This is a genomic window from Bradyrhizobium sp. Pha-3 (assembly GCF_042258615.1).
Lineage (GTDB): Bacteria > Pseudomonadota > Alphaproteobacteria > Rhizobiales > Xanthobacteraceae > Bradyrhizobium.
Genome location: NZ_CP170152.1, coordinates 6,695,089 through 6,810,431 on the forward strand (window position 1 = coordinate 6,695,089; position 115,343 = coordinate 6,810,431).

Genomic DNA, 115,343 nt, shown 5'->3' on the forward strand with positions numbered 1-115,343 from the left:
GCCGAACGGCTCGTCCATCAGCATGATCCTGGGATCATGCACCAGCGCGCGGCAGATCGAGGCACGCTGCTGCATGCCGCCGGACAGCTGCCAGGGCAGCTTCTTCTCAAACCCCTCGAGCCCGACCAGCTTCAGCAGATCCTTGGCGCGGGCGAGATACTTGTCCCGCGGCAGCTGCTTCATGTCGATCGGCAGCATCACGTTGGAGAGGATGTTGCGCCACGGCAGCAGCAGCGCGTTCTGGAACACGATGCCGACATTGCCGTGCGGCTTGGTCACCGGCTCGCCATCCACCAGCACCTCGCCGGTCGTCGGCGGCAACAGGCCCGAGATCATCTTGAGCAGCGTGGACTTGCCGCAGCCGGAGGGCCCGACCACGACAAAGAACTCGCCGTCATTGATGGTGAAGTCGAGCGGCCGCAGCGACGGCACGTCGCCGTCGCGCGACCGGTAGGTCTTCGACACACCCGACAGCTTGATGCCCGGCGCAGCGCCGGCCGCGCGATCCGAGACCAGGCGCAGATGCGCGGCGGGCTGGATGCTATCGGCGGGCTTGATTGCAGGGTTCATCGCGCTTCTCTCCACCTTGTCGTCCCTGCGAAAGCAGGGACCCATACGCCGTGTCATCTCATTTGGGCACGCGGGTAGAGACCTTCCGTAACAATTGAGGTCAGTGGTTATGGGTCCCTGCTCCGTGCGCAACGGCGCACTCGGCAGGGACGACAAGGGAAATCTGTGGGTCACGAGTCACCCTTCGGCAGATAGTCGTTGGTGTAGAACGCCTTCGGATTGGCCTTCGCTTTGGCGTCGAGGCCGCCATATTCGACCATCAGATTGACCGACTCGGTCATGTTCTGGTCGGTGACCTGGAATGGCCGCTTGGTCTTGGTCTCCGGCGTGCGATAGAGCGGGATCGTCAGCTCGAAGCCCTGCGTCAGCGTATCGATCTTGCCGCCCTTCGGGTTGGCATCGAGGATCGACTGCGCCGCGGCCTTCGGGTCCTTCTCGGCGGCTTCCACCGCCTTGGTGGTCGCCGACATGAAGCGGCGGACAAGATCGCCATTGGCCTTCACATAGTCGGAGTTCGCGATGATGCCCGACGACACCATGTTGATGCCGTAGTCGGCGAATTTGATCGGGTAGACGTCCTTGCCGGTGGCGTCCTTGATCTTCATCGACTGGTCCATGACGTAGCCGAGCAGCAGATCGGCCTGGCCGTTGATCACGGCGTTGAGCTTGGTCTGGCCATCGCCGGCAACGGTGTTGAAATCGCTTTCCTTGAGGCCGGTCTTCTTCAGGAACAGCGGCCAGATCTGCGTCATCGAATCCGCCGGCGTGATCGCGACCGTCTTGCCCTTGATGTCCTCCGGCTTCCTGATGTTCTTGTCGACGAGGCCCATCGCCGACATCGGGCTGGTCTGCAGCAGCACGCCGGTGGCGATGACCGGCGCACCCTTCACCGCGGCGCGCATCATCGTCGGCACGTCGACATAGCCGAAATCGGCGGTCTTGGCCGCCACCGCCTGCGTGGTCGCGGCCGAGCCGCGGCCTTCCTGGATCTCGAGGTCGATGCCCTCAGCGGCATAGATGCCCTTGGCCTTGCCGTAATAGAACGGCGCGTGCTCGCCATAGACGTACCAGTTCAGCATCAGCACGACCTTGTCGGCCGCGGATGCTGGAGCCACCGCAAGCGCGGTCCAGGCCAGCGCGGCGCCGGCGATCGCAATCAAACGCTTCATGGTTGTTCTCCCTTTATTGTACTGCGGCCCTTGTCTGGGCCGCTTGTCCGGTTGCTGCGCTAGGACGCGAAGATGATGTCGTCGCGCTGGCTGACGTGCCAGGGGATCACCAGCCGCTCGATGCGGTCGACGATCCAGAACAGGATGACGCCGAGCAGTGCCAGGATCACCAGCGCTGCGAACATCGTCGGCAGGTCGAAGGTACCGATCGAGCGCTGCATCACGTAGCCGATCCCCGAATTCGAGCCGACGAACTCGCCGACGACGGCGCCGACCACGGCAAGCGTCACCGACACCTTCAGGCCGGAGAAGATCGCAGGCATCGCGTGCGGCAGGTTGACCGCGCAGAACACCTTGAAGCGGCTGCCCTGCATCGCGCGCGCGAGGTCAACCATGTCGGGATCGACCGACTTGAAGCCCTGCACGGCCGACACCACCACGGGGAAGAAGCCGAGCAGGAAGGCGGAGATCACCTTGGGGATGATGCCGAAGCCGAACCACACCACGAACAGCGGCGCGATCGCGATCTTCGGCACCGATTGGGAGAACACCAGCAGCGGATAGACGTAGCTCTCGACCGTCTTCGAGCCCGCGATCAGCATCGCGACGGGAATGCCGAACAGCGCCGAGAGCAGGAAGCCGCAGATCGTCGCATAGGTGGTCGGCCAGGACTGCCGCAGCAACTCCGGCCAGTCGCTCCACAGCACCGCGACGACGTCGCCGGGCGACGGGATCTGATAGGCCGGGATGTGGAACAGGCGGATCGCGAGATCCCAGGCCGCCACGATGACCACCAGGAACAGGAACGGACGAACCCACGCCGCATTCAGCACCTTCGATACGCCCGAAGGGCTCTTTGCCTCCGCCACGTCACGCTCCCTTGCAGTCTCTGTTGTTCGTGCAGAAATTAACCCGTTGGATAAATACTGTCCAGCCCCTCGCACGCGGCAAAATCGCGCCGAAGCACGCTACTTTCGTCAGGCGAGATTTTTGATGATCCGTAGCCCGGATGAAGCGCAGCGAAATCCGGGACCGCATTATCCGCGGATGCAGCTCCCCGGATTGCGCTTCGCTTCATCCGGGCTACGGGCCGAGATGCTGGGCAACATGAGCGCGAACGAGTTGCGCGCCCTCACACCACCCGGTGTTCCGCTGCGCGCAGCGGCGGCATCGCGCTGCCAAACGCTGCGGTGGACTTGCCGGTCAGCGCCGCCAGCACCAGCGCGGTCATGTGCTCGAGCCGCTCGTCGCGGGCGTCCTTCTTGAGCAGGTCGCGACCGAAGATCACGCTCAGCGTGGCGCTGTTGGAGAGATAGAAGAACGCCAGCCCGGCGATGGAGATATAGAGCTGCACCGGATCGACCGCGTCGCGGAAATCACCGCTCTCGACCCCGCGCGTCACCACGGTGCGGATCATCTCGACAAAGGGCGAGTGCATCGACTTGACCTTGGTCGAGCGCTTCAGGTGCTTTGCCTTGGCGAGGTTTTCCGTGTTCAGCAACGCCAGGAACTCGGGGTTGCGCAGGAAATAGTTCCACGTGAAATCGATCAGGCGCCCGATCGCCTCGGGCGGATCGAGATGTTCGAGATCGAGCGTGCGCTCCTCGGCGCGGATCCTCTCGTAGGCGCCTTCCAGCACCTCGAGATAGAGATCCTCCTTGTTGCCGACATGGTAGTACAGCATGCGCTTGTTGGCATCGGCATTGGCCGCGATGCGGTCGACCCGCGCGCCGGCGAGGCCATGGGCGGCGAATTCCTGCTTGGCCGCCTCGAGAATCCGCAGCCGCATCCCCTGCGGGTCGCGCTGCCATCTCTGTATCCGCTTTGCTTTCGCCAAATCGATCGCCCGTGATGCTGAATTGATGAATGTAGCATGACGCGCGGCGTTTGAGAACGAATGTTGTCGTGACGGCCATGCGGGAATATTTCTCGCAGCTGCGACAATCATCCTCTCTGTCATTCCCCGGTGCGCAATTACGCAGCTGAGGGCGCGCCCTTGGCGCGAGCCCGGAATGACGGAGGAAATGAACGCTCGGATTGCCCGCGACGCACGCTGCCGGGACGACGCGCGGATGGAACGCGGCCTAGTCTGGCTTTCCCTGTGAGGGCTGCACCAGAAGCGTCGGCACGCCGCACGTGCCGTTGCGCACCGTCATCACGCGCGTGCCGGGCTTGCGGCCGGTGCGAATCTCCGAGACGTCTACGCCGGCGGCAACCAGCCGCGCACGGGTGGCATCGGCGTCGGCGACGCGCCAGCAGATGCCGCGCAGCCGGTCCGGCGCGTCCGTCTCCGCCTTGTTGTTTTCCTTGGCCGGCCGGTGCGTGACCTCGACCACGAGGTCACCGCAGCGGAAGAACATCAGCCGGCCCCACTCGGGATGCGACCGGTCGAGCGCCATGTCGAGCCCGAGCCGCGCGCCGTAGAGCGCCGCAGCGCGCTCCGGGTCGGCGGTCGAGACCACCACATGATCCATCGCGGTGATCGAGGCCGGCGTGGTGCGCACCGAGAGCGGCCGCTCCTGCTCCCGCTCCAGGAAGAACATGCGCACGCCCCGCGTCGCATCGGTCGCCGCGCGCGTCCGCTTCCACGACAGCGTGGCGCCGCTGGCCTCGTCGCGGCTCTCGACCTCGGCGACGGGCTCTGGCTTCAGCGTCAGCCGGTCGAGCCTGCGGTGTGTCCTGGCGATATCGCTGGTGCGGAAGCAGAGGCTTGCGAGCCCCTCGCCCTGTGTGACGAGCGTGCTGCGGACGCGCTGGGCGGCATCGTCATCGCCGCGCGGCGCCATCAATTCCAGCGTCGTGTTGTCGAGCGTGAACAGCACGCGGTCGGCGCCGTCGCCGCTGTTGCGCCAGGCCGGCGCCCGCGCGAACAGCGTCTCGTAGGCGGCGCTGGCGGCGGCAATGTCGCCGGTCAGGACGACGACATGATCGAGACCGGTAATCATGGCTTTGGCCTCCTCGAATCTGCCGTCATTATGCTTCTCCTTGCGAATCTCGGAACCGCGGCCTGCCACCGGCCGTTATGCCGCATGCCAGAACGGCCCGGCACATCCATCATCTCTACCTGTAAACCAAGCAGGGATGCGAATAATTTCAGCGATATCGACCGATCAGCGGTGCTAGTCTGATCTTCGGCCGGGACCACACCAAGCGATCACGGGAAGCGAATGCAGGCTCTCTTCATTGGACAGACCTATATCGACGTCACCTTCATCACGGATCACATGCCTGTCGGCGACGAGAAGCACGTTGCGGACGCCTATGCAGTGTCGTTCGGCGGCAACGCGGTGACCGCGGCGTTCTGCTGCGCCAAGCTCGGCGTCGAGCCGGACCTGATCGCCACCATGGCCAATGACTGGCTGGGGCGGATGTTCTGGGACATGGCCGACAGGTACGGCATCTCGTTCCATCCCCGCAAGGTGAACTCCTCCTCGCTGTCTTTCATCATGCCCAACGACGGCAAGCGCGCCATCGTCCGCTGCCGCGACGACCAGCACATCCACCCCTTTCCGCTGCTGAACATCAAGGGCTGCCGCGCGCTGCACATCGACGGCCACCAGCCGGACGCCGCGATCCATTATGCGAAGCTCTGCCGTGAGGACGGCATCCTGACCTCGCTCGACGGCGGCGGCCTGCGCACCAACACCCACGAGCTGCTCGCATTCATCGATGTTGCGATCGTCGCCGAGCGGCTGTGCGAGCAGATGGACAAGACGCCGGAGCAGATGCTCGACTATCTCAAGAGCCGCGGCTGCCGGGTCGGCGGCATCACCATGGGTGAACGCGGCCTGCTCTGGTATGACGAGGCGGGCACGGTGCAAACGCTGCCGGCACTGCCGATCCCCCGCAAGCGCGTGATCGACACCAACGGCGCCGGCGACGTCTTCCATGGCGCCTACATCTATTCCTATCTCGCCAATCCCGGCAAAGCCTGGCATGAGCATTTCGAGTTCGCGCGCGCGGCGTCGACCTTCAAGATCCAGAAGCTCGGCAACGAGGCCGGCCTGCCGACGCTCGCCGACATCGCCGCGGTCAAGCAGGAATTTGGCGCTGCGGTCTGACAGGGCGGAGTGGGGTAAGGCATGGGGCGCGTCTTCGTTGCCGGCAGCATCAATATGGACGTGGTGGCGACCGCCGAGCGCCATCCGCGGATCGGCGAAACCGTCGCCGGCGAGGCCGTGCTGTATTTTCCCGGCGGCAAGGGCGCCAACCAGGCGGTAGCGTCGGCCAAGCAGGGCGTGCCGACCACGCTGGTCGGCCGACTCGGCACCGATGCGTTCGGCAGGGAGCTGAGAGCCTTCCTTGCCGCGCAAGGCGTCGATCTCTCCTTCGTCAAGGACACCGGCGGCACGCATTCAGGCACGGCGATCATCACACTCGCCAACGCCGACAACACGATCGTCGTCGTGCCGGGCGCCAACGGACTGGTCGATGCCGATGATGTCGCAGCCCCCGTGCTCGCGAAGGGTGACGTCGCGGTCAGCCAGTTCGAGATTCCGCTGCCGACGATCGCCGCATTCTTCAGCCGCGCCCGCGCCGCCGGCGCCACCACGATCCTCAATCCGGCGCCGGCCAAACAGGCCGACAAGGTGCTGCTCGATCTCACCGATGTCCTGATCCTCAACGAGACCGAGCTTGGCTTGCTGACGGGAGCAGAGCTGCGCGACAGCGACGACCCATCTCGCTTCGCCGAGGCGGCACGGACCCTGGGGCGCGGCAAGACCGTCTGCGTCACGCTCGGCAAGCGCGGCGTGCTGGCGCTGGTCGAGGACCAACCGCTGCTCGTGCCCGGACGCGAGGTCAAGGCCGTCGACACCACCGGCGCCGGCGATTGCTTCGTCGGCGCCCTCGCCTCGCAGCTCGCCATCGGCAAGCAACTCGGCGACGCCTTGGCCTACGCCAACATTGCCGCCTCGATCTGCGTGCAGCGGATGGGGGCTGCGCCGTCGATGCCGACAGCGCGAGAGGTGGAGGACGCTCTCTCCACACGTCGTTCCGGCGAAGGCCGGGATCCATAACCACCGGCCGTGGAAACAGGCACGCGCACAGTAACTGCGTTCATCTACACCAATGACGGCCGCGGAGTATGGGTCCCGGCTCCGTGCGCAATCGCGCACTCGGCCGGGACGACGCTTACATTTGCGCCAGCGCACTCTTCAAATCGAACCCCGTGTCCGCCGCCTGCTCCGGTGTGATCGAGCCGCCGGCGCCGAGCAGCCGGCGGCCGAACATGTGATCGCCCGCACGGTTGACCGACTCGATGCCGAGCAACCTGTCGCCGCGGTAGCAGAACGCCGAGAACGCCCCCTGCGCGCGGTCGCCGCGCACCACGACACGGTCGTAGCCGGTGGTAAGACCCGCCATCTGCAGCTTGTCGGGGCCCTGGTCGCTCCAGAACCACGGCAGGCCGTCATAGACCTCGGTCTTGCCGGTCAGCCTTGATGCCACGCAGCGCGCATGGTCGGTCGCGTTCTGCACCGACTCCAGCCGCAGCGATCCGCCGAAGCGCTTGCTGGTGTAGAGCGCGCAATCGCCGATCGCGGAGATGTTCGGATCGGCGGTCAGAAGATGCTCGTCGACGATGATGCCCGATGCGACCGGCAGACCGGCCTCCGCGGCGAGCTCGACGTTCGGCAGCACGCCGACGCCGACCACGACGAGATCGGCCGGGATATGCGTGCCGTTGCTCAGGCTGACGCCGGTGACCTTGGCACCATCGGCCTCGATCGCCGTGACCTGGACGCCCAGATGAATCCGGATGCCGGCCGCGCTGTGGCGGGACTGCGAGAACTCGGAGATCTCCGCGGTGACCGCGCGCGCCATCACGCGCGAGGCGAGCTCGACCACGTCGACCTCGAGGCCCTTGGCCCGCGCGGTGGCCGCGAATTCGAGCCCGATGAAGCCGGCACCGATCACGACGACGCGCATGCCGGGTGCGATCAGATCGCGCAGCGCCTGGCTCTCGTCGAGGATGCGCAGGTAGCGGACGGCGTCGAGCTTTGCGTTGGGAATATCGAGCAGCCGGTTCCGCGCGCCGGTCGCGAACACCAGGTGGCCGTAGTCGAGCGACGTGCCGGAGGCGAGCGCCACTTTCCGCGCATTGCGGTCGACCGCATGGGCGCGATCGGTGATCAGCTCGATCTTGTTGTCCTGGTAGAACTTGTCGGGCCGGAACATCAGGGTTTCGGGCCCGCCGGCCCCCTTCAGATAAGCCTTCGACAAAGGCGGCCGCTGGTACGGCAGATGGCCTTCGTCATTGAGCAGGGCGATGCGCTCGGCGAAGCCGGCCTGGCGGAGCGACGCCGCGAGCTGGAAGCCGGCATGTCCGGCGCCGACGATGATGACCGAGCCTGTCATCGGAACAACCCAAATACGCGCGAGCAGGAGTGACCCATGCCGTTTCCTCTTGTCGATGTTAGCTTGCGTGCCCCGTCACCACAGCGCTCGTGTCTGCGTACCGAAGGCGCGCGCCATTTGGCCCCATGGCTCGCGCTGATGCAAGGGGGTCCCGGGCAAATCTGGGCACCCGAAAGCCGCCTCCAGGCCCCTGCCGGATTGCCACAGCTCCCGCCAAGGCCTTAAATGCCGGAAATAACAAGCCCAAGGTCTTCAAAATGCCAGCACCCGCCTCCGCGAACGACCCTGCCCTGCTCCGCATCGACGGCGCCATTGCGACCATCACGCTGAACCGGCCGGCCGCGTTCAATGCGATCGACATGACGATCGCCAAAAAGCTCGAACAGCTCGGCGCCGAGGTCGAAGCCAACAAGGACGTCCGCGTGCTGGTCATCGAGGGCGAAGGCCGCGCCTTCTGCGCCGGCGGCGATCTGCAAACCATCGGTGCTGCGACCGAAGCCAACAACGTCGCGCCCGTGGTCGGCGAGATGCTGCATCACTACCACGCCTTCATCGAGACGGTTCGGCGGATGCCGAAGATCGTGCTGTCCAGCGTGCACGGATCGGCGGCCGGCGCCGGCATGGGCCTCGCCTTCGTGACCGACCTGTGCATCGCCGCGGAGGATGCCCGCTTCACGCCCGCCTATGCCAAGATCGGCGTGTCGCCGGATGGCGGCAGCACGGTCGGCATCGTCGGCACGGTCGGGACCCGCCGCGCGCTGCAAATTTTCCTTGCTGAGGATGGCTTCACCGCGCAGCAGGCCTATGAATGGGGGTTGGTCGTCAAGACCGTTCCCGCGACCGAGTTGAAGGCGGCGACGCGACAGCTCGCCGAGCGCTTGGCGAAAAATCCGCCCGCTGCGATCGCGGGGACCAAGTCGCTGGTCTATCAGGCTGCCACCACGCCGACCAAGCAGCAGCTCGACGCCGAGGAACACAAGATCATCACGTCGATGCACACCGAGGATTTCCGCGTCGCCGTGAAGAAGTTCACCAGCAAGTCGAAGTGAACCAATTGGCCTTGCCGTCACACTCCTTTCTGTGTCTCCGCCACGGCGCCACCGACTGGAACCGGCAACACCGCTTTCAGGGCCGCACCGACAATCTTCTCAACGATGACGGCGTGGCGCAGGCCCGCGCCGCTGCGCTGCGGCTCAGGAACGTCGCGCTCGGTGCGATCGTCGCGAGCCCGCTCCGCCGCGCCGTGCAAACCGCCGACATCGTGGCCGCGGCGCTGTCGCGGCCCGTTGCAATCGATGCCGACATTATCGAATGCGACTTCGGCAGCCTGGAGGGGCAATCGATCCGTGACACCATGCGCAGGCATGGCCTCACCGCGCTGGAACAGCTGGTCTCGATCCTTCCCGCGGATGGTGAACCCTGGGCCGCCGTCTCCAGGCGGGCACTACGCTGCGTTACGACGTGGCAGGAAAGCCATCCTGGCGTCGAGATCCTGTTCGTCTGCCACGACGCCGTCATGCAGGCGGTCGCACAGGCCCTGTGCGGCGGCTTCTTCGAGAACCGTTACGGCACACCGTTCCGTTTCGCTCGTGCAGGAAGCACCTGGACGGTTGAGGAGATCAATTAGTTCGGGCAGATATACCCGCTGCCTCCGGGCGCCTTGAAGCAACCGACCGATTCCGGGATCACCTGCTTGGGCAGCCACAGCACGACCTTCGGAAAATAGATCGTGAAGCAGATCGTGACCAGGAACACGACATAGATCGGCAGCGCCGCCCGCAGCGCTTTTGCAAAGCTGATGCCGACGAATTTCGAGGCCATCAGCAGCACGAGCCCGTAAGGCGGCGTGATCAAGCCGAAGGCCAGTGTCGCGATCAGCACGACGCCCATATGCACGCCATTGATGTCGCCGGCCTGGGTCAGCGCGTTCACCAGCGGCATGAAGATGATGATGGTCGGTACCGGCTCGATGAAGTCGCCGACCACGGTGAACAGCAGCACCATCAGCAGCATGATGAGGTGCGGATCGTTGCCCGCGATCGAGGTGATCCAGTCGGCGATGTAGATCGCGCCGCGCAAATAGGCCAGCATCCAGCCGAACGCGTTCGCCGCGCCGATCGTGATCAGCGGCAGCGAGAAGATCAGGCCGGCGAGGCAGAAGTCATACGGAATCTTTTTCAGGTGCCCGCGGTTCAGCGCGGGGATCACGACGAGGATGATGTAGGCGACCGCCACCACGCCGGCCTCGGTCGGCGTGAACCAGCCGGTCAGGATGCCGCCGAGCAGGATCACCGGGATCATCAGCGGCAGCGCGGCGTCGCCGGCAGCGAATGCGATCTGGCGCAGCGGCGCCCGCGGCTTGCGCAGGCCCGACGGACCGAAGAAGTAGCAATAGATCATCAGCCCGAAGCCGATCATCAGGCCGGGGACCACGCCGGCCATGAACAGGCCGGCGATCGAGACGTTGCCGACCGCGCCATAGACCACGGCCGTGATGCTTGGCGGCACCAGCGCGGCGATGGTCGAGGCCGAGGCGATGATCGCGGCGATGAAGGCCGGCTCATAGCCCTCCCGCCGCATCGGACCGCCGAGCGCCCGGCTCATCACGGCGACATCGGCGGTGGTCGAGCCGGACATTTCCGAGAAGAACATGCTGAACACGACGACGACCTGCGACAGCCCGCCCCTGATGTGACCGACCAGCGAGACCGACAGGTTGGCAATGCGGACCACGACATTCGCCGAGCTCATGAGCTCGCCGACCAGCAGGAAGAACGGGATCGCCAGCAGCGCCTCGGAATCGACGCCGTCGAAGATCTTCTGGATGATCGCGGCCAGGGACACATCCGACAGCGCCGCGCCGATGAACACGCCGGCCATCAGCGAGAACGGCACGGGCACGCCGAGATAACCGAAGAACAGGAAGCAGGACGACATCAACACCAGCACGACCGGTGCGCTCACGGCTGCACTCCCGTGGTGGCACTGGGATTGATCGCGGGGATCGCAAGATCCTCGTCCGGCGGCTCCGGATGCTCAAAGCCGTTGCGGATGCCGTTGACGAGCTGCTCGATCGTGAACAGGCCGATCAGGATGCCGGACAGCGGAATCACCGCATAGAGCGATGCGATGGGCGTGCCGGACGGCAGCCGGAAACTGCCGAAGCCGCGAAGGTAGTTTTGATAACCGTACCAGACCAGGCAAAAGGCGACGCCCAGCACCACCAGGCGGATGACGATCTCGACGACCAGCCGCGACCTGCCGTGCAACGCCTCCGAGAGCGCGGTGAGATAGAGATGATCGTTGCGCCTGGTCGCGACCGCGGCACCGATGAAGATCGCGTAGATGAACAGCGTCGAGGTCACCTCCTGCAACCACAGCCAGGGATGACCGATGGTGCGGGTGACGATGTCGGCGGTGACCGAGAGCGAGAAGCCGAAGCACAACAGGCCGCACAGCATCATCAGGATCAGCTCGAGCCGGTCCAGCGCCCGCCATTTCAGATGCCGCTGCCGATGCAGCACCAGTCTGTCGGCGATGGCCATGGCCCGAAATTCCTCGTCGTCCCGGCGAAGGCCGGGACCCATAACCCCCGGCTCGAGTTGCTTGCAGAAAGTCGGCGACCCGATCGCTCAACTGAAGGGCCGCGGCGTATGGGTCCCGGCCCCCGTGCGCAATTGCGCACTAGGCCGGGACGACGCTGTCTAATTGATAGCGCGGATCAGGTTCTTGATCTTCTCCGCATGCGGGCCGAGCTCCTTGGCGAGCTTGTCGAGATAGGGATCGGCGATCGCGGTAAAACTCTTCTTGTCCACGTCATCGACCACCTTGACGCCGAACGACTTCAGCTTGGTCAGCGCATTCCGCTCCAGCTCGAAGGCCTTCTGCGGCTCCTTGGCACTGACCTCGTTCGCAGCCGCCTGCACCCATTGCTTCTGCTCGGCGGAGAGGCTCTGCCAGAGCTTGACGGAGACGAACAGCAACGCGTTGTTGGCCTCGTGCTCGGTGATCGACAGCACGGGCGCGACCTCATAGTGCTTGTTGACGAGATAGACGTTGATGCTGTTCTCGGCGGCGTCAACCACGCCGGTCTGCAGCGAGGTGTAGACGCTGCCGAACGGCATGTGCACCGTCTGTGCGCCATAGGCCGGGAACATGGTGTCCTCGGTCGCGGTCGCCTGCACCCGGACCTTCACACCCTTGAGGTCGCCGACGTTGTGGATTTCCTTCTTGCTGTAGATATGGCGCACGCCCTGCGAACCGGTGCCGATCACATGCAGGCCCTGTGCGGTCTCGTCGATCATCGTCCTGATCGCGTCGAACACCTGCGGATCCGCCAGCGCCTTGATCACATGGGCGTCGTTGCGGAACAGGAAGTGCAGCGACATCACGCCGGCCTGCGGCGAGATCGTCGCCGTGTTGGCGGAGGAGACGATCGCGAATTCGATATCGCCTGATTTCACGAGTTGCAGCAGCTGCGGCTCCTGGCCGAGCTGCGCGCCGGGATATTGGTCGACGATCATCGTTCCCTTGCTCAATTCCTTGAGCTTTTCGGCGAACAGATCGCCGGCGACCGAATAGCCGGTGTTGCGCGGCTGGTCATAGGCGAAGCGGAAGTGCTTGACCTCCTGCGCGCCGGCGCGCGCCGGCAGCAGCAGCGCTGCCGCGGCCATGGCGATCCCGACGATCCTGGCTGAATAGCCCATCGCGACGTTCCCCCTGTTTTTGATTGACGCGATCATCCCACCAGTCCCGCGGGATTGTCAATAAAACAGAAGGAATTAGACGACTCCGGGCGCTATCGCGCACTGCATTGCCAAAATTATCGACAATTCGACAACCTCGCCGAACGACGCGCGCTACTTGCCAGTTACTTGCCCTTGGCGCGCATGAAGTCGAAATCGCAGCCCTCGTCGGCCTGCAGGATGGTCTCATTGAACAGATGCGCGTAACCGCGCTTGGCCCAGTCCGGCGTCTTCGCCGGCTCCAGCGCTTCACGACGCTTCTGCAACTCGGCCTCATCCACCAGGAGATCGATGCTGCGCTTGGCAACATCGAGCCGGATCATGTCGCCGTTCCGCACCAGGCCGAGCGGACCGCCGACGGCGGACTCCGGCGTGATGTGCAGCACGATGGTGCCGAACGCGGTGCCGCTCATCCGCGCATCGGAGATGCGGACCATGTCCTTGACGCCGGTGCGCGCGAGCTTCTTCGGGATCGGCAGGTAACCCGCCTCCGGCATGCCAGGGGCGCCCTTCGGGCCGGCGTTGCGCAGCACCAGCACGTCGTCGGCGGTCACGTCGAGCGCGGGATCGTCGACCCGCAGCGTCATGTCCTCGACCGACTCGAACACCACGGCACGCCCGGTGTGCTGCAAGAGCTTTGGGCTCGCTGCCGATTGCTTGATGACGGCGCCGCGCGGCGCGAGATTGCCGTGCAGGATCGCCATCGCGCCTTCGGATTTGATCGGGTTCGCCTTGGAGCGGATCGCGTCCTGCCCCGGCACGTCCTCCGCGCCGGCCACGACCTCGCGCAGGGTCTGACCGGTAATCGTCCTGGCATCGAGATCGATGAGGTCGCCGAGCTGCGCCATCAGCTTCGGCACGCCACCGGCATGATGGAAATGCTCCATATAGTGCTCGCCCGATGGCTTGAGGTCGACCAGCACGGGGACCTCGCGGCCAAGCTTGTCGAACGCCTCGAGGTCGATCTTGTGCGGCGAGCGGTTGGCAATGGCGGTCAGGTGAATCAGCCCGTTGGTCGAGCCTCCGATCGCCTGCATCACGACCTGTGCATTGCGGAACGACGATGGCGTCAGGATCTCGCTCGGCTTCGGTCCCTTGGTCTTCGCCATTTCGGCGGCGACGCGGCCGCTGGTCTCTGCGAAGCGGAAGCGTTCGGCATGCGGCGCGGGGATCGTCGCACTCATCGGCAGCGACAGGCCGAGCGCCTCGGTGATGCAGGCCATGGTGGACGCCGTGCCCATCACCATGCAGGTGCCGACCGACGGCGCGAGACGGCCGTTCACCGCCTCGATCTCGACATCGTCGATCTCGCCGGCGCGATACTTGCCCCACAGCCGGCGGCAATCGGTGCAGGCGCCCAGCACCTCGCCCTTGTGATGACCGACCACCATCGGGCCGACCGGAATCACCACCGTCGGCAGATCGGCGCTGATGGCGGCCATGAGCTGTGCCGGCAGGGTCTTGTCGCAACCGCCGATCACGATCACCGCATCCATCGGCTGGGCGCGGATCATCTCCTCGGTATCCATCGCCATCAGATTGCGCAGGTACATCGAGGTTGGATGCGCAAAGCTCTCGGCGATCGAGATGGTCGGGAACACGAACGGCATCGCGCCCGACAGCATCACGCCGCGCTTCACCGCTTCGATGATCTGCGGAACGTTGCCGTGGCAGGGATTGTAGTCGCTGTAGGTGTTGGTGATGCCGACGATCGGGCGATTGAGCGCGTCATCCGAATAGCCCATCGCCTTGATGAACGCCTTGCGCAGGAACAGCGAGAAGCCGGCGTCACCATAGCTGGTCAGTCCCTTGCGAAGTCCGTCGGCCATTTTCTTCTCTTCCCGTGGTTGTTCGGCCGCACTTAAGGAGCGGCGGTAATTATTGTCAATATGAGATAATCTGGCGCAAGAGCGCAGCTGGCCTGCGGCAAAATCGCCCCCATTATTGACAATAGCCATGGCGCCATGCTGACCTCCGGCATCGACCCGAAGCCGAGAGCGCATGAAAGCCGAGCCCACCTTGCCCGATATCCAGGCCCCCTCGCGGGAGGAGGAACAGGCGGAAGTGATCCGCCGGCTGGAGGAGGACATCATCTTCGGCCGCTTCGCGCCCGGCCTGCGGCTGGTCGAGGATACCCTGATGCAGCGCTACGGCGCGAGCCGGCATTTCGTCCGCCAGGCGCTGTTCCAGCTCGAACGTCAGGGCATCGTGCTGCGCGAGAAGAATGTCGGCGCCACGGTGCGGTTCTATTCGGCCGAGGAAGTGCGGCAGATCTACGAGGTGCGCGAGATGCTGACGCGCCAGGCCGCGCTGATGATCGCCCTGCCCGCGCCTGACAGCCTGATCGACCAGTTGAGCGAGCTGCAACGGCATTACTGCCTCAAGGCCGACGCGCAGGACATGCGCGGCATCCATGAAACCAACGATGCGTTTCACCTCGCGCTGTTCTCCGCCTGCGGCAATCCCTACCTGGTCCGCTCATTGCAGGACTACATGAACCTGACGCTGCCGATGCGCGCCAAGAACCTCGCCGACAGCGAGGGCCTCACATTGTCGCGCCGCCAGCACGAATTGATGATCGAGCTCCTGAAAGGCCGCGACAGCTGGGCGCTGGCGCAGCTCTGCGTCGATCACATGCAGTACAGCAAGGCGGATTATCTCGTCCGCATCTCCAACGACAAAAAGCCGCAATAGCGCGATACGCGGCCTCCTCGTGAAGGAGACGGCGATGCGCTATGTGGCTTTGTTGATTGGATCGTTCGCCGTGCAGCTTGCGCTCGGCGGAATTGCCAACGCGGCCGATCCGCGCGCGACCGAGCTCACCTATGAACCCTGGACCAAAACCTGCCTGACCGAGGCGAGCTGCTTCGTCGCCGCCGCCGCGCGCGGCCAGTGCGCGCCGTCGGGCGGCACCATCAGCGTTTCGCCGCAGACCAGCACACGCGCGCTGCTCACGGCGAATGTCGGAACGCGGACCATGCTGGAAGGAACGATCAGCCTACGGATCGATCAGGACGAACCGATGCAGGTCGCCAGGACCCACTGCTACACACTCGGCTGCGGCGGCACGCTGGAGGCCAATGGCGAGCTGATCGAGCGGCTGAAGCACGCGCAAACGATCGTGGTGGAGGCGAAGAACCTGACCGGGCAGAAGATCAGCCTCAACTTCCCGCTCGCGCACTTTTCCCAGACCTATGACGGGCCCGGAAGCACACCCAAGGCATCCGGACAAGGCTCGAATGAGCCGCAGCGCCAGCACACCGAAGCGGTGAAGCAGCTGCCGCAGTGCGATGACTGATCACTTCTTCCAGTCGATCACCCTCGTCCTGTCGCCGTCGAACTCCATGCTGCAGAACGTGCCGCCCTGGTAGTAATCGCCGACCGGATCGGGCGGCAGCTTGGCCTGCTCGGCCATCGCGTGCTCGCGAAAATCTTCGCCGCGGCCGCTCGGACGATAGCCGAGGTCGTAGGCGCGGTGATTGTCCCACCACGAGCGCTCGTTGTAGGACGCGCCGTACAGCACCTCGAAATGAATGTCGGGATGTTCGAGCCCGATGCGGCAGAGCTGAACCAGATCCTCGGGCTTGAGCCAGATCGAGAGCCGGCGGTGATCGAGCGGCGCCTCGCCGAAATTGCCGATCCGGATGCAGGTCACCTTGATGCCGTGCTTGTCGGCATAGAGCGCGCCGATGCCCTCGCCGAACACCTTGCTCACCCCGTAACGACTGTCCGGCCGCGCCGTGACGTCGGTGCCGATGCGGTGATGACGCGGGTAGAAGCCGACCGCGTGATTGGACGAGGCGAAGATCACGCGCCTGACGCCCTGCTTGCGCGCCGCCTCGAACAGATTGTAGCAGCCGATGATGTTGGCCTGCAGGATCGCATCCCAGGAACCTTCGACCGAATAGCCGCCGAAATGCAGGATGCCGTCGACGCCTTCGCAGATCGCCTCGACCTGTGCGAGGTCGGCGAGATCGGCCGCCTTGAACTTTTCATTGCTGCCGAGATCGGCCGGCGGCTTGATGTCGCTCAGCAGGAGATCAGGATAGATCGACGGCAGCAGCTTGCGCAGGCTCGTGCCGATTCCACCCGATGCGCCGGTCATCAATATGCGTGGCATGCCGTCCCTCGTCTTTCCTGTTTGCTGCAGCCGAATTGCGGTCGCAGGCCGACAATGATAGCAAACCAGGCGCTCAAGGAAACACCATCGAAACACAACAACGAGAACAGCAAATGTCCGATGTTCATTCCGCCGGCTGGCGTCCCGCGTCCTGTTATCCCGATCCCGCGATCCACGCGCTCGATCCGCGCTTCGAGAAATACTGGCTGAAGCTCTCCGCCGTTGAGCGCATCGCCACCGGCCTGCGCTGGGCCGAAGGTCCGGTGTGGTTCGGCGACGGCCGCTATCTGTTGTGCAGCGACATCCCGAACCAGCGCATCCTCAAATGGGAGGAAGAGACCGGCGCGGTCAGCATCTTCCGCAAGCCGTCGAACTTCGCCAACGGCAACACCCGCGACCGCCAGGGCCGGCTGATCACCTGCGAGCATGGCGGCCGCCGCGTGGTGCGCACCGAATATGACGGATCGATTACGGTGCTGATCGATTCCTTCGGCGGCAATCGGCTGAACTCGCCGAACGACGTCGTGGTGAAATCCGACGGCGCGATCTGGTTCACCGATCCGATCTTCGGCCTGCTCGGCAATTACGAGGGCTACAAGGCCGATCCGGAGATCGAGCCCAACGTCTACCGGCTCGACCCCGAAACCGGCAAGGCCAGCATCGTCGCCGAGGGCGTGCTCGGCCCCAACGGGCTGTGCTTCTCGCCGGACGAGAAGATCCTCTACGTCGTGGAATCCCGCGGCGAGCCGAACCGCAAGATCCTGGCCTATGACGTCTCCGCCGACGGAAGGACGATTTCCAACAAGCGCGTGTTCATCGACGCCGGCCCCGGCACGCCCGACGGCATGCGCTGCGACATCGATGGCAATCTGTGGTGCGGCTGGGGCATGGGCGATCCCGAACTCGACGGCGTCGTGGTGTTCGCGCCCGACGGCGTCATGATCGGCCGCATCGCGCTGCCGGAGCGCTGCGCCAACCTCTGCTTCGGCGGACTGAAGCGCAACCGCCTGTTCATGGCGGCAAGCCAGTCGATCTATGCGCTCTACGTCAACACCCAAGGTGCGCTCGGCGGTTAAGTCGCCTCGTCGTCCCGGCCTTAGTGCGCAATTGCGCACTCGGTCGGGACGACGATAAAACTTCTACCTTCCAAAACGTCTGACGCCGGAGTGGTGATCCGCCCCGGCGCCAAAATGCTGTCTCTCGTGGTGCGGCTTACGCGGCGTTGTAGCCGGCGACCGCCTTGGCCTCGAGATATTCTTCCAGACCGTAACGGCCCCACTCGCGGCCGTTGCCGGACTGCTTGTAGCCACCGAACGGCGCGGAGCGCTCGTTCGGCACGCCCTGCAGGTTGACGTTGCCGGCGCGGATCTGGCGGCCGACGCGGCGCGCGGTCTCCACGGTGTCGGCCGAGACGTAACCGGCGAGACCATAGGGCGTGTCGTTGGCGATCTTCACGGCTTCAGCCTCGTCCTTGGCGCCGAGAATGGTCAGCACCGGCCCGAAGACTTCCTCGCGGGCGATCGTCATATCGTTGGTGACGTCGGCGAAGATGGTCGGACGGACGTAGAAGCCCTTGTTGACGCCCTCGGGCAGGCCCGGACCACCGGCGACGAGCGTTGCGCCCTCGTCGATGCCCTTCTGGATCAGCGCCTGGATCTTGTCCCACTGGCCGCGGTTGACGACCGGGCCGATGGTGGTGCCGTCGGCGCGCGGATCGCCGGCCTTGGTCTTGTCGGCGACGCCCTTCGCGATCGCGGCCACTTCCTTCATCTTGGAGAGCGGCACGATCATGCGCGACGGCGCGTTGCAGGACTGGCCCGAGTTGTTGAACATGTGCATCACGCCGCCGGTCACCGCCTTGGCGAGGTCGGCCCCCTCGAGGATCACGTTCGGCGACTTGCCGCCGAGCTCCTGGCTGACGCGCTTCACGGTCGGGGCCGCACGCTTGGCGACATCGACGCCTGCGCGGGTCGAGCCGGTGAACGAGATCATGTCGATGTCCGGGTGCTCGCTCATCGCGGCACCCACCTCCGGGCCGAGGCCGTTGAGGAGGTTGAACACGCCCTTCGGCACGCCGGCTTCATCGAGGATTTCTGCGAAGATCAGCGCCGAGGTCGGGGTGAACTCCGACGGCTTCAGGATCATGGTGCAGCCGGCGGCGAGCGCGGGCGCGACCTTGCAGGCGATCTGGTTCAGCGGCCAGTTCCAGGGCGTGATCATGCCGACGACGCCGACCGGCTCGCGCACGATCACTGCGGTGCCCATGGTCTCCTCGAACTCGTACTTCTTGAGCACTTCGAGGGTGTTCATGAGATGGCCGAGGCCGGCGCCGGCCTGCAGCTTCTCGGCCATCGGCAGCGGAGCGCCCATCTCGTCGGAGACGGCGGCACCGATCTCCTTCATGCGGCCCTTGTAGACTTCGACGACCTTGGTGAGCAGCGCGATGCGCTCCTCGCGGCTGGTCTTGGAATAGGTTTCGAAGGCGCGCTTGGCGGCGGCGACCGCCTTGTCGACATCAGCCTTCGAGCCGAGCGCAACTTCATACATCGCTTCTTCGGTCGCCGGATTGACGACGGGGGTGGACTTGCCTTTGACGACCGGATCGACCCAGGCGCCATCGATGTAGAATTGCATGCGATTGACCATCGGAAACCTCTTGTAGGGGGCGTATGGATAAGGGGAACGGAAAGCGTTCGGCAGGCATCCTTGCACGAAAGCAGGGCGAATTGAACCCGCCATATGCGGGGCGCGGCTCGTGCACGCCCACGGGATATAATGTCGCCGCCGCTTAGCTGGCAAGGCATGCGCGAAATGGGTCCCGGCTCTGCGTCGCGTCACTCCGTGCCGCGCCGCGTCCGGGACACGAAACACCTCCAGGACCGACCGCTCTCGTGCCCCGGATGCGGCGCAGCGCGAAGCGTTGCGACGCTGGTCCGGGGCCTATCCCTTCATCACACCGCCATCTTGCGATGCCGAACCGGGGCGCCGACCGACACGCTTTCCGCCGCATCGATGATCGCGTTGGCGTCGATACCATAGTGCCGGTAGAGGTCTCCGATCGTCCCGGTCTGGCCGAAATGCTCGACACCGAGCGCCTCGACCCGATGGCCGCGCACGCTGCCGAGCCAGCCGAGCGAAGCCGGGTGGCCGTCGATCACGGTCACGATGCCGCAGTCGCGGCCGAGCGGCGCCAGCATGCGCTCGATATGACTCAAATGCTGCGTGCCACGGCGGTCGCGGCGCAAATTCCGTGCGGCGGACCAACCCGCATAGAGCCGGTCGGCCGAGGTTACCGCCAGGAGACCGACATCGCGGTGGCTCTCGCCGATCAGGCCGACCGCCTCGATCGCCTCCGGCGCGACGGTGCCGGTATACGCAATGACGATGTCGCAGTTCGGGCCCGGCTCGCGCATCCAGTAGGCGCCATCGGTGATGTCGCGCTGCAGGTCCGGTGTCATGATCCGTTGCGGCTGCTCCAGCATCCGCGTCGAGAGCCGCAAGTAAACCGAACCGCCCTCGGCACCCTCGCGCTGCATGTGGCCGAACCCCCAGCCCATGATCACGGCAAGTTCATCGACGAAGGCCGGATCGAACGAGGCAAGCCCGTCCTGCCCGATCCCGATCAGCGGCGTCTTGATCGACTGATGCGCGCCGCCTTCCGGCGCCAGCGAGATGCCCGATGGCGTCGCCGCCACCATGAAGCGGGCGTCCTGGTAGCAGGCGTAGTTCAAGGCATCGAGCCCGCGCTCGATGAAGGGATCGTACAGCGTGCCGACCGGCAGCAGCCGTGCGCCGTTGATCTGCTGCGACAGGCCGAGCGCCGACAGCATGATGAACAGATTCATCTCGGCAATGCCGAGCTCGAGGTGCTGGCCCTTCGGCGAATATTCCCAGGTGTAGGCTGACGGGATCTTCTCCTGCCGGAACAGGTCGTGGTTCTCCGCCTTCGCAAACAGGCCGCGGCGGTTGACCCAGGCGCCGAGATTGGTCGACACGGTGACGTCGGGCGAAACGGTGACGATGCGCGACGCAAGCTCGCTGTCGCCGCGTGCGAGCTCATGCAGCACGAGGCCAAAACCCTGCTGCGTCGACATCTGCGCGGAAGCCTTGAAGGCCAGCCGCTCCGGCACGTCGATTTGAGGCGCCGAGAGACGGCGGCGTCCTTCGCGGTTGAACGGCGCCTCGGCCAGGAAAGCCTCGAGCTTCGCGGGCTCCTGCGACAGGCCCTCGAACTTGTCCCACTCGTGGCCGGGGCGGATGTTCTGCGCCGTGCGCCACTTCTCCATCTGCGCCACCGTCATCAGGCCGGCGTGGTTGTCCTTGTGGCCCTGCATCGGCAGGCCGACGCCCTTGATGGTGTAGGCGATGAAGCAGACCGGGCGGTCGTGGTCGATCGCCTCGAAGGCCTCGATCATGCTCGCCATGTCGTGGCCGCCGAGGTTCGACATCAGCGCCAGCAACTCGTCGTCGCTGCGGCGATCGATCAGGGCCGACACCTCGCCCTGGTCGCCGATATCGTCGCGCAGATGCTTGCGGAACGCAGCACCCCCTTGGAAGCAGAGCGCCGCGTACATCTGGTTCGGGCAATTGTCGATCCAGCGCCGCAATGCCTCGCCGCCCGGTTCGGCGAAGGCTTCGAGCATCAGCTTGCCGTACTTCACGATCACCACGTCCCAGCCGAAATTGCGGAACATGGTCTCGAACTTGGCCCACAGCCCCTCGCGCACCACGGCGTCGAGCGACTGCCTGTTGTAGTCGACCACCCACCAGGTGTTGCGCAGGCCGTGCTTCCAGCCCTCGAGCAGCGCCTCGAAGATATTGCCCTCGTCCATCTCGGCGTCGCCGACCAGCGCGATCATGCGGCCCTCGGGCCGGTCGTTCAGCCAGCCATGCGCCTTGACGTAGTCCTGCACCAGCGAGGCGAACAAGGTCTGCGCCACGCCGAGGCCGACCGAGCCGGTGGAGAAATCGACGTCGTCGGTGTCCTTGGTGCGCGACGGATAGGATTGCGCGCCCTTGTAGCCGCGGAAGTTCTCCAGCTTGTCACGGGTCTGGTGGCCGAACAGATACTGGATCGCATGGAACACCGGGCTCGCATGCGGCTTCACCGCGACGCGGTCCTGCGGGCGCAGCACCGAGAAATACAGCGCCGACATGATGTTGGCGAGCGAGGCCGACGAGGCCTGGTGGCCGCCGACCTTCAGCCCGTCGGTCGAGGGCCGCACATGGTTGGCGTGATGGATGGTCCACGACGACAGCCACAGCACCTTGCGGGCCAGGGCGGACAGCATGTCGAGGCGTTCAGGCGCGATTCCCATGGCAATGCTCCGGGCGAATATCTCGGATGTTACTGCTGCGGGGGCCGCCGAAAATCTCAATTCCACGCGACAGCACAGAAAAAATTGGGATAAATTCCCACGATCCGGCCCTCACCTGCGAGTTCATCCCAATGCCTGCCCTCGACGCCATCGACCGCAAGATCCTGAGTCTGCTCCAGACCGACAGCCGCATGACCATGCAGGAGCTCGCCGACAAGGTCGGCTTGTCGGTGTCGCCCTGCCACCGCCGGGTCAAGCTGCTCGAAGAGCGCGGCGTGATCTCGCGTTACATCGCGACCGTCGACCAGAAATCGCTCGGGCTGCATGTCTCGGTCTTCATCTCGATCAAGCTGGCGCGGCAGAAGGAAGAAGACCTCAACCGCTTCGCGCGCGCGATCTCGAAATGGGACGAGGTGCTCGAGTGCTATTTGATGACCGGCAACCGCGACTATCTGCTGCGCGTCGTCGCCGCCGACCTCTCCTCCTATGAAGCGTTCCTGAAGAACAAGCTGACCCGGCTCGACGGCATCGCCTCGATCGAGTCGAGCTTTGCGCTGAGTCAGGTGAAGTATTCGACGGCGTTGCCGGTGTGAGGGCGTTGGTTGGTAACTCCAATCGTGCCAACACCACGGTGTCGTCCTGACGAAAGCCAGGACCCAAAACCACCGCATTTGGTTGTGAAGGGAATCTGGCCCCAGCGTCGTGCAGCGACGGACAATTGGGGTAATGGGTCCAGGCTTACGCCAGGACGACGATGAGGATGAGTAAGTCGCAATTCAAGATGTTGCGCATCCGTACGCCGCGCAATTCAGTGATGGCACCTCAGCCGCGGTGAACCACACCGGAGATTGCCCTCGCCGCAGGTCCCGCGCTGCAAAATTAAATCGTCGCGACCGGATCGTCGCGGGAACCCGGCAGCGGCCTTCGATGTTGATGTCGGGTATCACTGAGTATCCGAAGGGTGAGGACAGATGCTGAAGGCTGCCCGCTGCAGACACACCGTGTTGGCGCTCACCGCGATCCTCGCGGTCGTGGCATCGGCCGCGCTGTTCGCAGGCAGCGCCGATGCTGCTCGCGGTGGCGGTGGCGGCCACGGCGGTGGAGGTCATGGCGGTGGAGGTCATGGCGGTGGCGGCTTTCATGGTGGCGGGGGCGGATTCCATGGTGGCGGCGGTGGCTTTCATGGGGGCGGAGGCGGCTTCCACGGTGGCGGATTCCACGGTGGCGGACTTCACGCCAGCGGCGCGCGTGGCGGCGGTTTCCACACTATTCATCCCGCTGCAAGAGCCGGCACGCGGCTCGGCGGTGGCTCCGGCGCGCGTCATAACCAATTCCGGCCTGCCGCTCATGCCGCGCGCGTCGCGCCGAGCGTAGCCGCCGGCCGTCATGCCGCCTCGCCCGCCGCGATGCGGCACAATGCGAGCGCCGTGGGGCACGCGTTGGCCTCGCATCAGGTCCGGGCCGCGCTCCAGAGACCGGGCGGCCTGCGCAATCCGATGACGCGCGCCGCGATCGCGACGGCCGCCGCCGGAGCCGCCTGGAACCATCAGAATGGCGGTTGGTGGGGCCACGCGCATGGCGGCTACGGCTGGGTCGGCCCGATCTTCTGGCCGTACGCCTATTACGATCTTTATGACTACACCTGGTGGGGCTGGGGCTACGACCCGTACTTCTGGGATTACGGCTATGGCGATCTCTATGCCGGTCTGTTCGGTCCGTACGACTACGATGCCTTGAGCGGCTATGCCTACTACCTGCCCGGCTATGACGGTCCGCGGCCGCCGGCCACGCGTCGATCGCGCGCCGCCGGTCAAACCACGACCCTCGCCGACATGTGCGGCAGCGACAGAGGCGATATCGCGGGCTTCCCGATCGAGCAATTCCGCAGCGCCATTCAGCCCAATGCGGAGCAGAGCACGGCGCTCGACGAGTTCGCCAGCGCATCGCAGAAGGCGTCCGCGACCATTCTCAACTCATGTCCCAAGGACGTGGCCTTGACGGCGCCGAGCCGCCTCGCCGCGATGCAGCAGCGCCTCCAGGCGATGCGCGACGCGGTCGGCATTCTTCAGCCGCCGCTGGAGAAGTTCTATGGGCTGCTCAGCGACGATCAGAAAGCGAAGGTGACCGCGCTGGTGGCGGATCAGCACCGCGGCCAGCGTGAGGCGACGGTGGACAACGGCAACTGCAATACCGCGCAGCCTGCCGCCATCGCATGGCCCGGCGACATCATCGAACGCGATGTCAAGCCAACCGACGCGCAGCGGACGAGCCTCGACGCCTTGCGGGATGCGGCGACAAAGGCCGAGGACACATTGAAATCGTCTTGTCCGCCCACCGACGCGCGCACGCCGCCGGCACGCCTTGCGGCGGTCGGAGCCAGATTGGATTCCATGCTGCAGGCAATCGGCACCGTGCGTCCGGCGCTGGACAGCTTCTACGGCGCGCTCAGCGACGAGCAGAAGGCCGCGTTCGATGCTGTTGGCCCCGAGCGGGACGGCGGCAGGATCGCCAACGCCGCGATGACCGCCGCAGGCGGCGACGAGCCGCCGCGAGGCCATCATCGCCGCCATCACCATCACGGCCCGAACATCGGCGGCATGATCTTCCGGATGATCGGCTTGTAAGGCGCGCCATCGCCTCGCGCGTATGGCGGTGACACCATCCCGCGGTATCCCAGCGGGGCAACCAGCCGGAGCAACCAGGCTACGGCGCGATCCATATGCCAATCACGATAATGGCCAGTGAGACGGCAATCACCAGCATGTCGGTCGTGAGCCAATCAGGCATTCCATTCGATGGCTGCTCGCTCATGTCCGCGACTCCTTCTGTTCGCGTCGAGCCAGTATGCTGAAGCGAAGCAGCGCGAACGAGGATGAACTGGATCACATAAGGGCGCGACAAGCGGTCGCTCCGAATTTCATGCTTCCGCGCGCCCTCAAGTTGCAGCACGCGATTGATCTGCCGCGCAGGTTTCTGAACATGTTCGACAACGCCGGCGGCGACGGCAAGCGCAATAGCACGTCATGGCCGGACGTTGTTGCCAACGAAGCACGCAGGGTGAGTTAGCCGGAGGCGTGACCCACCCTACGTGCTGCGCACTACGCTCTACGTCACAGCACCTTGCGCTGCGCGAGGTTCTTCATCAGCGCGCCAACGCCGAAGGTCCAGGGCTCGCATTCGTCGCTGCCTCGCATGCGGTTGACGAGCTTGCCAAGCTGCGGCGCTTCGATGGTGACGATGTCGTCGCGCTTGTGGGTAAAACCCTCGCCCTTGGCGTCGCGGTCCTTGACCGGCGCGAACATCGTGCCGAGGAACAGCGCAAATCCATCAGGGTATTGATGCACGGGGCCGATGGTCTGGGCGACCAGATCGGTCGGGTCGCGACTGATCTTGCTGATCGAGGAATGCCCCTCGAGCACGAAGCCGTCGGCGCCCTTCACGGTGAGGCCGACATCCATCTTCCTGACGTCGTCGAGCGAGAAGGTCCCGTCGAACAGCCGCAGCAGCGGACCAATCGCGCAGGAGGCGTTGTTGTCCTTGGCCTTCGACAGCAACAGCGCCGAGCGGCCCTCGAAATCGCGCAGATTGACGTCGTTGCCGAGCGCGGCGCCGACGATCTTGCCGGCACCGGAGACGACAAGCACGACCTCCGGCTCCGGATTATTCCAGGTCGATTTCGGATGCAGGCCCGCATCCATGCCTGACCCGACCGAGGACAGCGTTGGCGCCTTGGTGAACACTTCGGCGTCGGGGCCGATGCCGACCTCAAGATACTGGCTCCAGGCGTTCTGGTCGATCAGCACCTGCTTCAACCGCGTCGCCTGCTCGGAGCCCGGCTTCAGCTTGGAGAGATCGTCGCCGACCAGGCGCACCACCTCCTTGCGGATTGCCTCCGCCGACGACGGGTTGCCGCGCGCGCGCTCCTCGATCACGCGCTCCAGCATCGAGATCGCAAAGGTGACGCCGGCGGCTTTCAGCACTTGCAGGTCGACCGGCGCGAGCAGATGCGGTCTTGTCGCGTCGCGGCCGTCGGGCGGCGTGTTGGCGAGGATCGCCTCGAAATCGCCGATCCGCTCGCCGCGCGTGGCGCGCAAGGCTGCCGCGGGATCCGCCTCCTCGCAGAGCGTACTCACGGTCGGGAAACGCGCGGTGACGTCGAACACGCCGTCAGCCCGCACCGCGACCACGGCGGGTCCGCCCGCCTGCGGCAGCCAGACCCGACCGACCAGCGTGCCGGCGGTGCCGTCCTGCGGCAGGACGTCTTGTGGCGTGAGCGAAATCATCGGCGTCTCCTTTTTTGATCTTGTCATCGCTTGTTAGCACAGTCCGCGCGCTAGCGTGAAACTGCGGTCATGCCAATGTCATAGAGGGGTAACATCGCCCGTCAATGCTCCCGTCCGATCGATCTAACACACTGAAAGACGGACCTTCATGACCGCCTCCGACCTCACCGATGAAGCCGCCCGAGATGAAGCCTTGCGTGACGAAGCCCTGCGCGACGAAGCCTTGCGTGCCCGCATCCATCAGGAGATGGCCGACAGCCTCGACGAGGAACTCGAGCTTGAGTTCGACGACATGAGGCTCGATGAGCTCGACCACGACGGCGTCGCCGGAAGGCCGTCGATCGACCGCAAGCTCTACTTCCGCGAATTGCTGCGGCTGCAGGGCGAGCTCGTCAAGCTGCAGGACTGGGTGCAGCACGAGAAGCAGAAGGTCGTGGTGCTGTTCGAGGGGCGCGATTCCGCCGGCAAGGGCGGCGTCATCAAGCGCATCACCCAGCGGCTCAACCCGCGCATCTGCCGCGTCGCGGCGCTGCCGGCGCCGAACGAGCGCGAGCGCACGCAATGGTACTTCCAGCGCTATGTCTCGCATCTGCCCGCCGGCGGCGAGATCGTGCTGTTCGACCGCAGCTGGTACAACCGCGCCGGCGTCGAGAAGGTGATGGGGTTCTGCAACGACGAGCAGTATGAGGAATTCTTCAGGTCGGTGCCGGAATTCGAGCGCATGCTGATCCGCTCCGGCATCATCCTGCTGAAATACTGGTTCTCGATCACCGACGAGGAACAGGCGTTCCGCTTCTCGATGCGGATCCAGGATCCGCTGAAGCAGTGGAAGCTGAGCCCGATGGACGTCGAGGCGCGGACCCGCTGGGAGCTCTACACCAAGGCCAAGGAGACGATGCTGGAGCGTACGCACCTGCAGGACTCGCCGTGGTGGATCGTCGATGCCGTCGACAAGAAGCGCGCCCGGCTCAACTGCATCTCGCATCTGTTGAGCCAGATCCCCTACCAGCGGGTCACGCACCAACCGGTGGTGCTGCCGCCGCGGGTGCGCAACCCGGACTATCACCGCGGCCCGATCCCGCCGGAGATGTACGTGCCGGGAACGTATTGATGCTGGTCGTTTCCCTCTCCCCGTTCCTACGGAGAGAGGGGAAACACGTCTGCGCAATTTCGGAATAATAGAATAGTGCCACTGATTTGCCCGACATGTCAAGTTGACGTGTCGAATGCAGGTACGCCTCCGGCTACTGTGCATGGGGTTGTTTTCGATATTTTGGCAGGGCGCCCCTGCGGAGGCAGGCTAGATGCGATTTGCCTGCCGCAAGCTGGGCGAGCTGAAGAGATAGGCATCTCCCCTTCGCCACGCCTACCAATGGCGCAGGTGTGCGCCCTTGCTGGCACCGGAACCCGACGCTAGGCTTCCCCGATCTGGTGCAGGGAGGCCCGCTTGACTCAATCCGACGACATCGCAATTTCCGAAGATCGCCGCGACGCACTGCGCTATGCGCTCGGCATCGGCAGCGGCGCGGCACTCGCGGCTGCCATGGCCACCCCGGCCTCGGCGCAGACGACAGCCGACAACACGCTCGACCGGATCAGGGCCAACAAGGTGCTGCGGATCGCGGTGCTGCCGGGCGAGTTGCCTTATTTCAACAAGGATCTCGCCACCGGCACCTGGTCCGGCTTCTCGATCGAGATGGCGAACGACCTCGCCAAGCTGCTCGACGTCAAGCTGGAATATGTCGAGTCGACCTATGGCAATTCGATTCTTGATCTGCAGGCCAACAAGATCGACCTCGGCTTTGCGCTCAACCCGACCCCGCAGCGGGCGCTGGTGGTGGATTTCACCAATCTGGTGTTCCCGCATCCGTTCGGGGCGATGCTGAAGAAGGGCCTGGAGGCCAGGACCTGGGCCGACATCAACAAGCCCGAGGTCAGGATCGCGGTCGATGTCGGCTCGGCCAACGAGGCGGTGGCGCGGCGCTTTGCACCGAACGCCACCATCAAGTCGCTGAAATCGCGCGACGAGGTGATGCTGGAAATGTCGTCGGGCCGCGTCGATTGCGTGGTCAACGCGCTGGTGCTCGGACTGACCGCGATCGCCAAGAACCCGAACCTCGGCACCTACAAGATCTTGGCCTCGCCCTCGGTGACGATCGCAAGCGGCACGGCGGTGCGGCGCGAACAGGACAAGCGCTGGCGCGATTTCCTGTCGGTGTGGATCGACTACAACCGCGGCATCGGCCAGATGCGCGAATGGTTCGTCAAGGGCCTCGGCCTCGCCGGCGTCAAGGCCGAGGACGTGCCGGTGGAGCTGAATATTTAGAGCGCGACTTTATTAATCACACTGCGGCCTCTTCACCTCTCCCCGCTCTTTCGCGGGGAGAGGTCGGATCGCATCGCAGATGCGGTCCGGGTGAGGGGCAAGGCACACGGCTCAACAAGTCGCGAATTGCTCGCCGGATGGAGGCCCCTCACCCCAACCCTCTCCCCCCGCGAAGAGCGGGGAGAGGGAGAAGAGGCAGCCTCACACCTTGTCGTAGGTCAGCCCCCGCTCCAGCCGCCGCGCCACCAGCGTCGACGGAAACAGGATTGCAAAATAGATCAGCGCCACGATGGTGTAGACCTCGAGCGGCCGATAGGTGTCGGCGTTGATCAGGGTGGCGTTGTAGACGAGATCGGGCACCGCGATGATCGAGACCAGCGAGGTGTTCTTCAGCTGGGTCACCGACTGGTTGACATAGGGCGCCATCATCGGCTTCAGCGCCTGCGGCAGGATCACGAGCCGCATCAGGCGCCAGCCGCGGAAGCCGAGCGCCTTCGCCGCGTCCCACTGCCCAATCGGCACGCTCTCGATCGAGCCGCGCACGATCTCGGCATAGAACGCGCCGCCATAGAGCGACAGCACGCTGACCGCTGCGACATGCGCCGGGATGTTGACGCCGATCACGACCGGAAAGGCGTAGTAGAACCAGATGATCTGCACCAGCAGCGGCGTGCAGCGGAACAATTCGATATAGGCGATCAGCAGCCAGTCGATCACGGGAATGCGCCGCAGCCGCAGCATGCCGACGATCAGGCCGATCAAGGTGCCTAAGATGATGGTGCCGATCGTATAGGCCATGGTCCAGCCGAGCCCGAGCCAGAACAGATGGCTGTACTTGGCGAGGATCCCGAAATCCCAGACGTAGTTCATCCTGCCCCTCGGCTGACTCTAGTTTTGACGCGTTTTCTTCACGCGAACCGGTGCCCACTTCGCTCGAAAACGCTTTGCGTGCCGCCTTGCGGGCCCAGCATCGCAGGCGGCCTTATGCGAGTCACGCGATATACCGGCCCGGCGAAAAGGCCTTCACGTCGAACGGCAGTGCGGCGCCTGCGATCATTGCCGCGACCGCGGCGCCCGTTCCGGGACCGGTGGTGAAGCCGATATGCTGGTTGCCGAAGGCGAGCCAGAGGCCGCGATGCCGCGGCGCTTCGCCGATCATCGGCAGGCTGTCGGGCAGCGTCGGCCGCGCGCCGCGCCAGCGCTCGCCGACCGCATCGCCGAATTCGACCACGCTACGCGCCATCGGCACCACGGCCTCGAGCTGCGCATAGTTCGACGGCGCATCGCGCGCGGTCAGCTCGACGCCGCTGGTGACGCGAATACCCTGCTCCATCGGCGTCATCAGAAAGGCACCCTCCGCATCATGGATCGGGCGCAGCAATTTGCGTGCCGGGTTCGGCACGAAATGCTGGTGATAGCCGCGCTCGAACGCCAGCGGCACGCGATAGCCGAGCGGCCGCAGCAATTCGGCCGACCACGGCCCGAGCGCGACCACGACATGGCGCGCAGCGATTTCGCCGTCGGCAAGCTGCACGCGCCAGCTGTCGTCTTGTTGTTCGATCCGACGGATCTCGGATTGCCGCACGGTGCCGCCGTTAGCAGCGAGCATCTGCGCATAGGCCTTGACCACTGCGCCCGGTGAATCGACCGATGCCGTCTGGGTGTGCAGCAGACCTGTGCTATAGGCAGGGATGATGTTCGGCTCGAGCGCCGAGATCGCCTGGCGATCGAGCACCTCGCTTTTGATGCCGAATTCAGCGAGCGCCGCCTGCTCGGCCTTGGCGGTCGCGAGCCCGTCGCCGCGCCAGGCCTTGAGCCAGCCGGTCTCTCGGATGCGATGGCCGGCGCCGGCCTGCACGATCCAGTCGCGATGCAGCGCCAGCGACGTCCCGATCAGGCCGTGCAGCGCGGCGGCGCGCGGTTTGGTCTGCGACGGTGTCGCCGCGGCGAGGAAGCGGATCACCCAGCCGGCGTTGGCGACCGCCCACGGAAGATTCCAGCGCAGCGCCGGATGCGTGTTGGTGAGATATTTCGGCAGGTTCTTCAAAAGCTGCGGCGTGTTGAGCGGCAGGATCGAGCCCGACGAGATGATGCCGGCATTGCCGTAGGAGGTCTCGCTGCCCGGCTCGCGGCGGTCGACGATGACGACGGAGAGACCGCGCTGCCGTGCGGCAAGGCCGGCCGAGACGCCGACCATGCCGGCACCGAGCACGACGACGTCAACCTGCTGTGCCGACGCGCCCTCGCTCATGCCGTCACATCAGGGTCAGGCCGCCATCGACCGGCAGCGTCGCACCGGTGATGTGGCCCGCTTCCGGCGACAGCAGGAAGGCGACGACCGCGGCGACCTCGTCGGGCTCGGCCAGCCGCTGCATCGGATTGGCCTTCGCCACCCGCTCCCAGGTCGCGGTGTCCAGCGCGCCGAACAGGCCGGGATCCTTGCGCGTATAACCGGGCATCACGGCATTTGAGGTGGCGCCTGATGCGGCGAGCTCGATTGCGAGCGACTTCACCAGCACTTCGAGCGCAGCCTTCGCGGCCGCCGATCCCGGGTAGGTCGCGCCGGGCACGAAACGATGCGGCCCGAAACTGGAGACCGCGACGACACGACCCTGCGCACTGCGCGCGAGATCGGACAGCGCAGCCGTCGCGATTTCATGAAATGCCGCCGCCATCACGGCAAAGGCACGCTCCAGCGCCGCACGCGGCAGGCTGGCGAATTCGCGGCGGTCGGCAAAGCCCGCGGCGTGTACGATGCTGTCGATGGGCCCGAATGCGGCGCGCGTGGCCTCGACCAGCGACGTGCCCGCGCCGGCCACGGCGAGATCGCCGGTAGAGACCGCGACCTTGGCGCCCTTGCTGCGGCATTCCTCTGCAACCGAATTGAGCCGCGCCAGCCCACTGGCCTCGGCGCCCTGGCCATGCAGCATCAGCCCCTGACCGGGGCCGGCGAGCCTGCGCGCAACTGCGGCGCCGATGCCGGAGCCGCCTCCCGTGATGATTGAAACGCGCATGAGGTGCGTGCTGTCAGTGCGATAAGAGACGGCGAACTATAGGTTCGGCGTCACGAAATGCAAACCGCGCTGTCAGCACTAACGCCACGGCTCAACCAGGATCTTGGTGTGCGCCTCGGGGTTGGCGAGATCGGCAAAGGCCTGCGCGACGCCGTCGATGCCGACGCGGCCGGTGACCAGCGATGCGGCATCGACCTGGCCTTCCGCGATCAGCCGCAGCGAATAGGCGAACTCCTCCGGCGTGTAGCCGAGCACGTACTGGACGTTGAGCTCCTTGATGATGCCGAGCATCGGTTCCGACTTGTCGGTCTCCATGCAGACGCCGACCACGACGACACGGGCGCTGCGCGGGGCGCCCTCGAACACCTGCTGCAACACGCCGGGCACGCCGACGCATTCGAAGATCAGCGCGGGCTTCAGCGGCGGCAGCAGCGCCTGCATCGGCGGCCGCGCCGCCTTCTCCGCTTCGGTCATCTGGGCGTGCTCGGCCCAGCTCGCATAAGGCTGTGTCTTGGCAGGATCGACCACGACATCGGCGCCCATCTTCTCGGCGAGCAGCCGCCGCGCCGGCGAGTAATCGGCGGCAACGATCGGGCCAAGCCCCTTGATCTTCAGCGCCGCGATCACCGCAAGGCCGACCGGGCCGCAGCCGATCACCAACGGCACCTCGCCGCCTTTGATGTTGGCCATCGCCACCGCATGCACGCCGACCGCAAGCGGCTCGGTGAGCGCGGCGTGCTCGGCGGCGAGCCCGTTCGGCACTTCGAGCAGCAGCGGCTCGCTGAGCAGCATCTGCTCGGCATAGGCGCCGAGATAATCGTTGGAATAGCCGATGCCCTTCGGGCCCTCCGGCGTCAGCAGTGCCGGCAGCGAGCAGACGCGCGTGCCGGGCTTCAGCTTGCGCGTGGTGCCCGGGCCGTAATCGAGGATCTCGCAGCAGAACTCGTGGCCGAACACGACGTCGCGCGACAGATCCATCGGCGTGCGGCCGGGCAGGAACTTGCTCAGCTCCACCATGCGGTGGGCGTGCTTGCGCGCATGCAGATCGGAACCGCAGATGCCACAGGCGAGCGATTTGACCAGAACCTGGCCGGCGCCCGGCTTCGGTTCCGGCATCTGGTCGACGACAATCTCGCCGTTTCGGAAGATCGCTGCGCGCATGTTTCCTCCCGCGTGGGTTTCGTCCCACTCATTTTGATGCGTATTTCGTCCCGCGAAATACACTGTCGCGGATCAAGTCCGGGACAGGCTTTCGCTGCGGGAGGCTATAGCACGGGGGGTCACCACGTATAGCGCATAACGCCCTTGCCGGCGTAGGACTGGGTGACGCTGGAGAATTCACCCTCGAAGGTCGCAGCCGCCGACCAGCCGTTCCGCCACTTGATCTCCGCCGAGGCCGTGGTCAGCGCGGACTCGCTGGCCTGCGCCGCACCGTTGACCACGAAGGCCGCCCCCGGCAGCGCCTGGAACACGGCCGCCGCGCTGCGGTTCGGATTGAAGTCATGCGCCCAGGCGACGCGGCCGCGCAGCGTCACGATGCCGCCATCGACCGCAAAGGCTTTATCGGAGCGCAGGCCGAGCTCGCTCCTGACGTCGGTGACGCTCTTCGCCGCATAATTGAGCGCGAAAGCGCCGCCGCCGGAAACCACGCTCTCCGCATAGTTCGGCAGCTCGAAGCTGGTAAACTGCGCCGCCGCGTAAGGCGTCAGCCCGATCCACGGCGTGGTAGTGCGATAGCCACCCTCGAGCCGGCCCGACCACGCATTGGCATTGAAGTTTGCGCGCAGATGGTCGACGCCCGCGGCGGTGACGATGCGGTCGGTGGTGATGTCCTGCCAGCCATAGGCGAGCGCTGCGCTCAAGTAGGCCGCGCCGACGGTGTGGCGGACGAACGCGCCGGCCTGGAACAGGTCGGAGCGGCCCCAGCCGAGACCATTGGTGCTGAAGCTGGTGGCGCCGCCAGCGACTGCAAATCCCGCAATGGTGTTCGGCGAGAAGCGGTAGTCGGCGCCGACTGCGGTGCCGTAGACGCTGCTGCTGGTGTTGTTCGAGCCCAACACCGCGTTGCCGCTGGTGGTCTGCGCGCCGCCATAGCCCGCCGCCCAAATGCTCCAGCGCCGTTCGAAGTCGAGCTGCTGCGGCGGCGCCTTGGCATAAATAGCGGCCAGCGCATCGCGCGGCTCGGTGGTGCGCGCCGCAGTGGCCAGCGAAGCGCTGTCCTCCGCGAACGGCACCGCGCCACCGCCACTAACACCGCCATCGCGTCCGGCGACGAACGGATCGGTCAGAAGGCCGAGGAACTGGTTCATCGCGCTGAACGTCGCCTGCTGCGATCCGGTCGCCCCCTCGCCCGAGGCCTGCGTCAGGCCGTTCGGCGAGAGCCCCGCGAACGCGACGTTGATACCGCCATTGGCATTGAAGAAGTTCTGCAGCGTGGTGGCGACATTACCCTGGTTGACGTTGAGCTTCGATGCTGCGCCGTAATCGAGCACGAAATTGAGATAGGCATTGTTCGCGTCGTAACCGAGCGTCGCGATCAGCCCCGCCGGCACCCCGGTCGAATCGATACCGGCGAACGTTCCGGCGCGACCGCCGGCCGCCGACAGGATGGTGTATTGTCTCGCGATCGTGCTGCCGGCAGCGATGCTGACGCCCACCGATCCGGCAAGCGCCGCGGTGCCGGTCACCTTGGCCGATGTCGCGGCGGTCGCATTGAGCCCGACGAGATACAACGCACCGGACTGGAAGGCGAGATTGCCCGCCACGTTCAGGAACGTGCCAGGCGTCGCATTGCCCGGCAGCAGGATGCCGCCGCTTGCAATCATTGTGCTACCGACGGTGCCGATGCCGGAGAGCGCACCGCCTGAATTCACCGTGACCGAACTCGACGACACGATCGAGCCGTCAACCTGCAGGATGCCGCCATTGACAACAGTGGTTCCGGTATAGGTGTTGACACCCGAGAGAGTCAGCCTGCCGCTGCCCGTCTTTTCCAGATTGCCAGGCCCGGCCGGGCCGCAACCGCAGGGATTGGAATCGGCGATCACGCCGCTGACGACGGTCGAGAGATTGTTGCCGCCGACCGTGAGCGTATTGCCACCACCGATGTAGTAGGTGCCCGAACCCGCGATCGAGCCTGCCGTGATGCGGCCGTCGCCGTTCGGCCCAAGGCTGCCGCCTAAATCCACGAAGCCGGTGCCGTTGGTGATGAACTGCGCGTTGCCACCGGTCGCGTTGTCGACGAACTTGACGTTGGCGCCGCTCTCGGTGGTGATCGTGGCGCTTCCGGCCGTCGCATATGCAGCAAACATCAGCGCGCCGCCGGAGCGGTTGATGATCGTCGCATTGCCCGCGGTCGGTGCCTCCGTCATACTGAAACCGGACGTGCCGAAATAGGTCAGGCCGCTGTTGTCGATGGTCGCGTTCGCTGCGGTGCTGTTCTGGAAGAAGCCGGTATAGCCGGTGGCGGAGGTCGTGATCATTGCCGATGCAGCCGACGAGAACTCGAAGAACTGCGTCGAGCCGCCGTTGGCTCCATTGGTGATGGTGGCCTGGCCCGCGTTGGTGTGGCCGAGGAACACGACGCCGCCGCCGTCATGGTTGTTGAACACGGCCTTGCCGGCGGTGCTGGTGTCCGAGCCGCCGGGAGGGCCAAGCGCGTCGCCGAACACCACGGTGCCGCCATTGCTGTTGTTGAACGTGGCATTGCCGGCGGAGCTGGTGTCGCGGAAGATCGTGAGTGCGCCGTTGCTGTTGCTCACGGTGGCATTGCCCGCGGTGCTGCTGTCGCGAAACTCCGTAATACCGAAATTCTGGTTGATGATCGTCGCCGACGAGGCCGTCGTGGAATTGTAGAACGTCGTGGTGGCGACCCCGTTGAAGCCGTCGTTGACGATCTTGGTGATGCCCGCCGTGTTGGCGTTGACGATGTCGAACTTGCCGTCGACGACGACCTCGCCGACGATCGAGGCGGTGTGGCTTGCGTCGCCGAGTTGCAAGGTCGCGCAATTGCAGATCGAGGTGCCGCCGGTATAGGTATTGTTGCCTGATAGCACCACGCGGCCGAGGCCGCCCGAATTGTCCAGCACCGTCAGCTTGCCGGGGCCGTTGCCGTCGGCAATGTTGCCGGCGATTGTGAGCGTCACACCGTTGGCGTCGATCGCGCTGCCGATCGCCGACGCGTTGATCTTGAAATTATTGCCAAAGGTCAGATTACTTAAGCCGTCGGCCTGGAACGCGGCATTGTCCAGCGTGACCGTGCCTGACCCGACCGACTTGTTGTTGGTGACTTGCACGGTGGTGCCCTGCACCAGGGTGCCACCCGAATAGGAGTTGACACCCGACAGCACCGTGAGGCCACCGCCGGTCGTATCCGTCAATCGCAACACACCCGTGCCGGCATTGCCATTGGCAATGACGCCGGACAACGTCAGCACCACGCCCTTGTTATCGACGCTGCCGCCTGTTGCATTGACATTGAATCGGTTGGTGAAGGTCAGGTCGCTGGCGCCATTGGCCTGGAAAGCGCCGCCGTCGAACGTCACCGCGCCCGAGCCGACCGAATTATTGTTGGTCACCTGGACGGTACCGGCCGAGATCAAGGTCCCGCCGGTGTATGTGTTGTGGCCGGACAAGACGAGTGTGCTCGCGCCGAGTTGCCAGACCTGGGCGAGGGGGGACGTTCCTCCAATGTTGTTGGCGATCGAAATCGTCTGGTGCGAATTGGCCTGGTTGAAGATGCCCGAGGCCGCTGAGCCGAAACTGACGTCGGCTCCGCTCACAACATACGATTGCGAGTTCGCAGTGAACGTCCATGAATAGGGAGCGACTGCGCTTGTCACAGTGACAGTCGCCGATCCGGTCGCGTCGAAAATTGCTCCCTGGCCGTTGTTCACCGGCGGCGCGCCCGCGGGCGGATTGGACCAGTTGGTTGCGAGATTGTAGTCCGACGTTCCGCCGGTACCGCCCCATGTGTAATACTGAGCCCGGGCCGAGTTCGCCGGAAACAGGCTCACGGCCGCCGAGGCGCAAAGTGCCAGGACAGTCGCAGCGCGAGACGGACGACCAAACAAAAAGAACATACCAAAATGCACTTACCCAGCCCCCAAAACGCTCTGTGGCGCTCTTGGGGTCAGGGTTAGCATGCGGCGAACCGCGAGATTGCTGATTATTTCCGAGATTTCTCGATTCAGTGTCCGGAGATCGAGGTTTTCGGACTGACTGTTGTACCCGCGCAACGCTAGTGGAGGCCTACTTCGCAACCAGCGCACGACTTCCGGTAACCCGATCAGGCGTTCGGCGACGGCTCGCTGGCCACGGCGATCAACTGCGAGCGGCGGATGCGCTCGCGGTGCGCGGTGTAGAGGCCGGAGGCGACGATGAAGCCGGCGCCGAGGATAGTCCAGCGGTCGGGCACTTCGCCGAAGATCAGGAAGCCGAGGATGCTGACCCACAGCAGCTGCGTGTAGGAGAACGGCGCCAGGACCGAGGCATCGCCATAGCGGAACGCCAGCACCACGATCCACTGTCCGACGGTGGACGCAACGCCGATCAGGATGCCGAACATGATGTCGTGCCAGGTCGGCGTGACCCAGACGAACGGCACCAGCGCGCTGACGATGGCGACGCCGACGATGGACGAATAGGTCATCACCGTGATCGGACGTTCGCTGCCGCTCATCATGCGCGTCAGGATCAGCGTCCCGGCCCAGGCCAGCGCCGAGACGATCGGAAAGACCGCCGCGGGATGGAAGGCGCTGGTGCCCGGCCGCAGGATGATGAACACGCCGGCGAGGCCAACCGCGGTCGCGATCCAGCGTCGCATGCCGACCTTCTCGCCGAGGAAAGCGATCGACAGAGCGGTGACGAACAGCGGCGAGACGAAGCTGGTGGCCGAGGCCTCGGCAATCGGCAGGAAGCCGAGCCCCGTGATGAAGATCAGGGAGGAGCCGAGCAGCGCGGCGCCGCGCAGCACGTGCAGGCCGGGACGGCTGCTGCGCAGCGCGAACAACGGCGTGCCCGGCAGCATCGCCGGCGTCATGATCAGCGCGAACACCAGGAAGCGGATCCAGGCGATCTCGATCGAAGGCAGCGAGGACGACAGATATTTCGCGGTGACGTCGGAGGTGCCCAAAAACACCGTCGACAACAGGATCAGCGCAATGCCCTTGAACGGCCGGTCGGTGCGCGCGGGCGCTTTGCGTGCAGCTGACGTCTTGGCGGGCAATGCAAGGGGAACGCTGTCCAGCCTGGCGGCTACGGCGGCGGGGGGCGGTGTCACGGCAATCTCGAAAGCGAAATAAAGGGGAATCTGCGGTTCGTACAAAACGTCAATTCCGCCGCAAGAACAATGCCCGAAAACGGGACTCCGATATGCACCAGCGCGCGCGACCGCCCGCCGCAGCCTGTGCGCGGCCGCAACTGCAACAGTTTGTTAAGAACTGTGTGGAGTGGAGCTTCTAGTGTCCCGAATCCGAAGTTCGTATCATTCGCCGCACCTTCGGAGCGAACTTCGGATTCGATAAGGACACTAGCAAACTTATGATTCTAGTGTGCTTTATGAATGCGAAGTTCATGAAAGCGGCTGCCGCGAAATCGCACGAACTTCGCATTCAGCACACTAGTGAATCCCGCGAATTTAGAGCATCGGCAGTGAGCGCGGCTTCGGCCCGCGCGGGAACGCCGCGTCGAGCGCGGAGATCTCGTCGCCGCTGAGCTTGAGCGTTCCCGCCGCGGCATTCTCCGCCGCGTGGTCCGCGTTTGACGCCTTCGGAATCGCAAGCACCGACGGCAGCCGCGTAAGGAAGCTCAACGCGACCTGGCGCGGCGTCGCCTGATGCGCCTGCGCGATCGATTGCAGCACCGCACCGGATTTGCCAGACAGCGCGGGAAAGTCATTGTGGCCGAACGGCGAGTAGGCGACCACGGCCACGCCATGCCGCTCGCACCACGGGATCACGGCGTGCTCGATCGCACGCTCCCGCAGATGATAGAGCACCTGGTTGCAGGCGATCGTGCCCTCGCCCGCGACATCGAGCAGTTCATCGAGATCGTCTGCGTCGAAATTACTGACGCCCCAGGAGCGGATCTTGCCGGCCGCGATCAATTCGTCGAACGCCGCGACCGTCTCGGCGAGCGGGGTGGTTCCGCGCCAGTGCAGCAGATAGCAATCGAGGCGATCGGTCTTCAGCCGCTTCAGCGAGCGCTCGCAGGCGGTGATGGTGCCGCGCCGCGAGGCGTTGCTCGGCAGCACCTTCGAGACCAGGAACAGCTCGTCGCGACGACCGGTGATCGCGTCCGCGATCACGAGCTCGGCGTCGCCATACATCTCGGCCGTGTCGATATGCGTCATGCCGGCATCGATGCCGCGCTTCAGCGCAGCGATCGCCGCCTTGCGGTCACCGCGATCGAGATACCAGGTGCCCTGCCCGATCATCGAGACCTGCGGGCCGTTGTTGCCGAATTTTCTTGTCTGCACGGGTTGCCCTTGTTCGCGCTAAAGCCACACGCGAAGGATAGACGAATGAGGCAACGATGTCTCCCCACCGTCGTCCCTGCGAAAGCAGGGACCCATAACCACGGAACGCTGTTGTCGAGAAAGCTTTGGCCACAGCGTTCTTCAGTTCAAAAACTTGTGGTTATGGGTCCCGGGTCAAGCCCGGGACGACGCCTGTTTTGTGGTGCTCACTCGTGCCAACAATTCACACGTTGAGATTCATCCACACCGCCTTCGGCTCCGTGAAGTTATCGAGCGCGGCGGTGCCGTGCTCGCGGCCGAGGCCGGAGTCGCGCTCGCCGCCCCATGGCAACCGCACGTCGGTATAGCCATAGGTGTTGATCCACACCGTTCCGGCGCGAGCCTTTTTGGCGAAGCGCTGCACGCGGCCCATATCGGCGCTCCAGACGCCGGCGGCGAGGCTGTAGGCCGTGCCGTTGGCGATGCGCAGCGCATCGGCCTCGTCCTTGAACTTGATCACGCTGACGACGGGACCGAAGATTTCCTCCTGCGAAATCCGCATCTCATGCGCGACATTGGAAAACACCGCGGGACTGATGAAATAGCCGCGGTCGCCGACGCGGTCGCCGCCGGTGGCGAGCTGCGCGCCTTCGTTCTTGCCGATCTCGACATAATCGAGGATCGAGCGCATCTGCTTCTCGGAGATCACAGGTCCGAGCGCGGTGGCGCGATCCGCGGGATCGCCGATGCGCAAGGCTTCGGCGCGCGCGACCAGCCGCTCGACCACCTCGTCATATGCGTTCTCCTGCACCAGCACGCGCGAGCCGGCCGAGCAGACCTGCCCGGCATTGAAGAAGATGCCGGCGGCGGCAGCCTTGGCGGCGGCCTCCAGATTGGCATCGTCGAAGATCACATTGGCGGACTTGCCGCCGAGCTCGAGCGAGACCCGTTTGAAGTTGCCGGCGGCGCCCTTCATGATGCCGCGGCCGACGCCGGGCGAGCCGGTGAACGTCACCTTGTCGACATCGGGATGATTGACCAGCGCGTCGCCGACCACGCGGCCGGGGCCGGTCACGATGTTGAGCACGCCCTTCGGCAGCCCTGCCTCGAGCGCGAGCTCGCCGATCCGCAGCGCCGACAGCGAGGTCAGCTCGGCCGGTTTCATCACGACCGTGCAGCCGCAGGCCAGCGCCGGCGCGAGCTTCCACATGCCGATCATCAGCGGGAAATTCCACGGCACGATCGCGGCGACCACGCCGACCGGCTCGCGCACCGTGTAGGTCAGCGCATCGTCGCGCGTCGAGACCACGTCGCCGCTGATCTTGTCGGCCCAGCCAGCGTAATAGGTCAGCGTGTCGATCGCGGCGGGGAAATCCTGGCGCAGCACGGCCGATATCGGCTTGCCGGCATCGAGACTTTCCAGCGCTGCGATCTCATCGGCGTGCTGCTTGAACAGTTCGGCCCATTTCAGCAGGATGTGACCGCGCTCGGCGGCGCGCATGGTGCGCCACGGACCTTCGAAGGCGCGGCGTGCGGCGGCGACCGCGCGATCGACATCCGCCTCATTGCCTTCGGCGATGGTCGCGATCACCTGCTCGGTGGCAGGATCGAGGGACTTGAAGGTTTTTCCCGACAGCGAGCGGACACTGGCGCCGTCGATCAGCAACAGCTCGTCCCGGACCGCCGGGGCCTGGCGGGCGCCGCGCCCATAGTCATATGCAACAGACATCATATTTCCTCCTGGCGTCATGGCTCAACGTAGGAGGCTATGACGCGCAGTAAATATGATATCTTGTGCCTATTGGTATACCAAGATATGAAATCGACTTCATAAATGGTGACCACGATGCTGCAGATCGAGATCGAGACCGTCTGGCGCTTTCGGAAAGAAAACTCACCGCAGACCGCGGTCGTGATGCTCGGCATCCTCAACGAGATCAGGAAGACCGGGAAGATCACCAGCGCCGCCAACGACGCGCAGCTGTCCTATCGCCATGTCTGGAATCTGATCGAGCAATGGTCCGAGTTCTTCGGCGTGCCGCTGGTCGAGACCCAGCGCGGCAAGGGCTCGAAGCTGACGCCGTTCGGCGAGAAGCTGGTATGGGCCGGCGAGCGCATGCAGGCGCGGCTCGGATTGCAGCTCGAGAACCTCGCGCAGGAACTGGTCACCGAGATCAAGCCGTTCCTCGCACAGCGGCCGCAGGTCATCCGCGTTCATGCCAGCCACGGCTTTGCGGTATCCAAGCTGCGCGAGTTCCTCGATCGCGAAGGCGGCGTGGGCGTCGATCTCCGTTACGTCAGCAATCAAAACTCGCTGGTGTCGCTGGCGCAAGGCGCCTGCGATCTTTCCGGCGTGCATCTGCCGCACGGCGAATTGCGCGCGCGGGGCATCAAGGCCTGCCGGGAATGGCTCGACCCGCGCGAGGACCGCGTGATCAATTTCGTCACGCGCGAGATGGGCCTGATGGTCAAGCGCGGCAATCCGCTGAAGATCACCTCGCTGAAGGACCTGGTCGAGCGCAAGGCCCGTTTCGTCAACCGCGACCATGATTCCGGCACGCGGCTGCTGTTCGATCAATTGCTGACGCTGCACAAGATCCCGCAAAGCCGGATCAACGGCGCCCAGCACATGGAGTTCACCCATGCCGCGGTCGCCGCCTATGTCGCAAGCGGCATGGCGGATGCGAGTTTTGGCGTCGAGGCCGCCGCACGGCAGTTCGGCCTCGATTTCATCCGCCTGCTCACGGAAGATTACTTCTTCGTCTGCAAGCGCGCCTTCCTCGAGACCGAGCCGATGCAGCGGGTGCTCGACATCATGAAGAGCAGCGAGTTTCACAAGGCCGTGGGCGCGCTCCCCGGCTATGTCGCCTCGAATACCGGCGCCGTCAGCGGCGTGAAGGATTTTCTCGAGAAGATGCATTCCGACCGCTGATCTGCCGCGCGCCGTGGCGGCTGGACTCGCCGCGATCCGCCGCGCTATATTTGATATTATATAGCGAAAAAGACTGGACGTTGCCGATGGGACCACCCCGCTCCGCCATTGCCATCCGCCATGTAGCGTTCGAGGATCTCGGGCTGCTGGCCCCGATCATGGAGCGCGCGGGCTGGAGCGTGTCGTTCTGCGACGCGCCGGTCGACGACCTCTCCGATCGCGCGATCAGGGATGCGGACCTCCTGATCGTGCTGGGCGGGCCGATCGGGGTCTACGAGACCGACACCTATCCGTTCCTCTCGACCGAGATTGCACTGCTGGAACACCGGCTGCGCCGCGGACTGCCGACGCTCGGCATCTGCCTCGGCGCGCAACTGATGGCGCAGGCGCTGGGCGGCCGCGTGTTCCCGGGCAAGGTCAAGGAAATCGGCTGGGGCCCGATCGAGCTGACGCCGGACGGCAAATCATCGTGCCTGCGCAACCTGCGCAGCAAAGTGCTGCACTGGCACGGCGACACGTTCGACCTGCCCAAGGATGCCGTGCGGCTGGCCTCGAATGGCAATTACGAGAACCAGGCCTTCGCCTGGGGCCGCAAGGCACTCGCACTGCAATTCCATCTCGAGGCCGATCCGCGGCAGCTCGAGGAATGGTATGTCGGCCACGCCGTCGAACTGTCGGCGGCGAATATCTCGATCCCAGAACTGCGCGCGGCGACGCAGGCGCTCGCCAGACCCGTCGCCGCGCAGGCCGAGCAGGTGTTCGGCGACTGGCTGTTGTCCATCGCACCAGGCGACAGCGTGGTTCGCTCCAGCGCAGGCGGGTGAGGATCAACCAAGCTCGCTGATGTCGGCGACCAGCACCGAGCCCGTCACCGATTCCGTGATGTAGAGCCGGTCGCGGTTGGCGCCGCCGATCGCGACATTGGTGCAGCTTTGTCCGGCGCAGGACTTGATCCGCGCGATGCACTCGCCGTTCGGAGCGAACACAAAGACATGGCCAAGCGAGGCGTGCGCGACGAACAGCCGCCCCGCTCGGTCCATCGTCATACCGTCGGGTCCGCTGGGGCCGAACAGCGAGCAGAAGCGCCCGACCTTGGACACGCTGCCGTCCTTCATGAACGGCGCGCGCCACACCGCATTGTCGCGCGTCATGGCTACGAACAGCACCGCCTCGTGCGGATCCAGCACCAGCCCGTTCGGGCTGATGCCGGTGTCGATCAGGCAGTCGAGCTGCCCGCTGGTTTTCAAACGATAGACCCGGCCGGTCGGATCGTGCAGCCCGGTCTGGCCCTGGTCGGTGAAGTAGATATCGCCGTTCGAGGCGATGTGCAGGTCGTTGCAGCCGCGGAACGATTCCGAATTGCGCGAACGCAGCAGCGGTGTGACCTCGCCCGATTTGGCATCGAGCTCCATCAGCCCGTGCCGGTAGTCGGCAATCAGGATGCGGCCCTTGGCGTCAATCTTCAGCCCGTTCGGCCAGCCGTCATATTCGGCGACCTGCGTCCATGACTTGTCCGGCGCGATCCTGAAGATGCGACCGAACGGAATGTCGACGATGTAGAGATTGCCAGCGGCATCGAACGACGGTCCCTCGATGAAGCAATCGGTCACCGCGCCCGGCCGGTTGGCGTCGGCCCACTCGCTCGCCACCTTGCGGCGGAATTCGGCCGGCACCGCGGAGAAGATTTCGGTCGGGATCAGTTTCGGCGGCGTTTCCAGGAACATCATTTTCTTGATTCACCCGTTGGCGGAACGGAGAACCATAGAGGAGATCGCTGGTATCGTCGAATACCGCACTCACCTGGTCATTGCGAGCGAAGCGAAGCAATCCATACCTCCGCTTGTGGTGAGATGGATTGCTTCGTCGCTTCGCTCCTCGCAATGACGCTGGACCGCCGTTCTGGCGCTTATGGCATTTGCCTACTCCGCCGCCTGCGCGCCGCCATAGGCTTCCGAAATCATGTAGCCGGACAGCGTGCCGTAGGCCGTGGTCCATGCAGCGGCGACGTCAGGCGTCCAGGCTTCGCCGAGGCCCTTCTCCAAGGTCCACAGCAAAGCGCCGCCGACCACCGGATAATGCTCGGGCCTTGCGCCATAGCCGACATGGCGCTTGGCGAGCGCACTCGCGGCCGGAAGCACCGACGGCAGATTGCTCAATCCGTTGACGACGACGGCAAGCGTTGCCATGAGCTTCTTGCGTTGCTCGGTCATGTCCGGGGGAAACATCGCCTTTACGGCAGGCGCGACCTCGAACAGGCGGTCATAGAACATGATCGCCGCCTGCTCCGAGATCGGCGCGACCTTGGCGAACGTCTCTTGGACGAGCTTGACCTGGTCTTCCGTCATGTGTGCCTCCGTGCACGCTGCTTCCTCGCCGCGCCATTGCGGCGAGGCAGAAAAAGCTCTTACGTGAGCAAGGCGCTGCTCATGCCGCCTCGACGAAGCTGTGGCGCTCATAGAGGAATTCGAGCACGCGCTGCCGGCACTTCAGGTAGCCGGGGTTGGTCGCAAGCTCGAGCCGCTTGCGCGGGCGCGCCAGCGGCACCTCGAGCACCTCGCCGATCCGGGCGCTCGGGCCGTTGGTCATCATGACGATGCGGTCCGACAGCAGCACCGCCTCGTCGACGTCGTGGGTGATCATCAAGATGGTGTTGCCGAGCTTCTGGTGCAGCGCCATCACCGAATCCTGCAGATGCGCCCGGGTCAGCGCGTCGAGCGCGCCGAACGGCTCGTCGAGCAGCAGCACCTTCGGCTCCATCGCGAGCGCACGCGCGATGCCGACGCGCTGCTTCATGCCGCCCGAGATCTCGCTCGGCCGCTTGTCCCTGGCATGCGCCATCTGCACGAGGCTGAGATTGTGCATCACCCAGGCGTCGCGCTCGAGCCGGCTCTTGGTCCTGGCAAACACCTTGTCGACGCCGAGCTTGACGTTCTCGTAGACGGTCAGCCACGGCAGCAGACTGTGGTTCTGGAACACGACGGCGCGATCCGGCCCCGGCGCATTGACTTCGCGGTTCTCCAGCAGCACGCCACCATTGGTGGCGCCGGTAAGGCCGGCCACGATATTGAGCAGGGTCGACTTGCCGCAGCCGGAATGGCCGATGATCGAGACGTATTCGCCCTTCTCGATCGTCAGGTTGATGTCCTTCAGAACCTCCGTGGTGGCGCTGCCGCGAGTGAAGGTCTTGTCGACGTGATCGAGCTTCAGATAGGCCTGCATGACTTGTCCCTCAGTTCGCAGCCGTGCCGCGGGTCACGACTTTGCCGAGGCCCGCAATGAGCCGGTCGAGCACGAAGCCGATGATGCCGACATAGAACAGCGCCAGGATGATTTCGCTGATGTGCGAGGAATTCCACGCATCCCAGATGAAGAAGCCGATCCCGACGCCGCCGATCAGCATTTCCGCGGCGACGATCGCGAGCCAGGACAGGCCGATGCCGATGCGCAGGCCGGTGAATATGTAGGGCGCGGCCGCCGGGATCATGATCTTGGTGAAGAACTCCAGCGGGTTGAGCTGCACGACGGCAGCGACGTTGCGGTAGTCCTGCGGAATGTTGCGGATGCCGACCGCGGTGTTGATGATGATCGGCCAGACCGAGGTGATGAAGATGACGAAGATCGCCGAGGGCTGGCCGTCGCGAAATGCGGCGAGCGACAGCGGCAGCCAGGCCAGCGGCGGGATGGTGCGCAGCACCTGGAACAGCGGATCGAGACCGCGCATCGCCCAGACCGACTGGCCGACCAGCGTGCCGAGCGCGATGCCCGCGATCGCCGCCAGCGAGTAGCCGTAGGCGACGCGCTGAAGGCTGGCGGAGAGATGCCAGAACAGGCCCTTGTCGATGCCGCCATTGTCGAAGAACGGATCGAGGATCAGCTCCCTGGTGTCCTTGAACACTTTTGAGGGCGGCGGCAGGCTGGAGCCGGCACGCCGGCAGATCAGCTCCCACACCACCAGCAGCAACGCGATCACGATCAGCGGCGGCACCACGCGCGCCGCGGTCTCCTTCGCCATCTTTGCATAGGTCTCGGCGCGCGGCGCGCGCTTCGGCGTCATGGTCACGACCGGCGCCGCAGCAGTGGCCGGCGGGATCGCCACCGCCGACACTTCGGTCTTCATGGCAGGCATCGACATTGACAGACAATCTCCGTGGTCGAAGGGAGAGCCGCGCGATGCGCGCGGCTCAACTCAAATCAGACGCCGACACGCTTGATGGACAACGACTTCAGGTAAGCGGCGGGATCGGCGGGATCGAACACCTTGCCGTCGAAGAAGGTCTCCTTGCCGCGCGAGGTCGAGGCTGGAATCTCCGATGCCGGTACGCCGAGCTCCTTGGCGGCCTCCTTCCAGAGATCCTCGCGGTTGACCTTGGCGATCAGCGCCTTGGTGTCGAAACCCGCCTCGTACTTGCCCCAGCGGATGTCCTCGGTCAGGAACCAGAGGTCGTGGCTCTGATACGGGTAGGACGCATTATCCTTCCAGAACCGCATCTGCTGCGGCGAGTTCTCGACCAGGCGGCCGGTGCCGTAGTCGAACTTGCCCTTCATGCGGTCGGTAATGTCCTCGACCGGGCAGTTGATCCACTGCCGCTTGGCGCAGATCGCCGCGGTCTCCTCGCGGTTCTCCGCCTTTTCGCACCATTGCTGGGCTTCCATCACGGCCATCAGCAGCGCCTTCGCGGCCTTCGGATTCTTGTCGACCCAGGCGGCGCGCAGGCCGAACGATTTCTCCGGATGCTTGTCCCAGAGCTCGCCTGTCGTGATCGCGGTGTAGCCGATCTCCTGATGGATCAGCTGCAGATTCCATGGCTCGCAGACGCAGAAGCAATCCATGGTGCCGACCTTCATGTTGGCCACCATCTGCGCGGGCGGAACCACGATGGTCTCGATGTCCTTGTCGGGATCGATGCCGCCGGCGGCGAGCCAGTAGCGGATCCACAGATCATGCGTGCCGCCCGGGAAAGTCATCGCGGCCTTCACCGCCTTGCCGGAGGCCTTCTTCTTCTCCAGCGCAGGCTTGAACGTGGTGGTGTCGACGCCGACCTTGAGGTCGGCATATTCCTTGGCGACCGAGATGCACTGGCCGTTCAGATTGAGCCGCGCCATGATGTACATCGGCGTCGGCTGATTGTTCTGCGTTACCTTGCCGGCCGAGATCAGGTACGGCATCGGGGTCAGGATATGCGCGCCGTCGATGCCGTTGCCCTCGGAGCCGAGCACGAGATTGTCGCGCGTGGTGCCCCAGGAGGCCTGCTTCTGCACCTCGACATCGGGCATGCCGTATTTGGCGAAGATGCCTTTCTCCTTGGCGACGAACAGCGGGGAGGCGTCGGTGAGCGCGATGAAGCCGAGCTTGGCGCCCCTCACTTCCGGACCCGCGCCTTGCGCGAATGCGCCGGCGGGAAAATTGAGCCTCGCTGCGGCGAGCAGCGCGGCGGCGCCGCTGCTGGCCTTCAGGAGCCGGCGACGGCTGATCGCGCGGCCTGTGGGCTTGTTGGTGGGCTCGGTCATCGATCGTCCTTTGCGTCGTTGCGTTACGGTGTTGCGTCTTTGCGTCGAGCACCGTCCGTCGGGTGGCGACGCGCGCAGGGCGCAAAAGGGCATGCACCGGGGAGGCCCCGGTTTGGCGGCGTCAGAAATCCGATGGGGTGGTCTCGAGGGACGGCTTCAATGGCGTCGGCACAAAGCTATTCAAGCCTTGTGCCAAGCTACCGCAGTGCAAAAATCAATTTTATTGCAATGTTTTGCGCAACTTGTCGCAGCGCGCGCAGTGTTTCCGCGCGCTGCCAAAAATTGCGAATCGCTCAATTCTTGTGCGCCGCACATGAATCGAGCAGACGGCTATCGACGATAGGATCAGGCGTCTTCGGCGACCTTGCTGCCGAGCGGCGCGGGCGCCATTCCGCCGCCGGGCTTCACATGGAATTCGTAGGTCATCAGGCTCCACGGGCCATCCGAGCGCTGGCCGTCGGGCATCACAGGATCGGTGCGCCGCTCGACCCTGGCGATCAGTTCGTCCTTCACGCCGAACACGACATCGGAGTCGATGTACTTGTCGCCTTCGACGAACACATGCGTGATCAGCGGCTCATGGCCCTTGGCGTTGACCAGGAAGTGCACATGCGCCGGCCGCATCGGATGCCGGTTGGTCTGCGTGATCATCTGCCCGACCGGACCGTCGGTCGGGATCGGATAGCTGCACGGCACGATGGTGCGGAAGAAGAAGCGGCCGTCGGCATCGGTGATGAAGCGCGCCCGCGAGGACGGGCCTTCGGTGGCATAGCTCGGCTTCTGCGAGTCGTAGAATCCGTCGTCGTCCGCGTGCCAGACATCGACCGGCACATTGGCCAGCGGCTTGCCGTCGAGGTCGGTGACGCGGCTTTGCACGAACATGCGCTCGCCGGGCAGACTTGCCGAGATGTCGGTGCCGTGCGGCGTCACCTTGTGCTCGCCGACATAGAACGGGCCGAGCACGGTGGTCTCGGTCGCGCCGTCGCGATCACGGTGGTTGACTGCATCGACCAGCATCGACACGCCGAGCACATCGGACAGCAGGATGAATTCCTGGCGGACGTCGGTGCACTTCTGCCCGGTGCGGGTCAGGAAGCCGATCGCGTGGTCCCACTCCTCGAAGGTGAGATCGGTCTTGCGCACATAATCGTGCAGCGACTTCACCAGTTCCTGCAGCAGGAACTTGGCCCGCGGATCGGGCGTCTGGTCGAAGCTGCGGATGACGGCTGTGGTGAGCTCGGTTTCGTTGAACTGGGTCATCTCGGCGTTTCCCGTATCCCTTGAGGGCGCGATTGCAGGTCCGACCGTACACTACCGGCCCGGTGCCGGTAAGCGGCGGCCGATTGCTGCAGCGGACACTTTTCGGCTATCAAGGCTGCCTCGCCAGCCGGAGAAAATGCCCGATGTTAGCTCCCACGCCTGCCTCGCCCGAATCCGCGGGAATGTCGACCACCGCCCTCAACCGCCTCGAAGCGCATCTGAAGAGCCGCTACATCGATTCCGGCCGCTTTCCCGGCACCCAGGTCCTGATCTATCGCCGCGGCAAGATCGTGCATTCCGCCGTCCAGGGCTTTGCCGATCTCGAGCGCAAGGTGCCGGTGAAGGACGACACCATCTTCCGCATCTATTCGATGACCAAGCCGATCACCTCGGTCGCCTTCATGATGCTGGTCGAGGAAGGCAAGGTCGCGCTCGACGAGCCGGTCGCCAAATACATTCCGGAATGGAAGAACCTCGGCGTGTTCGTCGCCGGCACCGCGCCCGCCTTCCTGACCCGGCCGCCGAGCCGGCCGATGCAGATCGTCGACCTGCTGCGCCACACCTCGGGTCTCACCTACGGCTTCCAGCAGCGCTCCAATGTCGACGCGGCCTATCGCGAAAAGAAGATCGGCGAGGTCATCAAGGCCGGCACGCTCGACGGCATGATCGAGGATCTGGCGAAGATCCCGCTGGAGTTCTCGCCGGGTGAAGCCTGGAATTACTCGGTCTCCACCGACGTGCTCGGCTATCTCGTCGGCAAGATTTCAGGGATGCCGTTCGAGCAGTTCCTGAAGGAGCGGATCTTCAAGCCGCTCGGCATGAGCGACACCGATTTCTTCGTGCCGGCCGACAAGGCGCACCGCTTTGCCGCCTGCTATTCCGCCGACCCGCAGGGCGGCTTCAACCCGCTCGCCGCCGAGCGCAAGGGCACGCTGACGCTGCAGGACGATCCGGCCACCAGCTCGTTCCTGTCGCCGCCCTCGCTGGTCTCGGGCGGCGGCGGGCTGTGCTCGACCGCGGCCGACTATCTGACCTTCTGCCGCGCGTTGCTCAACGGGGGAGAGCTCGGCGGCGTCCGCCTGCTCGGCCCGAAGACGCTGAAGCTGATGGCCAGCAACCATCTGCCCGGCGGCGCCGACCTGCCGGCGATGTCGCGCTCGATGTTCGCCGAGGCCGCCTATTGCGGCATCGGCTTCGGCCTCGGCTTCGCCGTCACCATGCACCCGGCGCAGACCCTGATCGCGGGCAGCCCGGGCGAATTCAACTGGGGCGGCGCCGCGACGACGTCGTTCTTCATCGATCCGGCCGAGGAGCTGATCACCATCTTCATGACCCAGGTGCTGCCGTCGAGCGCCTATCCGCTGCGGCGCGAACTGCGCACCATGGTCTACGCCGCGATCACCGAGAGCAATCTCTGACTAAAAGTTCTTCCGCGGCGCACAAACCTCGTTTGAGCATGATCCTTCCGGAAAACCGCTTCACACTTTTCCGGATCATGCTCGTGGCGCCGCGGAATTTTTTTCGATTGCCAGCTATTCCTTTGGCGGACTTTCCCCGCCTCCCCTAAGCTCATAGCAAACGGGCGCCGACCCGGGGACATCGTGCCGAAACTGACATTGCCAGTGCGTCTTGCGCTTCTGGTCGCGGGGACGATGTTGCCGCTGATCGTTTTCGCGGTCGGGATCGTCTTCCACAATTACCAGCGGGATCGTCAGGCGGCCACGCAGCGTGTGCTGGAGACGGCGCGCAGCATCCGCCTGCTGCTCGATGCGGAAATGCAGCGCATGACCGGCGGGCTGCAGGTGCTGGCGCTGACCAACTCGCTGCGCGACAGCGATTTCGGCAATTTCCGCCGCGTCGCGGCCGGCTTTCTCGACCAGTACGGCAAGGACGGCGTGGTGCTGGTGGCGGACCGCAGGGGACGCCAGGTGTTCTCATCACTGACGCCGGACACCGCGAGCCTGCCGCCGCGCAACAATCTCGAGATCGTCGAGAAGGTGTTTACGACGCGGCAGCCGCAATACTCCAACTTGTTCTTCGGCGAGGTGAAGCAGCAACTGATCATCACCGTCGAGGTGCCGGTGATCCGCGACGGCGAAGTGCTGTACGACATCTCCTTCAGCCCGCCGATCGAGGTGTTCCAGGCCATGATCGAGAGGCAGCGCCTGAACCAGGACTGGACCATCTCGATCTTCGACGGCGACGGCGTCAACCTCGCCCGCGTGCCGAACCCGCAGACGACCATCGGGCAGCGCGCCGCGCCCTCGTTGTTTGCCGAGATGTTCCGCCGCAGCGAGGCGACGCTGCCGACGGTCTCGCTCGAAGGCGCAGCGCTGATCACGGGCTTCACCCGGTCGCGCGTCACCGGCTGGACCGTCGCCGCCGGGATCGCCGAGAACTCGCTGGTGGCGCCGCTGTGGCGCTCGCTCGCGATTACCAGCGTGATCGGCGGCGTCCTGCTCCTGGTCGGCCTCGGCTTTGCGGTACGGATGGCGACCACGATCGCGCGCGGCGAGATGCTGCACGACTTGCTGATCGAGGAGCTCAACCATCGCGTCAAGAACACGCTGGCGATCCTGCAATCGATCGCCACGCAGACCTTCCGCAGCGCAAGCCGCGCTGAGCGCGAGAAATTCGAGGGACGGCTCGGTGCGCTCGCCGAGGCGCACAACCTGCTCTCTACCGACAAATGGCAGGGCTCCGACCTGCAGGACGTGGTCAGCCGCGTGCTCCGGCCCTATCTGCTGAACGCCTCCGAACGGGTCAGGATGTTCGGACCGCGCGTGCCGCTGTCGCCCCGGCTCGCTTTGGTGCTGTCGATGCTCCTGCATGAGATGGCAACCAACGCCGCCAAATATGGCGCGCTGTCCAACGACACCGGCACGGTGACGCTGGACTGGGAAATCCTCGGGGAGAGCCCCGCAGCGGAGCTGCGGATGATCTGGACGGAGGCCGGCGGCCCGCCGGTCACGGCGCCGGTGCAGCGCGGTTTCGGCTCCCGGCTGATCGAGCGCAGCGCTCGCGACCAGCTCGGCGGCGAGGCCACGGTGGATTTCCTGCCCCACGGCGTCGTCTACACGGTGACCAGCACCCTCGAAACCGGCGAATGACCGGCCAAATGGCGCCCGATCCTGCGACATCTTGGCACGCAAGTTGCTAAGATAGGGCGGGATCGGCCGGCAAGAACACCGGCCAAAAACAGGGGGAGTTCATGTCGACCATCGCAGCGGAAGCCACAGTCGCACGCAAGCCGCTCTACACGTCGCTGTTCGTGCAGGTGCTCGTCGCGCTGCTGCTCGGCATCATCATCGGCATGGCGGCGCCCGATTTCGCGATCGGGCTGAAGATCTTCAGCGATGCCTTCCTGAAACTGATCTCGATGATCGTGGCGCCGATCGTGTTCTGCGTCGTGGTGCACGGCATCGCGGGCGCCGGCGACCTCAAGAAGGTCGGACGCGTCGGCGTCAAGGCGCTGGTGTATTTCGAGGCGATGACGACGGTCGCGCTCGTGGTCGGCTTGATCCTGGCCTATCTGTTCGGGCCCGGTCACGGCATGAACATCGACACATCGACGCTCGACGCCAAGGCGCTCGGCAACTATGCCAGCAACGCGCAGAAGCTGAAAGGCGAAGGCATCGGCAGCTTCCTGCTCAACATCATCCCGACCACCTCGTTCGACGCGCTGTCGCGCAACGACGTGCTGCAGGTCCTGTTCTTCGCCATCATCTTCGGCGTCAGCCTGGCGCTGGTCGGCGGCGAGAAGGGCGAGAAAATCTCCTCGTTCATCGACGCGGTCTCGACCGTGCTGTTCCGCGCCATGGGCCTGATCGTGCGCTTCGCGCCGATCGGCGTGCTCGGCGCCGTCGCCTACACCGTCGGCAAATACGGCGTCGGCTCGCTGAAGCAGCTGCTGTCGCTGGTGGCGCTGTTCTACGTCTCGGTCGCGATCTTCGTGCTCGGCGTGCTCGGCGGGGTGATGGCGCTGGCCGGCATCAACATCATCAAGTTCCTCGGCTACCTGCGCGAGGAGCTGATGATCGTGGTCGCCACCGCATCCTCCGACGCGGTGCTGCCGCAGGTGATGCGCAAGCTGGAGCATTTCGGCGTCAAGGATTCGGTGGTCGGCCTCGTGATTCCGACCGGCTATTCGTTCAACCTCGATGCGTTCTCGATCTACCTGACGCTGGCGGTCGTCTTCATCGCGCAGGCAACCAACACGCCGCTGTCGTTCGGCGACCTGCTGCTCGTGCTCGGCGTGTCGCTGATCACGTCGAAGGGCGCGCACGGCGTGCCGGGCTCGGCGATCGTCATCCTGGCGGCGACGCTCAACGCGGTGCCGAGCATCCCGGCGATCGGCCTCGTGCTGGTGCTCTCGGTTGACTGGTTCATCGGCATGGCGCGCGCCGTCGGCAATCTGATCGGCAACTGCGTCGCCACCGTCGTGGTCGCAGCATGGGAAGGCGACCTGGACCGGGACAAGGCCCGTCGCGTGCTCGAAGGCACCGAGGCGGTCGACGTGACCGCGGGCTGAGCCACGCGGCACAGGGCCGGCAGCGTCCCGCGCATGGCGCGGGGCGCCGGCTTACTTGATCAGCCGCAAATACGGCGGCAACTGCCTGGTCGCCGGTTCCTGCACCGGCTCGTCCGACGCGATCAGGTCACACAGCGCCTTCAACTCGGAATCCGTCACCTTGTGCAGTTCCATCCGAAGCTCGAGGATGGCAAGGGACAACAGCCGCGCCGTCTCCGTGTTCGCCCGGTCAGTCAGAAATGCCTGACATTCTTCCAGGGTTGCCAGCAGCGCCAGCAACCGCTCTTCCGTATTTGCGACCGGCATATCTTCCACTCCCGAAGCCGCGAGGTAGAGTCGAGGTGTTCCCCTCTTCCGCTTCATTTGGCCTCTCCTGCCAGAGTTCGCCGGCTTTCCGTAGGCGCACAATAGTTCCCGATGATTCAGAACTTTTAGGCAATTGTCCAGCAACATTCGGAAAGCCTGACTTGGACTTACGTCAAACTTTTCGTTTCGCGGCGATTCAGTCAAGCAACCGCAGACCGTCGCCGCGACCTCAGGATGCACTAGCTGGGGTTGCATCCATGAAAGGACGCTCGTACAATATTGGTTGCCCGTAGAACTACGGGAGCAGTGCAATGCCGCCCAGTAAGCATGCGCGCAAAATCTGTGTCGATCAAACTCGCGCTAGTTGTGGTTTGGTCAATATTTTGCCAAATGTAGAGGGCGGGGTGTCGACAGACACCTTGGTAAGGTCGACTTTAAGTAGTCAACCGAATCGGTACTTAGGTGCTTCCAATGCGCAAGTGCGTTTGGATACCATCCCGCGATCTTCTTGGATTTCGTCGTTCAGACGAACTGACGATCCACTCGAGCTTAACGCGGTACATCATGAAGTGTCCCTGACCCGACCGGGCCAGGGATTCTCGATTTGAAGGACGGGTCACAAGAATGAACAGATCAGCAGCAAAGAAGATGAAGCAGCGCAGCGCCGGCAAGCCGGACATTGAGTTGGGCAAGCGGATTCGTCTGCGCCGTGTCGAGCAGAAGATCTCGCAGGCGGAACTCGGCGACAAGCTGGGCGTCAGCTTCCAGCAGGTTCAGAAGTACGAGAAGGGCGTGAACCGCGTCGGCGCCGCCCGCCTTCAGCAGATCGCGAGCGCGCTCGACGTGCCGGTGACCTTCTTCTACGACGGCGACAACAAGGCCCGCGAAGTCGAGAGCCTGCTGTTCCTCGACAGCGCGTTCAGCCTCCGGTTGCTGCGCGCCTACAGCAAGATCAAGGATCAGACCGTGCAGCGCCAACTGGTGTCGCTGATGGAATCGATCGCCGCCAACGAAGACTGATCGGCAGCAGCACAGGTACGATCGCTACACCGCGAACGCGATCGACCAGAGCGAGCGGATCGGCCGCGACCGGCCATTGGGATCACCACGCGCCGGTCGAACCGGGAAGATATCGAAGCGCTGCCGTCGGCGATGGCAGCGCTTTTTCTTTGTCCGTTCGGCGCCGCCAGTTCCGTGCCCACTCGGCAAGCGAGCGATCTCCGCGTTGATGTGCACCACAAGGTCGTGCGGCCGCGATGCCGACGGTAGCGGCCGCCCCGGGCCGGCAAGACGGTCGCGGTAATGTCCTGACCGCAACCAAAACTTAATCAAGACGCAACGGTCTCGGGATAGATCATCACCTCCAAACGAACGCGCCGCCCCCTCCATTCATGCGGCCGGAGCCGTACCTTCCGATTTTTCGCGCAAGCGACGCAGTCCGGAGAATCGAGCTATGCAGAGAGTGACACTCGTCGTCGTAGCCACGATGCTTGCGGCTCTGCCGGCATTCGCCCAAACCACCGGCGCGCCCGGCCCGGCTGCGGCGGTCCCGCCTCATCATGCGCTGCCGGCTGCGGCACCGGCGGCCACCCAGCCAGGCCAGGCCAAGCCGGCCGCGTCAGCCTCGGTCGCGGAAACGCGATCGGCTGCCGCGCTCGCGTTGTCGCGCGAGCCCACCTACGACCAGGGCAGCGCACAACGCATTCGCGACGCGTTGAAGGGCTATTCCGATCTCGCCGCCCGCGGCGGTTGGCCCACGATCCCCGCGGATGCGAAATTTGCGTTGGGCGTCCAGGGCGCCCATGACGACCCGCTGCGCAAGCGTCTGATCATCACCGGCGACCTTGCCGCCGACAAGGCCACCGGCACCTATGATGAAGTCGTGGCCGACGCGGTGAAGCACTTCCAGACACGCCACGGGCTCGCGGCGACCGGCTCGGTCACGCCGCGGACGCTGGCTGCGCTCAACGTTCCCGTGCAGAAGCGGATCAAGCAGCTCGAGGCCTCGCTGGAGCGGCTTGACCAGATGGATTTCCAGTTCGGGCAGCGCTATGTCGTCGTCAACATTCCCGCCACCTTCGCCGAGGCCGTCGAGGACGACAAGGTCGTGCGGCGCTACCGCGTGATTGTCGGCAAGACCGAGAAACCTTCACCGACTCTGACGTCCGAGATCACCGACGTCATCCTCGATCCGACCTGGACGGTGCCGTCGTCGATCACGAAGACGGAGATCGCGGCGCATATGCGCAAGGATCCGACCTACCTGTCGCGCATGCACATGGACGTGCTCGACGCCCACGACAACCCGATCGATCCACGTTCGGTCGACTGGTCGGGCGATCACGCGCCGAATATCACGGTGCGTCAGCAGAGCGGCGCATGGAATGCGCTCGGCGCGGTCAAGATCGACATGCCGAATTCCTATTCGGTCTACATGCACGACACCAATCAGCACAGCCTGTTCAACGACGACTATCGCTTCGATTCGCATGGCTGCTCGCGGGTCGACAATGTCCGCGATCTCGCGGCATGGCTGCTGAAAGACCAGCCGCAGTGGACCCGCGCTGCCATCGATGCCGCGATCGCCACCGGACAGCGCCAGGACGTCCACATGCTGAAGAAGGTGCCGGTGGCCTGGATCTACCTCACGGCGTGGATGACGAAGGACCGGACCATCCAGTTCCGCAACGACGTCTACGACCAGGACCAGCAACTCCTCGAAGCCACCGCCGAGGAAGCTGCCTTCTTCAACAAGGCCGCCGAACATCCGCCGACCGCGCAGTAGAGCGCTTTTCCGCGAAGCGCGACCAAACGTCATCACGTCTTGTCTGTGCCTCGCCATTCTGTCGCGCGGCCAATTGTCGCCCGCGGATGGAGCGACCTCACAACTCCCGCATTTCCTGCGTTGAACCGACGTCGCCAGAACCAAGTGCACGTGCCTTGGCTTTTTTGTCGCAGCAACGAAGCGGCCACACGGACGTTTTCAGGCTTCAACCAAGGAGATCTCAATGAATATCAAGCTTGCCGTTATTGGACTGGCCGCGCTCGGAAGCGCAGCGTTGATGTCCGGTGCGGCATCGGCGATGCCGAACGGGCTTCCGCAGGCCAGCCACATCGCAGGCGAAACGTCCAATGTCGACAAGGTGCGCCAGGTCTGCGATCGCTGGGGCCGCTGCTACTGGCAACCAGGCTACGGCTACGGACCGCGCCATCACGGATGGCATCATCGTCCGCACTACTACCCTCGCCATCATCATCACGGGGGCCGTCATCACGGCGGGCATCATGATGGCGGACATCACGGCGGCGGACATCACGGCGGACACCGGCGCTAATCGTCAGCGAGGGGGCTTCGGCCCCCTCACCTTTTTCGCGCCAGAGCAGGATGAGAATACAACGCGCCGTCAGCGCCTCCCTCGCCGGGCGGCCAGTGCCGGCTACGTCTGCCCCGCGCGGCGGACGAGCACGTTCTCGAGGAAGAGATACTCGATGCCGGTGCCGAGGAAGGTGTCGATCGCTTCGCGCGGCGTGTTGACGATCGGCTGCCCCTTCACGTTGAAGCTCGTGTTCAGCACCATTTCGCGGCCGGTCGCCCGGCCGACCGCCCGCAGCAGCGCGTGGAATTCCGGATTGTCCCTGACGCCGACCGTCTGCACGCGGGCCGAGCCGTTGACATGCGTGATCGCCGGCAGCGCGGCGCGGTGCTCGGGGCGCACGTCGGCGGTCATGATCATGTAGGGAAGCTCGAGTCCCTTCGGCACCTCGAACCACTCATCCACCTGCTCGAGGCTGACCGCCGGCGCGAACGGGCGGAAGGCTTCGCGCATCTTGACCATCGCGTTGATGCGGTCACGCATCTCGGGATGACCTGGATCGGCCAGAATACTGCGATGTCCGAGGGCGCGGGGGCCGAACTCCATGCGCCCGCGGAACCAGCCGAGCACGCGTCCGGCAGCGATAAGCCTGGCCGCCGCCGCGCAGGTCTCGTCGAGATCCGGAAAGCGCGTGATCTCGATGCGGCCGGCGGTGTCGGCCAGCGCCCTGTAGATCTCGGTTTGCGCGTATGCGGGGCCGAGGAAGGGCACCGGCATCCGGACGTTCTTCACGCCGCGGTCGCGCGATGCAGACCAGAGCGCAGCGCCGAGCGCGGAGCCATCGTCGCCGGCGGCCGGCTGCACGTAGATCTCGTCGAACAGGCCGGACTGCAGCAGCCGGCCGTTGGCGGTGCAGTTGAGCGCGACGCCGCCCGCCATCGCGAGCCTGCGCAGGCCGGTGCTGCGGCCGAAATGGCCGCAGACGTGGAGCATGACGCAGTCGAGGCATTCCTGCAGCGCCGCGGCGACGTCGCGATGGTCGTCGGTGATGTCGCCGTCGGGCGCACGTGCCGGGATCAGATGCTCGCCGAGATGGCGTCGCGTCGCGCCGTAGGTTTCGCGGTCATGACGCTCGGTATTGAGGCGGAGCAGAGGAATCCTGATCAGGCCGTCGTCGCGCAACTCCACGGCCCGCTCGAAGAAAGCACGGTGGCGGGCGGGATCGCCGTAGGGCGCCAGGCCCATGATCTTGTATTCGTCGGAGTTGAAATCGAAGCCGAGATGCAGCGTCAGCGTGGAATAGAGAATGCCGATCGAATCCTGGGCGGTGATTTCCGCGAGCTTGTCGATCACGTTGTCGTGCGCGTGATAGACGGTGACGGCGTGGACCTCGCCCATGCCGTCGAGGACCACCACCAGGCATTCGCCCCATCCGGAGGTGTAGTAGGCGCTCGCCGCGTGGGACAGATGATGGTTGACGTGGTGGACCTTGCTGGCGGGAAATCCCGGCAGATGCTCATCCACTTGCGATAGCAGTTTCTCGCGCGAGAAGACCTCCTTGTATTGCCGGGCGGAGGTCGGATCCAGCATGAACGCGGCCTTGTAGGGCGCATAGTCGAAGCCGTGAGAGATCACGTCGATGTCGGACGGCTTCAGGCCAGCGGTCTTCAGGCAGTAGCTGACAGCGCCGATCGGGAAATCGCCGGTGTGTTTCTTGCGGTTGAAGCGCTCCTCGGCGGCACCGGCGACGATCCTGCCATCGACCACCAGCACCGCAGCGGAATCGTGGCCCTGCGAGATCCGGTATTCGCGCTCCTCCAGGCCCGGCCAGTGCTTTCGCTTGAAGGGGATCGAGCTCTCGAATCCGCTGATGCCGATTACTTTCGCCATTCAACACCCCCTCGACGGATCGCGCTCAAGGGAAAATCGAGCAGATGCCGCGGCATCGTTGCAGAGAAGCCGCGGAAATCAAGGTCCGCAAAAGTGCAGTGCGCCGCCTCCGAATAGTCGGCCGGGCATTCGTTCCCATCGCTTGACGGAGTACCACCTTTGCGTCGGGGAGCTCACCAACGCATCTGCTACCATGATCCGGTTCTCCACCAGCCACGGCGTTTCGACGCCTTCGGAAGGAGGTGGATGATGGATACGTTTTCCGACATTCGGTTCGAAGTCTTCAGCACGTGCCCACAGTCTGGCGCGGTGCAGGCGGCGGACTATGTCGAACGGGTGAAGGCCGTCGCCCGCTGGAGCGAAGAGTCGGGGTGCAAAGGGATCCTGGTCTACACGGAGAATTCCCTGGTCGACCCCTGGCTCGTCTCGCAGGTCATCTTGCAGAGCACGAGGGAACTCTGTCCGCTGGTGGCGGTGCAGCCGATCTACATGCACCCGTACAGCGTCGCGAAGATGGTGAGTTCGTTCGCGCACATGTACGGACGCCGGCTCTATCTGAACATGGTCGCAGGCGGCTACACGACCGAGCTTGCGGCGCTCGGCGATGCGACGGCACACGACAAGCGGTACGCGAGGCTCGTCGAATACACCGGCATCATCAAGCTGCTGCTGGAGAACACCGAGCCGGTGACGCTCGAAGGCGAATTCCATGCCGTCCGCAATCTGCGGATGACCCCGCCGCTGCCGCGGGAATTGCTGCCCGGCATATTCGTGTCGGGCTCCTCGGAAGCCGGGCTCGCGGCGGCCAAGGCGCTGGGCGCGACGCCGGTGAAGTATCCCAAGCCGGCCGCAGAGTACGGGCAGGCCGACGCCGACTGCGTCGGCTCGGGCGTGCGCGTCGGCATCATCGCCCGCGCGAGCGCCGAGGAGGCCTGGCGGGTCGCACACGAACGCTTCCCGACCGATAAGAAGGGGCAGCTGGCGCACAAGCTGGCCATGAAGGTCTCGGATTCGGCGTGGCACAAGCAGATGTCCGATCTCGCGGCCGAGACGGCCGTCACCCAGGACACACCCTATTGGCTAGTGCCGTTCGAAAACTATAAAACTTTCTGCCCGTATCTGGTTGGCGACTACGGGGTCGTCTCCGACGAACTCGCGCGCTACGCCGCGGCCGGCTACGGGACGTTCATCCTGGACATTCCACCCACCCGCGAGGAACTGGTCCATACGGGCGAGGTCTTCGGACAGGCGCTGACGAAGGCCCGGCGTCTGAAGTCGTCAGCGCTTCGCGATCCGGCGCGTCAGGGCCTCGCAGGCTAGGCTAGGCGATCGTTCGATGGAGTTGCGCGCGGACGGATCACGACGGAGATTGTGGACGGGTTTCCTGCGCTCGGCGAAGCTGTTTCCCGACCGTCCCGCCGTCGTCACGCAGGGCACGTCGCTGTCGTATCGACAGCTGCGCGAGGTCGCCCTCCGCATCGCGGCCTGCATCCAGGCGCGTCGCGAAGGCGCGTCGCCGCTGACCGCCGTATTCGCGCATCGCAGCGCGACGGCGTTCGCCGGCGTGCTCGGATCGCTTCTGGCCGGAAACGGCTATGTGCCGCTGAACCGCACCTTCCCGGTCGAGCGGACCAGATGGATGCTCGTCCGCTCGGAGTGCCGATCGATCATCGTCGATGCGGAATCCTTGCCGCAAATGGACGCGCTGATGGCGGACGTGGACGACCCGCTGCTCGTGATCGCGCCCGGTCTCACGGATCCCCGCCCCTATCGCGAACGGTGGCCCTTGCACATCATCGTCGGAGCTGCCGATCTCGAAGGATACGCCGACTGGCGCGAGCCGGACGCACGCGAGGACGCGATCGCCTATCTGCTGTTCACGTCCGGCAGCACCGGCGTGCCGAAGGGAGCCATGGTTGCGCACCGCAACGTAGCAGCCTATGTCGATCATGTCGCGGAGCGCTTCGCCATCACGGAGCTGGACGTCGTCTCGCAGACGTTCGACATGACGTTCGACCTGTCGGCATCCGACATGTTCGTGGCGTGGGAACGCGGCGCCTGCGTATGCTGCCCCTCGCAGAAGACGCTGATCAATCCGGGGCGGTTCATCCGCGAGCAGGGATTGACGGTCTGGTTCTCGGTACCCTCGACGGTCGCGCTGATGAAGCAGTCCGGCCTGTTGAAGCCGGGAGGATTTCCCTCGCTCAGGCTAAGCCTGTTCTGCGGCGAGCCGCTGCCCGTCAGCTGTGTCGAGGCCTGGACGATGGCCGCGCCGAACAGCGTTGTCGAGAACGTCTACGGACCGACCGAGCTGACCATCGCATGCACCGGCTACCGCTGGGATCCGACGCGGACGCCGGCCGAAGCGGAGATGGGTATCGTGCCGATCGGCGCGCCGTTCCCGGGAATGGACGTGCTCGTGGTCGACGAGCACCTGAACGAGGTCGGCCCGGGCGCGGACGGCGAACTGCTGATGAGCGGTCCGCAGATGTCGCTCGGCTACTGGAAAGACCCCGAGAAGACCGCCGCGGCCTTCGTCGTTCCGCCCGGACGGCGGGAAATGTTCTACCGCACCGGCGACCGCGTGCGCCGGCCCGCCGGCGATGGTCCGCTGACCCATCTCGGCCGCTTGGACTCGCAGGTGAAGATCCTCGGCCACAGGGTGGAACTCGGCGAGGTCGAGGCCGTGGTGCGCGAGGCCTCGGGCGTCGACGGCGTCGTGGCGATCGGCTGGCCGATCACGTCGAGCGGCTATGGCGGCATCGAAGTGCTCATCGAAGGCAAGCCGTTTGATCTCGACCGACTTCGCGCGGCGGTCGCCGCCCGGCTGCCGGACTACATGGTCCCGAGACGATGGCACGTCCGCAACCGGTTGCCACGCAACGCCAACGGAAAATACGACCGCAAGGCCATGCCGGCGGTTTTGGGAGACGGCCAATGAGCGCTCCGACCACGGATGACGTCCGCGCCTTCTTCGGAGCCTTCCTCAACCGGAAGCTCCAGGACCGCGGACAACGTCCGCTGCCCGATCTCCCTGACGACTACGACCTGCTGCTGTCGGGGGCGCTCGATTCGCTGGCCTTCGTCGAGATGATGATGGCGGCGGGCGAGCACTTCGACAGGGAGATCGATTTCGAGAACCTCGATCCGGAACAGATGACGCTGATCGGCCCCCTGTGCCTGTTCGTGTCCGAACAATTGGCGCAGTCTCGGTGGCGAAATTGAGCGACCGGGTCGTCGCCGCCTTTCGGCTAGGGAGGGATTGATGGCCGGGACCCGTGCGCCGGCGCAAATTCAGACACGCTCCAGGTATCACGCCGCCGACATCCTGCTCCGTCTCCTGAAAAGCCGGCGGCGACCTGCGTCCGCTCGAGCCGAAGCGCCGCCGCTCTCCGGAGGCGCGTTGGCGCCGGCGAAGCAGCGGGAGGTCCGGTTCGCGGATTTCGAAAGCGTCGCGAGGCTGAAGGAACGCGGGGGACTTGCGAAAGACAGCCCGGAGAACTGGGATCGGCTCTGGCGACAAAATCCCGCGATGGCCGCCGCCAAATCGCAACCCAGCATGGGGTGGGTGTTGGAGACCGCGCAGGGAATTGTCGGGTACCAGGGCAACATTCCCGTGCTCTACCAGTTCGAAAGCCGAACGATGATCGCCGCGACAGCCGCCGGCCTTGTGATCGAGCCGGCGTACCGCACGCGCTGCATCGCGCTGCTGGCTTCGTTCTTCCGGCAGCGAGATGTCGATCTCTTCGTGATCACACACTCGACGGCATCCGTGGTCGATCAATCAAAAGCCCTTCATGCGAGGCCGTTGCCTCGCGCCGACTACGACAAGGTGCTGTTCTGGATTCTGGATGTCCGTCAGTTCGCGCGGGTGCTCACGGAGAAGTTCGGCCTGGGGAACAAAATGGAGACAATCGGAGCCTTCCTTGCCTCGTCAGCCCTGCGGCTGGATACGCTCCGTCGCGGGCCACGGGCCGCCCCGACGAGCAAAATAACGGAAATCGAGGTGAAGGACATCGGCGACGAGTTCGAAGCGTTGTGGCGGCGCAAATTAGGCGAGGCCCCTCGGTTGCTGGCGGACCGAAGTCCCGCCTCTCTCAAGTGGCACTTTACGCTCCCGGGAAGCTGTTCGACGGTTGCCGTGCTCTGCTGCCACCGATTCCAGCGCTTGGCGGGGTATGCCGTCGTACTGCATGCGGTTGACCACGAAACCGGTTTGCGACGGTCGATGCTCGCCGACATCCTGGTAGAGCAGGACGACCCGGACGTAACCGAGGCGCTGCTCGATGCGGCCTATGCGAACGCGGTCGCTTCGGGCGGTTATCTGTTCGAGGTGGTCGGGCTGCCCAGACATATCCGGCAGATCTTGATGAGATGGAATCCTTACGTCAGGTCGTACCCGACCGATCCGCTCGTTTACAGGACGACGAACGAGGCTCTGGCCCGCGCCCTCGAAGACGAGAGCACCTGGTACGCCGGCCCGTTCGACGGCGACGCAACACTGCTGCCGTAACGGCTCCGGCCAGCCGGCGCGGCGGAACGAAGCTGGCTCGGTCTCGTCGCGGTCAAAGCGCCGCCAGCACGGCCTTCGCGACATCGGCGGTGCCGCTGCTGCCGCCGAACTCGAACGGCTTGATGCCGCCGGCATAGATCTTGTCGACTGCACGCTCGATGCTTTCGGCGGCTTCAGCGGCGCTCTCGAGGCCGTGCTTGTCGGCGAGCCAGTCCAGCATCATCGCAGCCGACAGGATCATCGCAGTCGGGTTGGCCTTGCCCTGCCCCATGATGTCGGGCGCCGTGCCATGACACGGCTGAAACACCGCGTAGCGATCACCGATATCGGCCGACGGCGCCATGCCCATGCCGCCGATCAGACCCGCCGTGAGGTCGGACAGGATGTCGCCGAACATGTTCTCGGTCACCATGACGTCGAAGTCCCAAGGGCGCTTCACCAGCGCAGCCGCAGCCGCGTCGATGTAGAGGTGATCGGCCCTGACGTCGGGATGACGCTGCGCGGTCTCGTCGAAGATGCTGCGGAAGAATGCGAACGCCTTGAACACGTTTGCCTTGTCGACGCAAGTCAGCCCGCCGCCGGCGCGGCCGCGCGCCTTGCGGCGTTCGGCGAGCCGGAACGAGAACTCGAACAGCCGCTCGGAAGTCCGGCGCGTGATCACCATGGTCTCGCGCGCCTCGCTGTCGGTGACGACGCCCTTGCCCATCGAGGCGAACAGGCCTTCTGTCGATTCCCTGATCACGACGAGGTCGATGCCCTTCTGATCGGCGCCGACGATCGTGCTCGGCACGCCCGGGATCAGCCGCGCGGGCCGCACACCGGCATAGAGATCGAAGATCATGCGCAACTCGATCTGCGGCGCGATCTCGGTGTTATCGGGGTAGCGCACCGACGGCAGGCCGCAGGCGCCGAGCAGGATCGCATCGGCCTCCTCGCACAGCCGGATCGTGGTCTCCGGCATCGACTTGCCGGTCTCCTTGTAATGGCCAGCGCCGGCCGGCGCCTCAGTGAAGCGGAATTTGAGGCCCGCCGAGGCCTCGATCCTGCGCAGCACTTCGAGCGCCGGCGCCATCACCTCGGGACCGATGCCATCGCCACCGAGAACTGCGATGTGGAGTGCGTCGTTGGCGGACATGGGAATCTCCGGAATCGGCAGGAAGCATTGTGCTCGTCATTGCGAGCGAAGCGAAACAATCCATGCCGCCGTTTGCGGAGATATGGATTGCTTCGTCGCGAGCTCCTCGCAATGACGGATGGGCCGTGCCGCCTTACGGCGTCAGCACCGCGCGTCCGACCAGCTGGCCCTTCTGCAGATTGGTCAGCGCCTCGTTCGCCTTTGCCAGCGGCATCGGCGTGACCGGGATTGCCGGGATCTTCCTGGTCCGGACCAGGTCGAGCAGCTCCTGCGTCTCGCGCAGATTGCCGACATAGCTGCCCTGGATGGTGACCGCCTTGATCGGGATCAGCGGCAATGCCCAGGTCGCGCCGCCGCCGAACAGGCCGACGATCACGAGCTTGCCGCCCTTGGTCAGGCAGTCGAAGCCGAGCTGCGAGGTCTGGGCGTTGCCGACCAGATCGATCGCGGCGCGGATCGGCTGACCCGCCTTCTTGATGAGCTGCTCCAGCGCGTCGGGTGCCTTGCCGTCGACGGTGGCGAGCGCACCGGCGGCCTCGGCCGCCTCACGCTTCCTCGCATCGATATCGACCACGATCGCACCCTTGCCGCCCATCGCCTTCAACAGCGAGAGCGCCATCAGGCCGAGACCGCCGGCGCCGAAGATCACGATCGGCGTGTCGAGATCCTTCTCGACCTTCTTCAGCGCGCTGTAGGTCGTGACCCCCGAGCAGGCATAAGGCGCGGCGGTGACCGGATCGAGCCCCTTGAGGTCGAGCAGATATTTCGGATGCGGCACCGTCATGTGATCGGCATAGCCGCCGTCGCAATAGACGCCGAGCGCATTCGGCTTGATCGCGCACATGTTCTCGTCGCCGCCGAGGCAGGTCGGGCATTTGCCGCAGCCGAGCCACGGATAGGCCAGCGTGACATCGCCGACCTTGAGGCCGCCCTTGTCGGCGTCCTTCACGTCCGGCCCGAAAGCTATGATCTCGCCGACCGTCTCATGGCCCATCGTGCGCGGCAGCGAGACGCCGCGGTCCTTCAGCGACAGCGGCTTGCGGCCATGGCCGAGATCATAACCGCCCTCCCAGATGTGCAGATCGCTGTGGCAGACGCCGGCGGCCTTGACCTTGATCAGCACCTGCGTGCCCGACGGCTGCGGCGTCGGCTGATCGACCTCCTTCAAGGGGGCGTTGAAATCGACGACCTGGAAACTCTTCATCGCTGTTCTCCCGAAACTTGTTCTTGGCCCGGACCTTGCCACGCCTGCCCGCCCGGGACAAACGCTCAAGACCCCGTTTTCGAGCAAGCCGCCATGCAGCTCGCTCGAAGGCCAACGCGCTGCTGTTCAGAGGCGTGACTATTCAGATCAGCGGATGATGGCAAGCCGCGAATTGGCCGGGTGCAACCACGCGCAGTTCCGGCACCTCGCTGGCACAGCGCGCATCGGCCCGCGGGCAGCGGGTGCGGAAGCGACAGCCCGACGGCGGCGCGATCGGCGACGGCGGCTCACCGACCGGCACGCTCTGGGTCGGCCGGACATCCGGATCGGGCACCGGGATCGCTTCGATGAGCAGCGCGGTATAGGGATGCGCCGGCCGCGCAAACAGCTGCTCCGACGGACCGACCTCGCAGAGCCGGCCGAGATACATCACCGCGACGCGATCCGAGACCGCCTTCACCACGGCGAGGTCGTGGGCGATGAACAGCAGGGTCAGGCCGTAGCGCGCCTTCATCTCCTCCAGCAGATTGAGGATCTGCGCGCGGATCGAGACGTCGAGCGCGGACACCGGCTCGTCGCAGATCACGAATTCCGGATTGAGCACCAGCGAGCGGGCGATGCAGATGCGCTGGCATTGTCCGCCGGAGAATTCGTGCGGCAGGCGTCCGCTTACCAGCGCGGGATCGAGCCCGACCGCCGACAGCACCTCGCTGACGCGCCGCCGGCGTTCGTCGGGATCCTTGACGCCAGCGATCACCAGCGGCTCGGCGACGATATCGCCGATCCGCCGCCGCGGATTGAGCGAGGCAATCGGGTCCTGAAAGATCAGCTGCACGCGCCGGCGCATCTTGCGCAGCGCCTCGCCCTTCAGGATGGTGAGATCGTGGCCGTCGAACAGCACCTTGCCGGAGACGGCCTGCCGCAATTGCAGCACGGCGCGGCCGAGCGTGGACTTACCGCAGCCGGACTCACCGACCAGCCCCAGGGTCTCGCCACGCGCGATCTCGAGGCTGACATCGGAGACGGCATGGATGGTCTTGCCCCCCACCGAATACTCGACGACGAGATTTTCCACTTTCATCAGCGGATTGGATGCGGCCTGCAACATCATGCGCCGCCCCCCGCCGCGATCGGATGGAAGCAGGCATAGAGATGCTCCAGCGTCTCCGCCGGACTGAGCCGCGGCTTCTCCGTGCTGCAACGCCCGGCGGAATAGCGGCAGCGCGGCGAGAACGAGCAGCCCTTCAGCGGCCGGGTCGGATCGGGCGGCCGCCCCGAAATCGCCGGCAAGGGCGTATGCGGCGGCACGTCGAGCTTCGGCAGCGCGGCGAGCAGCGCTTCGGTGTAGGGCATCCGCATCTGCTTGAACAAGGCAGGCGTCGGCGCGCGCTCGACGACGCGCCCCGCATACATCACCGCGACCTCGTCGGTGCGGCCGGCGACCACGCCGAGGTCATGCGTGATGATGATCATCGCCATATGACGGCGCTGCTGCTCGCGTGCCAAGAGATCGAGGATCTGCGCCTGGATCGTGACATCGAGCGCGGTGGTCGGCTCGTCCGCGATCAGGAGCTTCGGCTCGCAGGACAGCGCCACCGCGATCGCGACGCGTTGGCGCATGCCGCCGGAGAGCTGGTGCGGATACTGCCTCAGCCGCTGCTCGGGCGCGGGAATGCCGACCGCCGTCAGCAGCTCGACGCTGCGCTGCCTGGCCTGGGCAAGATCGAGCTCGAGATGTTCCTGGATGGTCTCGATCAACTGGGTGCCGATGGTCAGCACCGGATTGAGCGAGGTCATGGGATCCTGGAACACGACCGCGAGCGAGCGGCCGCGCAGCTTGCGCAATTTCTCCGCCGACAGCGTCGTGAGATCCTGTCCGTCGAACATCACGCGGCCGGACAGCTTGGCCTTCTTGGGCAGCAGTTGCAGGACAGCCCGCGACAGCATGGTCTTGCCGCAGCCGGACTCGCCGACAATGCCGAGCGTCTTGCCGGCGCCGACGGCGAGATCGACATGATCGACCGCCCGCAGATTGCCCCGCGGCGTCGGCAGGTCGACCACCGCATCCTCGACCGAAAGCAGGGCACCGCTCATAGCGCACCTTGCCTCGGGTCGGTCAGCGCGCGCATCGTGTCGCCGATCAGGTTGAACGAAAGCACCGTCAGGAACATCGCAATCGCCGGAATGAAGGCGAGCTGCGGCGCCACCTCGAGGCTTTCGCGCCCCTCCCCGATCATGCTGCCCCAGCTCGAGATCGGCGGCGGAACGCCGAGACCGAGGAAGGACAGCGAGCCCTCTACCACGATGGTGACGGCGACGCCGAGCAGGAAGAAGGCGATGAGCGGCAACAGCACGTTGGGCAAGAGCTCACGCAGCAGGATGCGTGCATGGGTGGCGCCGAGCGCCTGCGCTGCGATGACGAATTCGCGCCGTGCCAGCGTCAGCGTCGCCGCCCGCGCCACCCGCATGAAGGCCGGAATGCCGAGCACGCCGAGGATGCAGGTCAGGTTGAAGATCGACTGGCCGAGAAAGGCGGTGACCGCAAGCGCCAGGATCAGCGGCGGGAACGCCAGCAGCACATCCATGCTGCCGACCACGAAGGATTCGAAACGGCCGCGGAAATAGCCGGCGAGGATGCCGAGCGCGCCGCCGATGGTGACCCCGATCATCGGTGCGCAGAGGCCGACGATCAACGAGATGCGGGCGCCATAGATCAGCCGCGACAGCTCGTCCCGGCCGAGGCCGTCGGTGCCGAACCAATGCTCGGCCGAGATCGGCGCCCGCCGCTCCAGCATGTCCATGTCGGTTGGGCTCGGCAGCGGCAACAAATCGGCGAAGATCGCGACCGCGAACACCAACACCATCCAGCCGATCGCGCACCAGAACAGCATGCCGAGCCGGCGCCTGCGTCGCGCCGGCGTCGCTTCGGTCTCGTCGAGGCTGAGCTCAAGCGTGGCCATGGCGGATCCTCGGGTCGAGCACGGCGTAGAGTAAGTCGACGATGAAGTTCATGATCACGAAGCCCGCCGCGACCAGCAGCACCACACCCTGCAGGATGATGAGGTCGCGGGTATAGATCGCGCCGACCAGGAGGCGCCCGATCCCCGGCAACGCGAAGATCGATTCGACGATCACGGCGCCGCCGATCAGCCGGCCGATATTGATGCCGGTGATGGTGACGAGAGTCAGCGACGACGGCTTCAGTGCGTGCACGAACAGGATGCGCGAGGGCTTCAGGCCCTTCGCCTTGGCGAGCGCGATATAGTCCTCCTGAAGCGCCGCGATCATGTCGGAGCGCAGCACGCGCATGATGCCCGGCCATTCCGCAAGCCCGAGCGTGAGCGCCGGCAGCACCATGAAGCGCAGGTTGGCGACCGGGTCCTCGGTGAACGGCACGTAGCCCGTCGCCGGCAACAGCCGCAGCTCGACCGCAAACAGGTAGATCAAGAGGATCGCGGACAGGAAGGTCGGCACCGACAGCATGCCGAAGGCCGATCCGGTCATGAAACGGTCGAACGCGGAGCCCGCCTTGGCGGCGCAGGCGATTGCCAGCGGCACGCCGATCGCAAGCCCGATCAGCTCGGCCAGGATCATCAGCTCGAACGACACCGGGATACGCTCGCTGACAGCCTGCCACACGGTCTGCCCGGTGCGGAACGAGCGTCCGAAATCACCCTGCAGGATGTGCCACAGCCAGCCGAGATAGCGCAGCCAGATCGGCTGATCGAGCCCCATGTCGTGACGCAGGGCCGCGACGTTCTCGGGCGTCGCCTGGTCGCCGAGGATCACGTAAGCGAGATCGCCAGGCAATAGCGAGGCGATGACGAAGGTCAACACCGAGACCGCAATCAGCACCGGCACCAGGTACAGGAGCCGGCGCGCAACGAAGAACAGCATGAAACGCTATTCCTTCCAGGCGTAGGAGACGTCGAGCACCCCGTTGAACATTTTCGGCACGCCCTTCACCTTCGCGCTCGAGATCGCGTAGTAGGTGTTCTGGAAGCTCCAGAACCAGATCGCCTCCTTGTTGATCAGGCGGCTGATCGCGCAATAATCCTCGGTGCGCTTGGCGACGTCGGCGGTGGTTCGCGCATGCTCCAGCAGGCGGTCGAGCTCCGGATCGGAGAAGTTCGCCAGCGCCACCGGGCTGCCGGTGTGGAAATTGGCGTACATCTGCGGATCGGGATCGGCGAGATCGACGATGCGCCACGGCGTGAGCTGGAACTGGCGCATGAAGGCACGCGGCACGATGGTGGCCTGATCGACCTGCTCGATCTCCATGTTGGCGCCGACCCGCTTCCAGAGCTGCTGCAGCACCTGGCCGATGGTGCGGCCGCGCGGCGTCGCCGACACGATCATCTTGAAGTCGACCGGCTTGCCGTAGTCCTTGAGCAGCGCCTTGGCTTTCGCGGTATCTTCCGGCAGCGCGCCGTCGTCCTTGCATTTGACCCAGGAGCCATCGCCATAGGGATTGGTGGCCGGCCGCGCCAGGCCGTTGGTGATCGCCTGCGATATCTTCTTGCGGTCGAGCGCCATCACCAGCGCCTGGCGCACGCGGACGTCGTCGAACGGCGCCGCCTTGGTATTGAACGCGTAGACCTGCGCGCCGGAGCCCGCGTAGGAATGCACGGTCAGGCTCTGGTCCTTCTGTGCCTTGACGATGTTGTCGGCGTCATATTCGTCGTCCCAGATGACATCGGCCTCGCCCGATTGCAGGGAGGCAAAGCGCGACTGCGCGTCCGGCAGGGGCTTGAGGATGATGCGATCGAGATAAGGCTTGCCCTTGTCCCAGTAGTCCGGATTCTTCTCCAGCACCATCCGATCGCCGGCGTTCCAGGATTTCAGGATGTAGGGACCGGTACCGACCGGGTTGCGATTGTAATCATCGCCCTTGGTCTTCCACGCGGTCGGCGACTGCATCACATTGTTGGAACTCTGGATCGACTGCGTCGCCGGGAAGTTCACCGCCGGGTCGCTGAAATTGTAGCGCACCGTGAGGTCATCAATGACATCCACGCTCTTGATGCTGGTAATGTAGAACGCGCAGCGGCACTTGTTGGCCGGATCCTTCTGGCGGTCGAAATTCTCCTTCACCGCCTGCGCATTGAACGGCGTGCCGTCGTGGAATTTGACGCCCGGCCGCAGCTTGATGGTCCAGGTCTTGAAGTCCTCGGCATGCTCCCAGGACAGCGCGAGCTTCGGCTTCGGCTCGCCCTTCTCGTCGAGCGTCATCAGCGTGTCGAAGATCGCGGCTGCCGCGGTGTTGGCCGACGTATCGTAAACGCCGACTTTGAGCGGGTCGAAGCCCGGGATGTCCAGCTCCTGGCCGACGGTGAGCGTACCGCCCTGCTTTTGCGCATGGGCCGGTGCAGCTGACGCCACTGCGCCTAATCCCGCCACAAGAAATATGCGCGCAACTGCGTGCGCGCGCCCGGCCAGCTTCATCGATGCTCCCTCCCAAGTGGGCGACGTCCGGTGTTCCGGATCGTCGTACGTTGGGAGGCAGCTTGTCCGGAATCGCTGCGCGCGACAAGACTGTAAAACGGATGAAAAGCCGCAGGCAGATCACGATGCGATCACGCGGACCCGCATCGTGATCTCGTCGACCCGTTTGAGTACGATCCTTTCGGCCGATATCCCCTTTGCGCCAATGCGGCCCCCCAGACCCGGATCGTGCTCTAGCTGCGCGCCGTCTTTGCTGGTTGCGCTGCGAAGCCTGCGATCTGATCGTCGGAGAGCCCGATCTCCTTCAGATAGGACCGTGTGTGCTCGCCGAGCGTCGACATCCGCTTGCGCGCGCCAACCGCCGCGCCGGACATCCGGAACGGCAGATTGAGCACCTTGAAGCTGCCGCCGCCGTCCTCGACCTCGGCCAGTGCACCGCGATGGGCGATTTGCGGATCGGCGAGCGCCTCGCGCACGGTGCGATAGGCCGACGACGGCACGCCATATTCATTGAGGGCGGCAAGACAGGCCTGCGTGCTGACCGAACGCGACCACGCCTCGACACCCTCCATCAGGCCGGCCCAATTGTCTCGCCGATCAGAATATTTGGCGAAGCGCGGATCGGACACCCATTCCGGCCGGCCGATTACCTGCATCAGGTTCTGGAACGTCTTCTCGCTGGCGATCGCCACCATCACGTAGCCGTCGGTGGTTTCGATCGGGCCGAACATCGGCCGCTGGGTTTGCTTCACTTCGAATTGCGACCACTGCAGTTCGTTCAGGGTCAGGCTCAGCATCGATTCCAGCATCGAAACGTCGATATGCTGGCCCTTGCCGCTGGCACCGCGCTGATAGAGCGCCGCCGAGATCGCCCCGAAAGCGTAGACCCCGGTCAGCACGTCGGCATGGTAGATGCCGCAATAATCCGGCCTGGTGCGGCCCGGCTGGTAGGAGAGATGCGCCATCTCGTAGCCCGACGCGGCATGGATCACCGGCGCATAGGCCGGCAATTCCGCCGATGGACCGGTCTGGCCGTAGCCGGAGATCGAGCAGAAGATCAGCTTCGGATTGATGTCGCGGATCGAGGCATAGTCGAGCTTCAGGCGCCGCATCACGCCGGGGCGGAAATTCTCCACCAGCACGTCGGCGGTCGCGATCAGGCGCCGCACGGCTTCGACGCCGGCCGGCGACTTCAGGTCGAGCACCAGACTGTTCTTGCCGATATTGAGTTGGCCGAACGCCGTCGAGCAATGGTTGCGCACCGGCGGCCGCGTCCGCATGGTCTCGCCTTCGGCGGGCTCGATCTTGATCACCTCCGCGCCCATGTCGGCGAGCATCCGCGTGCAATGAGGTCCGGCAATCGTGGTCGAAAAATCGAGCACGCGAAGGCCGTCAAAGCTCCGTGTCAAATTCCCCTCATCGTCAGCGGCTATTGTCGTTGCCAAGGCTTTCTCCAGCTTCGTCGTTTCCGTTGTTCGGCGTCGCGCGACCCTAAAGTGAGCCGCCCTGACAGGAAAGCGTCTCGTCCAGACCGGGACCGCGGGCCGTCTTGCATTTTACTCAAAGGCAGATTGGACCCGATCTTGCATGAGCCCTGTCACGGGCTGGAACGAGGGCGCTTGTTGAAGGTCTTATTCGTCACGACCGAGATGGACGATTTCGTCCGCGTGGGCGGGCTCGGCGCCGTTTCCGCTGCACTTCCCCGGGCGCTCCGCTCCTGGAGCGACGTCAGGATCATGCTTCCCGGCTACCGGGACGTGGTCGAACAGTTCACTCATATTGAAATCGTTGGACAATGCGAGGCCCTCGCCGAGATGCCGGCCTGCAGGCTCGGGCGCGCATCGACCAAAGACGGGCTGCCGGTCTACGTGCTGCTGTGTCCGCAGCTGTACGACCGGCCGGGCAATCCCTATGGCGACGAGTCCGGCCGCGACTGGCCCGACAACGACATCCGCTTCGGCCGCTTTGCGTCCGCCGCTGCCGAACTTGCAGCCGGAACGCTGGACAAGAATTGGGCAGCGGACCTCGTTCACGCCAACGACTGGCAGGCCGCGCTCACACCGGCCTACCTCGCATGGCGCGAGGCTCGGATTCCGTCGATCCTGACCATCCACAATCTCGCCTATCAGGGCCTGTTTCCGCGGGACTCGCTGCGGCGGATCGGCGCGCCGGAAAGCTCATTCCACATCGACGGGCTGGAGTTCTACGACAAGCTATCCTTCCTCAAGGGTGGCCTCGTCTACGCCTCGCATCTGACCACGGTCAGCGCGACCTATGCGAGGGAGATCACCACCGCCGAGCTCGGCTGCGGCCTGGAGGGCCTGCTGCGCGTGCGCTCCGACGCCGACCAGCTGACCGGCATCCTCAACGGCATCGACGAGAGCTGGGACCCGCGCCACTGCGCACAGCTCGCGCAGCCGTTCGGCGCCGGCGACTGGAAAGGCAAGCAGGCCAACGCCGACTATGTCCGCCGGCAATTCGGCCTTGCGGTCTCGCGCGGGCCGATCTTCGGCCTGGTCGCGCGGCTCGTGCACCAGAAGGGCGTCGACCTCGTGCTGTCGGCCGCCGACGAGATCATCCGGGACGGCGGACAGATCGTCGTCACAGGCAGCGGCGAGCCCGCGATCGAGGATGCGCTGGTGGCCGCGCACCGGCGCCGGCCCGACGCGATCGGCGTCATCATCGGCTTCAACGACGCGCAGGCACGCCGGATCTTCGCCGGCAGCGATTTCACCCTGATGCCGTCGCGCTTCGAGCCCTGCGGCCTCAGCCAGATGTATGCGCAGCGCTTCGGCTCGCTGCCGATCGGCCACCAGACCGGCGGGCTTGCGGAGACCATCGCCGACGGCGAGACCGGCTTCCTGTTCGCCCAGCCGTCGGCAGAATCCTTCCTCGGCGGCGTCAGGCGCGCGTTCGACGCCTATCGCGCCAAGGATCGCCTCAACGCCATGCGCGCCAGCGCGATGGCCAAATCCTACAGCTGGGACCTGTCGGCCGCCTGCTACGGCACGCTGTACAGAAAACTGATCATGCCGCGGGCAGCGGCGTAAGGCGCCCGCCTCGCAGGCTTGTGAAGTCGCCACGCTGGCATCCCAGCCGCCTTGTGACATTCAGCCTGCGCCGCCGAACCCATTCGTGCGATGATGTCCGCGCCCAAGCCGGTCTGCCTGGACGATAGCGCACACATGAAATTGGCAATGATGGACTTTTTGCAAAAACCCAATTGCGATGGAGCAACATCATGGACGTCAACGAGGAGCGTCTTAATTCATTCATGGGAAAGATGATTGGCGATGTCGGCGCGGCGATGAACGCCTCGCTGATGCTGCTGGGAGACAAGCTCGGACTCTACAAGGCTCTCGCGCAGCAAGGACCAATGAACGCCGCGGCGCTGGCCAAGGCGACAGGAACAGCCGGACGTTACGTTCAGGAATGGCTGTCGGCGCAGGCGGCTTCCGGCTACGTCGAATACGACAGCGCCACCGGAAAATTCTCGATGCTGCCCGAGCAGGCGCTTGCGCTCGCCGACGAGGAGAGCCCGGTCTTCCTCGGCGCCGTGGGAAGCCTTGTCGGGGCGACGTTTCTCGACGAGCCGAAAATTACCGACGCGTTCAAGACCGGCAAGGGCGTCGGCTGGAACAAGCGCAGCGAGTGCCTGTTCTGCGGCACCGCCCGTTTCTTCCGCACCAGCTACAAGCACTATCTGGTGCAGGAATGGCTGCCGGCGCTCGAGGGCGTCGTCGACAAGCTGAAGAAGGGTGCGGTCGTCGCTGACGTCGGCTGCGGCCACGGCGTCTCGACCCGGTTGATGGCGGAAGCGTTTCCGAAATCAACCTTCTACGGCTTCGACTACCATGACGGCTCGATCCAGACGGCACGGATGGCTGCGAAGGAGGCGGGGTTGTCGGACCGCGTCCATTTCCAGACGCACTCCGCCAAGGACTTCCCGGCCAACAAGTATGACCTGGTGTGCTTCTTCGATTGCCTGCACGACATGGGCGACCCTGTCGGCGCGCTCAAGCACACCCGCTCCACCCTCGCCGACGACGGCACTTGCCTGTTGATCGAGCCGTTCGCCAACGATCGGCTGGAGGACAACCTCAATCCGATCGGGCGCGTCTACTACGCAGCGTCGACGATGATCTGCACGCCGGCGTCGCTGGACCAGGAGGTCGGGCTTGCGCTCGGCGCGCAGGCTGGCGAGACCCGGCTGCGCGAGGTGGCGCGCCAGGGTGGCTTCTCACGCTTCCGCCGCGCAGCGGAAACGCCGTTCAACCTGATCCTGGAAGCTCGCCCGTAACGCAGGCAACAGCACGGCACGACTGGGCGGCGGCGTCGATCCGCCGTCCAACTCTCACAATGGTGGTCTGATCTCTGGGCGGCTCGTTACAGCCCGCGCCGGTCGCGCCCTACCACCAGTCGCGTTGCGATTGCCAGTAGTTCTGGCCGCCGCGCCGGCGCGGATTGGCGGATTGAGGATTGCCATAATACGGGGAGCCGTACTGGGTCGGCGCCTGAGGATTGCCGTATTGGGGATAGCCGTATTGGGTGCCCGACTGGGGATTCCAGCTGCGCTGAGAGAAGAAGCCGAATCCGTCCCCGTCCCCGCTCGCGACCATGTCGTCGGTTTCCATCGGCCGGGTCGGCTTGCGTGTGATGAAACCGCCTTGGGGCTGGTTGCTCAGCACGGCAACGAACTCGGTGCGGTAGTTGGTCTCGGCGCTCAGCGGCTCGTCCGAGATGATGATCGACGAGCGCGGCACGGCGGTCGGCGCGATGCGATCCAGCACATCTTGCGGGATGGTGACGCGGTCGAGCGCGTCCTTGGCGTTGTCGCCGTCGTCGATCGTCACCTCGGTCCAGCGCAGGCTTCCGTCGTTATTGCGGGCCATCGCCGTGAAGATATGCGTGCCGATCGGCTGGTCCGGATCGCGGATGGTGACGGGAACCTCAATGCTCGAGTCGAACACTTCGCCACCGTCCGCCCATGGCTTATGGGTGTTGCGCCGGACATAGAGCTTCTGCGTCGCGCGGCTGATGTAGACGGAGACCGGCTCGAGCGCGAGCTTCGCCTCGGTCGCCGCCTTCTGGGTATCGGCCTTCCTGGTCTCGGCCGCCTTGGCGGCGTCCTTTGCGGCCGCTGCGGCGTCGAGCTTCGGCTTGGCGTCGCCCTGGGCCGCCTCGAACTGCGTCGTCGCTTCCGCGGCCTTGGCGGCGGCCTTCTGCTTCAGATCCTCGGCGCGCGCCTTGGCCTGGTCGGTCTTGGCATTGGCGAGCGTCTTGTCGGCGAATGCGAGTTCGGCGTCGGCACGGGTCTTGGCCTTTTCCAGCTTGCGCAATGACGCCGGCGTGAACAGTGCAGCTTCCTTGGTCGCGGCCACGGAGGCCTTCTTTGCCTCGTCGGCAACCTTGGCGGCATCCGCGGCTTCGCGGGACAGTGACTCAGCACGCGCCGGAGCAGCCGCGATGGCCTGGGCGTTCGGCACGAACAGCGCGGGGTGGGTGAAATCCACCGGGGCCGGGTCGTTCGGCGCGATGATCACCCGCATCCCGATCCGGGTCCTGTCGAACAGCTTCTCGGCGAAGTCATAGGGCATCCGCACGCAGCCGTGAGAGGCCGCATAGCCGGGCAGCGGGCCGCCATGCAGCGCGATGCCGTTCCAGGTGATGCGCTGCATGTTCGGCATCCAGGCATCGTCATAAAGGGTCGAGTGGTGGTCCTTGTCCTTCTCGATCAGCGCAAAGACGCCGGCCGGCGTCTCGCGTCCCGTGACGCCGCTCGACACCGGCGCGCGGTAGATCCAGCCGTCGGCGTCGTAGAAAGTCACCTTCTGGGCCTTGATCGACACGATCGCCATGATCGGCTCACCCGCGGCGCGCGGCGCGGTCGCCTCGACCGTTGCCGCAGGACGCTGCTGCTTTGCCGCGGCGCCGCCGGTCAATGACGCAAGTGTGACCATCGCCGCGAAGGTCACAAAGGCGGGAGGCCCCCAACGCCGCATCGCTCCGGTGATCTGCGCCGTCGTCGTTCGAATTACCATGCCATTCCTCGGTCGAAATGCCTGCCCGCGCTGCGTCGATCCCTACCAGATCACGATTTTGGATTGATTAATCCCGGGGACCATCGGCTCGTTCCAGCAGCAAATCACTCATATATGACGGCGCATGCATGAGGAAGGGCGCCGCTGGGCCAAACCTGCCTGCGTCATGTCGTTCGCCGCGTCTCCGGCATCACCAGCCAGATCATAAACAGCCCCAGCGCGGCGACGCCGGCCAGGCCCATGAAGGCGGTGCTGCTGCCGAGCTTGTCGCTGACATAGCCGGCCAGCACGGTGCTGAGCGACGCGCCGATGCCGACCGCGGTTCCGACGATGCCCTGCGCCAGGTTGAAATGGCCGCTGCCGAACGCCACGTCGGCGACGATCAACGGCACCATGACGCTGAAGATCGCCGCGGTGATGCCGTCAAAAATCTGCACCATGACCAGCAGATAGGGATCCCGCACCGTTGCGAACAACAGGCCGCGGATCACGAGCGAGGCAAATGCGATCAGCAGCAGCGGCCGCCGGCCCCAGGCCTGGGCCTTGCGACCGACCGACGGCGAGCACAATGCGACGATCGCCTGCGGCACGATGATGCAGGCGGCGATCAGCACCGGCGCCCACTGGCTCGACCGTGTCGTGACGACGCCCGCCATCAGCGGCAGCATCGCGGCATTGGCCAGTTGGAACAGCATCATCGCGCCGGCAAAGATCAAGAGCGATCGCTGCCGCACCAGACCGACGATACTGGTCGCTCGTTTGTCGGGAACCTCGCGCTTCACCTCTCCATGGGCCTGCGCGATGTCGATCTCGCGCTCGCGGATCCGCGCCAGCGACAGCAGCGTCGGGATCGCAAGGATGAAGGTCACGAGGAACACCGATCGGCTCGACAGGAAATAGCCGCAGGCGCCCATCAGCGCCGCGGCCGAGCCGCTGCCGAGCGAGGCAAAGCGCGCATTGCGGCCGAGCCGCTCGCCGATCGCCAGCGGTCCGACCAGGCCGAGGCTGATCGCGGCGATCGCCGGCCCCAGCACGCAGCTTGCGAGCGCGTGCAGTGTGGCGGCGAGCGTCACCACCGGAAAGATCGGCCAGAGCGCGTAGGCCAGCGCGGCGGCGCCAATCGCGGCCACCGCCCAGCCCGCGACGACCCGCTCCGAGCGCGCCGCATCGACAATCGCTCCGCCGGGCATCTGGCCCAGCAGGCCGATGATGCCGCCGATCGAGAGCACGAAGCCGATCTCGACCTGGGTCCATTTCTGCGTCGTCAGGTAGACCGCGATGAACGGGCCGAAGCCGGTTTGCACGTCGGCCAGGAAGAAGATGAACCAGTCGAGCCCGCGCTGGCTTTCGCGCGACGGCATCCGCGGTTCCTCGGGACTGGGTTGATCGGAGACAACCGGCACAATTCTGGTGCCGCCGGCTGATCGCTCGCCACGACCGTCGCCAACCGTCTCGACGGAAGAGTTCGGACGCGCGACCAGCTTTAGCCCCCTAATGTTCGTAATCCCATGGATGAAGATTGCCGGCCGCGCCAAGCACGATCAGCGGCGTATCTTCCTTGTATTCCGGCGCAGCGCTCACCTGCTGCTTGTTGAGGTCCAGCGTGATGCTGTCGCTCTTGCTGGAAACGCCGGCGAAACGCAGTGCGTTCCAGTCGACCACGATCTTGCGGCTGCCGACGCCCAGAAAGCCGCCGAAATCGATCACCGCGGCGCGGACCTTGCCGTCGCGGTCGACGATGACGTCGACGATGCGGCCCATGTCCTCATTGGCGGAACTGCGCACGTCGCGCCCGAGAATGCCGTGCGCATCGCGCGCGCCGATCACGGTCACCGAAGGCGGCGGCGACTGTTCCTTGGCCTGCTCCTTCGGCGCAGCGGCTGCTGGCGGCGGAGGAGTTGCTGGCGTCGCCTGAGCCGCCGGCGGCGGCGATGGCGTCGGCGCCGGAGCTTCGTCGTCAGCGGCACGAACACCCGCGCATGTCAGCAGCGCCGCTCCAACCAGCATCACCATGATCCTCGGACGCATATTACTCTCCCCACGATTTTCCGGCGCGCGCGTGCCGTGTGTCGACGCTCAATGCGTCAGCACGATCGACACCTGGATCTGACCGCGCGTGCGCAACACTTCGAGTGACACCTCGTCGCCGTGGCGGCGCAGCCGCAAATCGACGCTGGACGCGCCGAGCCTGAGGTCGCGCAGCACGACGTCGTTGAGGAATTCCGGCAGCCGCGGATCGCGCAAGCGGATCTCGCCGCGCGTGGTGTCGAACTCCAGTCCGAGTGCAGCCTCCAGCAGCGTGAACGGCGTCGCGCTCGCCCAGGCCTGCGGGGCGCAGGCCACCGGATAAAGCACCGGGCCGCGCCGGCGCTCGCGGCGGAAGCCGCAGAACAGCTCTGGCAGCCGCCGCAGCTCCATATAGCTCGCGGCATCGAACAGCCCCTTGAACAGATGCGCGACCGAATGCTTGAGGCCGTAGCGGGCAAATCCGAGTGCGATCAGCGCATTGTCATGCGGCCAGATCGAACCGTCGTGATAGGACATCGGGTTGTAGCGCGCCTCGCCTGCGGCGACGGTGCGGATGCCCCAGCCCGAGAAGAATTTCTGGCTCATCAGGCCGGCGGCAACCCGGCGCGCGCGGTCTTCGCGCACCATGCCGGAAAACAACGTCTGTCCGGCATTCGACGTCCGCACCTTGCACGGCTGCTTGGCGCCGTCGAGCGCGAGCGCATAGGTGCCGAGCTCCTCGCACCAGAACGCCGCCTCGAACCGCTCGCGCAGCCGCTCGGCCTCGGCGTCCAGCTTTGAGGCCTTGTCCGCGAAGCCGAGCGTGCGCGCCGCTCGCGCGGCAAGCTGCTTGCCGGCGAACACATAGCCCTGCACTTCCGCCAGCGCGATATTGCCCTCGGCAAGCGTGCCGTCGGCGTGGAAGATGGCGTCGAAGGAGTCCTTCCAGCCTTGATTGCGAAGACCTTCATCCGTAGCGCGCTGGTACTCGATAAAACCGTCGCGATCGGGATCGCCCGGGCCGTCGATCCACTGCAAGCCGGCCTCGACCGCCGGCCACAGCTCACGCAACGTCTCCAAATCGCCGGTGCGCTCCAGATAGAGCCCGGCGAGCAGCACGAACAACGGGGTCGAATCGACGCTGCCGTAGTAGTGCGCGAACGGCACCTCGCGCAGCGCCGCCATCTCGCCGCCGCGCATCTCGTGCAGGATCTTGCCCGGCGCCGCATCCGCCAGCGGATCGACCGCCTTGGCCTGGAACAGCGCGAGCCGCTTCAGCACGCCCCTGGCGATCCGCGGATCGACCCACAGCATCTGCAGCGCGGTGATCAGCCCGTCGCGGCCGAACGTCGTCGAATACCAGGGAATGCCGGCATAGGGATAACGGCCCTGCGGCGTCTCCGTCATCAGCATATTGAGGTCGGCCATCGCCTGGCACAACACCTCGTTGAAGATGTTGTTCGAGGTCTCGATGCTGGCCGCGCCGGCCGACGAATTCCGCATCTCCCTCCGATGCGCCAGCAGCCCGCGGAAGAACGGCACCGGCTTCTGCATGATCGGCTTGTTGCAGGACACCGCGACGAACAGCGAGGTGACCTGCCCGGGCTCGAGGTCGAAATGATAGGTCGCAGTGTTGACCGACAGCCGGGTCGGCCGCGGATCGAAATGCAGCGCGGTGATCCGCGTCTGCTCGTCGAGGCCGCAATATTCCAGCACGACGTCGGTCGGGCCGAGCAGCTTGCTCGAGCCGATGCCACGCCGCGGCCGCCGCTCGCCGCGCACCTCGAACAGGTCGGCGAAATCATTGTCGAACAGCAGCGTGAGATCGAAGCTTGCGGCAAGATCGCCGTGGTTCTGCAGGCCGATGCGCTGATAGGCGGTGCCGCGCCACAGGAAGATCGAGCGCACGATGTGCAGCGTGTCCTTCTGCAAGGTCAGACGGCCGTCGCGATAGACGTCGGAATTGGTCAGATCGACCGTCAGCGCCGAATTGTCGTCGCGCATGTTGGAGCCGAGCAGCAGCGGCTGCACGTCCTCCAGCACCATTTCCAGCCGCGCGAGATAGCGCGTATCGGCATTGAACAGACCGTCCGGCCCACCGGCCGAGGCACCGATATCGCCATGACTGTCGAGCACGATGAAGGTGTCGTCATGCTTGAGCGAGCGCCGCGGCCGCGCCGCGGGCCCGGTCATAGGAATGTAGAACGGCGATTCGGCGACGTGCTCGATGATGCGAGCAGTGATGATCTGCGTAACGACGTCAGCTGCCATCTGAACCTCTGGCGACTCTGCTTGGCCTGAATCTCGGCTCGAACGAACGCATCGGAACGCAAGAACACGCTTGATGACGCGGGGTCAGGCCGCGCTGGTGGAGAGGCGGCCCATCTCGCGCGCGACCAGGTCGCGGTAGGGACCCCTGCCCTTCACGAGGATATCGGGCGGACCGTCCTCGACGATCCGGCCGCCCTGCAGCACGAGCACACGGTCGAAGCTGCGCAGCGTCGCGAGGCGGTGCGCGATTGCCACCACCGTACGCCCGCGCATCAGGCGCGACAACGCCTCGCGGATCGCCTCCTCGGAGTCCGCATCGAGCGCCGCGGTGGCCTCGTCGAGCAACAGGATCGGCGCGTCCTTCAGGAAGGCGCGCGCGATCGCGATCCGCTGCCGCTGGCCGCCCGAGACCTTGACGCCGCGATCGCCGACGATGGTGTTCATGCCCTCCGGCAAGCTTTCGATGAAGTCGCAGCGCGCCGCAATCGCCGCCCGCCGCACCTCGTCGTCGGTGGCGTCCGGCCGGCCGTAGCGGATGTTCTCCAGGATCGAACGGTGGAACAGCGAGATGTCCTGCGGCACCACCGAGATCGCCGCGCGCAGGCTCTGCTGGGTGACGCGCGAGATGTCCTGGCCGTCGACCGTGATGTTGCCCTGCTCGACGTCGTAGAAGCGCTGCAGAAGGGTAAACAGTGTTGACTTGCCGCCACCGGACTGCCCGACCAGTCCGACCCGCTGGCCGGGCTGGATGCGCAGGCTGAAGCGCTCGAACACCTGCAAGCCGCCGGGATAGCGGAAGGAGACATTGTTGAAGGCGATCGCCGCGCCGCTCTTGACCAGCGTCTCGGCTTCCGGATGGTCCTTGAGCTCGTGCGGCTGCAACAGCGTCGCCAGCGCCTCGGTCAGGCGGGCAACATGCTGGGTGACGTCGACCAGCGCGACGGCGAGATCGCGGGTGGCGCTGAGGATCGAGATGCCGAGGGTGCAGACCAGCACGACGTCGCCGGTGGTCGCTGCGCCCTGCTGCCAGAGATTGAGCGCCCAGGCCAGCATCGCGATCGTCAGAATGACGGTCACGCCGGCGTGAACGAGGCGGAGCTTTTCGAGATAGCGCAGCGAACGGCCGCGCGCGACGAGTTCCCGATTCACGGTCGCGTCGAAGCGGTCGTGCTCATAGCCGAGGCCGCAGAACGCGCGCACCAGCGGCAGGTTGTTGATGACGTCGACCATTTCGCCGTCCACGGCGGCCGCCCTGTTGGCGAAATCGTCATGCAGCGGCCGGCCGGCGGCGGCCATGCGGAACATCGCCACCACCATGGTTCCCGCGATCAGGATCAGCACTGCTGACATGGTCACGCTGACGGTTCCAACCAGGGTGATCGCCGCGAAGGTCGCGATGCAAGGCGGCAACACGTTCCATACGAACATGTTCTCGACGGTGTAGACCGCGTTCGAGGTCGCCGTGATCCGGCTGGTCAGCATGCCCGGCAGCCGGTCCGTGAAATAGCTCGGCGCGTGGCCGGTGAGATGACGGAACATGTCGCGGCGAAGATCGCCGCTGACGCTGACGAAGGTGTAGCTCGCGGTCCAGCTCGCGATCCGCCACAGGAAGTTGTCGGCTGCGATCAGCGACATGAGCAGAGCGAATGCCAGCCATACGCCATTCGCGGCCGACGGTCCCGCCGACAATGCGTCGACCAGATTCTTCACGCCGTATTGCGTGCCTACCGAGCAGGCAACCGCCGCGACGACGGCCGACAAAATCACAACATGCGACGGGAGCCGCCGGCGCAGATAGCGCAGCACAAAGGGGAACGGGCGATGCGCGTATCCTGACAGATGATCCATGACGTCCTGCAAAAGCTGTTGAAGGTGAACGAGAAAATTTTAGTCGAAGCTCTCGTGCACGATGACGTGAAGGGCGGCGGTGGGATTCCTCGATGCAGCCATCACTGCGCAACAATTTTGCAACGCTGGCGTCGGCAAAAACGTGTTGAGGCGAGATGGCATCAGCAAGACCACAGTGTGATGGAAGAAAGAAGCGGCAGATCTCCCACACCTAAGGAACCTCGCACGTGCGAGAACGTTCCCGTCTTTGGCATGTCGCTGCCATCAGAGGGCTGAGGGTTCATCCACATTAAAAACATGGAGACGGAGAAATGCGCATCGCGCAGGTTGCCCCGCTGACGGAGGCTGTTCCCCCCAAGCTCTACGGCGGCACCGAACGGGTCGTGCACTGGCTGACCGAAGAACTTGTAACACTTGGACATGACGTGACGTTGTTCGCCAGTGGCGATTCACAGACCTCCGCGAAGCTCGATGCGACCTGGCCGAAGGCACTGCGGCTTGACGGTTCCGTCCGCGATCCTAATGCGCTGCACATGGTGATGCTGGAGCGCGTGCGGCAGAAGGCCGACGATGACGAGTTCGACTTCCTGCACTGTCATCTCGACTATTATCCGTGGTCGCTGTTCGCGCGCCAGCCGACGCCGTTCGTGACCACGCTGCACGGACGGCTCGACCTGCCGGAGCACCAGCCGGTCTTCAACACCTTCTCCAAGGTCCCGGTGATCTCGATCTCCAACGCGCAGCGGCGGCCGGTGCCGCAGGCGCACTGGGTGCGCACCATCCATCACGGCCTGCCGGAGAATTTGCTGACGCCGCAACCGGCCAAGCAATCCTATCTCGCCGTGCTCGGGCGCATCGCGCCGGAGAAGGGCGTCGATCGCGCGATCAAGATCGCAACCCGCTGCGGCATTCCGCTGAAGATCGCGGCCAAGGTCGATCGCGCCGACCAGGAATATTACGACGAGTTGATCAAGCCGCTGATCACCAGCAATCCGCTGGTCGAGTTCATCGGCGAGATCAGCGACCGCGAGAAGCCGGATTTTCTCAGCGGCGCGATCGGGCTCCTGGTTCCAATCGACTGGCCGGAGCCGTTCGGCCTCGTGATGATCGAAGCGATGGCCTGCGGCACGCCGGTCATCGCCTATAACCGCGGCTCGGTGCCGGAAATCATCGAGGACGGCCTGACCGGCTTCATCGTCGAGGACGAGATCAGCGCGGTCGCTTCCGTCGGCCGGCTCTCGACGCTCAACCGCGAAGCGATCCGCAAGCAGTTCGAAACCCGCTTCACCGCGCGCCGCATGGCACTCGACTATCTCGCCGCCTATCGCAGCCTGATGGAAGCCAAGCCGCGCTTCAAGCTGGTGGCGAGCGCGGAATAGCCGTTGCAGCGGCCGATCGAATGATCCGGCGGGCCGGCCGGCGCGGTCTGTGCCGGACCGTCGGGTCATTCGATTGTCAATAATGCCGTCGTATCCGGCGGCAACTCCCGTGCAGCGAAGCTGCTCATTTGGGCGCGTCGCGCGATTGCTGCGACGCACCAGCCGCAACGCGTTTCCCCGTGAGCCCGGCCGATATCGCCTTTGCGATTGCCGAATTACGTGCTCTTATGCGCCCGCTTGAGCAAAAAATAATAAGCGAGCGGACGGAGCAACCATGCCGCGCTCGCCCAGGGGGAACGACATGACAGGGGACCGAGAGCCGTCCGCCATTAATAATGCCGTACCGACCAAAGCCGCACGGAAGAAGCTGAACCGCCGCAAATTCCTGGTCAAAACCGGCGGCGTGCTCGCGGCCGGCGCATTCGGCGCGGTCCCGCTGCGCGGCTGGGCCGCCGACCCGATCAACATCGGCGCGCTCTATCCGAGCACCGGCGGCATGGCGCAGATCGGGATAGGCTGCGTTGCAGCAGCCAAGCTCGCGGTCGACATGGTCAACGAGGCCGGTGGCATCAAGTCGCTCGGCGGCGCCAAGCTCAACCTCATCGTCTCCGACGTACAGAGCGACACCACGGTGACGCGCACCGAGACCGACCGGCTCATCACCGGCAACAAGCTGTCGGCGATCCATGGCTGCTACGCCAGCGCGCTGACCTTGATCGCGAGCGAGGTCTGCGAGCGCGCCAGGGTTCCGATCATCACCGGATCGAGCTCCGACCAGCTCAACAAGGGACGCACCTACACCTTCACGCCGTTCGCGCGCGCCTCGCAATTCGCCAAGGCGCAATTGCAGATGGCCAAGCTCGTCAGCGACCAGGCCAAGGTCGCCGTCATCTTCGAGAACACCGCGTTCGGCACCTCGACCTCGAACGGGCTGAAGGAGCTGGCGCCCGCCGAAGGTGTCGAGATCGTGATGTTCGAGCCCTACTCGGCCGGCTTCACCGATGCCAGCCCGCTGATCAACAAGGTCAAGGCCTCAGGCGCCAACACGCTGTTCTCGCTGTCTTATCTCAACGACCTCATCCTGATCGTGCGCACCGTGAAGCAGGTCGGGCTCAACATCGCGATCAATGGCGGCTCGGGCGGCTTCGTGATGCCGGACTTCTACAAGAATGTCGGCAAGGCCGCCGAGGGCCTGCAGGGCGTGGCGCACTGGAACCACGACGTCAACGACGATGCGCAGAAGGTCAACGCCGAGTTCAAGAAGCGCACCGGCGAGTTCGCCTTCGAATACGCCGGCGGCCTGGTCGCGCAGACCTTTATGCTCGCCGACGCGCTGGAGCGCGCCGCCTCCGCCGATCCGAAGAAGGTCCGCGAAGCGCTGTCGACGCTCGACGTCTCCTCGGGTTACGCGGCGATGGCGCCGGGCGGCAAGGTGAAGTTCGGCCCCGACGGCAAGAACGTCTACGGCCGTCCGGTCGGCGTGCAGTGGCAGAATGCCGACCTCGCCAGCATCTTCCCCAAGGAAGACGCCCGCGCCCCGTTGATGAAGACCTGAACCGCGGTCGCATCGCATGTGGGAGACACTGGCCCAGGCTGTCATCAACGGCCTGCTCATCGGCGGCATCTACGCGCTCGTCAGCATCGGCGTCACGCTGATCTTCGGCGTGGTCAAGATCGTCAATTTCGCCCAGGGCGAGTTTGTGATGATCGGGATGTATATCTCGTTCTTCCTCGCCACCCAGTTCGGCATCGATCCGCTGGTCTCGCTGGTGGTCTCGATGCCGGTGCTGTTCCTCGCCGGCGTCCTGATCCAGCACTTCCTGATCCGCAGGGTGCTCGGACCGAACGACATGCCGCAGATCTTCCTGACCTTTGCGCTGTCGCTGCTGCTGCTCAATCTCTCGCTGATGCTGTTCAGCGCTAACTACCGCACCGTCCATACCTCCTATTCGGATGAAGCGTGGCACATCGGCGGGCTGTACATTCCGGTAGCGAAGCTGATCGCCTTTGCGGTCGCGATGGCGCTCAGCGGCCTGCTCTGGGTGTTCCTGCACACCACCGATCTCGGCCGAGCCATGCGCGCGGCGTCGCAGAACCGCGACGTCGCGATGCTGATGGGAATCAATCCCAACTGCGTGTTCGCGGTCGCGTTCGGCACCGCGCTGGCGCTCGCCGGCGCCGCCGGCTCGCTCTTGATGCCGTTCTATTCGGCCTATCCGTTCGTCGGCCAGGTGTTCGTGCTGATGGCGTTCGTCGCGGTCGTGATGGGTACGCTCGGCAATGTGATGGGCGCGCTGGTCGCGAGCCTGATGATGGGCGTAGCGGAGTCGCTCGGCATCCAGTTCGTCGGCGCGGATTCAGGCCTGATCGTGGTGTTCGCGCTGCTGCTGTTGACGCTCGCTTTCAGGCCGAGCGGCCTCGGCGCCAAAAGGGGCCGCTGATGCAGACCTCAGGCAACATGAAATGGCTGTGGCTGGCGATCGGGGCCATCGTCATGCTGGCCCTGCCCCAGTTCGTCACCTCGTCGTTCGCGATCGACATCTTCATCCGCATCCTGCTGTTCTCCTTCATCGGCGTCGCCTGGAACCTGATGGGCGGCTATGCCAAGCAGCTGTCGCTCGGGCACGCGGCCTATTTCGGGCTCGGCGCCTACACCTCGACCATCATGCAGGTGAACTACGGCATCTCGCCCTGGATCGGGATGCTCGCGGGCGGCGTGGTCGCGATGCTGGCGAGCCTGCCGATCGGCTGGCTCTGCTTCCGCCTGCGCGGCCCCTATTTCACCATCGCGACGATCGCGACCGCCCAGGTGCTGATGCTGATCTTCCTCAAATTCCGCGACTTTGCCTGGGGCGCCGAAGGCACCACGATCCCGAACCTCGGCAGCGCGCCGCTGATGATGCAGTTCGAGGAGAAGTCCTCGTATTACTACGTCGTGCTCGGCCTGCTCGTCGTTGGCCTCTGGATCACCCACCAAATCGAGAAATCCTGGATGGGTTATTACCTCGTCGCGATCGGCGAGGATGAGGATGCGGCCGAGGCGGTCGGCGTCAACGCACCGAAGGTCAAGCGCGACATCTACATGATCAGCGCGCTCCTGACTGCGCTCGCCGGGACTTTCTACACACAGTACATCTACTTCATCGATCCCGCGACCGCGTTCAGCTTCAGCGTCTCGATCGAGGCCGCGCTGGTCTCGATCGTCGGCGGCATCGGCACACTATGGGGCCCCGTGATCGGCACGGTGCTGCTGGAGACCACCTCGGCACTGCTGCAGAGCTGGCTCGGCAGCTCGGTGGGCGGCATCCAGCTCACGGTCTACAGCCTGATCCTGATGGCGGTGATCCTGTGGCGTCCAACCGGGCTGATCGGGTTTGCGACCGACGTCTATCACCGCACCCTCCGGCGCAAGCCGGCACGCGCCTGAGGTCGTTGCGATGGCAGAAGCACTGGTCATCAAGGGTCTCAGCAAGCGCTTCGGCGGCCTGCGTGCGGTGCAGGACGTCAGCTTCACCGTGCAGGAGAACGAGACGGTGGCGTTGATCGGGCCAAACGGCGCCGGCAAGACCACGAGCTTTCATTTGATCACGGGATTTCATCGCCCTGACTCCGGCTCGGTGCTCGCCTTCGGTCATGAGGTCGTGGGCCTCAGGCCACACGACGTCTGCGCGCTCGGCCTCGCCCGCACCTTCCAGGTGGCCAAGCCGTTCGGCGCGATGACGGTGCTCGCCAATGTGATGACCGGCGCCTTCCTGCGCGACCGCCATGTCGCCGCCGCGCGCAACAAGGCGCGCGAGGCGATCGAGTTCGTCGGCCTCGGCGCCAGGGAGGAGACGCCGGCCAAGGACCTCACCACCATCGACCAGCGCCGGCTGGAGATGGCCCGCGCGCTGGCGACGCAACCGAGAATCCTGCTGCTCGACGAGCTGATGGCCGGGCTCAACCCGGCCGAGATCGACCAGGCGGTGGCGCTGGTGAAAAAGCTCTCTGCCAGCGGCCTCACCATCGTGATCGTCGAGCACGTGATGCGCGCGATCATGGCTGTGGCCCGCCACATCGTGGTGCTCGACCACGGCCAGAAGATCGCCGAGGGCGCGCCGAAGGAGATCGTGGAGAATCCGGAAGTGATCCGCGCCTATCTCGGCTCTTATGTGCATCCGCCGGCGCCGGGAGACGCCCATGCTTGAGCTCTCCCGCGTCAGCGCCAGCTACGGCTCGGTCCCCGCCATCACCGATGTCAGCATCTCGATTGGCGAGGGCGAAGCCGTCGGCCTGTTAGGGGCCAACGGGGCCGGCAAGAGCACGACGCTGCGCGCCGTCTCCGGTCTCGTCAAGCTGTTCGGCGGCAAGGTCACCTTCGACGGCGTCGACCTTGCCACGCTGCCGCCCTACCGCATCCCAGAGCTCGGCATCGCGCACGTCCCGGAAGGGCGTCAGGTGTTCCCGGAAATGACGGTGCAGGAAAATCTCGAGATCGGCGCCTACACGCCGAAGGCCAAGGCGGATCGCGCGCGCACGATGGAGCTCGTCTACAGCATCTTCCCGCGGCTCGCCGACCGCAGGAAGCAGCTCGCCGGCACCATGAGCGGCGGCGAGCAGCAGATGGTCGCGGTCGGCCGCGGGTTGATGCTGAAACCGCGCCTGCTGATGCTGGACGAACCTTCGCTGGGCCTCGCCCCCGTGATGACCGACGTCACCTTCGAGAAGATCGGCGAGATCCACAAGATGGGTACCGCGATCCTCCTGGTCGAGCAGAATGTCAGCCGCGCGCTGTCCCTGGTGCAGCGCGCCTATGTGCTGGAAAGCGGCAACGTGATCATGCAGGGCTCGAGCGCCGAGCTCGCCAACAACAAGCAGGTGCAGGCGGCGTATCTCGGGATTTGAGCGAGCACTTATCGACCCGTCATCCCCGCGCAAAGGCTTTGCCTTTGTCGCTGGAGGAGCGCGAAGCGCGTCTCGAAGGATGAATCGGCCACCAGCCGGGCCGTCGCCCCTTCGAGACGCCGCTACGCGGCTCCTCAGGGTGACGGTGGCGGAGTGGCTCGATTCAGCGACGGATGGATTGCTTCGTCGCTTTGCTGCTCGCAATGACGTGGCCACATCTGGTCATCCCGTCATCCTGAGGTGCGAGCGGAGCGAGCCTCGAAGGATGCACGGCCCGACCGGTGGCCGTCGACCCTTCGAGACGCCGCTATGCGGCTCCTCAGGGTGACGGTGGCGGAGTTGCTTGATTCAGCGACGGATGGATTGCTTCGTCGCTTCGCTGCTCGCAATGACGTGGCCACATCTGGTCATCCCGTCATCCTGAGGTGCGAGCGGAGCGAGCCTCGAAGGATGCACGGCCCGACCGGTGGCCGTCGACCCTTCGAGACGCCGCTACGCGGCTCCTCAGGGTGACGGTCGACGTTTTGAGTATGTGGCTCTAGCTCACCACCGACCGCTTCGGCTCGACGATCTCGAACATGCGCGGGAATTCGTCCATCAACATCATCAATTCGCCGAGCCGCAGCGGCTCGCCTGATACCTTGACCTTGCCGGCGCCGACGGCTTCCGGGAATGTGGTCAGCTTGGCGATGACCTCGTCGAGCACGCCGCGCGCCAGCGTGAAGCTGGCATGCGCATCGGCGGCCTGCGCGCCCTTGACATAGGTCAGGGCAGAGTTCTCGAGATTGAGCACGAACGTCTCGCCGGTGTCGGTAAAGCTCCAGTTCAGCACGATGCGCTTTCCTTCGGCCTTGGGGCCGTTGAGGCGGACGCCGAGCACATCCCAGAGCTGCTCGGTGCGGAGCGCAGCCAGCGTCTCGCGCGGCATGGGCGAGCGCGGCGGCGTCTTCGGCATGCCCTGCCGCAGCTCCTGGGCGCCGAACAGATAGGCGTTGCGCCAGGTCGAACTCTCCGCAGCATAGCCGAGCTGCTCGAACGTATCGGCCAGCAATGCGCGAGCGGCCTGGTTGTCGGGCTCGGCGAACACGAGGTGGCTGACGGCCTGCGCGACGAAGCGGAATTCACCCTTGGCGAAATCAGCGGCGGCGCGTTTCAGGATCGCATCGGCACCGCCCATGTACTCGACATACTTCTTGCCGGCCTCGTCCGGCGGCAAGGAATCGAGATTGACCGGATTGGCATCGTACCAGCCGAGATACTTCTGGTAGATCGCCTTCACATTGTGCCTGATGTGGCCGTAATAGCCGCGGCCGTGCCAGGCGCCTTCGAGGCTTGAGGGCAGCCGGATCGTCTCGGCAATCTCAGCCGCATTGAGGCCATGGTTCATCAGCCGGATGGTCTGGTCATGCGCGTATTTGTAGAGGTCGCGCTGCTGGCGGATCATGGTGTCGATCCGTTCCTTGCCCCACACCGGCCAATGATGCTGGCCGCACATTGCTTCCGCCTTGCCGCCCCACATCTGCAACGCCTCGCCGAGATATTTCGACCAGGCCAGCGCATCGCGCACATCGGCACCGCGGAACGGCAGCAGGTTGTGGAAATTGTGCGTGCAGTTCTCCGCGAGGTTTAGCAGTCTGTAGCGCGGAATGAAGAAATGCATCTCCGCCGGCGCTTCGCTGTTCGGCGCCATCTGGAATTCGAACTCGACGCCGTCGATCACGCGCTTGTCGCCGGTCGCGATGATCAGGTCGGTCGGCCGCAGCAGCGCCACGCCGCCCGCTGCCATGGTCTTGCCGAGACCGCAATCGACCTGGCCGCGCACGCCCTTGGCGAGGAACGGCCCAAACTGGTATTGCGCGCGGCGCAGCATCGCCGGCCCCGCGATGATGTTCTCGGAGACCGCGTGCTCCATGAAGAAGTTCGGCGCGATGATCGGCACGCCCGCGGCCAGCATGGCGTCGTCGAGCACGCCGCGGGCACCGCCCCAATGGTCGGTGTGGGTGTGGGTGAAGATCACGGCGGCGACCGGCCGCTTGCCGCGATGCTGGAAGTACAGCTCCATCGCGGCGCGTGCGCCCTCGATCGAGGTCAGGGTGTCGACCACGATGACGCCCTTGTCGCCCTCGATCAGCGTCATGTTGGCGATGTCGAGCCCGCGCACCTGGTAGACGCCCGGCACCACCTCGAACAGGCCGTGGTGCATGTTGAGCCGCGATTGCCGCCACAGGCTCGGATCGACGGTCGCAGGCGCCTTCTCCTCGGAGAGGAAGCCGTAAGGCTCGAGACTCCAGACCACCCTGCCCTGGGCCGAGGTGACGCGCGCGTTCTCGATGGTGCCGAGGAAGCCGCGCGCGGCATCGTCGAAATCCCTGGTGTCGGCGAACGGCAGCGCTTTCAGCGTCGCTTCGTGCTGCGCGATGACCGGCGCGGATGCCGCCTTCGGAACTTCGTGCGACGTCTCACCTGCGGTTGTCTGGGTCATACTCAGGCACTCCCTCATCTGGCAGAAAATCAGTCCCGATCCCGCATCCCTCAGCGGAATTGCACGCCTTCGAACTGGCCGCTGCGGCGCCAGCCGTCGATGTATTTGAAGTAGGCCAACGCGCCCGCCGGATAGCCGACATTGAGCTTGGCGGCAGGCCCGGGCTCGCGTCCCTCATTGTTGTAATAGCCGGGCGTACAATCGGGTCCGCCGATCATTCGGCCGACCGCGGTCAGCAGCAGCTCGACCCAGCGATCCTCGGCTTCCTTGCTGACTTCGATTTCCTTGAAGCCGTTGTCCCGCGCATGAGCGACCATCAAGGCGATGGTCCGCGCCGCTTCCGTCAGGTTGTGCGGCACGTTGGAAATGAGATTGGCGCCCTGCGTCGGCTGCACGAAGAACACGTTGGGGAAGCCATGCACGTGGATGCCGTGCTTGGTGCGCATGCCCGCGGCCCAATGCTCCGACAGCTTCATGCCGTCGCGGCCGGTCAGATCGAAGCCCGCGCGCCTGCGATACTCGGTCCCCACCTCGAAGCCCGACGCGTAGATGATGCAGTCGAGCTTGTATTCCTTGCCCGCGACCACGATCCCGTTCTCGGTGATCTCCTCGACACCCTTGCCGTCGGTATCGATCAGGTGGGTGCCGGGTGTGTTGAAGGCCTGAAGATAGGCGTCGTGGAAGCATGGCCGCTTGCAGAGCTGACCGTACCAGGCCTTGAGGTTTCTGGCGGTCGCGGGGTCGCCGACGATGGCGTCGACCCGGTTGCGGATCTCCTCCATCTTCTCGAAGTCGGAATCCTCGAACACCGCCCGCATGTTTTCCACGGTGCGCTGCTCACGCGGCAGCAGCATCACCTTGGCGCGGATCCGCTTCGACAGGTCGGTCCAGCCGTCCTGCACAAGGTCTTCGTCGGCCGATCCACCGGCCTGGTTGGCGGTGAAATTCTCCAGCCAGCGCTGTTGCCAGCCCGGCGTCGCGATATCGGCGAACCAGTCCGGATCGATCGGGCCGTTGCCGCGCGCATCGACCGACGACGGCGTGCGCTGGAATACGTAGAGTTCCTTGCAGGCGCGCGCGAGGTGCGGAATGCACTGCACCGACGTAGCACCGGTGCCGATGATGCCGACGCGCTTGTCGGCAAGCTTCTCCATCGGCGCGCCTTTGGGATCGCCGCCGGTGTAGTCGTAATCCCAGCGGCTGGTGTGGAACGAGTGGCCCTTGAAGCGCTCGATGCCGGGAATGCCGGGCAGCTTCGGCACATGCAGCGGGCCGGTGCCGATGCCGACATATTGCGCGGTGAAGGCGTCGCCCCTGGTGGTGCGGACGATCCAGCGCGATTGCGCCGCGTCCCAGTCGAGGTTCGTCACCTCGGTGTGAAACAACGCGTTGTCGTAGAGATTGAACTGCCGGCCGATCCGCTGGCAGTGCGCCAGGATTTCGGGCGCATGGGCGTATTTCTCCGACGGCATGTGGCCGGTCTCTTCCAGCAGCGGCATATAGACCATCGACGCGGTGTCGCACTGCGCGCCGGGATACCGGTTCCAATACCAGGTGCCGCCGAAATCGCCGCCCTTCTCGACGATGCGGACATCCTTGACCCCGGCCTCGGTCAGCCGCGCCGCGGTGGCGAGCCCGGCGAAGCCGCCGCCGATGAAGGCGAAGGTGACGTGATCGGTCTTCGGCGCGCGCTCCACCACCGGCGTGTAGGGATCGTCGAGATAATGCGCGAGTTGGCCCTTGATCTGGAGATACTGGTCGTTGCCGTCGGGGCGCAGCCGCTTGTTGCGCTCCTCCTGATATTTCAGGCGCAGCCGCGCCTTGTCGATCGCGGCGGGCTTTGCGTCTCGGGCTTGGTCAGTCATCATCATCGCAAGGGCGCCTCGCTCCAGCGGTTCTTTATCCTTATTTCCGGCAGATAAACCGATATCGACACGATTTGCAAATTCATTTCGATATATTGACAAATCGATCCATCCGAGACCAATATTCCGTATGACAGCATCTTCCCCTGCCGAAATTCAGGCGGATCCGTCCTTTGCGACCACCCTGGCGCATGGGCTGGACGTGCTGGCGGCGTTCCGCCGCCACCCGGGCTCGCTGTCCAACGCCGAACTCGCGTTGCATACCGGCCTGTCGCGACCGACGGTCTCGCGGCTGACCTACACGCTGGAGCAGCTCGGCTATCTCAGGCGCGACGCCAAGGGCCGCTTCGTGCTCGGGCTCGGCGCGCTCGCCGCCGCCTATCCCGTGCTGTCCGCGCTGAAGGTGCGTCAGCTCGCGCGTCCGCTGATGCGCGATTTCGCGACTTATGCCGGCGGCACGGTGTCGATCGCGATGCCGTTCGGGATCGACTTCATCTATGTCGAGACACTGCGCACGACGGACGCGGCGCCGCATGTGCCCGACGTCGGCTTTGTCAGCACGCTGGCGCCGACCGCGGTCGGGCGCGCACTGCTCTCGCTGTTCACCGAAGAAGAGCTCGGCGCCTATGTCGCGCGCGTCAAGGCCGAACGTCCCGACGAATTCGACTACGTGCAGAAGCGCACATTGCCCGACGTCGACTCGTGCCGCGAGCGCGGCTTCGCCATCTCGCTCGGCGAATGGCGGCGCGAGATCTTCGGCGTGGCCGCCCCGCTCTATCGCACGCCGAGCGGCGAATGCCTGTCGGTCAATTGCGGCGTTCCGTCCTACCGCTTCAGCGCCGAGCAGATCGAGCGCGAATGCGGCCCGCGCATCCTCGGGCTCGCCCGCAGCATCCGCGCACTGGTGGAAGAGGCCTAGGCGGCGCCTCAATCGCACCCGTTGCCTGCCGTCGGGCCGCACTCGCGTCATTGCAAAGACCGCCGCAGCCACGCTAGTCAGGCGATGCCGGCCCATTGTCACGGTAAGCCCACAAGCATTCGCGCGGCAGCGCGACTTGTGCCTCGACGCCGACCTGATGGCGCGCGGCAGTGCCGAGCTCGATCGCCTCCAGCCGTTTGCCGAACAGCTCGATGCCGTAGGCGGTCTGCGTGCCCTGGTAGCGCCGGTCGAGCACCTTCGCTGCAAACGTATTGGCGCCATCGGGCCGGCCGATCGCGATGTTCTCGGGCCGCAGCGCCACGCGCACCTTCTCGTCGGGCGCCAGCGCCTGGAACAGCGCGACCTCGCCTCGCCGGCCGTCGCCGAAATCGACCACACCATAGCCGCCGTTGCATGCGACCAGCGTGCCGGCGAGCTCGTTGGTCGCGCCGGTGAAATTGGCGACGAACAGATCGGCCGGGCGGTTGTAGATCACGTCTGGCGTGTCCATCTGCAGCAGCTTGCCGTCGCGCATGACGCCGATCCGGTCGCCGAGCACGACCGCCTCGGCCTGATCATGGGTGACATAGAGCGCGGTCATCCCGGTCTGCTTGAGGATGACGCGGAGGTCGTCGCGCAGCCGCAGGCGCAGCTTGGCATCGAGGTTCGACAGCGGCTCGTCGAGCAGCAAGAGTTGCGGCCGGTACACCATGCTGCGCGCCAGTGCGACGCGCTGCATCTGTCCGCCCGACAGCGCCACCACCGGCCGGTCGGCATAGTCGGACAGCCCGACCAGCGCCAGTGCGTCCTCGACCATGCGGGCGGCATCGACGCGCCCGACCGTGCGGTGCTTCAGCGGATAGATCACGTTCTGCCGCACTGTCATATGCGGCCACACCGCATAGGACTGGAACACCATGCCGAGGTTGCGCGCGCGCGGCGGCACGAGGATGCCGCGCGCCGGTGACGAGACCACCCGCCCGGAAATGCTGATCTCGCCATCGGTCGGATGCTCGAGCCCGGCGACGCAGCGCAGCGTCGTGGTCTTGCCGCAGCCGGACGGCCCGAGCAGCACCACGATCTGGCCGGCCGGCACGCCAAAGCTGACGCCGTCGATCGCCGGGCGGCCGATCGCAAACTGCTTCCTGAGATCGCTGACCTCGAGTGTTGCCGTCATCGCTGCACCATCAGCCTATTGCCGGTAACCGAACGTCTTGTCCCACTCCGCCACCCACGCCGCATGCAGCTTCACATACTCGTCGAACTTCGGATACCAGAGCTTGACCAGCTTGGGATCGAAGCCCTCCGGAAAGGCCGGCGGCTCCTTCAAGGACGTAAGATTGCCGAGCTCCTTGATCATGAAGGTCTGCCCTTCCTTGGACAGGCACCAGTTCAGGAACAACTTTGCCGCATTGGGATGCGCTGCCGTCTTCGGAATGCCGCTCGCGTACGGATTGACCGGCGCGCCCTCGGGCGGGAAGAAGATCTCGATCGGCGCGCCGTCCTTCTTCTTCTGGTAGATCACGTTGTAGAGCAGCGGCGCGATCGCGATCTCGCCGCGCACCAGCGCGTCGGCCGTCGGCGCCCCGGAGGGATAGAGCACCGGATGGGTGGCGGCCTGCCTGGCCCAGTAATCCTCGCCGAGCACCTGGCGCTCGAACATGATCCGGGTCCACGTGGTGCCGCCGGACTGCGCGAACACCTGCCCGATCAGCTTGTCATATTGCGGCTTGGTCAGATCCATCCAGGATTTCGGCGGATCCTTCACCAGCTCGGTATTGTAGCCGATCGACCAGGCGATGGTGGCGCGCGGCCACAGCTTCGGCGAGATCAGCGCGTCCTTGCTGTAATCGGCCCCGTTCGGCGGCGCGTAGTCCTGGAACAAATCCTCCAGCGGCTGCATCAACGCGCGATCGGAGTGGTCGACGACGTCGGCGATCAATTTGCCGGCCGCGGCTTCAGTCCTCACGCGCGTGATGAGCTGCCCGCCGGGCGCACGGACCATCTCGACCTTGATCTCGGGAAAGCGCTTGTTGAAGGCCTTGATCACCTGCTGCTCGATCTCGGCGAAATTCGCGGTGTAGAACACGAGCTTGCCTTCGGCCTTCGCGGCCGCGATCAGTTCCGCCGAGCCGAACTCCTGGGCCCGCGCGGCCGGCGCCAACGCAATTGCTGCGACGCTCGCCAAAGCCAGTGTGGTGAAGGTTCGTCTATCCATCGCCAATCCTTCCCTTATTCGTTATCCGGTCCGCGCCACGTTGCCCTGCGCCGCCCCGCGCGATAGCCAGTTGGCGCCGCCGATCAGGACACCGAGCAGCACGGTCTGCACCAGGCTGAAGGCCGCCGTCTTTCCGATATTGCCGCCCTCGTAATAGTCGAGCAGCAGCACCGACATCACCATGGTGTTGCTGGTGTAGAGGAACAGCGACGAGCCGAGCTCGCGGATCGCGAGCACGAACAGCAGCGTCATCGACGCCAGCACGCCCGGCCGCGCCAGCGGCAGCACGATCGTCCTGATGGTGCCGAGCATGCCCCGGCCGCAGACCCAGGCGGCCTCTTCGAGCTCGCGGTGGATCTGCAGGAACGAGGTCGACAGCGCCTTCACGGTGTCGGGCATGAAGCGCGCGATGAAGGCGAGCGCCAGAATCCAGATCGTGCCGTAGAGCCCGCCGGGCACGCCGATCCAGGCCCAGAGATAGGCGACACCAACGACGAGCCCGGGGATGGCAACCGGCAAGGTCGAGATCAGGTCGATGGCGCCGCGTCCCGCGACGCGGGTGCGGTGGATGGTATAGCCGATCGCAAAGGCGAGCGCGCCACCGACGACAGCGGTGATGACACCGACCTCGATCGCGTTGTAGATCGACTTCATGGTCAGCGGATTGTCGAAGATGCTCTCGAAATGCATCAGTGAATATTGCCGCATGTCGAACAGGCTCGCGGCGTCGCGGATGAACATGAACTTGCGGAAGGCCGCGACGATCAGCGCCAGCGACGGCAGCACCACCACAATGAGCAAATAGACGATCCCGAGCGCGAAGGTGACCCAGCGCCATGGCCCGAGATCGAGGCTGCGCGGCCGGAATGCCTTGCCCGCAACGGCGGTGTAACTGCGCCCGCTCAGCATTTTCTGCTGCAGATAGACCAAGAGCCCCGTGACCATCATCAGGATGATCGCGACGGCGGCTGCGGTGTTGTAGAGCGGCGGCGACCAGTTGGTGAGCTTGAAGATGTAGGTCGTGAGCACGTTCAGATTGGTCGGCGCGCCGAGCACGGCCGGGATGCCGTAGATGCCGAGCATCACGATGAACGACAGCAGCATGCCCGAGACGATTGCCGGCATGATCAGCGGGAACGTCACGGTAAACAGGGTGGCGAATGCGCTGGCGCCGGAGATTTCAGCAGCCTCCTCCAGGCTCGGGTCCATGTTGCGCAGCGCCGACGACGTGAACATGTAAACATAGGGTGCGTAGTAGATGCCGAACACGAACACCAGGCCCCACATCGAATAGAGATCAATGCGCAGGTCGGAGCCCATCCACTTGAACATCGTGTTGATCAACCCGGTCTTCGGCGAGCCGAGGATGGCCCAGGCCACACCGGCCACCAGCGGCGGCGCGAACAGCGGCAGGATGCTGGCCGCGGCGATGAAGCCCTTGAACGGCGTGTTGGTGCGTACCACGATCCACGAGAACAAGAGCCCGATCGCAACCGCGATCACAGTGCCGCCGCCGCAGGCGATCAGCGTGTTGAGCAGCGCTTCGCCGACATTCGGATTGGCAAGCACGGCGAGGAAATTGGCGATCGACAGGTGGCTCAGGCTGTGACGGATGCCGTCGACCACCGGGTTGGTGTCGGTGAGCGCGCCGAGCAGCAGCATCAAGACGGGATAGATGACGAGGAAGCTGAGGATCGCCAGCAGCGCCGCGACCCAGAGGCCAGTGAATGCGCGGCGCCGGGTTCCCTCCCTGGCGCTTCGCACGGCTTCGCTGCGCCGGTCGGCCTGTCCGTGCAATGCGCGCTTCCCCTCTTGCGGCGCGATCTGACGTCGCGCCTGCTTGTATGCCAAGCGTAGTCGATCGCGACTGTGACGCAAGCTATCCGAAAGTCGCCTGCGTGCGGTTGTGTGACACACCGCGGGAACACGAACTCGATTGATCGCGCTCACGCGCTGCAAACTGAGCGTCGTCCTGGCGAAGGGCAGGACCCATAGCCGCCGCGTTTAATTGTGAAAGAGATCGCCGCCCCAACGACGCGCAACAATTCTCATTTAGGGTAATGGGTCCTGGCTTTCGCCAGGACGACGATGAGGATGGTTCTCGCGCGATACGACGTACTTCATCTCGGTGTCATCGCCCGGCTCAAGCCGGGCGATGACAGTTTTGGTTGGGACGCAGCTCCGCATTCTCGCGACATCGGTTGCCCGAGCTGTGCTCTTCGTTCCGCCCCGCACCCCGAGACTGCCCCCTCGGCGGCAGCCTGCCGGCCCGCTCCCGGCAAGGCCGCTTCGCATACGCATCATGCAATGGTGCGGCTGGGGAACGTGGGGCCGGCGTAGTACATGGCGGTTCCGGAGACAATTTCAGGCATGCTTGAGAAGACCCCGACCACCGCAGCTGCGGCGCCGATCACAGATGGCTTGCCTTGGGAGCGGCGACGCTGGGCGGTGGCCGCGATCTTCACGGCGCTGGCGATGGCCTCGCTCGACACCGCGATCGCCAACATCGCGCTGCCCGCGATCGCCAACGATCTGCATGTCAGCCCTGCGGAAGTGGTCTGGGTGGTCAACGTCTACCAGATCGCCCTGGTCGCGACGCTGCTGCCGCTTGGTGCGCTCGGCGAAATCGTCGGCCACCAGCGGATCTATCTCGGCGGCCTCCTGCTGTTCACATTGGCGTCACTCGGCTGCGCACTGGCATGGTCGCTGCCGAGCCTGCTGGTCGCGCGCACCTTGCAGGGGCTCGGTGCCAGCGGCCTGATGAGCGTCAACACCGCGCTGGTGCGCTTCGTCTATCCGAGCCGGATGCTCGGCCGCGGCTTCGGCCACAACGCGCTCGTCGTCGCGACCGCCTTTACGCTCGGACCGACCATCGCCTCCGGCATCCTCGCGCTCGGCCCGTGGCCCTGGCTGTTCGCCGTCAACATTCCCTTCGGCATCGTCGCGTTGCTGATCGGCATCAAGACGCTGCCGAAGACGCCGCGCGCCACCCACGCCTTCGACTTCGCCGGCGCCGCGCTGGCCTGCGCCTGTCTCGGCCTCTTCATCATCGGCATCGGCAGCGCCGCCCACAAGACCACGCCTGCACTTGTCATCGCCGAACTGGTCGGCGCGCTGTTGTTCGGCTGGATCCTGACCCGGCGGCATGCCGATCATCCTGCGCCGATGTTGCCGATCGACCTGTTCCGCCGGCCGATCTTCGCACTGTCGGCCGCGACCGCCGTCTGCTCGTTTGCCGTGCAAGGCCTCGCCTTCGTCTCGCTGCCGTTCTACTTCGAGGACATACTGCACCGCTCGCAGGTCGAGACCGGCTTCTTCATGACGCCCTGGCCACTGGTGGTCGCCTTCATGGCGCCGATCGGCGGCCGGCTGTCGGATCGCTATCCGGCCGGCATCCTCGGCGGCATCGGCATGCTGCTGCTCGGCCTTGGCATGGTGCTGCTCGCGACCCTGCCGGCCGAACCTGGCATCGCCAACATCGTCTGGCGCACCATGATCTGCGGCATCGGTTTCGGATTCTTCCAGACCCCCAATATGAAGGCGATCATGTCGAGCGCGCCGTCGCATCGCAGCGGCAGCGCCAGCGGCATCGTTGCGACCGCGCGGCTGACCGGGCAGACCACCGGCGCCGCCCTCGCCGCGCTGTGCTTTGCATTGGCCGATCACGAGGGCGCCACCGTCGCGCTGGCGCTGGGTGCCGGATTTGCCGCGCTCGGCAGCGTCATGAGCTTCCTGCGTCTGGCCGTCGCCTCACCGCAAAAGACATGACAGGCATGTTGCGCGCGCAGGGGCGACCATACACCGCGCCATCAACTTTCTTCCGCACTGCAAGCGCATTTTCTTGATTTGAATCGTTCCAGTTTCAAGGCCAACATCGCCCCGAAGTTCGATCGGAGGATCGGACCATTCAGGGGATCGCGATGGCAAACCTCAAAATCAACGGCAAGACAATCAATGTAGACGTCGAGGACGACACGCCACTTTTGTGGGCGATTCGCGAAAACGTCGGACTGACGGGGACGAAATACGGCTGCGGCATTGCACAATGCGGCGCATGCACCGTGCATGTCGATGGCGTCGCGATGCGCTCCTGCGGCGTGACCGTGAGCGAAGTGGCCGGCAAGGACATCACCACCATCGAGGGCCTCGCCGCGGGCGGCGTGATGCACAAGGTGCAGCTCGCCTGGATCGCCAACGACGTGCCGCAATGCGGCTATTGCCAGAGCGGCATGATCATGGCCGTCGCGGCGCTCTTGAAGGAAAACCCGAAGCCGACTGACGACGACATCAACGACGCCATCACCAATATCTGTCGCTGCGGCACCTTCCAGCAGGTGCGCGAGGCGATCCATGCTGCCGCGAACGCGTGAGGAGGCAGCCATGAATCTGCAAGTCAACCAGCAAGCCATGCCAAAGCTCTCTTCTCGGCTGAACCGCCGCGCCTTCGTGATCGGCACGGCAACCGCCGGCGCCGGCCTCGCGCTCGGCCTCGATCTGCCGTTCGGCGGTCCCTCCGTGGTGCGCGCCGCCGACGGCGCACCTGAAGTCAACGCCTGGGTCGTAATCCGGCCCGACGACACCGTGGTGATCCGCATCGCCCGCTCCGAGATGGGCCAGGGCACGCTGACCGGCCTCGCCCAGCTCGTCGCCGAGGAACTGGAATGCGACTGGTCGAAGGTCACCACCGAATTCCCGACCCCCGGCCAGAGCGTCGCCCGCAAGCGCGCCTGGGGCGATTTCTCGACCGGCGGCAGCCGCGGCATTCGCACCTCGCAGGACTATGTCCGCAAGGGCGGCGCCACCGCGCGCGTGATGCTGATCCAGGCCGCGGCCAATGAGTGGAAGGTGCCGGCCACCGAGTGCAAGGCCGCCAACAGCGTCATCACGCATACGCCATCGGGCAGGACGACGACCTACGGCAAGGTCGCGGAAGCCGCGGCCAGGCTCGAGCCGCCGGCCGACGTCAAGCTGAAGGACCCGAAGGACTGGACCATCGCCGGCAAGGGCCTGAAGCGGCTCGATACATCAGACAAGACCACCGGCAAGATGACCTACGGCATCGACGTCAAGCTGCCGGGCATGTTGAACGCCGCGATCAAGGACTGCCCGGTGTTCGGCGGCAAGGTGAAGAGCTTTGACGAAGCCAAGATCGCCGGCATGAAGGGCGTCAAGAAGGTGGTGCCGGTCGGCGACAGCGCCGTTGCCGTCGTCGCCGACACCTGGTGGCACGCCAAGACCGCACTGGATGCGTTGCCGATCGTCTGGGACGAAGGCGACAATGCAAAGGTCTCCAGCGAGACGATTGCAAAGTGGCTCGCCGAAGGTCTCGACAATGCGCAGCCGGCCTATGTCGGCAACCAGAACGGCGATGCCAAAGCGGCGATCGCAAGCGCGGCCAAGAAGGTGGAAGCTGTCTACAGCTATCCCTACCAGAACCACGCCACGATGGAGCCGATGAACGCCACCGTGCTCTACACACCGGACAAATGTGAGGTGTGGTGCGGCACGCAGAACGGCGAAGCCGCGTTCGCGGCGGCGCTCGAGGCCTCCGGCCTGCCGGCGGAGAAGGTCGACGTGCACAAGCTGATGCTCGGCGGCGGCTTCGGCCGGCGCGGCATGACCGACTATGTCCGGCAAGCGGTGGCGATCGCCAAGCAGATGCCGGGCACGCCGATCAAGCTGTTGTGGTCGCGCGAAGAGGACATGCAGCACGGCAAGTATCACCCGGTCACGCAGTGCAAGCTGACCGGGGCGTTCGACGCCGACAACAATCTGGTGGCGCTGCACTACCGGCTGTCGGGTCAATCCATCCTGTTCTCGGTGCGTCCGGAGGCATTGCAGAACGGCATGGACCCTGCCGCCTTCCAGGGCGTCGCCCAATCCGGCGAGGCCGCGATCGGCTATTCGGTGCCGAACCTGCTGGTCGAGCATTCCATGCGCAATCCGCACGTCCCGCCGGGCTTCTGGCGCGGCGTCAACGTCAATCACAACGCGATCTACATGGAATGCTTCATGGACGAGCTGGCCCAGGCTGCCGGCCAGGAGCCGCTCGAATTCCGCCGCAAGCTGATGAGCAAGCACCCCAAGCATCTCGCCGTGCTCAACGCCGTGGCCGAGAAGATCGGCTGGAGCACGCCGGCACCGCAGGGTGTCTATCGCGGCATCGCCCAGGTGATGGGCTACGGCAGCTATGTTGCCGGTGCCGCCGAGATCTCGGTGACCGACGGCAGCAAGATCAAGGTGCATCGCATCGTCGCCTCTACCGATCCCGGCTATATCGTCAATCCGGCGCAGGTGGAACGGCAGATCGCGGGCTCCTTCGTCTACGGCCTCAGCGCACTGTTCTATGGCGGCTGCACCGTGAAGGACGGCCGCATCGAGCAGACCAATTTCGACACCTACAACTCGATGCGCATCAACGAAATGCCGAAGGTGGAATCAGTGATGGTGCCGAGCGGCGGGTTCTGGGGCGGCGTCGGCGAGCCGACCATCGGCGTTGCGGCGCCGGCGGTGCTCAACGCCTATTTCGCCGCGACGGGAAAACGCATACGTACTTTCCCGCTGCGCAACCAGAACATCTCTTTCGCCTGATCAACCGCAAGCGGCGGCCGGACCGGCCGCCGCTTCCATTTCCGGATTGTGGTGCATGGCCGTCACGCGTCATCCGACGCGCAGGGATGTGGTCCGTGGCGGCGCTGCTGTCGCAGCGGCGGCCGCGCTCGCGCGTCCATCGCTGGCGCAGGGCACACCGCACATCGCGGTGATCGGCGGCGGTTTTGGCGGCGCGGCCTGCGCGCGGGCGCTGAGGCGGCTCGACGCCAAGTTTCAGGTCACGCTGATCGAACCCAACAAGACCTTCACCGCCTGCCCGTTCAGCAACGAGGTGATCGCAGGCCTGCGTGAACTTTCCGCGCAGCAATTCACCTACGACAAGGTTGCGGCCGACGGCATCACGGTCGCCGCACAGGCGGCTACCAAGGTCGACGCGCAGGCGCGTGCCATCGCGCTTTCCGACGGCACAGCGCTCTCCTATGACCGGCTTGTCCTCGCCCCCGGCATCGACATGCGCTTCGATGCCCTGCCCGGCTATGACGAGGCAGCCGCCGAGAAGATGCCGCACGCCTGGAAGGCCGGCGCGCAGACCCTACTGCTGCGCAGGCAGCTCGAGGCGATGGACGATGGCGGCCTGGTCGTGATCGCGGTCCCGGCCGCGCCGCTGCGCTGCCCGCCGGCGCCTTACGAGCGCGCCAGCCTGATCGCGCATTACCTGAAAGCGAAGAAGCCGCGCTCGAAGATCCTGGTGCTCGACGCCAAGGACAATTACTCGCAGCAGAAGCTGTTCGAGAAGGCCTGGGCGGAGCTCTATCCCGGCATGATCGAGCGGATCGCGCTGTCGCAGGGCGGACGGGTGACCTCGGTCGATCCGGCGACCAATGAGATCGTCACCGACTTCGGCAACTACACCGCTGCAGTCGCCAATGTGATCCCGCCGCAGCGAGCCGGCCGCATTGCGGAGATCGCCGGCGCCGCCGACCATACCGGCTGGTGCCCGATCGATCCGGTCAGCTTTGCCTCCAAGCTCGTGCCCGATATCCACGTCATCGGTGACGCCGCGATCGCCGGCGGGATCCCGAAATCCGCTTCCGCCGCGGCGGCGCAAGGCCGGGCCTGTGCGGCCGCGATCGTCAACGCGCTGGCAGGCAAGGCGCCGGAGACGCCGCGGCTCGATGGCGCCTGCTACAACACGGTTGCCCCGGGCTACGCTTTCTCGCTGAAGGGCATCTATCAGCCCAGGGAAGATCAATATGCCGAGGCCGAGGTGACCACGAGCCCTGTCGACGCGACGCGCGAGGTGCGCCAGCGCGAGGCCGATCAGGCCGTCGACTGGTTTAAGACCATCACGGGAGACGCCTTTGGCTAGGCTCGCTCTCGTAACGTTCCTCGTCGCGGCATCGTTCGCAGCCTGCGCGCCCGCCGGCGCCGAGGAACTGCGGCCCTATACCGTGGTCGGCGATGCGATCCCGCAACCGCTGACGGGAACCAAGGGCGACGCACCGCGCGGCCGCGCGCTGATCGTCGAGCGTTCCTCCACTTGTATCCTCTGCCACAGCGGCCCATTTCCCGAGCAGGCGTTCCAGGGCGACCTCGCGCCGAACCTCACTGGCACCGGCGGCCGCTGGTCGGAAGGGCAGTTGCGGCTCCGGCTGGTCGATGCGGCGCACCTCAATGCTGCGACGACCATGCCGTCCTACTATCGCGTCGACGGGCTCACGCGTGTCGGCGCCTCATGGCGCGGCAAGCCGATCCTGTCTGCGGAGCAGATCGAGGATATCGTGGCCTATCTTGTGACATTGCGGAACTAGGACAACGATGGCGAATTCGAACCAGACTACCCGCCGGACATTCCTGAGCCTCACCGCGGTGCTGGTGATCGTCCGCCCGGCGGATGCAACACCGGCGATGCTGCAGGCCGCAATCCGCAATGTCGTCGGCGAAGCCAATGTGCGCACCGGCAAGGTCAAGCTCGATATCCCGCCGCTGGTCGAGAACGGCAACACGGTGCCGATGACGGTCAGCGTCGAAAGCCCGATGACGGCGGACGCGTATGTGAAGAGCATCCACGTCTTCAACGAAAAGAACCCGCAGCCGAACATCGGCAATTTCTATCTCGGGCCACGCGCCGGACGTGCCCAGATATCGACCCGCATCCGTCTTGCCGACAGCCAGAAGGTCACGGCCATCGCGCGGCTCTCGGACGACACGTTCTGGTCGGCGACCGCCGACGTCGTGGTGACGCTCGCCGCCTGCACCGAGGAGGCGATCTGATGCCGTCGGCACTGATCAACGTGCCGGCCAAGGCCAAGCGCGGCAGCGTCATCGAGATCAAGACCCTGATGTCGCACATCATGGAGACCGGCTACCGCCACACCGCGTCGGGCGACGTGGTGCCGCGCGACATCATCACGAGCTTCACCTGCCGCTTCAATGGCACGGAGGTGTTTCGCGCCGATCTTTATCCGGCAATCGCGGCAAATCCGTTCATCACCTTCTTCACCACGGTGACCGAGAGCGGCAAGTTCGAGTTCGAGTGGATCGGCGACAAGGGGTTTTCGGAGACCGCGCAGGCTTCGATCACGGTCGAATGAAGATTGCGGTCTGCATCGCGTTGCTGACGGCGATGGCGGGCACAGCGCTCGCCGCTGAGATTCCGCAAGCCGAGCGCCGCTCGGGCACCAGCTTCATGAGCGCGGACACCAGGGCGATGCAGGACGAGGACACCGCCAATCCCGGCATGCTCTTTGTGCTCGACGGCGAGGCGTTGTGGAAGCGCAAGGCCGGCACCGCGGACAAGGCCTGCGCCAACTGCCACAGTGATGCGCGCGTCAGTATGAAGGGCGTCGCGGCGCACTATCCGGCCTTCGAGAAGGCGTTGGGAAAGCCGGTCGACCTCGAGGCGCGGATCAACCTCTGCCGCACCAACCACCAGCAGGCCTCGCCATTCGCCTATGAAAGCCGCGAGCTGCTGGCGCTCACCGCCTATGTCGCGCAGCAGTCGCGCGGCATGCCGATCGCGACCGGCGACGATCCGGAGCTGGCGCCATTCGTCGAGAAGGGACACGCGCTGTTCATGCAGCGGCGGGGCCAGCTCAATCTCGGCTGCACCAATTGCCACGACGATAACTGGGACAAGAAGCTCGCGGGAAGCGCGATCACGCAAGGCCAGCCGACCGGCTATCCGCTCTACCGGCTGGAATGGCAATCGCTCGGATCGCTGCAGCGGCGGCTGCGCGCCTGCATCACCGGCATCCGTGCGCAGGCCTATGACTATGGCTCGCCCGAGCTGGTCGAGCTCGAGCTCTATCTGATGACGCGGGCGCGCGGCATGCCGATCGAGACGCCGGCGGTCAGGCCCTAGAACATCAGCTTATCGCAAGCGACGCGAAGCAACCCATTGCTCCGGCTGTACCGGAAGATGGATTGCTTCATCGCTTCAGCGCAAAATTGCTTTGCAATCTTGCCCCAAACTCCTCGAAATGACGGGGCTGGAGATCAGTGCGAAGATCAGCGCTCGGCGAACGCCTTCTCGACCACGAACTGCGCCGGCTCGCCGTGATTGCCTTCGACGAAGCCGCGGCCGCCCAGCAGCGTGCGGGTGTCGGCGACCAGCGCCGGCGAACCGCAGATCATGACGCGGTCATGCGCGGCATCGAGCGCCGGCAGGCCGATGTCGGCAAACAGCTTGCCCGAGGTGATGAGATCGGTGATGCGGCCGCGGTTGCGGAACGGATCGCGCGTCACGGTCGGGTAATAGATCAGCTGATCGCGCACCAGATCGCCGATCAGTTCGTCCTGCGGCAGTTTCTCGGTGATCATCTCGCCATAGGCGAGCTCCTTGACGCGGCGGCAGCCGTGCAGCAGCACGACCTTCTCGAAGCGGTCATAGGTCTCGGGATCCTTGATCACGCTCAGGAACGGCGCGAGGCCGGTGCCGGTGCCGATCAGATAGAGGTTGCGGCCATCCTCGAGGTTGTCGATGACCAGCGTGCCGGTGGCCTTGCGGCTGACGATGATCTCGTCGCCTTGCTTCAGGTGCTGGAGGCGCGAGGTCAGCGGGCCGTCCGGAACCTTGATCGAGAAGAACTCGAGCGTGTCCTCGTAGTTCGCGCTGGCGACGCTGTAGGCCCGCAGCAGCGGCTTCTCGCCGACCTTGAGCCCGATCATGGTGAACTCGCCGTTGCGGAAGCGGAACGACGGATTGCGCGTGGTCTTGAAGGAGAACAGCGTGTCGGTCCAGTGATGAACGCTGAGGACGCTTTCCTGGTTGAAATTGCTCATCGCACCAATCCCTGATTTGTGCTGCGGCGGGTTGAGGACTTGAACCCCGTTGACCGGCCGGATCGTTTGTATACGATCATTCGTATACAAACGAATAATCCGGCTTGATCCGAAAGTCAAGCCGGGCTCAAATTCCCGGGCAATTTCGGAAAGAAACGAAGGAAAACACCCATGGCTCACGACGCGCCCCAGGCCACCGGCCCCAGCAAGCTGGTGATCCGCAATATCGGGCTACTGCTGTCGGGAGCGCTGGAAAGGCCGATCCTGGACGCCGATACCATCGTCGCGGAGAACGGCAAGATCACCGCGATCGGCCGCTTCAAGGATGTCGACACCGAGGGCGCCACCACGATCGTCGATGCCATGGGAACGACGGTCGCGCCCGGCCTGATCGACAGCCACGTCCACCCCGTCGCCGGCGACTGGACACCGCGGCAGAACCAGTCCAGCTGGATCGACAGCTATCTGCATGGCGGCGTCACCACCATGATCTCCGCCGGCGAGGTGCATATGCCCGGCCGGCCGCGCGACGTGGTCGGGGTGAAGGCGATGGCGATCTTCGCGCAGCGCGCATTCTGGACGCTGCGGCCCGGCGGCGTGAAGGTGCACGCCGGCGCGCCCGTGATCGAATGCGAGATGGTCGAGGACGATTTCAAGGAAATGGCCGCGGCCGGCGTCAAGCTGCTCGGCGAGGTCGGGCTAGGTGGCGTGAAGGACGGGCCGACGGCGCGGAAAATGGTCGGCTGGGCGCGCAAATACGGCATTCAAAGCACGATCCACACCGGCGGCCCCTCGATCCCGGGCTCCGGCCTGATCGACAAGGACGTGGTGCTGGAGGCCGACACCGACGTGGTCGGCCACATCAATGGCGGCCACACGGCCCTGCCCGACGACCAGATCCGCTGCATCTGCGAGGGCTGCAAGCGCGGGCTCGAGCTCGTGCACAACGGCAATGAGCGTTCGGCGCTGTTCACGCTGCGCACCGCACGCGAGATGGGCGATCTGCATCGCGTCATCCTCGGCACCGACGCGCCGGCCGGCTCCGGCGTGCAGCCGCTCGGCATCCTGCGGATGGTCTCGCTGTTGTCCTCGCTCGGCGAGCTGCCCGCCGAGCTGGCGTTCTGCCTAGCGACCGGCAACACCGCGCGGATGCGCGAGCTCGACTGCGGCCTGATCGAGGTCGGCCGCTCCGCCGATTTCGTGCTGATGGACAAGGCGCAGCATTCGCCGGGCAAGAATATCCTGGAGAGCGTTCAGCTCGGCGATCTCCCGGGCATCGGCATGACCATCATCGACGGCATCGTCCGCACCCAGCGCAGCCGCAACACGCCGCCCGCGGGCAAGGTGCCGGAGATCGTGGCGAAGTAGGTTACGATCGACGACCCGTCATCCCCGCGCAACGGCTCTGCCGTTGTCGCTGGAGGCGCTCGCGAAGCGAGCCTCGAAGGATGCACGGCCACCAGCCGGGCCGTCGCCCCTTCGAGACGGCCGCTTCGCGACCTCCTCAGGGTGACGGTGAAAGATGATCCGTAGGGAACAGTAAAGCGCCGCGCGCCTTTGCCGCGCCGCCTCCGTAACCGAACCTTGTTTCCACCCATCATCATTGAGGTGTATCGTGCCGCCACGCGAACCTAGCCGGCGGCGCTCGCAAGAGCCACGCGACGATCCGGAATAGTTCCTGCCGCATGCCGCCGTGCCGTGTTGGTCCACACAGGCAAACAGGAGGCAGCACGATGACGATGAGGCCAGATCCCACGTTTCACGCATCGCCGAAGCTTGCGATGGAAGCTCCGGCCGAGAACTTCGCCTACACCGTGCTGCTCAGCCCGGACTTTTCCAGGCCCGACGCCCTCGCCGTCATCGACGTCAAGCCGGGCTCGCCGACCTACAGCAAGATCGTCCACACCGTGACGATGCCCAACAAGGGCGACGAGTTCCACCATTTCGGCTGGAACGCGTGTTCGTCGGCGTTGTCGCCGCTTGCCGGACATGCCTTCATCGAGCGCCGCTATCTGATCGTTCCGGGCATGCGGTCGTCGCGGATCTACGTCATCGACACCAAGCCGGATCCGACGCAGGCCAAGATCCACAAGATCATCGAGCCCGAGGAGGTGTTCAGGAAGACCGGCTATTCGCGGCCGCATACCATCCACTGCGGCCCGGACGGCATCTACGTCTCGACGCTCGGCGGCGGCGGCAAGGACGGCACCGATGGACCGCCCGGCGTCTTCATCATGGACTGCGAGACCTTCGAGGTTCTCGGACGCTGGGAGATCGATCGCGGTCCCCAGACCAAGCACTATGACTTCTGGTGGAACCTGCCGCGCGACTACATGGTGAGCAGCGAATGGGCACTGCCACCACAATTCGAGAACGGCATCGTGCCGGAGGACCTGCTCTCGAACAAATACGGCCATCGCATCCACTTCTGGGATCTGCGGGCGCGGCGCAATGTCCAGACCATCGACCTCGGCGCCAACCATCAGATGGCGCTTGAGGTGCGTCCCGCGCACGATCCGGTTCGCGAATACGGCTTCGTCGGCGTCGTGGTCGATACCACGAACCTCGAGGGTTCGATCTGGACCTGGTGGCGTGAGGGCGGCAAATTTCATATCGAGAAGACGGCGACGATCCCGCCTGAGCCCGCGCCGAAGGAGCAGCTGCCGCCGCTGCTGCAAGGTTTCGGCGCCGTGCCGCCGCTGGTAACCGACATCGACCTGTCGATGGACGACAAATTCCTTTACGTCTCCTGCTGGGCCACCGGCGAGATGCGCCAATACGATGTCAGCGATCCGCGCAAGCCAACACTCGCCGGATCGGTGCACATCGGCGGTATCGCCCGCCACACGCCGCATCCCAACGGACAGGCATTTGCCGGCGGTCCGCAGATGGTCGAGATCAGCCGCGACGGCAAGCGGGTCTACTGGACCAATTCGCTGTACTCGACCTGGGACGACCAGTTCTATCCGGAGGGCATTCCCGGCGCCGAGGTGATGGCGAATGCAAGCCCGGGCGGCGGCCTCGAACTGGCAAAGGACTACTGGGTCAGCCTCCCCGACGGGTACCGCGCGCATCAGATCCGGCTCGACGGCGGTGACTGCTCGACGGATTCATTCTGTTATCCATCGGCCTGAATGTGAGTGCAGCCGACTGGACACTGACCTCGCTGTGGCTGGCGGTCATTGCGAGCGGCCTCTACCACGGGATCAACCCCGGCATGGGCTGGCCGCTCGCGGTTTCGGCCGGGTTGATGCAAAGGAGTTCGCGTGCGGTGCTGGCCGCGCTTGGCCCGCTTGCAATCGGTCACCTGCTGGCGATGCTGCTCGTGATCCTTCCCTTCGCCCTGCTGATCACGCTCGTCGAATGGCAGCGCACGATCCGGATCGGCGCCAGCCTGCTCGTGATCGTGTTCGGCATCTATCGGCTCATCGACCGGCGCCATCCGCGGGCCCTGGCGCGGATACCGCCGACGCAACTCGCTTTGTGGTCGTTCACGGTCGCGATCGCCCACGGCGCGGCGCTGATGCTGGTGCCGATCTATCTGGGGCTATGCCGCGCGGCCGGGCCGGACCAAGGCCACGCGGCCGCCACCACCCTGATCGACACCAGCCTCACGATGGCCGTGCTGGTCTCCATCGTCCATGCCGGCGCGATGATCGCCGCCGGCGGATGCCTGGCGTGGCTGGTCTACCGCTATCTTGGCCTCGAATTCGTGGCCCGGAGCTGGTTCAACCTGGACACGGTCTGGGCCGTCAGCCTGGTGCTGGTCGGCGCCGTCGCGCTGGCGCTCGGTGTTGCGACGTAGTCCGGATGCGAGACGCCGCCCGTGGGCAAGGCGAAGATGGTGGCGAAGCGCGCTCGAAAGATGATCCGTCACCCTGAGGTGCACGCGCAGCGTGCCTCGAAGGGTCGACGGCCCGGCTAGATCTGCGCGGCGAGAGCCGGGCCGTCGACCCTTCGAGACGCCGCGCTCGCGCGGCTCCTCAGGGTGACGGTGATAGATAGTGTCAGCGCAGCCTGCCGAGCAGCGCCATCAGGGTCTCGCGCTCCTTGGCGTCAAGCGGCGCCAGCGTCTCCCTGGAGATCACGAGCGCATTCGGCGCGGCCTTGTCGGCCATCTGCTGGCCGGCACGCGTCAGGCTCACCATCAGCCGGCGGCCGTCGTCGGGATCTGGCGAGGTCTCGGTCAGGCCGCGCGCGGTCAGGCGATCGATCACGCCCTTGATAGTCGCAACGTCCATCGAGGTGAGCCGCCCGAGCTGGTTCTGCGAGCAAGGGCCAACCTCCGACAGCTTCGACAGCGCGGCCCACTGCGTCGGCGTCAGGTTGATGCCGATCTCGCGGGCGAAGATCACCGCGTGGCGCTGCGACACCTGGCGCAGGATGAAGCCGATCTGCTCGTCGAGCACGTATCCGGGCTTGGCCGCCTTGACGCTTCGCTTCTGTGCAGCACTCCTCGCCATCGTTTCACCCCACCCGTTACAGCGACAGATGCGCGTCGCGGACATCCGGACGCGCATCGAGTTCCGCCATGGTGCCGCCAAAGCAGATCCGGCCGCGCTCGATGATATAGGCGCGATCCGAGATCAGCCGGGCGAAATGCAGGTTCTGCTCGGAGACGACGATGCTGACGCCCTCTTTCTTCATCGCCAGGATCGCATCGACCATCTGCTCGACGATCTTCGGCGACAGCCCTTCCGACGGCTCGTCGAGCAGCACCAGCGACGGATTGCCCATCAGCGTGCGCGCGATCGTCAGCATCTGCTGCTCGCCGCCGCTCATGCGCCCGCCGGGCCGGCCGCGCATCTCGCCGAGATTGGGAAACAGCTTGAACAGTTTTTCGCGATCCCATTGCGGTGCGCCCGGCCGCTTCGGCTGGCGGCCGACCTCGAGATTCTCCTCGACCGTCAGGTCGGTGAAGATCCGCCGCTCCTCCGGCACATAGCCGAGCCCACCGCGCACGATCGCGTGCGTCGGCAGCTCCGAGACGTCCCTGCCCTCGAACATGACGCGGCCGGAGCGGTTCTCGACCAGGCCGACGATGGAGCGGAACGTGGTCGACTTGCCGGCGCCGTTGCGGCCGAGCAATGCCACCACTTCACCCTCGCCGACCTCGAGCGCGATGTCGAACAGGATATGCGCCGGGCCGTAGAAACTGTTGAGGTCCTTCACCGTGAGCTTCATGCAGATGCTCCCTCGCGGTGCCGGGCGTCGTACAGAAGGCCTTCGCCGAGATAGATCGCCCGCACCTGGGCATTGCCACGCACTTCCTCGGGCGAGCCTTCGGCGATCAGGCTGCCACGGTTGAGCACCAGGATGCGGTCGGCATGCTCGAACACCACGTCCATGTCGTGTTCGGTGAACAGCACGCCGATCGACTGCTCGCGCGCGATCCGCGCCGTCAGCCGCATCAGCTCGACGCGCTCGCGCGGCGCCATGCCGGCGGTCGGCTCGTCCATCAAGAGCAGCTTCGGCTGGTTGGCGAGCGCGATCGCAAGCTCCAGTCGCTTGACGTCGCCATAGGCGAGCTCCCCGCAAGGCCGCTCCGCATAGGCACCCATGCCGACCAGATCGAGCAGCCGCCCGGCCTCGTCGCGCGCCTGGCGCGCGGTCGAGGCCCACAGGTTGAACAATTGCCCGCCATGCGAGACCAGTGCGACCTGCACGTTCTCGCGCACCGTCATGGTCGGAAACGTCGCCGCGATCTGGAAGGTGCGGCCGACGCCCATCCGCCAGATCACGCGCGGCTTCTTGCCGGTGGTCTCCGCGCCGAGCACGCGGATGCGGCCGCTATCGGGAATGTTCTGGCCGTTGAGCATGTCGAAGCAGGTGCTCTTGCCCGCGCCGTTCGGTCCGATCAACGCCAGGATCTCACCGGCGCGCAGTTCGAACGAGACGCCGCGCACGGCATGCACGCCGCCATAGGATTTGGTCAGCCCCTCGACCGACAGCAATGTGGGAACCATGCTCATTCGGCGGTCTCGATGCGGGAGGTGAGCAAAGGCGACGCCGACGACGACGATTTACGCCGGCGATGCATCAGGGCTTCCAGCGTGCCGACAATGCCCTTCGGGAAGCCGACCACGATCAGCACGACGAAGCCGCCGAGCACGAGTTTCGAGAGATCGGTCTGGCTGACCAGCCAGATGTTGAGCGCCTTGTAGACGATCGCGCCGACCACCGCGCCCGACACCGTCTCGACGCCGCCGAGCAACACCATGACCAGCGCATCGACCGACAGCGAGATGCCCATGTTGTCCGGGAAGACACTGCCCTTGAGGTAGGCGAACAGCGCGCCGGCAAGGCCGGCAACCGTGCCCGCGATCACGAAGGCGGTCCACTGGATGCGCTTGCCGTCGATGCCGACGGCTTCGCTGCGCAGTGGCGAGTCGCGCGTGGCGCGCAGCGCAAAGCCGAACGGCGAGAACACGATGATGCGCAGGATCACGACCGCGAACGCGGCGATGCCGAGCGACAGCCAGTAGAAATGCGACGGGCTCGCCGCCCATTTTTCCGGCCAGACGCCGAGAATGCCGTTGTCGCCGCCGGTCACCGACACCCATTGGAATGCGATGGACCAGACGATCTGGGCAAAGGCCAGCGTCAGCATCGCGAAATAGACGCCCGAGAGCTGCACCGCGAAAAAGCCGAACACGGCGGCGCCGAGCAATCCGAGCAACGGGCCGAGCAGCAGGCAGGCGATCATCGGCAAGCCCGCCATCTTGGCGAGCAGCGCCACGCCATAGGCGCCGAGGCCGAAATAGGCGGCGTGGCCGAACGAGGCGAGCCCGCCGACCGACATCAGGAAGTGCAGGCTGACCGCGAAGATTACGAAGATCGCGATCTCCGAACCGACGGTGAGCACGTAATTGCCGGCGACGAACGGCAGCGCGGCGGCGACCACGAGCACGGCGATCGCGGCAAGCCGCTCATTCGTTGTCAGCGGCCGCCACGGATTGACCGTGAGGCCCGGCGTGCGTCGCGCTGGGGCCTCCGGCTTGCCGAACAGCCCCCACGGACGGACGATCAGCACCACCGCCATCACCAGGAACACCAGGATGATGGAGATCTTCGGGAAGATCAGGATGCCGAAGGCGTTGAGCTCGGACACCAGCACTGCCGCGACGAAGGCGCCGATGATGCTGCCGAGGCCGCCGATCACGACCACGACGAAGACCTCGACGATGACCCGCAAAT

At 65.1% G+C, this 115,343-nt stretch carries 98 protein-coding genes (2 of these 98 only partly in view); 45 read left to right on the forward strand and 53 right to left on the reverse strand.

All coding sequences use genetic code 11. The features are described 5' to 3' along the window. From ACE10Z_RS31555 to ACE10Z_RS31575, 5 genes are all read right to left on the reverse strand, one after another. Positions 1–570, reverse strand: the 5' portion of a protein-coding gene (locus ACE10Z_RS31555) for an ABC transporter ATP-binding protein (RefSeq protein ID WP_375784256.1). It extends 279 nt beyond the left edge of the window; 570 of the gene's 849 nt are visible here — the first part of the coding sequence; the start codon lies at positions 568–570; its stop codon lies off the left edge, out of view. A 170-nt stretch (positions 571–740) separates the two neighbouring features. After that, on the reverse strand, positions 741–1,739 hold the full coding sequence (locus tag ACE10Z_RS31560; protein ID WP_375784257.1) for an ABC transporter substrate-binding protein: 999 nt from the start codon (positions 1,737–1,739) through the stop codon (positions 741–743). A 59-nt stretch (positions 1,740–1,798) separates the two neighbouring features. Further along, positions 1,799–2,608 (reverse strand): ABC transporter permease, encoded by an 810-nt coding sequence (locus ACE10Z_RS31565; RefSeq protein WP_375784258.1) that lies wholly within the window; start codon positions 2,606–2,608, stop codon positions 1,799–1,801. Between the two features lie 263 nt (positions 2,609–2,871). Next, positions 2,872–3,576 (reverse strand): TetR/AcrR family transcriptional regulator, encoded by a 705-nt coding sequence (locus tag ACE10Z_RS31570; RefSeq protein ID WP_375784259.1) that lies wholly within the window; start codon positions 3,574–3,576, stop codon positions 2,872–2,874. A 247-nt stretch (positions 3,577–3,823) separates the two neighbouring features. After that, on the reverse strand, positions 3,824–4,684 hold the full coding sequence (locus tag ACE10Z_RS31575; protein ID WP_375784260.1) for a VOC family protein: 861 nt from the start codon (positions 4,682–4,684) through the stop codon (positions 3,824–3,826). A gap of 222 nt (positions 4,685–4,906) precedes the next feature. On the opposite strand from ACE10Z_RS31575, the gene ACE10Z_RS31580 reads away from it, so the two are divergent. Further along, positions 4,907–5,800, forward strand: a complete 894-nt coding sequence (locus ACE10Z_RS31580; protein ID WP_375784261.1) for a sugar kinase — start codon at positions 4,907–4,909, stop codon at positions 5,798–5,800. A gap of 21 nt (positions 5,801–5,821) precedes the next feature. Beyond that, positions 5,822–6,757 carry a ribokinase gene (locus ACE10Z_RS31585; protein ID WP_375784262.1) on the forward strand — a complete coding sequence of 312 codons (936 nt, stop codon included), beginning with the start codon at positions 5,822–5,824 and terminating at the stop codon, positions 6,755–6,757. Positions 6,758–6,872: 115 nt separating this feature from the next. On the opposite strand, the gene ACE10Z_RS31590 is transcribed toward ACE10Z_RS31585, so the two are convergent. Further along, positions 6,873–8,096: an NAD(P)/FAD-dependent oxidoreductase gene (locus ACE10Z_RS31590; RefSeq protein WP_375784263.1), complete on the reverse strand. Its 1,224-nt coding sequence runs from the start codon at positions 8,094–8,096 to the stop codon at positions 6,873–6,875. A gap of 257 nt (positions 8,097–8,353) precedes the next feature. On the opposite strand from ACE10Z_RS31590, the gene ACE10Z_RS31595 reads away from it, so the two are divergent. Together ACE10Z_RS31595 and ACE10Z_RS31600 are read left to right on the forward strand one after the other, a co-directional pair. Further along, on the forward strand, positions 8,354–9,145 hold the full coding sequence (locus ACE10Z_RS31595) for an enoyl-CoA hydratase/isomerase family protein (protein WP_375784264.1): 792 nt from the start codon (positions 8,354–8,356) through the stop codon (positions 9,143–9,145). Continuing rightward, positions 9,142–9,723, forward strand: coding sequence for a histidine phosphatase family protein (locus ACE10Z_RS31600; protein ID WP_375784265.1), 582 nt, complete (start codon positions 9,142–9,144; stop codon positions 9,721–9,723). The genes ACE10Z_RS31595 and ACE10Z_RS31600 overlap by 4 nt, the downstream gene beginning before the upstream one ends. Here the strand turns inward: ACE10Z_RS31600 and ACE10Z_RS31605 are convergent. The 4 genes from ACE10Z_RS31605 to ACE10Z_RS31620 form a co-directional block, all read right to left on the reverse strand. Continuing rightward, a complete protein-coding gene (locus tag ACE10Z_RS31605) occupies positions 9,720–11,060 on the reverse strand; it encodes a TRAP transporter large permease (protein WP_375784266.1) in 1,341 nt (446 codons plus the stop codon). The genes ACE10Z_RS31600 and ACE10Z_RS31605 overlap by 4 nt on opposite strands. After that, positions 11,057–11,641, reverse strand: coding sequence for a TRAP transporter small permease (locus ACE10Z_RS31610; RefSeq protein WP_375784267.1), 585 nt, complete (start codon positions 11,639–11,641; stop codon positions 11,057–11,059). The genes ACE10Z_RS31605 and ACE10Z_RS31610 overlap by 4 nt, the downstream gene beginning before the upstream one ends. A gap of 159 nt (positions 11,642–11,800) precedes the next feature. Then, a complete protein-coding gene (locus ACE10Z_RS31615) occupies positions 11,801–12,802 on the reverse strand; it encodes a TRAP transporter substrate-binding protein (protein WP_375784268.1) in 1,002 nt (333 codons plus the stop codon). 164 nt (positions 12,803–12,966) lie between these two features. Then, positions 12,967–14,670, reverse strand: coding sequence for an IlvD/Edd family dehydratase (locus ACE10Z_RS31620; RefSeq protein ID WP_375784269.1), 1,704 nt, complete (start codon positions 14,668–14,670; stop codon positions 12,967–12,969). Positions 14,671–14,842: 172 nt separating this feature from the next. Between ACE10Z_RS31620 and ACE10Z_RS31625 the strand changes: the two genes are divergently transcribed. Together ACE10Z_RS31625 and ACE10Z_RS31630 are read left to right on the forward strand one after the other, a co-directional pair. Next, a complete protein-coding gene (locus tag ACE10Z_RS31625) occupies positions 14,843–15,535 on the forward strand; it encodes a GntR family transcriptional regulator (RefSeq protein WP_375784270.1) in 693 nt (230 codons plus the stop codon). A 34-nt stretch (positions 15,536–15,569) separates the two neighbouring features. After that, a complete protein-coding gene (locus tag ACE10Z_RS31630) occupies positions 15,570–16,139 on the forward strand; it encodes an invasion associated locus B family protein (RefSeq protein WP_375784271.1) in 570 nt (189 codons plus the stop codon). On the opposite strand, the gene ACE10Z_RS31635 is transcribed toward ACE10Z_RS31630, so the two are convergent. Then, entirely contained in the window at positions 16,140–16,961 is an 822-nt protein-coding gene (locus ACE10Z_RS31635; RefSeq protein WP_375784272.1) for an NAD-dependent epimerase/dehydratase family protein, read from the reverse strand. 113 nt (positions 16,962–17,074) lie between these two features. Here ACE10Z_RS31635 and ACE10Z_RS31640 point away from each other — a divergent pair, with 113 nt between their 5' ends. Then, positions 17,075–18,037 (forward strand): SMP-30/gluconolactonase/LRE family protein, encoded by a 963-nt coding sequence (locus ACE10Z_RS31640; RefSeq protein ID WP_375784273.1) that lies wholly within the window; start codon positions 17,075–17,077, stop codon positions 18,035–18,037. A 136-nt stretch (positions 18,038–18,173) separates the two neighbouring features. Here ACE10Z_RS31640 and ACE10Z_RS31645 read toward each other — a convergent pair whose 3' ends face one another. Together ACE10Z_RS31645 and ACE10Z_RS31650 are read right to left on the reverse strand one after the other, a co-directional pair. Beyond that, positions 18,174–19,607 carry an aldehyde dehydrogenase family protein gene (locus ACE10Z_RS31645; protein ID WP_375784274.1) on the reverse strand — a complete coding sequence of 478 codons (1,434 nt, stop codon included), beginning with the start codon at positions 19,605–19,607 and terminating at the stop codon, positions 18,174–18,176. Positions 19,608–19,912: 305 nt separating this feature from the next. Further along, complete coding sequence (locus ACE10Z_RS31650; protein WP_375784275.1) at positions 19,913–22,279, reverse strand: transketolase; 2,367 nt, start codon at positions 22,277–22,279, stop codon at positions 19,913–19,915. 131 nt (positions 22,280–22,410) lie between these two features. On the opposite strand from ACE10Z_RS31650, the gene ACE10Z_RS31655 reads away from it, so the two are divergent. From ACE10Z_RS31655 to ACE10Z_RS31670, 4 genes are all read left to right on the forward strand, one after another. Beyond that, positions 22,411–22,872 carry an Lrp/AsnC family transcriptional regulator gene (locus ACE10Z_RS31655; protein WP_024579268.1) on the forward strand — a complete coding sequence of 154 codons (462 nt, stop codon included), beginning with the start codon at positions 22,411–22,413 and terminating at the stop codon, positions 22,870–22,872. A gap of 472 nt (positions 22,873–23,344) precedes the next feature. Beyond that, positions 23,345–23,653 carry a hypothetical protein gene (locus tag ACE10Z_RS31660; RefSeq protein WP_375784276.1) on the forward strand — a complete coding sequence of 103 codons (309 nt, stop codon included), beginning with the start codon at positions 23,345–23,347 and terminating at the stop codon, positions 23,651–23,653. A gap of 65 nt (positions 23,654–23,718) precedes the next feature. Continuing rightward, complete coding sequence (locus ACE10Z_RS31665; RefSeq protein WP_375784277.1) at positions 23,719–24,903, forward strand: Spy/CpxP family protein refolding chaperone; 1,185 nt, start codon at positions 23,719–23,721, stop codon at positions 24,901–24,903. A gap of 220 nt (positions 24,904–25,123) precedes the next feature. After that, positions 25,124–25,345, forward strand: a complete 222-nt coding sequence (locus tag ACE10Z_RS31670; protein WP_375784278.1) for a hypothetical protein — start codon at positions 25,124–25,126, stop codon at positions 25,343–25,345. Between the two features lie 44 nt (positions 25,346–25,389). Here ACE10Z_RS31670 and ACE10Z_RS31675 read toward each other — a convergent pair whose 3' ends face one another. Beyond that, positions 25,390–26,562 carry a fumarylacetoacetate hydrolase family protein gene (locus ACE10Z_RS31675; protein WP_375784279.1) on the reverse strand — a complete coding sequence of 391 codons (1,173 nt, stop codon included), beginning with the start codon at positions 26,560–26,562 and terminating at the stop codon, positions 25,390–25,392. Positions 26,563–26,710: 148 nt separating this feature from the next. Here ACE10Z_RS31675 and ppk2 point away from each other — a divergent pair, with 148 nt between their 5' ends. Next, positions 26,711–27,673 (forward strand): polyphosphate kinase 2, encoded by a 963-nt coding sequence (gene ppk2 / locus ACE10Z_RS31680; RefSeq protein WP_375784280.1) that lies wholly within the window; start codon positions 26,711–26,713, stop codon positions 27,671–27,673. 336 nt (positions 27,674–28,009) lie between these two features. Further along, positions 28,010–28,888 (forward strand): transporter substrate-binding domain-containing protein, encoded by an 879-nt coding sequence (locus ACE10Z_RS31685; protein ID WP_375784281.1) that lies wholly within the window; start codon positions 28,010–28,012, stop codon positions 28,886–28,888. A gap of 201 nt (positions 28,889–29,089) precedes the next feature. Here ACE10Z_RS31685 and ACE10Z_RS31690 read toward each other — a convergent pair whose 3' ends face one another. The 8 genes from ACE10Z_RS31690 to ACE10Z_RS31725 all read right to left on the reverse strand — a co-directional run bounded on the left by ACE10Z_RS31690 (position 29,090) and on the right by ACE10Z_RS31725 (position 41,087). Next, on the reverse strand, positions 29,090–29,758 hold the full coding sequence (locus ACE10Z_RS31690; RefSeq protein WP_375784282.1) for an amino acid ABC transporter permease: 669 nt from the start codon (positions 29,756–29,758) through the stop codon (positions 29,090–29,092). A 121-nt stretch (positions 29,759–29,879) separates the two neighbouring features. Further along, a complete protein-coding gene (locus ACE10Z_RS31695; protein WP_375784283.1) occupies positions 29,880–31,139 on the reverse strand; it encodes an NAD(P)/FAD-dependent oxidoreductase in 1,260 nt (419 codons plus the stop codon). A 4-nt stretch (positions 31,140–31,143) separates the two neighbouring features. After that, complete coding sequence (locus ACE10Z_RS31700) at positions 31,144–31,902, reverse strand: SDR family NAD(P)-dependent oxidoreductase (RefSeq protein ID WP_375784284.1); 759 nt, start codon at positions 31,900–31,902, stop codon at positions 31,144–31,146. Positions 31,903–31,980: 78 nt separating this feature from the next. After that, on the reverse strand, positions 31,981–33,063 hold the full coding sequence (locus tag ACE10Z_RS31705; protein ID WP_298377745.1) for a zinc-binding dehydrogenase: 1,083 nt from the start codon (positions 33,061–33,063) through the stop codon (positions 31,981–31,983). Positions 33,064–33,182: 119 nt separating this feature from the next. Further along, a complete protein-coding gene (locus tag ACE10Z_RS31710) occupies positions 33,183–36,917 on the reverse strand; it encodes an autotransporter domain-containing protein (RefSeq protein ID WP_375784285.1) in 3,735 nt (1,244 codons plus the stop codon). A gap of 272 nt (positions 36,918–37,189) precedes the next feature. Then, positions 37,190–38,149 (reverse strand): DMT family transporter, encoded by a 960-nt coding sequence (locus ACE10Z_RS31715; protein WP_375789967.1) that lies wholly within the window; start codon positions 38,147–38,149, stop codon positions 37,190–37,192. A gap of 390 nt (positions 38,150–38,539) precedes the next feature. Continuing rightward, positions 38,540–39,379, reverse strand: a complete 840-nt coding sequence (locus ACE10Z_RS31720; protein ID WP_375784286.1) for an aldo/keto reductase — start codon at positions 39,377–39,379, stop codon at positions 38,540–38,542. Between the two features lie 223 nt (positions 39,380–39,602). Next, positions 39,603–41,087 carry an aldehyde dehydrogenase family protein gene (locus ACE10Z_RS31725; RefSeq protein ID WP_375784287.1) on the reverse strand — a complete coding sequence of 495 codons (1,485 nt, stop codon included), beginning with the start codon at positions 41,085–41,087 and terminating at the stop codon, positions 39,603–39,605. A gap of 117 nt (positions 41,088–41,204) precedes the next feature. Here ACE10Z_RS31725 and ACE10Z_RS31730 point away from each other — a divergent pair, with 117 nt between their 5' ends. Next, the gene (locus ACE10Z_RS31730) at positions 41,205–42,290 is read left to right on the forward strand and encodes a substrate-binding domain-containing protein (protein WP_375789968.1); all 1,086 of its coding nucleotides are present in this window, start codon (positions 41,205–41,207) and stop codon (positions 42,288–42,290) included. A gap of 86 nt (positions 42,291–42,376) precedes the next feature. Further along, the gene (locus ACE10Z_RS31735) at positions 42,377–43,114 is read left to right on the forward strand and encodes a glutamine amidotransferase (protein WP_375784288.1); all 738 of its coding nucleotides are present in this window, start codon (positions 42,377–42,379) and stop codon (positions 43,112–43,114) included. A 3-nt stretch (positions 43,115–43,117) separates the two neighbouring features. Here ACE10Z_RS31735 and ACE10Z_RS31740 read toward each other — a convergent pair whose 3' ends face one another. The 6 genes from ACE10Z_RS31740 to ACE10Z_RS31765 all read right to left on the reverse strand — a co-directional run bounded on the left by ACE10Z_RS31740 (position 43,118) and on the right by ACE10Z_RS31765 (position 49,058). Then, complete coding sequence (locus ACE10Z_RS31740; protein WP_375784289.1) at positions 43,118–44,017, reverse strand: SMP-30/gluconolactonase/LRE family protein; 900 nt, start codon at positions 44,015–44,017, stop codon at positions 43,118–43,120. A 192-nt stretch (positions 44,018–44,209) separates the two neighbouring features. Next, entirely contained in the window at positions 44,210–44,635 is a 426-nt protein-coding gene (locus ACE10Z_RS31745; protein ID WP_375784290.1) for a globin family protein, read from the reverse strand. Positions 44,636–44,714: 79 nt separating this feature from the next. Further along, complete coding sequence (locus ACE10Z_RS31750; RefSeq protein ID WP_375784291.1) at positions 44,715–45,509, reverse strand: ABC transporter ATP-binding protein; 795 nt, start codon at positions 45,507–45,509, stop codon at positions 44,715–44,717. A gap of 10 nt (positions 45,510–45,519) precedes the next feature. Continuing rightward, positions 45,520–46,422: a nitrate ABC transporter permease gene (gene ntrB, locus ACE10Z_RS31755; RefSeq protein ID WP_375784292.1), complete on the reverse strand. Its 903-nt coding sequence runs from the start codon at positions 46,420–46,422 to the stop codon at positions 45,520–45,522. A gap of 59 nt (positions 46,423–46,481) precedes the next feature. Then, a complete protein-coding gene (locus tag ACE10Z_RS31760) occupies positions 46,482–47,798 on the reverse strand; it encodes a CmpA/NrtA family ABC transporter substrate-binding protein (RefSeq protein WP_375784293.1) in 1,317 nt (438 codons plus the stop codon). 345 nt (positions 47,799–48,143) lie between these two features. Continuing rightward, positions 48,144–49,058, reverse strand: coding sequence for an intradiol ring-cleavage dioxygenase (locus ACE10Z_RS31765; protein ID WP_375784294.1), 915 nt, complete (start codon positions 49,056–49,058; stop codon positions 48,144–48,146). 143 nt (positions 49,059–49,201) lie between these two features. On the opposite strand from ACE10Z_RS31765, the gene ACE10Z_RS31770 reads away from it, so the two are divergent. From ACE10Z_RS31770 to ACE10Z_RS31780, 3 genes are all read left to right on the forward strand, one after another. Beyond that, positions 49,202–50,476 (forward strand): serine hydrolase domain-containing protein, encoded by a 1,275-nt coding sequence (locus ACE10Z_RS31770; protein WP_375784295.1) that lies wholly within the window; start codon positions 49,202–49,204, stop codon positions 50,474–50,476. Between the two features lie 183 nt (positions 50,477–50,659). Next, entirely contained in the window at positions 50,660–52,168 is a 1,509-nt protein-coding gene (locus ACE10Z_RS31775) for a sensor histidine kinase (RefSeq protein WP_375784296.1), read from the forward strand. 101 nt (positions 52,169–52,269) lie between these two features. After that, positions 52,270–53,589, forward strand: a complete 1,320-nt coding sequence (locus tag ACE10Z_RS31780) for a dicarboxylate/amino acid:cation symporter (RefSeq protein WP_375784297.1) — start codon at positions 52,270–52,272, stop codon at positions 53,587–53,589. A gap of 51 nt (positions 53,590–53,640) precedes the next feature. Here ACE10Z_RS31780 and ACE10Z_RS31785 read toward each other — a convergent pair whose 3' ends face one another. After that, positions 53,641–53,952, reverse strand: coding sequence for a hypothetical protein (locus ACE10Z_RS31785; protein ID WP_298377702.1), 312 nt, complete (start codon positions 53,950–53,952; stop codon positions 53,641–53,643). A 567-nt stretch (positions 53,953–54,519) separates the two neighbouring features. Between ACE10Z_RS31785 and ACE10Z_RS31790 the strand changes: the two genes are divergently transcribed. From ACE10Z_RS31790 to ACE10Z_RS31800, 3 genes are all read left to right on the forward strand, one after another. Then, positions 54,520–54,915 carry a helix-turn-helix domain-containing protein gene (locus ACE10Z_RS31790; RefSeq protein WP_094194089.1) on the forward strand — a complete coding sequence of 132 codons (396 nt, stop codon included), beginning with the start codon at positions 54,520–54,522 and terminating at the stop codon, positions 54,913–54,915. A gap of 433 nt (positions 54,916–55,348) precedes the next feature. Further along, positions 55,349–56,680, forward strand: a complete 1,332-nt coding sequence (locus ACE10Z_RS31795; protein ID WP_375784298.1) for a murein L,D-transpeptidase — start codon at positions 55,349–55,351, stop codon at positions 56,678–56,680. A gap of 223 nt (positions 56,681–56,903) precedes the next feature. Continuing rightward, positions 56,904–57,230, forward strand: coding sequence for a hypothetical protein (locus ACE10Z_RS31800; protein WP_375784299.1), 327 nt, complete (start codon positions 56,904–56,906; stop codon positions 57,228–57,230). A gap of 102 nt (positions 57,231–57,332) precedes the next feature. On the opposite strand, the gene ACE10Z_RS31805 is transcribed toward ACE10Z_RS31800, so the two are convergent. Further along, positions 57,333–59,099, reverse strand: coding sequence for a carbamoyltransferase (locus tag ACE10Z_RS31805; protein WP_375784300.1), 1,767 nt, complete (start codon positions 59,097–59,099; stop codon positions 57,333–57,335). A gap of 249 nt (positions 59,100–59,348) precedes the next feature. On the opposite strand from ACE10Z_RS31805, the gene ACE10Z_RS31810 reads away from it, so the two are divergent. The 4 genes from ACE10Z_RS31810 to ACE10Z_RS31825 are packed head-to-tail and all read left to right on the forward strand — an operon-like array spanning position 59,349 to position 63,612. Continuing rightward, on the forward strand, positions 59,349–60,419 hold the full coding sequence (locus ACE10Z_RS31810) for an LLM class flavin-dependent oxidoreductase (protein WP_375784301.1): 1,071 nt from the start codon (positions 59,349–59,351) through the stop codon (positions 60,417–60,419). Positions 60,420–60,468: 49 nt separating this feature from the next. Beyond that, entirely contained in the window at positions 60,469–62,040 is a 1,572-nt protein-coding gene (locus ACE10Z_RS31815; RefSeq protein ID WP_375784302.1) for an amino acid adenylation domain-containing protein, read from the forward strand. Then, positions 62,037–62,324, forward strand: coding sequence for a hypothetical protein (locus tag ACE10Z_RS31820; RefSeq protein ID WP_375784303.1), 288 nt, complete (start codon positions 62,037–62,039; stop codon positions 62,322–62,324). The genes ACE10Z_RS31815 and ACE10Z_RS31820 overlap by 4 nt, the downstream gene beginning before the upstream one ends. Before the next feature lie 40 nt (positions 62,325–62,364). Next, positions 62,365–63,612, forward strand: a complete 1,248-nt coding sequence (locus tag ACE10Z_RS31825; RefSeq protein WP_375784304.1) for a hypothetical protein — start codon at positions 62,365–62,367, stop codon at positions 63,610–63,612. Between the two features lie 52 nt (positions 63,613–63,664). Here the strand turns inward: ACE10Z_RS31825 and ACE10Z_RS31830 are convergent, their stop codons facing one another. The 8 genes from ACE10Z_RS31830 to ACE10Z_RS31865 form a co-directional block, all read right to left on the reverse strand. Next, a complete protein-coding gene (locus ACE10Z_RS31830; RefSeq protein WP_375784305.1) occupies positions 63,665–64,747 on the reverse strand; it encodes an isocitrate/isopropylmalate dehydrogenase family protein in 1,083 nt (360 codons plus the stop codon). Between the two features lie 133 nt (positions 64,748–64,880). Further along, a complete protein-coding gene (locus tag ACE10Z_RS31835; RefSeq protein ID WP_375784306.1) occupies positions 64,881–65,951 on the reverse strand; it encodes an alcohol dehydrogenase in 1,071 nt (356 codons plus the stop codon). Positions 65,952–66,093: 142 nt separating this feature from the next. After that, on the reverse strand, positions 66,094–67,062 hold the full coding sequence (locus tag ACE10Z_RS31840) for an ABC transporter ATP-binding protein (protein WP_375784307.1): 969 nt from the start codon (positions 67,060–67,062) through the stop codon (positions 66,094–66,096). Then, entirely contained in the window at positions 67,059–68,045 is a 987-nt protein-coding gene (locus tag ACE10Z_RS31845; RefSeq protein WP_375784308.1) for an ABC transporter ATP-binding protein, read from the reverse strand. Before ACE10Z_RS31845 ends, ACE10Z_RS31840 begins: the two co-directional genes overlap by 4 nt. Then, positions 68,042–68,911, reverse strand: coding sequence for an ABC transporter permease (locus ACE10Z_RS31850; protein ID WP_375784309.1), 870 nt, complete (start codon positions 68,909–68,911; stop codon positions 68,042–68,044). Before ACE10Z_RS31850 ends, ACE10Z_RS31845 begins: the two co-directional genes overlap by 4 nt. Beyond that, entirely contained in the window at positions 68,898–69,848 is a 951-nt protein-coding gene (locus ACE10Z_RS31855; protein WP_375784310.1) for an ABC transporter permease, read from the reverse strand. Before ACE10Z_RS31855 ends, ACE10Z_RS31850 begins: the two co-directional genes overlap by 14 nt. A gap of 6 nt (positions 69,849–69,854) precedes the next feature. Continuing rightward, positions 69,855–71,333, reverse strand: a complete 1,479-nt coding sequence (locus ACE10Z_RS31860; protein ID WP_375784311.1) for an ABC transporter substrate-binding protein — start codon at positions 71,331–71,333, stop codon at positions 69,855–69,857. 296 nt (positions 71,334–71,629) lie between these two features. Then, on the reverse strand, positions 71,630–72,841 hold the full coding sequence (locus tag ACE10Z_RS31865; RefSeq protein WP_375784312.1) for a CaiB/BaiF CoA transferase family protein: 1,212 nt from the start codon (positions 72,839–72,841) through the stop codon (positions 71,630–71,632). Positions 72,842–73,045: 204 nt separating this feature from the next. Here ACE10Z_RS31865 and glgA point away from each other — a divergent pair, with 204 nt between their 5' ends. Continuing rightward, positions 73,046–74,446: a glycogen synthase GlgA gene (glgA, locus tag ACE10Z_RS31870; RefSeq protein WP_375789969.1), complete on the forward strand. Its 1,401-nt coding sequence runs from the start codon at positions 73,046–73,048 to the stop codon at positions 74,444–74,446. Between the two features lie 191 nt (positions 74,447–74,637). After that, on the forward strand, positions 74,638–75,696 hold the full coding sequence (locus tag ACE10Z_RS31875) for a class I SAM-dependent methyltransferase (RefSeq protein ID WP_375784313.1): 1,059 nt from the start codon (positions 74,638–74,640) through the stop codon (positions 75,694–75,696). Between the two features lie 109 nt (positions 75,697–75,805). Here ACE10Z_RS31875 and ACE10Z_RS31880 read toward each other — a convergent pair whose 3' ends face one another. From ACE10Z_RS31880 to ACE10Z_RS31900, 5 genes are all read right to left on the reverse strand, one after another. After that, on the reverse strand, positions 75,806–77,437 hold the full coding sequence (locus tag ACE10Z_RS31880; protein ID WP_375784314.1) for a L,D-transpeptidase: 1,632 nt from the start codon (positions 77,435–77,437) through the stop codon (positions 75,806–75,808). A 164-nt stretch (positions 77,438–77,601) separates the two neighbouring features. Beyond that, a complete protein-coding gene (locus ACE10Z_RS31885; protein WP_375784315.1) occupies positions 77,602–78,798 on the reverse strand; it encodes an MFS transporter in 1,197 nt (398 codons plus the stop codon). 130 nt (positions 78,799–78,928) lie between these two features. After that, complete coding sequence (locus ACE10Z_RS31890; RefSeq protein WP_375784316.1) at positions 78,929–79,465, reverse strand: PRC-barrel domain-containing protein; 537 nt, start codon at positions 79,463–79,465, stop codon at positions 78,929–78,931. 48 nt (positions 79,466–79,513) lie between these two features. Then, complete coding sequence (locus ACE10Z_RS31895) at positions 79,514–81,715, reverse strand: glycogen debranching N-terminal domain-containing protein (RefSeq protein WP_375784317.1); 2,202 nt, start codon at positions 81,713–81,715, stop codon at positions 79,514–79,516. A gap of 84 nt (positions 81,716–81,799) precedes the next feature. Next, positions 81,800–83,563, reverse strand: coding sequence for an ABC transporter ATP-binding protein (locus ACE10Z_RS31900; protein WP_375784318.1), 1,764 nt, complete (start codon positions 83,561–83,563; stop codon positions 81,800–81,802). A 311-nt stretch (positions 83,564–83,874) separates the two neighbouring features. On the opposite strand from ACE10Z_RS31900, the gene ACE10Z_RS31905 reads away from it, so the two are divergent. The 6 genes from ACE10Z_RS31905 (at position 83,875) to ACE10Z_RS31930 (ending at position 89,826) form a co-directional block, all read left to right on the forward strand. Next, the gene (locus ACE10Z_RS31905) at positions 83,875–84,942 is read left to right on the forward strand and encodes a glycosyltransferase family 4 protein (RefSeq protein ID WP_375784319.1); all 1,068 of its coding nucleotides are present in this window, start codon (positions 83,875–83,877) and stop codon (positions 84,940–84,942) included. Positions 84,943–85,243: 301 nt separating this feature from the next. Continuing rightward, entirely contained in the window at positions 85,244–86,497 is a 1,254-nt protein-coding gene (locus ACE10Z_RS31910; protein ID WP_375784320.1) for an ABC transporter substrate-binding protein, read from the forward strand. A gap of 16 nt (positions 86,498–86,513) precedes the next feature. Next, entirely contained in the window at positions 86,514–87,383 is an 870-nt protein-coding gene (locus tag ACE10Z_RS31915; RefSeq protein ID WP_375784321.1) for a branched-chain amino acid ABC transporter permease, read from the forward strand. Further along, positions 87,383–88,369: a branched-chain amino acid ABC transporter permease gene (locus ACE10Z_RS31920; RefSeq protein ID WP_375784322.1), complete on the forward strand. Its 987-nt coding sequence runs from the start codon at positions 87,383–87,385 to the stop codon at positions 88,367–88,369. The genes ACE10Z_RS31915 and ACE10Z_RS31920 overlap by 1 nt, the downstream gene beginning before the upstream one ends. 10 nt (positions 88,370–88,379) lie before the next feature. Then, positions 88,380–89,129: an ABC transporter ATP-binding protein gene (locus ACE10Z_RS31925; RefSeq protein WP_375784323.1), complete on the forward strand. Its 750-nt coding sequence runs from the start codon at positions 88,380–88,382 to the stop codon at positions 89,127–89,129. Beyond that, positions 89,122–89,826 (forward strand): ABC transporter ATP-binding protein, encoded by a 705-nt coding sequence (locus ACE10Z_RS31930; RefSeq protein ID WP_375784324.1) that lies wholly within the window; start codon positions 89,122–89,124, stop codon positions 89,824–89,826. Before ACE10Z_RS31925 ends, ACE10Z_RS31930 begins: the two co-directional genes overlap by 8 nt. Before the next feature lie 538 nt (positions 89,827–90,364). Here ACE10Z_RS31930 and ACE10Z_RS31935 read toward each other — a convergent pair. Next, entirely contained in the window at positions 90,365–92,308 is a 1,944-nt protein-coding gene (locus ACE10Z_RS31935; protein ID WP_375784325.1) for an alkyl/aryl-sulfatase, read from the reverse strand. 50 nt (positions 92,309–92,358) lie between these two features. Continuing rightward, a complete protein-coding gene (locus ACE10Z_RS31940; protein WP_375784326.1) occupies positions 92,359–94,179 on the reverse strand; it encodes a flavin-containing monooxygenase in 1,821 nt (606 codons plus the stop codon). A gap of 124 nt (positions 94,180–94,303) precedes the next feature. On the opposite strand from ACE10Z_RS31940, the gene ACE10Z_RS31945 reads away from it, so the two are divergent. Continuing rightward, complete coding sequence (locus ACE10Z_RS31945; protein ID WP_375784327.1) at positions 94,304–95,092, forward strand: IclR family transcriptional regulator; 789 nt, start codon at positions 94,304–94,306, stop codon at positions 95,090–95,092. A 73-nt stretch (positions 95,093–95,165) separates the two neighbouring features. On the opposite strand, the gene ACE10Z_RS31950 is transcribed toward ACE10Z_RS31945, so the two are convergent. From ACE10Z_RS31950 to ACE10Z_RS31960, 3 genes are read right to left on the reverse strand one after another with little or no spacing between them, the layout of a single operon-like run. Continuing rightward, on the reverse strand, positions 95,166–96,269 hold the full coding sequence (locus ACE10Z_RS31950; RefSeq protein WP_375784328.1) for an ABC transporter ATP-binding protein: 1,104 nt from the start codon (positions 96,267–96,269) through the stop codon (positions 95,166–95,168). A 15-nt stretch (positions 96,270–96,284) separates the two neighbouring features. After that, positions 96,285–97,310, reverse strand: a complete 1,026-nt coding sequence (locus tag ACE10Z_RS31955; protein WP_375784329.1) for an ABC transporter substrate-binding protein — start codon at positions 97,308–97,310, stop codon at positions 96,285–96,287. 21 nt (positions 97,311–97,331) lie between these two features. Next, on the reverse strand, positions 97,332–99,161 hold the full coding sequence (locus ACE10Z_RS31960; RefSeq protein WP_375784330.1) for an ABC transporter permease: 1,830 nt from the start codon (positions 99,159–99,161) through the stop codon (positions 97,332–97,334). A 519-nt stretch (positions 99,162–99,680) separates the two neighbouring features. On the opposite strand from ACE10Z_RS31960, the gene ACE10Z_RS31965 reads away from it, so the two are divergent. The 8 genes from ACE10Z_RS31965 (at position 99,681) to soxA (ending at position 107,226) form a co-directional block, all read left to right on the forward strand. After that, positions 99,681–101,078 (forward strand): MFS transporter, encoded by a 1,398-nt coding sequence (locus tag ACE10Z_RS31965; protein ID WP_375784331.1) that lies wholly within the window; start codon positions 99,681–99,683, stop codon positions 101,076–101,078. Between the two features lie 152 nt (positions 101,079–101,230). After that, entirely contained in the window at positions 101,231–101,680 is a 450-nt protein-coding gene (locus ACE10Z_RS31970; RefSeq protein ID WP_375784332.1) for a (2Fe-2S)-binding protein, read from the forward strand. A gap of 10 nt (positions 101,681–101,690) precedes the next feature. Further along, complete coding sequence (locus tag ACE10Z_RS31975; RefSeq protein ID WP_375784333.1) at positions 101,691–103,901, forward strand: molybdopterin cofactor-binding domain-containing protein; 2,211 nt, start codon at positions 101,691–101,693, stop codon at positions 103,899–103,901. Between the two features lie 55 nt (positions 103,902–103,956). Continuing rightward, entirely contained in the window at positions 103,957–105,231 is a 1,275-nt protein-coding gene (locus tag ACE10Z_RS31980) for an FAD-dependent oxidoreductase (protein ID WP_375784334.1), read from the forward strand. Then, positions 105,224–105,673: a sulfur oxidation c-type cytochrome SoxX gene (gene soxX, locus ACE10Z_RS31985; RefSeq protein ID WP_375784335.1), complete on the forward strand. Its 450-nt coding sequence runs from the start codon at positions 105,224–105,226 to the stop codon at positions 105,671–105,673. The genes ACE10Z_RS31980 and soxX overlap by 8 nt, the downstream gene beginning before the upstream one ends. Positions 105,674–105,680: 7 nt before the next feature. Next, positions 105,681–106,136, forward strand: a complete 456-nt coding sequence (locus ACE10Z_RS31990) for a SoxY-related AACIE arm protein (RefSeq protein WP_375784336.1) — start codon at positions 105,681–105,683, stop codon at positions 106,134–106,136. Further along, a complete protein-coding gene (gene soxZ / locus ACE10Z_RS31995; RefSeq protein WP_375784337.1) occupies positions 106,136–106,456 on the forward strand; it encodes a thiosulfate oxidation carrier complex protein SoxZ in 321 nt (106 codons plus the stop codon). The genes ACE10Z_RS31990 and soxZ overlap by 1 nt, the downstream gene beginning before the upstream one ends. Beyond that, a complete protein-coding gene (gene soxA / locus ACE10Z_RS32000) occupies positions 106,453–107,226 on the forward strand; it encodes a sulfur oxidation c-type cytochrome SoxA (RefSeq protein WP_375784338.1) in 774 nt (257 codons plus the stop codon). The genes soxZ and soxA overlap by 4 nt, the downstream gene beginning before the upstream one ends. A gap of 146 nt (positions 107,227–107,372) precedes the next feature. On the opposite strand, the gene ACE10Z_RS32005 is transcribed toward soxA, so the two are convergent. Continuing rightward, on the reverse strand, positions 107,373–108,146 hold the full coding sequence (locus tag ACE10Z_RS32005) for a ferredoxin--NADP reductase (protein WP_375784339.1): 774 nt from the start codon (positions 108,144–108,146) through the stop codon (positions 107,373–107,375). Positions 108,147–108,317: 171 nt separating this feature from the next. On the opposite strand from ACE10Z_RS32005, the gene ACE10Z_RS32010 reads away from it, so the two are divergent. From ACE10Z_RS32010 to ACE10Z_RS32020, 3 genes are all read left to right on the forward strand, one after another. Continuing rightward, positions 108,318–109,514 (forward strand): amidohydrolase family protein, encoded by a 1,197-nt coding sequence (locus tag ACE10Z_RS32010; RefSeq protein WP_375784340.1) that lies wholly within the window; start codon positions 108,318–108,320, stop codon positions 109,512–109,514. A 365-nt stretch (positions 109,515–109,879) separates the two neighbouring features. Next, positions 109,880–111,280, forward strand: a complete 1,401-nt coding sequence (locus tag ACE10Z_RS32015; protein ID WP_375784341.1) for a selenium-binding protein SBP56-related protein — start codon at positions 109,880–109,882, stop codon at positions 111,278–111,280. An 83-nt stretch (positions 111,281–111,363) separates the two neighbouring features. Then, positions 111,364–111,951, forward strand: a complete 588-nt coding sequence (locus tag ACE10Z_RS32020) for a hypothetical protein (RefSeq protein ID WP_375784342.1) — start codon at positions 111,364–111,366, stop codon at positions 111,949–111,951. A 202-nt stretch (positions 111,952–112,153) separates the two neighbouring features. Here the strand turns inward: ACE10Z_RS32020 and ACE10Z_RS32025 are convergent, their stop codons facing one another. The 4 genes in view from ACE10Z_RS32025 to ACE10Z_RS32040 are tightly spaced (at most 16 nt apart) and all read right to left on the reverse strand, a layout consistent with a single transcriptional unit that may run on beyond the window. Further along, positions 112,154–112,609, reverse strand: coding sequence for a MarR family winged helix-turn-helix transcriptional regulator (locus tag ACE10Z_RS32025; protein WP_092124899.1), 456 nt, complete (start codon positions 112,607–112,609; stop codon positions 112,154–112,156). A gap of 16 nt (positions 112,610–112,625) precedes the next feature. Beyond that, positions 112,626–113,330 carry an ABC transporter ATP-binding protein gene (locus ACE10Z_RS32030; RefSeq protein WP_212311334.1) on the reverse strand — a complete coding sequence of 235 codons (705 nt, stop codon included), beginning with the start codon at positions 113,328–113,330 and terminating at the stop codon, positions 112,626–112,628. Then, positions 113,327–114,118: an ABC transporter ATP-binding protein gene (locus ACE10Z_RS32035; protein WP_092124897.1), complete on the reverse strand. Its 792-nt coding sequence runs from the start codon at positions 114,116–114,118 to the stop codon at positions 113,327–113,329. Before ACE10Z_RS32035 ends, ACE10Z_RS32030 begins: the two co-directional genes overlap by 4 nt. Next, on the reverse strand, positions 114,115–115,343 hold the 3' portion of the coding sequence (locus ACE10Z_RS32040; protein WP_375784343.1) for an ABC transporter permease. The gene runs 661 nt beyond the window's last position; the window shows 1,229 of its 1,890 coding nt (coding positions 662–1,890); its start codon lies off the right edge, out of view — the gene reads right to left on this strand; its stop codon occupies positions 114,115–114,117. Before ACE10Z_RS32040 ends, ACE10Z_RS32035 begins: the two co-directional genes overlap by 4 nt.

Coding starts and splice junctions, on each gene's coding strand:
- ACE10Z_RS31560 (WP_375784257.1), bottom strand. CDS start 1,739: ATGAAGCGTTTGATTGCGATCGCCGGCGCCGCGCTGGCCTGGACCGCG.
- ACE10Z_RS31575 (WP_375784260.1), bottom strand. CDS start 4,684: ATGATTACCGGTCTCGATCATGTCGTCGTCCTGACCGGCGACATTGCC.
- ACE10Z_RS31580 (WP_375784261.1), top strand. CDS start 4,907: ATGCAGGCTCTCTTCATTGGACAGACCTATATCGACGTCACCTTCATC.
- ACE10Z_RS31585 (WP_375784262.1), top strand. CDS start 5,822: ATGGGGCGCGTCTTCGTTGCCGGCAGCATCAATATGGACGTGGTGGCG.
- ACE10Z_RS31590 (WP_375784263.1), bottom strand. CDS start 8,096: ATGACAGGCTCGGTCATCATCGTCGGCGCCGGACATGCCGGCTTCCAG.
- ACE10Z_RS31595 (WP_375784264.1), top strand. CDS start 8,354: ATGCCAGCACCCGCCTCCGCGAACGACCCTGCCCTGCTCCGCATCGAC.
- ACE10Z_RS31610 (WP_375784267.1), bottom strand. CDS start 11,641: ATGGCCATCGCCGACAGACTGGTGCTGCATCGGCAGCGGCATCTGAAA.
- ACE10Z_RS31615 (WP_375784268.1), bottom strand. CDS start 12,802: ATGGGCTATTCAGCCAGGATCGTCGGGATCGCCATGGCCGCGGCAGCG.
- ACE10Z_RS31620 (WP_375784269.1), bottom strand. CDS start 14,670: ATGGCCGACGGACTTCGCAAGGGACTGACCAGCTATGGTGACGCCGGC.
- ACE10Z_RS31625 (WP_375784270.1), top strand. CDS start 14,843: ATGAAAGCCGAGCCCACCTTGCCCGATATCCAGGCCCCCTCGCGGGAG.
- ACE10Z_RS31630 (WP_375784271.1), top strand. CDS start 15,570: ATGCGCTATGTGGCTTTGTTGATTGGATCGTTCGCCGTGCAGCTTGCG.
- ACE10Z_RS31635 (WP_375784272.1), bottom strand. CDS start 16,961: ATGCCACGCATATTGATGACCGGCGCATCGGGTGGAATCGGCACGAGC.
- ACE10Z_RS31640 (WP_375784273.1), top strand. CDS start 17,075: ATGTCCGATGTTCATTCCGCCGGCTGGCGTCCCGCGTCCTGTTATCCC.
- ACE10Z_RS31645 (WP_375784274.1), bottom strand. CDS start 19,607: ATGGTCAATCGCATGCAATTCTACATCGATGGCGCCTGGGTCGATCCG.
- ACE10Z_RS31650 (WP_375784275.1), bottom strand. CDS start 22,279: ATGGGAATCGCGCCTGAACGCCTCGACATGCTGTCCGCCCTGGCCCGC.
- ACE10Z_RS31655 (WP_024579268.1), top strand. CDS start 22,411: ATGCCTGCCCTCGACGCCATCGACCGCAAGATCCTGAGTCTGCTCCAG.
- ACE10Z_RS31660 (WP_375784276.1), top strand. CDS start 23,345: ATGCTGCTCGCGGTGGCGGTGGCGGCCACGGCGGTGGAGGTCATGGCG.
- ACE10Z_RS31670 (WP_375784278.1), top strand. CDS start 25,124: ATGCTGAAGCGAAGCAGCGCGAACGAGGATGAACTGGATCACATAAGG.
- ACE10Z_RS31675 (WP_375784279.1), bottom strand. CDS start 26,562: ATGATTTCGCTCACGCCACAAGACGTCCTGCCGCAGGACGGCACCGCC.
- ppk2 (WP_375784280.1), top strand. CDS start 26,711: ATGACCGCCTCCGACCTCACCGATGAAGCCGCCCGAGATGAAGCCTTG.
- ACE10Z_RS31690 (WP_375784282.1), bottom strand. CDS start 29,758: ATGAACTACGTCTGGGATTTCGGGATCCTCGCCAAGTACAGCCATCTG.
- ACE10Z_RS31695 (WP_375784283.1), bottom strand. CDS start 31,139: ATGAGCGAGGGCGCGTCGGCACAGCAGGTTGACGTCGTCGTGCTCGGT.
- ACE10Z_RS31700 (WP_375784284.1), bottom strand. CDS start 31,902: ATGCGCGTTTCAATCATCACGGGAGGCGGCTCCGGCATCGGCGCCGCA.
- ACE10Z_RS31705 (WP_298377745.1), bottom strand. CDS start 33,063: ATGCGCGCAGCGATCTTCCGAAACGGCGAGATTGTCGTCGACCAGATG.
- ACE10Z_RS31725 (WP_375784287.1), bottom strand. CDS start 41,087: ATGTCTGTTGCATATGACTATGGGCGCGGCGCCCGCCAGGCCCCGGCG.
- ACE10Z_RS31730 (WP_375789968.1), top strand. CDS start 41,205: ATGCTGCAGATCGAGATCGAGACCGTCTGGCGCTTTCGGAAAGAAAAC.
- ACE10Z_RS31735 (WP_375784288.1), top strand. CDS start 42,377: ATGGGACCACCCCGCTCCGCCATTGCCATCCGCCATGTAGCGTTCGAG.
- ACE10Z_RS31740 (WP_375784289.1), bottom strand. CDS start 44,017: ATGATGTTCCTGGAAACGCCGCCGAAACTGATCCCGACCGAAATCTTC.
- ACE10Z_RS31745 (WP_375784290.1), bottom strand. CDS start 44,635: ATGACGGAAGACCAGGTCAAGCTCGTCCAAGAGACGTTCGCCAAGGTC.
- ACE10Z_RS31750 (WP_375784291.1), bottom strand. CDS start 45,509: ATGCAGGCCTATCTGAAGCTCGATCACGTCGACAAGACCTTCACTCGC.
- ntrB (WP_375784292.1), bottom strand. CDS start 46,422: ATGTCGATGCCTGCCATGAAGACCGAAGTGTCGGCGGTGGCGATCCCG.
- ACE10Z_RS31760 (WP_375784293.1), bottom strand. CDS start 47,798: ATGACCGAGCCCACCAACAAGCCCACAGGCCGCGCGATCAGCCGTCGC.
- ACE10Z_RS31765 (WP_375784294.1), bottom strand. CDS start 49,058: ATGACCCAGTTCAACGAAACCGAGCTCACCACAGCCGTCATCCGCAGC.
- ACE10Z_RS31770 (WP_375784295.1), top strand. CDS start 49,202: ATGTTAGCTCCCACGCCTGCCTCGCCCGAATCCGCGGGAATGTCGACC.
- ACE10Z_RS31780 (WP_375784297.1), top strand. CDS start 52,270: ATGTCGACCATCGCAGCGGAAGCCACAGTCGCACGCAAGCCGCTCTAC.
- ACE10Z_RS31785 (WP_298377702.1), bottom strand. CDS start 53,952: ATGAAGCGGAAGAGGGGAACACCTCGACTCTACCTCGCGGCTTCGGGA.
- ACE10Z_RS31790 (WP_094194089.1), top strand. CDS start 54,520: ATGAACAGATCAGCAGCAAAGAAGATGAAGCAGCGCAGCGCCGGCAAG.
- ACE10Z_RS31795 (WP_375784298.1), top strand. CDS start 55,349: ATGCAGAGAGTGACACTCGTCGTCGTAGCCACGATGCTTGCGGCTCTG.
- ACE10Z_RS31800 (WP_375784299.1), top strand. CDS start 56,904: ATGAATATCAAGCTTGCCGTTATTGGACTGGCCGCGCTCGGAAGCGCA.
- ACE10Z_RS31805 (WP_375784300.1), bottom strand. CDS start 59,099: ATGGCGAAAGTAATCGGCATCAGCGGATTCGAGAGCTCGATCCCCTTC.
- ACE10Z_RS31810 (WP_375784301.1), top strand. CDS start 59,349: ATGGATACGTTTTCCGACATTCGGTTCGAAGTCTTCAGCACGTGCCCA.
- ACE10Z_RS31820 (WP_375784303.1), top strand. CDS start 62,037: ATGAGCGCTCCGACCACGGATGACGTCCGCGCCTTCTTCGGAGCCTTC.
- ACE10Z_RS31825 (WP_375784304.1), top strand. CDS start 62,365: ATGGCCGGGACCCGTGCGCCGGCGCAAATTCAGACACGCTCCAGGTAT.
- ACE10Z_RS31830 (WP_375784305.1), bottom strand. CDS start 64,747: ATGTCCGCCAACGACGCACTCCACATCGCAGTTCTCGGTGGCGATGGC.
- ACE10Z_RS31835 (WP_375784306.1), bottom strand. CDS start 65,951: ATGAAGAGTTTCCAGGTCGTCGATTTCAACGCCCCCTTGAAGGAGGTC.
- ACE10Z_RS31840 (WP_375784307.1), bottom strand. CDS start 67,062: ATGATGTTGCAGGCCGCATCCAATCCGCTGATGAAAGTGGAAAATCTC.
- ACE10Z_RS31845 (WP_375784308.1), bottom strand. CDS start 68,045: ATGAGCGGTGCCCTGCTTTCGGTCGAGGATGCGGTGGTCGACCTGCCG.
- ACE10Z_RS31850 (WP_375784309.1), bottom strand. CDS start 68,911: ATGGCCACGCTTGAGCTCAGCCTCGACGAGACCGAAGCGACGCCGGCG.
- ACE10Z_RS31855 (WP_375784310.1), bottom strand. CDS start 69,848: ATGCTGTTCTTCGTTGCGCGCCGGCTCCTGTACCTGGTGCCGGTGCTG.
- glgA (WP_375789969.1), top strand. CDS start 73,046: ATGGACGATTTCGTCCGCGTGGGCGGGCTCGGCGCCGTTTCCGCTGCA.
- ACE10Z_RS31875 (WP_375784313.1), top strand. CDS start 74,638: ATGGACGTCAACGAGGAGCGTCTTAATTCATTCATGGGAAAGATGATT.
- ACE10Z_RS31880 (WP_375784314.1), bottom strand. CDS start 77,437: ATGGTAATTCGAACGACGACGGCGCAGATCACCGGAGCGATGCGGCGT.
- ACE10Z_RS31885 (WP_375784315.1), bottom strand. CDS start 78,798: ATGCCGTCGCGCGAAAGCCAGCGCGGGCTCGACTGGTTCATCTTCTTC.
- ACE10Z_RS31890 (WP_375784316.1), bottom strand. CDS start 79,465: ATGCGTCCGAGGATCATGGTGATGCTGGTTGGAGCGGCGCTGCTGACA.
- ACE10Z_RS31895 (WP_375784317.1), bottom strand. CDS start 81,715: ATGGCAGCTGACGTCGTTACGCAGATCATCACTGCTCGCATCATCGAG.
- ACE10Z_RS31900 (WP_375784318.1), bottom strand. CDS start 83,563: ATGGATCATCTGTCAGGATACGCGCATCGCCCGTTCCCCTTTGTGCTG.
- ACE10Z_RS31905 (WP_375784319.1), top strand. CDS start 83,875: ATGCGCATCGCGCAGGTTGCCCCGCTGACGGAGGCTGTTCCCCCCAAG.
- ACE10Z_RS31910 (WP_375784320.1), top strand. CDS start 85,244: ATGACAGGGGACCGAGAGCCGTCCGCCATTAATAATGCCGTACCGACC.
- ACE10Z_RS31915 (WP_375784321.1), top strand. CDS start 86,514: ATGTGGGAGACACTGGCCCAGGCTGTCATCAACGGCCTGCTCATCGGC.
- ACE10Z_RS31920 (WP_375784322.1), top strand. CDS start 87,383: ATGCAGACCTCAGGCAACATGAAATGGCTGTGGCTGGCGATCGGGGCC.
- ACE10Z_RS31925 (WP_375784323.1), top strand. CDS start 88,380: ATGGCAGAAGCACTGGTCATCAAGGGTCTCAGCAAGCGCTTCGGCGGC.
- ACE10Z_RS31930 (WP_375784324.1), top strand. CDS start 89,122: ATGCTTGAGCTCTCCCGCGTCAGCGCCAGCTACGGCTCGGTCCCCGCC.
- ACE10Z_RS31935 (WP_375784325.1), bottom strand. CDS start 92,308: ATGACCCAGACAACCGCAGGTGAGACGTCGCACGAAGTTCCGAAGGCG.
- ACE10Z_RS31940 (WP_375784326.1), bottom strand. CDS start 94,179: ATGATGATGACTGACCAAGCCCGAGACGCAAAGCCCGCCGCGATCGAC.
- ACE10Z_RS31945 (WP_375784327.1), top strand. CDS start 94,304: ATGACAGCATCTTCCCCTGCCGAAATTCAGGCGGATCCGTCCTTTGCG.
- ACE10Z_RS31950 (WP_375784328.1), bottom strand. CDS start 96,269: ATGACGGCAACACTCGAGGTCAGCGATCTCAGGAAGCAGTTTGCGATC.
- ACE10Z_RS31955 (WP_375784329.1), bottom strand. CDS start 97,310: ATGGATAGACGAACCTTCACCACACTGGCTTTGGCGAGCGTCGCAGCA.
- ACE10Z_RS31965 (WP_375784331.1), top strand. CDS start 99,681: ATGCTTGAGAAGACCCCGACCACCGCAGCTGCGGCGCCGATCACAGAT.
- ACE10Z_RS31970 (WP_375784332.1), top strand. CDS start 101,231: ATGGCAAACCTCAAAATCAACGGCAAGACAATCAATGTAGACGTCGAG.
- ACE10Z_RS31975 (WP_375784333.1), top strand. CDS start 101,691: ATGAATCTGCAAGTCAACCAGCAAGCCATGCCAAAGCTCTCTTCTCGG.
- ACE10Z_RS31980 (WP_375784334.1), top strand. CDS start 103,957: ATGGCCGTCACGCGTCATCCGACGCGCAGGGATGTGGTCCGTGGCGGC.
- ACE10Z_RS31990 (WP_375784336.1), top strand. CDS start 105,681: ATGGCGAATTCGAACCAGACTACCCGCCGGACATTCCTGAGCCTCACC.
- soxZ (WP_375784337.1), top strand. CDS start 106,136: ATGCCGTCGGCACTGATCAACGTGCCGGCCAAGGCCAAGCGCGGCAGC.
- soxA (WP_375784338.1), top strand. CDS start 106,453: ATGAAGATTGCGGTCTGCATCGCGTTGCTGACGGCGATGGCGGGCACA.
- ACE10Z_RS32005 (WP_375784339.1), bottom strand. CDS start 108,146: ATGAGCAATTTCAACCAGGAAAGCGTCCTCAGCGTTCATCACTGGACC.
- ACE10Z_RS32010 (WP_375784340.1), top strand. CDS start 108,318: ATGGCTCACGACGCGCCCCAGGCCACCGGCCCCAGCAAGCTGGTGATC.
- ACE10Z_RS32015 (WP_375784341.1), top strand. CDS start 109,880: ATGACGATGAGGCCAGATCCCACGTTTCACGCATCGCCGAAGCTTGCG.
- ACE10Z_RS32020 (WP_375784342.1), top strand. CDS start 111,364: ATGGGCTGGCCGCTCGCGGTTTCGGCCGGGTTGATGCAAAGGAGTTCG.
- ACE10Z_RS32025 (WP_092124899.1), bottom strand. CDS start 112,609: ATGGCGAGGAGTGCTGCACAGAAGCGAAGCGTCAAGGCGGCCAAGCCC.
- ACE10Z_RS32030 (WP_212311334.1), bottom strand. CDS start 113,330: ATGAAGCTCACGGTGAAGGACCTCAACAGTTTCTACGGCCCGGCGCAT.
- ACE10Z_RS32035 (WP_092124897.1), bottom strand. CDS start 114,118: ATGAGCATGGTTCCCACATTGCTGTCGGTCGAGGGGCTGACCAAATCC.